Raw genomic sequence first — 113731 nt, forward strand, 5'->3', positions numbered from 1 at the left:
CCACGAACTGCGCGGTTCGATGGGCAGAGTCGGAGCCTGCGGCGACAACGCCGCGATGGAATCCTTCTTCGCCCTGCTCCAAAAGAACGTTCTGGACCGGCAACGCTGGACCAGCCGCCACGAACTCAGGCTCGCGATCGTGTCCTGGATCGAAACCACCTACCACCGCCGACGCCGCCAACGCAGCCTCGGCAAACTCACACCCATCGAATTTGAGACAATTCAACCGGTCGCACTCGCGGCCTGAACCACCCCACCCCGCGAGTCAACTGAACTCGGGGCAGTCCCGCGTGAGCTGGCAGATATTGTCGCTGAGCGTGCGGTGACGTTGGGTTTCGTACCCGATGGACAGAGCTCGGCGGTGGCGGCCGGGTCGCGGGTTGAACCTGTGGCGGTGCGGTCGCTGGCCGATCATGCGGTGGTCTGGGAGCTGGGCCGGAGGGTGGCGGCGGTGGCTGAGCGGATCCGGGCGCGACTCGAGTCGATCGGGGCCGCGGATCTGGTGACGCAGGACGTACTGGTCAGGGTGGTCGGGGCGTTGGAGAAGCAGCAGTGGCTGTTGCGGATGCAGCTTGGTGAGAAGGCCTGATGGCTGTCACCAGAGGGTTCGTCGGCCGGCGTACTGCGGATTCTTCGCGAGTACCGCCCGGGCAGTACGTCACGCGGGAGTTCCCTGTGTTGTCGGCCGGCCCGACCCCGTACACGCCGTTGGACGCGTGGGACTTCACGATCCGTGGAGCCGTCGACAAGCCGGTCTCGTGGTCGTGGACCGAGTTCCAGGCATTGCCGCGCGAGACGTTCACCGTCGACATCCACTGCGTAACGAAGTGGACGAGGTTGGACATGGTCTGGTCGGGAGTGTCTCTCGACACCTTCCTGGACGCGGTGCCGGCCCAGGCGGCCTATGCACTGGCGTTCTCCGACGGCGGTTACACGACGAACATTCCGGTGGCGGATCTGAGCGGTCGGAAGGCATGGATCGTCGACGAGTACGACGGGCGCCCGCTTGATCCGGAGCATGGCGGGCCGGCGCGACTGCTGGTACCGCACCTGTACTTCTGGAAGAGCGCGAAGTGGATCCGTGGTCTGGAGCTGCGCACCACCGATCAACCCGGCTTCTGGGAGATGTTCGGCTATCACAACTATGGAGACCCGTGGAAAGAGCAGCGCTACTACGGCGACTGACGTGGCAGACAGGCACGGTGATCTCTACGACCTTCGAGACTCCGCGGGTGAAGACCATCACGCTCGCCGTGCCTGATTGGCCCGGGCATCGTGCAGGTCAGCACGTGGATGTGCGGCTGACGGCGCCCGACGGGTATCAGACGGAACGGAGCTATTCGATCGCGTCGGCGCCGGAGGACGAGTACCTGTCGGTCACCGTCGAGCGACTCGACGACGGCGAGGTTTCGCCTTATCTGGTGGACGAGTTGCGAGCAGGCGACGAGCTCGACTTCCGTGGTCCGATCGGCGGGTACTTCGTCTGGGACGACGACTTCGGTGGTCCGTTGTTCCTGGTCGGCGGGGGATCCGGCATGGTGCCCCTGCGGGCGATGCTTCGGTATCACCGTGCGATCGGCAGCCGGGTGCCTGTCCGGGTACTGTGCTCGGCGCGCTCGCTCGAGTTGCTGATCTATCGTGACGAGCTGATGGAGATGGCGGCGTACGACCTCATCGATGTCTCGATCACGTTGACTCGTGAGGTCCCGAGTAGCTGGCGTGGCCATCGCGGACGCATCGACCCGATGCTCTTGGGTATGGCCGGATGGGCAACCGATCAAATGCCGCTCACGTATATCTGCGGACCGACCGCGTTTGTCGAGGCGGCAGCGGCCGGCTTGGTGGCTTTGGGATACGACGCGGCGCGGATCCGGACCGAACGCTTCGGCAGGACAGGAGTGTGACGAAGATGGGACCTCTCGACGGCAATGCCATGGCGGGCGTCATGCATGACCTCTTCGCACGAGACATGACGACCATGGGTTACAAGTGCTCGGGTTGTGGCCGTACCGGGGTCATGGCGGAGATGGTGGTGTACATGTCAGGACCCGGCACGGTGGCGCGATGCAGGGACTGCGACACGATTCTGCTGATGCTCACCGAACGCCATGGGGTGTACTGCGTCGACTTGCCCGGAATGCCACAGACAGCGCATGGCCGCACCACCTTCACCTTGAAAGGCGCCTGATGACTATCCAGCACCCGCCCGACCCGACCGCCGCCGAGATGGCTAAGCAATTACCGCCGGCGATCACGAAGTACCTGCGCGAGGCCGATCCCCAGCACAAGGCGAACGCTCACGACCTGCTGGCCGCCTTCGCCACCGACGCCACGGTGATCGACGACGACGGCACCACCTACACCGGTCACGACGAGATCCACCGCTGGCGGGAGACCGAGACCAGCGAGTACACCTATACGGTCGAGGTCAGCCACGTCGAGAAGTTCGACGACTCCCATTACGTCGTCACCAATCACCTGGAGGGCGACTTCCCCGGCGGTGTCGTCGACATCATCTACCGGTTCACCCTCGCCGACGGTCTGATCACCAAGCTTGAGATCGCTCCCTGACTCCGTCGCTCGCGTCAGGCATCGAGGTGCTGCAGAACAGCCTCAGCCGTTCCGCATCACCCTGCCCGACGTCATCGCAGTACCGACGAGAGATGTACTACGGACGAACGCTGATGATGATCTTCCCCTTGAGCCGCTCGGTCGAGTTGACGGTGGTAACGGCGTCGTCGAGAGATGCGACGGTACCGATGTTCGTCCGCAGTCGCCCGTCCCGCACCCGCTGGACGACCTCGGTCAACTGGGCGCGATCGGCCTCGACGACGAAGTCGATCGCGAGGCCGTCCGCGGGCCGTGACTCCGGCGGCCCGACGACGGTGACCAGCGTTCCTCCGGTCTTGATCAGGGCTGCGGACCTTTTCTGGATGTCGCCGCCGATGACATCGAACACCAGATCGACCTGCCCGATGTCCTCGAGCGAGTCGTTGGCGAGGTCGACGAACTCGTTCGCGCCGTAGTCGAGCGCCTTCTCCCGGTCGGTGGCGCGTCCGGTGCCGAGGACGTACGCACCGGCCTCGCGGGCGAGTTGCGTCACCATGGTGCCGACCGCGCCGGCTGCACCGTGCGCGAGGACGGTCTGCCCGGATTGAAGGCGGCCGTGCTGGAACAGTCCCTGCCAGGCGGTCAGTCCGGAGATCGGCAGGCTCGCGCCGACGGTGAAGTCGACGTCGCCCGGGAGTGGTGCGAGGTTGCGTGCCTCGATCGCCACGTACTCCGCCAGGGTTCCGTCGCGATGCCAGTCGGCGAGGCCGAACACGCGCTGTCCCACTGACAGCCCAGTCGTGCCATAGCCGAGCGCGGTGACCACTCCGGCCAGTTCGTGCCCGGGGATCGACGGTGATCGGTCCCGGTCGGCACGGTCGGTCCAGGTCGAGGGCCACTCCAACTCGGTCGGGACGTAGCCCGAGGCATGAACCTCGACGACGACGTCGTTGATCGCTGCCGGCGGCTCGGGACGCTCCGCCAGCGTCATCCCTGCCGTCCCCGCTGCCTGGTCCGTCACCACGATCGCCCTCATCAGGCACCTCCTTGTATCCGGTGTGTCGCCTACGCGGCACTTTCGGCTCGTAAGCATTTCGCGGCACGACACCCTCGACGTCTTACCACGCGAGGGATGGGAGTTGGGCACATCGCGAAATTGTCTCGATGCGGGCCGTAAGATCCGTGCCTGTCCAACCACCAACGGATATCTGCAGCGCCGACGGATTCTGATCAACAGGTAGAGGTGAAATTCATTGAGCGGGTGGAGGGAGGGGCTCGAGCGATTCCTCGCCGCCGACCCAAGTGACGTCGGGTGTGACGAGGCGATGGCTGCTCTGCACCTCTATGCCGACCTACTCGCGTCCGGAGTCGACGCTGCCGAGCACTATCCCGGACTGGCGGCGCACCTTGCCGCCTGTGAAGCATGCGCGGAAGATGCTGACGGGCTGCTGACCGCTGTGCAGGACCACGACCTGGACAGCGGCGGCCGCGATGACACCGAGCAGTGACCCGATCATCTGACCCGGCTGAACTGAGATCGGGGTCACAGCGAGTTCTGCGGAACCCGGGACCAAATCAACTGCCTGCGATGTTGTTCCCAGTGACGGCGCAGCCAGCGACGTCAGAAAAGGAGAAACCGTGTCACACGACTACAGGAAGACTCCGGAGGCGGTCAGTCGCCTCACCGACAGCCAGTTCCGCGTGACGCAGAAGGACGGGACGGAGCCCGCATTCCGGAACGAGTACTGGGACAACCACGAGCCCGGGATCTATGTGGATGTGGTCTCCGGCCAGCCTCTGTTCTCGTCGACCGACAAGTACGACAGCGGCACCGGGTGGCCGAGCTTCACCAGGCCGATCGCGGCGGAGGCAGTTCGCACAGTTACGGACAGGTCGCTCTGGATGTCGCGCACGGAGGTGCGGTCCACTGGAGCCGACAGCCACCTCGGTCATGTTTTCGATGATGGCCCCGCCGCGGCGGGAGGCCAGCGGTACTGCATGAACTCCGCCGCACTGCGCTTCATCCCGGTCTCCGAACTGGAGAGTCAGGGGTACCGCGAGTATCGGTCGCTGTTCGAGACGGCCGACACGTCCAGCGACATCACGCGCACAGAGGAGCATGCATCATGACCAGTGGAATCGACGACACCGGGCAGGTCACCCGCAAGCCCGGCACCGAGACAGCCGTCCTCGCCGGCGGGTGCTTCTGGGGTATGGAGGACCTCATTCGCCGGCAGCCCGGCGTACTCGAGACGCGTGTCGGGTACACCGGCGGGCAGAACGACCATGCGACGTACCGCAATCATCCCGGGCACGCCGAAGCCGTCGAGATCGTCTTCGACCCGGCGCAGACGACGTACCGCGACATCCTGGCGTTCTTCTTCCAGATCCACGACCCGTCGACGGTGAACCGTCAGGGCAACGACACCGGCACCAGCTATCGCTCGGCGATCTTTCCGCTCACGCCGGAGCAGGAGAAAGTCGCTCGCGACACGATCGCCGACGTCGACGCCTCGGGCCTGTGGCCGGGCAAGGCCGTGACGACGATCGAGCCTGCGGGTCCGTTCTGGGAGGCCGAGCCGGAGCACCAGGACTACCTGATCAAGTACCCCGCTGGTTACACGTGCCACTTCGTACGCCCGGACTGGGTGCTGCCGCGGCGCGCCACCACCGCCTGATCCGTCCCCGAGGGTGTGCCCATCGCCGTCGCGACGGGCACACGCTCGCTGGTTCCGTGGTGTCGCGGAGATCCTCGCGAGCCGGTAAGCAGGGGTGGATCGGCGGTCACCAATGAGCTGAACACAGTCGAGCGGGAGAGGCCCGGGCGCGATGAGTGAGATGTTGCAGGGAATCCAAGCCGATGACGGTGCAGCGGTTGCGGCTGCCGATATCCCGAAGGCGGTGACGGCGGGGCGGTTGGTTTACGCCGACGGTGCGACTCAGGTCTTCGCGATCGACGGGCGGACGACCTATACCGAACGAGGCTGACGTCTTGCTGACCGCGGCCAGGTCGCACCAGTCCGAGGCCGGCGATCGCGAGCGGCCGTCGGCCCACGTGATTGGACAGTCGTCCCACGACCAACAGTGTGCTGAGAGTCGCGGCGGAGTAGGCGACGACGGTCAGCGAGATGTCGGGGGGTTGGTGAACTCCGGGCGTCACCCGCAACCGCGAGGAGTTCCTCGAGTACATCGCCATGCCGCGGCCCTTCAAGGATCTCGCCGTCCATGACGTCAAGGTCCGCATCCTCAGCGATGTCGCGTTGATCCACGGTCGCAGCACGTACACGATGCTTGCCGACGGCACGGAACAGGAATCGCTGTACACGGAGGCGTATCAGAAGCGCGAGAGCACCTGGGTCTGCGTGTCAGCTTGTGCGATCGCTCCGGGCACCTGACCAGGAATGCCACGGCCCGGCCCCGTCCCGGAGCCGGGCCGCGAGGCTCTCAGCCGGCCGGTCAGACCGCCAGCCCTGCACCGCCGGCCACCACGATCTCTCGTCAAGAAACTAGGTGGCGAATAGAAGCGTCCGCTACGCGCGCATCTCCCCGCCGGCAGTGTGGGTCATGAAATTGGATGCGTGCCCGGGTAGGCGCCCTGCCGTCAGGGCTTCGCCATTTGGGTGGTTTGTTGTGTTGCCCATCGGGTGGCTGCGTCGGCGACCGGGATGGTTGGGTCGACCAGCCATGCGGCCTCGAGGCCGTAGCAGAAGGCGATGATCTCCATGGCCTTGAGTTGAGGGTCGATGTCGTCGCGCATCTCGCCGCGCTGTTGTGCTGAGCGCAGGGTCGCAGTCACGCGATCGATCGTGGTGCGGTAGCCGTCGACCAGGCGTGGGTGGAGGTCGGTGTCGGGGCTGACGTTCTCTCCGAGTACGACGGTGTTCATGCCGAGCAGGCTGTAGACCTTGTCGTCGTGCTGGCTGGGCCAGCTGGTCATGTGTCTGGCGATGATGTCGACGATCTTGATTCCGGGGTCGGGTCCGTCTCCCCACAGCCATTCCTCGGTGAAGGTCAGGTGGCGGTCCATGACGGCGTTGAGTAGCGCCTCTTTGCTGCGGAAGTGGTACAGCAAGCCGGTTTGCGAGACGCCGGCCTCGGCTGCGATGTCGGCGAGGCTTGTGCCGCGTGCCCCGTTGCGGGCGATGAATCGTACGGCGACGTCGACGATGCGCTCGCGTGTCTCGAGGCCCTTGGCTGAGGTCTTGGGCTTCTGTGCAGCGGGCACGGTCGATCTCCTCGCGATGGTCGGGGCGGTCGCCGCCAAGCATAGACAACTGACTGAGTACTCGGTAGCTTTTGCAAAACAGACCGAGTACTCAGTCTGGAATGTTGGCCAAGTGAGAAGGGCGGATCCGATGAGCGCACCGTTCCGGCGGGAGTCCCCGGTCGTCCGCGGCGAGGAGACCCCGCCGCGGCCACACGAGCAGGTCCAGCTCTTCCTGGACAGCTTCGGATCGTCGCCCGACCCGTGGAGTGCTGACATCGCGACCGTGCGAGCAGATGCGCGAGCGAAGGTCCTAGGGGTGACCGGCGAGCCCTCGCCGGTGGCGTCCGTCGAGTCGATCGACGCGGACGGCGTACCCGGTCGGCTCTACCGGCCTACCGGCGCGGAAAGAGAAGTGCTGGTCTGGGCGCACGGCGGCGGCTGGATTCACGGCGACCTCGACACCGCCGACGGTGTCGCCCGCGCGCTGGCGACGCGGGCTGGCTGCGCGGTCTTGTCGATCGACTACCGGCTCGCACCCGAACATCCCTTCCCGGCCGGCTTCGACGACGCTTGGACCGCCATCACCTGGGCACGGCGCACCTTCGACCGTGTGGCTGTAGGTGGCGACAGTTCAGGTGGCAACCTCGCCGCGGCGGCGGCACTCAAGGCGCGCGATGAACGCTTCGACCTAGCGGCGCAACTGCTCGTCTACCCGGCGCTCGACAGCCTCCAGGACACCGACTACAAGGTCGCGTTCCAGCAGCGGTATGCGCAGTTCGCGGGCCGGTCGGGCTTCGGTTCCAACACCTTGCGGCGGCTCGTCCACATCTGGGAGACCTACGTCCCCGACCCGGCTGTCCGCAAGGCGTCGTACGCGTCGCCGCTGCATGCCGAGTCCGTGTACGGCGTCGCGCCCGCGACGATCATCACCGCCGAACACGATTTCCTCCGCGGCGAGGCCGAGGACTACGCCCGGCGCCTGACGTCGGCCGGCGTACCGGTCGAGGTGCACGAGTACGCCGGCCAGATCCACGGGTTCTTCGAGATGTTCACCGTCATGACTGACTCGCATCATGCCGTCGGCGTGGCCGGTGACGCCCTCCGCCGCGCCTTCCAGTCCAACCAGCCCAACCAGTCTTCGAAGGAGATGTCGTGCGATCGCTGACGCCGTACCGCAGAATCGTCCAGGCGGCCGCGGTCACCGCGGTATCTGCCCTGCTCCTCACCGCCTGCGCACCCGGCGGGAACTCCTCAGCCGGCCCGGAGCCGTCCAAGCCGGTGTCGACCGGCGTCGGCAGCGAGCCGGTCACCCTGAGGCTGCTCGTCAACAGCGGCGTCGACGTTCCGTTCTATACCGCCCTCGGCAAGTTGTTCCACGCCAAGTACGACAACGTCACCGTCAAAGTGGAGAACCAGGACTACGCCACCCTGACCACGAACATCGCGCACATCCTTGCCGGGAGCAACGTGCCCGACCTGGTCCGCGTCTCGCAGCTCGGCAACCTGATCAAGGACCATCTGTTGACCAACCTCGACCCGTACGCCGAGGCGTACGGCTGGGACAAGTGGCCGCAGTCGCAGTTCGCCTCCACCCGCGTCGGGCCGGACGGCAAGCAGCGCGGGACGGGCTCGTTGTACGCGGCCGGGCCCGGGTTCGGCCTGACCGGGGTGTACTACAACAAGTCGCTCGCGCAGCGAATCGGCATGACACAGCCACCGGCGACCGTCGCCGAGTTCGAGCAGCTGCTCGGCAAGGCGAAGGGCGCGGGGCTGCAGCCGCTCATGATCAACGGCAAGGACGGCGGCAGCGTCTATCCACTGCAGAACCTGGTGATGTCGGCGGGTGGCGCGCAAGCCGTTCAGGACTGGAACTACGCCAAGCCCGGCGCGAGCATCGACAATGCCGCGACGGTGAAAGGCGCGACGACCCTGCAGCACTGGGGACAATCCGGATACCTGCCGGCCGACGTGAACGACATCGACCAGACCCGGGCGCCGGCCGAGTTCCTCAAGGGCAACGGCGTGTTCTTCCCGAGCGGCAACTGGCAGGCGCCAGGACTGGACAAGACCGGTGCCGGTCAGTTCGGCTTCTTCCTCTTCCCGCCCGGCGATGCCGGTGGACCGACGTACGCGATGACCGCCGCCGCCAACCTGGGAATCCCCGCGAAGTCGCCGAATGCCGACGTCGCGGCCGCGTTCCTGGACTTCGTGCAGACCAACTCGCAGGCGCGGCAGGACACGGTGGCCCTCGGCGGTCTCGTGCCTGCGGGGCCGTCGGACGCCTCGGCTCCGACCGCCGCCAAGGGATCGGCGGTCGCCGCCACCGTCGGTGCGTTTCAGGAGCTACTGAACCGCAACGGGCTGGTCGGCTTCATGGCTGATGCGACGGCTTCGATCCACGTCAACAGCCTGGTCCCGCAGACGCAGCTGCTGGTGGCAGGCAAGACGACGCCAGAAGCGTACGCGGCGAAGGTGCAGTCCGATTACGAACGCGACCTCGGGCAATGATCCCGGCGAATCGTCCCAAGGATCACGCTGTGGCGAGCATCGTGGTCCCGCCGGTGGTGCACCAGGATTCGCCGACCGCGGACCGGTCGAGTGCATCGGCTGCAACGCAACCCGTCGTACGGCGCCGAACCGCACGCCAGCGCAGGCGCCGGAGCTGGAGCGCTCTGCTGTGGGTTGCGCCGGCGTTCGGCATGTACGCCGTGTTCGTGCTGTTCCCGATGGCTCAGTCCGTGCAGTACTCGTTCTACGACTGGGACGGCATCGGCCCGGCGACGCCGGCCGGGCTGGACAACTGGAAGGCCATCTTCACCCGCCCGGAGCTGCTGAACTCCGTGCTGCACGCGTTCGTCCTCATCCTCTTCTACACGGTGCTACCGGTCGGGCTCGGCCTGGTCGCGGCCGCGCTCATCCGCGAGCTCCGGCCCGGCGCGTTCAGTACGACCGCCCGGGTCGTACTGTTCATCCCGCAGGTGCTGCCGCTGGTCGCAGCCGGCATCGCATGGACCTGGATGTACTCCTCGAACGGTCTGGTCAACCAGGTCCTGCGGGCGGTAGGGCTCGATCAGCTCACGCGGGCATGGCTCGGTGACTTCACGTTCGCCCTGCCCGCGGTCGGCGTCATCGGAGTCTGGGTCATGCTCGGCTTCTGCACGGTGCTGCTGCTCGCAGGCATCGGCAAGATCGATCCGGCTCTGTACGAAGCCGCCCGGCTGGACGGCGCAGGGCGGATCAGCGAGTTCTTCGCCGTGACACTCCCCGGGCTGCGGCGGGAAATCGTCGTGTGTACGACGTTCACCATCATCGCGGCACTGGCGAGCTTCGATGTCATCCAGATCGCGACGCAGGGCGGCCCTGGCTACCAGACGATGGTGCCCGGCGTGCAGATCTACCGGCTGACGTTCCTCCAGCAGCACGTCGGTCAGGCCTCGGCACTCGCGGTCTTCCTGGCCGTCCTCGTGCTGGTGGTCATCTGGCCGATCCAGCGTCTCGGGAGGGAGAAATGACGACATCCGGGGTTGCCGATCGGGTCACGCGCACCGCCATCCTGCTCGCTCTGATGCTGTTCGCGATCGTGCCGCTGCTGAGCATGCTCACCACGGCGCTCGCAGCTCCGGGCAGCACGCCCCAAGGGCTCAGCTGGCCGGGCGACCCGCACTGGCAGAATTTCGTGGACGCGTGGAGCGCGGCGAACTTCCTCGCCCTGCTCCGCTCGAGCACGCTGATCGTGCTGGGTGTCGTCCCGGCCACGGTCGCTATGGCCACCGCCGCGGGCTACGCCCTCGCCCAGCTGAACGTTCCGTTCGGCAAGGCGATCTACGGACTTCTGCTCATTGGACTCACCCTGCCGTTCGAGGCTCTCATCACCCCGCTGTACTACGACCTCCAGAGCATGGGCCTGCTCGGAACGCGGCTGGCGATCGTACTGCCGCTGATCGGACTACTCATGCCGTTCGGCGTCTTCTGGATGCGCGCGCACTTCCTCGGCGCCGAGCCGGCGCTCACCGAAGCCGCGAAGGTCGACGGCGCCAATGCCTGGCAGACGTTCCGCCGGGTCCACCTGCCACTCGCCACCTCCGCGTGGTCCGCGCTGGCCGTCCTCTTCTTCCTCGCCAGCTGGAACCAGTACCTGCTGCCCCTCGTCCTCGTCGACGACCCGACGAAGCGAACCGTGGCCGGGGGACTGGGCGCCTTCCAGGGCCAGTACGGCACCGACATCGTGCTGCTGTCCGCCGGATCGCTGCTGATCATCCTGCCCTCGCTGGTGATCTTCCTGATCTTCCAGCGCAACTTCGTCAAGGCGCTGATGCAGGGAGCCGTGAAGTGACGACAACCGCGCTACACCGAAAGGATCAGATGCATCCCGTACCCCACCGCAGCATCGTCGTCGCGCCTGCGACCTCACAGCTCGAGGAGATCGAGGTTCGCCCGCCCGGGCAAGGCGAATTGCTGATCCAGGTGATCGCGAACGGCCTGTGCGCCAGTGAGCTGCCGACCTGGTTGCACGGGCCGCCCGATGACACCCCGACAGCCCTCGGCCATGAGCCGGTCGGCCGCGTCGTCGAGGTCGGCGGCGGCGTCCACACGATCGCGATCGGCGACATCGTCACCGGCCGCTGGGACGAGTCGTTCGCCGAACTGATCGTCGTACCGGCCGAGTACGCCGTCGTCGTACCGCCCGGACTCAGCTACGAGGCCGGCATCGGCGAGCCACTCGGTTGCGTCGTCGAGGCATTGCGCCGCGCCCGGCTGGACACCGGCGATCGCGTCGCCGTGATCGGAGCCGGTTTCATGGGCCTGTGCCTGATCCAACTCCTCGCCACCAGCCCCATCGGCGAGCTCGTCGCGATCGACGTACGAGACGACGCGAAGCAGGCCTCGCTGGCGTACGGCGCCTCCACCGCGGGCAACCCCGAGGACATGGATCAGATGAACGACGCTTTCGACGTTGTCTTCGAGGTGAGCGGCACTCAGAACGGGCTCGACCTGGCTACCTCGCTGACACGACCGGGCGGCATGCTCGACATCGTCGGCTACCACCAGGGCACACGCACGGTCGACATGCAGACCTGGAACTGGAAGGCCCTCGACGTCGTCAACGGACACGTCCGGAACCAGCGGCAACTCACCGACAGCATCCGGCGCGGCCTCGACATCGCCGCCAGCGGCCGCATCGACTATGCGTCGCTCTTCACCCACCGCTACCCGCTGATCGACCTCGACCAGGCCTACACCGACCTACGCACCAAACCCGACGGCTTCATCAAAGCCCTCATCCTGATAAACGAGCCATGACGAGCCCTGAGCGACGCGCCCAGCGCAGGTCAGCTGAGGTTCACTCCGGGAAGTCGGTCCCGTTCAACTGGCATCTCGACGACGTCGAGAGGTGCGGAGTCACAATTCGCGGGTTTGGGTTCGAGTCCCACGGGGGCCTACGAAGCTCGAATCGCCCTTAAAATAAGGCGATTCGTGGGCGATGGTAAGTTCCGCTGGAGACACCCAGAGCGGCGGCATGGGATCAAACGTGGTGCGAATCGCTGCCGGGATTCGAGGCAGCTCATCGCCTCGTGCTGAGGAAGACTCCAGCGAGGCGGACGAGGAGGAGGTATCCCAAACAGCCCGGAGCCTGACCCGGCGCGCTCGACAACTCGAGGAAGAGGGCGCGCCCCCACATTCCGGTCTTTGCTTCGATAGTGAACAGTGCGGCAGGCGAGCATTCCTGGCGGTATCGGTATTGAGAGGCTGTCGGTGTGACCGGCGTTGTGGATCAGTGTCTGTGGGTCTCCCCAAGTGAGGTGAGTCCGCGGCTGGCTGAGACGTCGGCCCAGCGGTTCGCGCGGTCGATTGCGGACCGCTGCCAGGTTGAGGTCATCGGGTTGCGGGTGTGGGGGCTGGGCCTGTCCGACCCGTATGACCTGACGACCGAGGTCGCCGCGGTCGAGCAGGCAGCTGCCGACCTGGGCTGGAGCCGCTATCACCTGGTCGGGTTCTCAGCCGGGGCCACCGTGGCATTTGTTTCGGCCCGTGCCAACCCTCGCGCTGTCCGCACCGTTGCCGGCTTCGAACCGGCCACGATCGGCGACGATGGCTGGAGCCCGGTGGAGACGCGGTGGCGCCGCGACCTGGCTCGCGTCCGCCAGTTGGTGCCGCGGCAGCGGCAGCAAGCCTTCCGGCGCCTGCTCATGGCACCAGGTCAGGCGGTGCCGTCCAACCTGCCTGCGCCCCCAATCTGGGACGCGCGCACGGACAGGCTGGAGGACGTGCTGGCCGATGTCGGGTTTCTCAGCGCGGACCTCGCCGGCGTGACCCAACCGGCGCTGATCTCGTCCGGTGCCCTGAGCAACCCGAGGTTCGCCCGGCTCGCCGAACGATTGGTCGATGTGCTGCCGCACGCAGAGTCTGTGCTCTTCGAAGGGTGCAGCCATTTGGCGCCTCCGCACCGTGTCGCTCGACACCAGTTCGCCGACGAATTGATCAAGTTGTGGGGCCGGGGCTGAGTTCACGAGTGTTCGAGGCCTGGACGAGGCGCTAGTCATCGGCTCTTGTCCACGGCCGCACGTGCGTGCGAGCGTCGTACTCATGGGGGCCGGCACGGGTAGCACGCCACCACTCCAGACCAGGAGGCACCTTGCGGCCGCGGTTGGGTACCGCGATGGGTTGGTCGCTGGGCTGATCGTTGTGATGACGTTGTCCGCCGTCGGATGCCGAGGCACGGCACCGTCCGGGGGAGGTTCTGCCGCTGAGCCCGCGTCAACCGCCTCCGTGTCTCTGCCGCGGCCGAGCGTGCCACTACCGGCAACAGGCACCGCGCGGATCGTCAGTACCCACTTGGTGAGGGGCCGCGTCTGGGATATCACGGTGCGGTCGCCGGCGATCGGAGCGGACGTACATGTGCGGCTGCTGCTGCCCGGCCGGTTCACCAGCGCCCCGGCCCGACGATGGCCGGCGCTGTACCTGCTTCACGGATGTTGTGACAGTTACCTCAGTTGGACCAGGTCGACCGATATCGAGCGTCTCTCGAGAGACCTAGATGCGCTGGTCGTGATGCCGGATGGCGGGAAGGCAGGGTTCTACTCCGACTGGATATCCGGACCGCATTGGGAGACCTTCCACCTTCGAGAGCTGCCAGGTTTGCTCAAGGAGCGTTTTCGGGCGAGTGACCGGCGCGCGGTTGCGGGGGTTTCGATGGGCGGGCTCGGGGCGCTGGGTTACGCTGCTCGCCACCCGGGAATGTTCACCGTGGCGGCCTCTTTCAGCGGCATCGTCAACACCCGCCTCGCCCCGCAGGAGTCGCAGGCGTATCTGGGGCTGCTGCAGTCACAAGGCGAGGACCCGTACGGGCTGTGGGGAGACCCGGGTCCCGATGTGGACGTCTGGCGGGCGCACAACCCCTACGACCTCGCGGCGGGGCTGGCAGGCACCCGGCTGTACATCTCCGCCGGATCGGGCCACCCTGGCCCCCTCGACTCGGCTGACGCGACCGCCGACCAGATCGAAATCGCTATCCGGGCCGAGAACGAGGTGTTCGTCAAGCGCGTGCGTGCGCTCCACCTCGACGCCCAAATTGACCTGTATTCGCCCGGCACCCACAACTGGGTCTACTGGCAGCAGGAACTCCACAAGGCGTGGCCGCTGCTCAGCGACGGGCTCCACGACGGCTGACAAGCTCGCTGTCTTGCACTGCCACCTCCTCCTCCAGCGCTCGCGCCGCCCGAATCGGCACGCAGCGACTCGAACCCCGATCCTGATGTCTGTAGCCCAAGCTTTGCTGTCAGTCGGGCAACGGCTCCGACCACCGCGCAAAGCCCTACGGTGGAGGCGCCTCGCCGCCTATATCGCCAAGCTGCGCAGGCTCAACCAATCCACTGCGCGTTAATCGCGGAGTATCGCAAGCGGCGGTAGAACTCGTACAGTCCGTCGAAGAGTGGCCAGGTGATGGCGAGGATCTCGAGACCATGGGATGCCCTTTCGGTGTTGACTGAGTCGCGGCTGAGCCGTATTCGGGGAACTGCGCCAGGATGCGTTGGATGGTCAGAAGGCGCGCGCGGCCGGGGGCAGGCCGGGGAAGTCGGCTGCTTCGCTGACGGCGGCCCACTTGCGGACGTCGTCGAGGTCGCGTTGGTAGACGCGGGTGAGGTTGCGGACGGCTTCGGCCCCGAGCGGCAACCGCAGTGGCGCATCGGGGGTGCCGAGCATGTCGCGGATCGCGAGTGCAGCCTGGTCCGGGTCACCTTCCTGGATGCCGTCGGCTTCGGCCATGTTGGTGCGCACTGCGCCGATGACCTCGTCGTACGTTGCGTCCTGCGCTGCGGTGTTGAGTACGTCGGATGCGTTGAATCCGGTGCGGAAGCGGCTGGGTTCGACGATCAGCACGCGGATGCCGAACGGTTCGACCTCGCCCGAGAGGGCTTCGGACCAGCCTTCCAGGGCGAACTTGCCGGCCGAGTAGCTGCCGACCGCGGGGAACGACATCCGTCCTCCCTGGCTGCTCATCTGCACGATCGCCCCCGAACGGCGCTGCCTCATATGCGGGAGCACCGCTCGGACGTAGGCGGCGGGGCCGAACAGGTGCTGGTCGAGCATGTCCCGCAGCTCGTCGTCCGTGACTTCCTCTGCGGCGCCGACCTGCCCGGCACCGGCGTTGTTGACCAGCACGTCGACCCGCCCGAACACGTCCAAGGCGCGCTGTACGACCTCAGTGGCCGCGGGCGTGTTACGTACGTCGTGCTCGATCGCCAGAAGTTGATCGCCGTACTCAGCCTTGAGTGCGTCGAAGCGGTCGGCGCGACGTGCCGTCCCGACGACCCGCTCCCCGGCCTTCAGCGCAGCTTCGGCCAGCGCCAATCCAAGACCTGAGCTCGCGCCGGTGATGATCCAGGTCCTGCTGTCGTTTGTCGTAGTCATGATCGAGACGGTAGAGCTTCGAGCGCGCTCAAACGCAAACCCGAAACCAGCGCCACCGAGGCTTGCGTTTGAGCGCGCTCGAAGCTCTACCGTCGCGGCCATGACGACGAAGACCTGGCTCATCACCGGCGCGTCGCGTGGCTTCGGGCTCGCGGAAGCGGCGCTTGCTGCGGGCAACAACGTGGTGGCGGCCGTACGCCGTCCCGCGGACGTGGCCGGGAGTCAGGATGGGCGGACGTCAGTTCCCGGGCTCGCGGCGCCTCGTCCGCTGACTCGTAGATGTACGCACGCGCGGAGCGCGGCCTCTGCCTCGGCGGTGCCGGTGCAGTAGTAGGCACGATCGGCAAGCTTCGGCGCACCGGTCACACCTGCAACTCCGGGCAGAGCTGGCATGAGACGGTCTGCGGACGGAGGCGAACAACTCGGTGCTGATCGACGTTCTGCAGTTGGCGCAGGAGTACCGCGATCAGTAGTTGCCCGCAGCTACCTCGAGAACTCGAAGCGCAGGCCCTGTTCGTCTTTCAGGACGACGATGTTGCCGCCGTTCTCGCCCAGTAGCACATAGCGGTCGTGAGTCCCCTCGAGCAGGCGGAGTCCGGTGTAGCGGAAGTGGTACGCCGAGTCCGGCCGGAGCTCCGATTCGGTGACGCCCGGTACGGCGAGCTCGAGTCGTTTCTCGCTGTACACCGTGACGGCAACGAGTTGCCAGGGGTAGACGAGGATGTCTTGGGCGAATGCCTCCCCGGTGGCCCGTGCGATGCGTTCGGTGTCCCAGAAGATCGCGAAGGCCAGCAGGACACCCACGATGATCGATGTAGTTCGAGGCCAGCTCGCTCCGGAACCCACGGTGCGGGTGAGAGTGTGACCTACCGGATCAGAGCCATTGATCCCACCGCGCAGGCCTCGTGCGGAGCGGCCGGCAGCGCTTGCAGTGCCAGCGTTCGACGAGCCGGCCCGGCTGGTCGGGATCGTGGACCGGCCACACGGTCTCCAGGCCTTCGCGGTGCAACTGGAGCTCGCGCGCATCGGCGGGCCGGTTCCCACACGTCGGGCAGGCCGGTGACTTCGGTGCCGTCGGCATCGGCAACGACCGAGAAATGAGACACTCACTGATCGGTGTGTCGCCGGCCGGCAGGACCACCGAGGGAGTGCCGAGATAACGATCGATTCTCAATGGCTTCGCAGAGTGAGCACTGACGTAACGATTCCTTGAGGATCGGGATGGAGCTCGGGAAAGCGGTACGACGAACCGCCGCCGCAAGGGAGGGCATCGGCCGATGTCCTGTCGCGATTGTGCAACTGAGGTGCCCGACGTCGGGTCAATGGGGTGGAGGCGTAGTGGGCGTGATGGGACAACAAGAGCGACGCGGGAACAGCTCTCCGTCCGAAGGCGAACCCTCGAGTGCAGCTCCTTGGTTTGTCGCTGCGTCCATCTTCGGCGCCTCCGCCGCTCTAATGGTGGCAGCGATCGATACTGCGGATGCGCGCTGGGCCCAGATCACTGCCTGCCTTCTGATCGCTGTGGGAGCGCTGGCGTTCTTCTTGGTCTACTGGCTGCGCCGCAATCGCAAGAGCGGCGACATGCTGACTGGCGGGGTGGTGGTCCTGGTGGCCATCGCAACGTGCGTGGTGCTCATTGCGGGCAAGACCCCATCTTCGGGCAGTCCAGAGAGCACACCAAATACGAAGCCATCAGCATCTGGACCCTCAACAGATGACTACCAGGGTCCTTGGGGAGCCGCCGGATACCAGGGGGGCTGGGGACCTGAGCGCGACACCTTCACGATGAATATGCCGGCGCCATACCCTGCCTTCAACAGCATCACTGACAATCCGCGCCACGGCGACGAGCGCAACTTCGTGCAGATCAAACGAGCGACCGCCGGTAACAAGACCTACGGAGAGGATGTTGCCTTCGAGGCCGGCAAACAGTACGAGGTGTACGCCTTGTTTTCCAACGACGCTATGGAGACCAAGGATCCGTCGTTGATCGCCCGCGACGTGCGGCTGAAACTGCTCCTCGGGAAACCGGCTACAGAGGTCGGAGTCGGAGCTATGGTGACTTCCGCTAACGCGGAGGACGTCTGGGACGGTTCGCACGTGGCGGGCGACAGCAAGTTCTCGATCACCTACGTCAAGGGATCTGCGCGGATCTACACACTCTCTCTCAATGGTGCCCCGCTACCTGACAAGGATCTGCTCACCTCAGGAGCGATGCTCGGATGCAAACGGCTGGACGGCGTGATTCCTCCGGCCGGGTGCAGTGGCTACGTCACCCTCAGAGTCGTAGCTCGCTCCGCCGAATAACCGTGTCGCTCCGTTGCGCAGCTCGATCTCGCCTAGTCGATCGACAGCCTCAGCGGAGAGCTTGTCGTAGCGCCAACGAACTGCACGTAGTCGCTCTCCTCTGGCGCGATCGCGCGGTGGGCAACTTCGCGGTGGCGCCAGTAGGGCTGTCGAACCCTCTCTGGCCAATCCGCGGTGCGCCATGGCAGCGATTACCCGGTCAAGGATCTGCTCGACGCCCGTGTGGTGTCGGTCCGGACGCGCGGCGCGTGGGTGAACGATGCTGCGCACTACGTGCACAGCTCACGAGGAGAGGCGACCAGTGGCTCACAGAGTGGAGATCCTGCTCACCGACGACCTCGACGGCCGCGATCTCCCTGTCGGCAAGGGGGAGACGTGACCTTCGCACTCGACGGCATCTCGTACGAGATCGACCTCGGCACCAGGAACGCCGCGGCGCTCCGAAGGGCGCTGGCCGCCTACATCGAGGTGGCGCGGCCAGTGATTCCGCCAGCATCGCTGACGGCGTCCGAGGTTCGTGGCAGGCTGGCGAGCATGTGTGGTCGATACGCGTCGGTGGCCAGCCGTGCCGATCTGCTCGACGCCTGGCGAGGACGCTGACCCGGTGCGGCAACTGCGGGCGAGGGGAGAGATCAGGTGCCCAGGATGAGGACGTCGACAGCTTTCGGGGTCGACATCGGCGGCAGCGGGATCAAGGGCGCCATCGTCGACCTGGAGAAGGGCGACCTGGCCGCGGAGCGGGTGAAGTACCTGACGCCCAACCCGTCCACCCCGGAGCCCGTCGCCGCGGTCGTGGCCCGGCTGGTCAAGGAGGCCGAGTGGACCGGTGACCTGGGTGCGACGTTCCCGGCCGTGATCAAGAACGGGGTGGCCAGGAGCGCCGCGAACGTCGACAAGAGCTGGATCGGGACCGACGTCGACAAGGTCCTCACCGACATCACCCACTGCGACGTGACCGTGCTCAACGATGCCGACGCGGCCGGCATCGCCGAGGCCCGGTTCGGCGCGGCCAAGGGCGTCGACGGCGTGGTCATCATGCTCACCTTCGGCACCGGTATCGGCAGCGCGCTGCTGCTCGACGGCCAGCTCGTGCCCAACACCGAGCTCGGTCACCTCGAGCTGGACGGGTACGACGCGGAGACGAAGGCCTCCTCGGCGGCGAAGGACAACGAGGGTCTGTCGTACAAACAGTGGGCCAAGCGGGTGCAGCGATACCTTCGGCACGTGGAGAACCTGTTCACCCCCGACCTGTTCGTGGTCGGCGGCGGGGTCAGCAAGCACGCCGACAAGTGGGTGCCGCTGCTCGAGATCTCCACCCCGGTCAAGCCGGCTCAGCTGCTCAACAACGCCGGCATCGTGGGCGCGGCGATGGCCGCGCACGAGAAGTTCACCGAGTAGGCCGGCTAGAACCCGAGCTCGGCGCGGATCGCGGCGCCGTGCTCGTCGAGCTCGTGCGCCCGCCGCCGCTCGGCCGGGTCGGGCCAGGGTCGATCACGTCGGCACTGCGGGGATCGTCTGGATCAACTACCCAGCTGGTAGGGCAACCAACAGTCGACGGGTTGCCCGAAGCCCGGGGTGGACGGCGTGTTTGTCGGCGCCGGTGACCTTGCACTTGAGCTGGGGGAGCCGTTGGGGTCGGCCCGAGTGCGCACGGTGGTCGACGACGTCGTACAACGCTGTCTGTCCGCGAAGATCCCGGTGGGTGTCATGACCAGCGATGTCGAGGAGGCGGACGCCCGGAGCGCGCGCAGGGGGTGAGCTTCGGTGATCGCCACCAGCGACGCGGCGCTCGTCCAGCGCGCATCGGCGGCGATGGTGGCAGGCTTCCGAGCGGCTGGCCTGGGCGCCGCGCCATGAGGCAGCACAAGCTCGTTGCGGCCACGCCGAGGCCCTCGACGGAGTCTCGTCCGGTGCGACGGTGTCGATCGAGGGCTTCGGTCGGACCGGGGTGCCGACGGCGTTGATCGCGGAGGCACCGCGTTCAGTCCCCAGCATCCGCTGCCGAGAGTCTCACACCGTTGGTCGGACCCGGGGCGACGAGCTCCCCCACAAGTGGCGCGAATGGCATCGACCCGGCTGTAGCCGGCACGCCGCAGGCCAGGAGCGGCAGATCTGCAGCCGTTCTGTCGGCATATCTGCAGCGAGCTCACGGCAGATTTGCAATCTGTGTGGCGGCAGATTTGCAGTCTGGTGCATACTTGCGGAGTGAGCGATGATCCGGAACTCCGCGCTGAGCCCGAGTCCCCGTTGGGACGCGTACTGCCACGGCACGCCCGTGAGCTCGTTGACGAGGCAATGGCCGATACCCGGGTTGTTCTCGTGAACGGTGCGCGGCAGAGCGGCAAGAGCACCCTCGTGCGGCTGGTCGGGGCAGCCGTGGACGCGCAGTGGTACACCCTCGACGACACCGACATTCGTGAGTCGGCCCGCGAGGATCCCAGGGAGTTCGTGGCTGGGACGAAGCCGATGATTATCGACGAGATCCAGCGGCTCCCGGAGCTTCTCCTTTCGATCAAGGCCCGGGTCGACGCGCGACCGCTGCCTGGCCAGTTCCTGCTGACGGGGTCGGCGCGGGTGCTGGGTCTGCGTACGTTGCCGGATGCGCTTCCGGGGCGGATGGAGACGATCGAGTTGTGGCCGTTCGCGCAAGGTGAGATCGACGGAAGACCCGATCGTTTCATCGACGCGATCTTCACCCATGGCCCCGATGTGCGCCACGCGTCGAGTCTCGAGCGCGCCGACTACGCCGACCGTGTAGTGCGGGGCGGATTCCCAGAGGCGGTTGCGCGTGACCAGCCGCGCCGTCGGCAACGATTCTTCGACTCTTATGTCAGCAATCTCATCACCCGTGACGTGAGCCAGGTCGGCGAGATCGAGAAGGTCGGCGAGATGGAGAAGCTGGTCCGATTGATCGCCGCACGTTCAGGCGGACAGTTGGTGATCAACGAGCTGGCCGGCAAAGCAGGGCTGGCGAACCACACCGTCGCGCGGTACGTAAGCCTGCTGCAGGAGATCTTCTTGATCAAGCAGATTCCCGCCTGGTCGCGCAACCTCAGCACCAGAGTCACCGGAACTCCGAAGGTCGCCGTGACCGACTCGGGGATCGCGGCGAACCTAGTGGGAGCCGATACAGCTCAGTTCAAGCGACCGGGGAGCTCGTTCGGGCCGCTGCTCGAAGGCTTTGTATTGATGGAACTCGCCAGGCAGCAGAGCTGGAACGACACACGCGTCGATCTGTACCACTACCGCACCCGCGACCAGGTCGAGGTCGACGCCGTGCTGGAGAACCGCCGCGGTGAGGTGGTGGGTATCGAGGTCAAAGCGTCGTCGACCCCACGCTCCGACGACTTCCGCGGCCTACGACATCTCCAAGATCGACTCGGCGACGACTTCATCGCCGGCCTGGTCCTACACACAGGCCAGCACACACTCCCGTTCGGCCCCAAACTACGCGCCATGCCGATCAGCGCACTCTGGGAGTTGGAGCCCTGAGCCGTGCCACATACTTTCCAAGGAGCACCAGCAGCGGCCTCCCGACGCTGCGTTCGGCGTGGCCACGTGACGAGGTTGACCATCGGGCGACCTAGCGCTCGTCCGTTCGAGGCGCCCGTGCAGGCGACCTAATGCCATCAAGCAACGTTGGTAGGTCACCACCGAGATCGAGATCAGAACATCCACTTCGCCAACGTGCGATCGCCGAGGCCCGACGTGCTCCCGCTGGGCGTGGGCGGAACTCATACGTCGGCACGGGTGAGGGCGCTACGGGCGCAGGACGGCCACTTCGCCGCAATGGAGGTCCCCGACCTGCTCGCCGAGGACATCCGGGCCTTCTTCCACACAACTCCGCGTGTCAGTGACGCGCTGTAGCCGTAGTATTCGGCCATGGCCGAAGGTGGGGACGAGTTCGGCAGTGTTGACGGTGCCGTGGACAGCTGGGCGCTGGCTGGGTTGCCTGGACGAGCGACGGTTCCGGCGTATCTGGTGTCGGCGTACGCCGCGCAGTACCGGGTGATCGTCGACATCCTGCTGGCCGAGCAGGACAACAGCCTGACGGGGTTGTCGTACGACGAGATCGAGGCGGCCGTCTCGTCGTACCTGGCCCGCGTTCTCACGCCGGAAGCCGCCGACGGGCTGACGACGGACTGGAGCCTTGAGGAACGGTTGAAGCGGCTTGAGCAGTGGGAGGTCGTGACCCGCTGGCAGGAGGCGGCGCGCACAGGTGAGGATTTTCTCCGGCGCCGGGATCGATACCAGCTGACGCCGGCCGCGGCTCGCCTCCACAGCTTCTGGACCGACCCGGAGTTGCTTGACGATGCGAGCGACGGTGATCTCACCCTCGCTCCGCGGGCGATCCACGATCGGTTGGTGGGGTTCGCGGACGCGATTCGCGAGCAGCGGTACGTCGATGCGGCCGGGGAGTTCCAGCAGGTCACGACACTCCACCACGCGATGGCGAACTCCGCACGTCGCTGGCAACGGGGCCTGGCGCACGCGTTGTCCGGCGGTCCGGACGAGGCGAAGCAGGACCTGCTGTGGCGGACTCTGCAAGCGTACGTCGCGATGTGGGGCGAGCAGGTCGACGTGAATAGCCCCCGGATCGCGGCGCTGATCGAGGACCTGACCCCGCGGCTCGAGGTACCGATCTGGCGGGCATGCGTCCGCGCGTCCCTCGCTGATGATGCTCCGGACGAGTTGGTAGCGGAGCACGGCGAGCGATGGGCGCACACCTGGGATGCGCTGGGGTCGTGGTTCGTCGGGCCGTACGCCCAGGCGCGCCGGTTGCGACGGCAGTTGCGGGATCTGGTGGCGCCTTGGGCCCGGAACATGTACATCCTGATGGACAGCGCCGGCGTGATCACCCGTCGCCCGGAGCTCCTCAAGCTGGCGGCCGCGATCGAGCAGGCCGAGTCGGACGACGACGCATGGCGCATCTGGGACACTGCGGCGGGGATGTTCTCGACACGGCATCTGCTGTTGCCCGCCGAGTACGCCGATGACTCGTCGCTGAGCTGGTCCGACGCGCCGCCGGCTCCGGTGACGGCCCGGTTTCGGCATCAAGGCCCCCGGGCCGCGGTCGGTCGTCGTGCCAAGACGCCGGACTATTCGCTCGGCAAGACGGCGGCGCGGAGAGGCCGCTTGGAGGCGTTGGCAGCCCGTCGGGAGGCAGAGGCTTCGTTGCGGCGACGTTCCGGTACGGCGATGGCGACGTGGGATGCGCTGAGCCGGCCAGAGTTGGATCTGCTGCTCGAGTTCCTCGGTGCGGTACGACGAGCCGGCACTGGGCAGGACGGGATCCGGGCGGCGGTGACTGCTGACGGCCGGTGGCGGGTGACGCTGACGGCGCCGCGAGCTGGAGACACCGCGGTCCTGCAGACACCCGATGGGACTCTGGTGCTGTCGAACTGGACATTCGAGGTGGCGGCACAGTGACGCTGGAGAGCCTGGGGCGACAGCGTGCGTTCATCGGTCTGCTGCGACATCCGGTAGTGACGCGGTGGGCGCACGCAGACCTGTGGCCGCTCGTCTACCGGCATCGCGCCGTGCTGTCCGATTGGTTCGTGAACCGGCTCGGGTACCGGATGGTGATAACGGATTCGGCCGCCCGGCTCTATCGGCTCCCCGCGGGTGGCGAGGTGCTCGCCCCGGCGCCGATCGAACGGCCCTCACGTCGCGTCCTCGTGCTGGCGATCCTTGCAGCCGCGGCCGCGGAGGATACCGAGGACATCACGAGTACGCAGGAGCTGTCCGACCGGGTCCGGGTGCTGAGCCGCCAGGAGGACGCCGGGTTGGCGCCGTACCAGCCGGACCGCTATGCCGAGCGGCTGCTCTTCGTCAAGGCGCTGCACCTCTTGGGTGACATGGGGGCGTTGCGCCGGATGTCGTCCACCGACTCGGGTGATGGATGGGCACAGCAGCAGGAGAGCGTAGGAGATGTGTTCGACGTTCAGCGGGAGCTTCTCCTGCAGCTCATCGACCCCGTCAGTCTGCGGACAGCCGTGGACAAGGCGTTCGACGACGGGCAGGTGCCGACCGCGCGCTACGGCGTACTGCGTCGGCTGCTCGAGTTGCCGGTGTGCCTGTACGACGATCTGACCGAGGCGGAACGTACCTACCTGGTGAGCCAGCGGCGACGGCTGCTGTCGTGGTGCGAGGAGATGACCGGTTGGACGGCGGAGGAACGCGCGGAAGGGATCGCGTTGGTGGCCACGGAGCCGGACGACAGCGACCTGCCGTTTCCACGGTTGCGCATTGTCGACTTCACCACACTGATGGTGCTGGACGTGCTGCTCCGCGAGGTCGGCACGGCAGTGCTGTTCGACGCGGATCAGCTCGAACGCGCAGCCGACGAGGTCGCCATCAGATACCCCCGGGCCAAGACTCTGCAGCTGGAAGCCGAGGGCGCGACGGCGGCTGCGGCGGTGGAGACGTTGTCCGCGCTTGATCTCCTGCGCTCCGACGGTCCTGGGGCCTATCGGCTGACCCCGGTCGCGGCGCGTTTGCGTGATCCGGCCGTGGTAGAGACCACCGCGCTGCTCGACGAGGGGGCCGACGATGAATGATTTCGAAGGAGCGCAATGGTTGAGCGCGGCAGAAGGCGGCGGCTTGCCGTTGCCTGTGCATCGGCGCTGGCAACCGCTGCGGGTGGGCCTCGTCAACCTCTGGGAGTACGACGATGTGGAGTTCTGGTCGGCCGACGGGCGATTGGTACTGCGCGGTGGTAATGGTGCGGGCAAGACGAAGGTGCTCGAGCTGACCACGTTGATGTTGCTGCGCGGCGAGATCAGCCCGTCGGTCCTGGACCCGTTCGGATCGCAGCATCGGAGTATGCGGTTCAACCTGCTGCCGACCGGTGAGGCCGACGATCCGCGCGAACCGTCCGATTCGGGGCTCGGGTACGCGTGGGCCGAGTTCGGCTGCATCGACGAGTACGGTGAACCGCAGTACTACACCTGTGGACTCGGTGCGAGCGCGAAACGAGGTGCGGGGACGTCGTCCCCGCAGACCTGGCAGCTGGTGACTCACAGACGCATCGGTGCGGATCTGCAGCTGTCACGTGCCGGCCGGCCACTGGACGAGACGGAGCTCAAGCGCGAAGCCGGAGTACGCGTACTGCGGCATGCCGGCCAGTACCGCGCCGTGCTCGCAAGTGAGCTGTACGGGATGGAGATCGAGGCCTATGACAACCTGACCGAGCTCCTGAAGCAACTGCGCAAACCCAAGCTGGGTGAGCGACTCGCTCCGACCCTGCTGGAGCAGATCCTGCGGGACGCGCTGCCGCCGATCGCGGGCACGGAGATCGACCGTCTGGCGGAGGGATGGGACCGGCTGGATCGACTGCGGGCCAAGGTGGAAGCCACCAAGGAAGCGGCGAAATCCCTGGCCCAGTTCGCCCGGTACTCCTGGCGCCCCTGGGCCTCGGCGGTCACGTGGCGTCGTGCCGATCGTCTGGCGACGGCGACCGATCAACTCGACCGGACCACCAGGCTGCGCAGGCAGGCCGAGCAAGCCCTGGAGAAGGCGACCGCCGCTGTCGAGCGCGCGAACGGTGAGCTTCTGGCGGCGCGGACGACGAGGGCCGATCGTGAGGCCCAGCAGCAGGAGCTGACGATGTCATCGGCGTACGCCGATGCGGTGGCGGCATCCGGCCGGGTCGACAGTCTTAAAACCTCCGTTGCATCGCTGAACGACCAGCTGACGAAAGCTCGACGCAGGCAGACGAAGGCAACCGAGGAAGTAGAGCGCATGCAGCAGACCGTCAAGGATGCGCGGGATGCGATGGACGAGGTTGCCGCGCGAGAACAGATCAGGATCGCTGCGCTGATCGACCGTGCGCAGACAGCCGGGCTGGCTGACGCGATTCGGAATTCGTTGCCCCAGCGGGACATGGCCTCGCTGCGCTCCGCGCTTGATCAGCGGGTGCAGCGCTTCGAACATCACGGCCAGTTGCTGTCGGCGTACTCGCGGATCACCGCGGAGGTCGAGCGGATCGCCGTTCAGGTCATCGATCGTCAGGAGCAGATCGACAGATCGATCGAGGCTGAGGAGCAAGCTCAGGAGGCGGTCGAGGGGGTGGTCGAGCGTCTTCGATTCGCGATCAGGGACTGGGCGTTGCGCCTGACGGTTGCTCAGGCATCGACCGAGGAGGTTGAAGACTGGTGCGACCTGGTGGCGGCGCTCACGGATACTGAACCGTCCGGGACGCCGAGCACCGCTGTGGGCGAGTTCATCGAGGCTCAGCGCGCCGTACTGCGGCGAGGCGAAGCGGCGATCCACGATCGGAAGCGTCCGCTGGCGGCCGAGCTCTCGCAGGTCGAGGCGGAGCTCGCGCGGCTGAGGTCAACCACTGACGATCCGCCTGCGGCGCCGGTGCTGTGGCACAGGCGGCTGCGGCCTGCCGCTGCGGACGAGCAGGGCGCACCGTTGTGGCAGTGCGTCGACCCGCGGCCTGAACTGGGATCGAGCCGCCTGGATCTGCTGGAAGCTTCGCTCGCGGCGGCCGGTCTACTGGACGCCTGGATCACGCCGGAAGGCGAGCTGTTCGATACCGACGGAGAGGTACTGCTGCAGGCGGTACCGAGCTCGGGGGACGGACTCCGTGCTGTGCTGTCACCCACCGAGGCGGGCGGGGTCTCCGAGAAGACGATCGTGCAAGTGCTGTCCGGTATCGGCTGGTTCGAACGGCGCTCGGATGCGCCCGCCACGGGGAACTGGGTCTCGGCGGACGGGGGCTGGCAGATCGGCATTCTCACTGGACGCGCGTCACCGGCCCATGAAGCGTCGTACCTGGGATCGACGGCACGCGAAGCCGCCCGGCTGCGGGCGATCGCGCAGCACGAGGCCCGGCTCGCGGAGATTCAGGCTGACCTCGAGCTCCTGGAGGTGGAGCTTGGTGAGGTCCGCCGCCGGATGGCGGCTGTCGAAGCTGAAGGAACCGAGTGGATCGAGGCCACACTGCGGCCCGGCGAGCGCGGGGTCCTGCAGGCGGTCGCGGGACTTGTGGCCAGCTCCAAGCATCGCGCCGATCGCGAGGAGAGCTTGCGGCAGGCGGAGGAGCGGCACCGGGCGAAGGAGAGCGAGCAGAACGCGGCGTGGGCGGAGTACGCCGATCAGGCCGCGCGGTTCGACTTCCCGCTCGAGAACCTTGACGCCTATGCGTCCGGGCTGCGGGAATGCCGCTCGGAGATCGACCGGCTGGACGCGCTGCTCGAGGTCGTCCGCGAGCGTCGTTCGCTGCTGGTCAGGGCGGAGGACGACCTGGCCGGGAGACAGGAGACTCTCGAAGAGGTAGCCGGGGAGGTCGAGGGACTGGCTGACGGGCTCCGGAAGGCGACGATCAAGCTTCAGACCGCTGAGCAGTCGATCAACGCCGATCATCGCGAGCTACTGCGGCAGACCGAAGTGCTGACCGGGGAGCTGGAGGAGCTGGCGCGGTCGATCGAGACCCTGTCCGACCGGGTAGGGGACGCACGGGTCGCGGCCAAGGAAGCCGAAGGCATCCTCGAGCAGCATGAAACCAGGCGTGCCGCGGACGAGAGTGAGCGCGACGCGGCGCTGGCCGAATGGTGGGAGATCGCCGACGCCGGGCTCATGGAGCCGCTGGGCCTAGAGGTTCCGGACCGGAGGGTAGTGGAGACCGGACGAGAAGGAGCTCGGGCTGCACGACGGGTACTGCGGGACGTCGACGACGCGGCAGCCGTAGACCGGGCCTGGCGCAAATGCATCGGTGATCTGCAGACGCTCCGCCCGTCCCTGCTGCCGACCCGTGACATTCGCATCGTTGACGAAGGCCCATTGCCGATTGTGCTCGTGCTTGTCGACGGCGCGGCCGGTTGGCAACCGCCGCTCGAGGCGACCGACGCGCTGGCCGAGAGCGTTCATCAGCTGGAGGAGAAGTACGATGCCGAGCAGCGCGACGTACTCGCTCGGCTACTCGAGTCCAACTTCATCGAGCATCTGAAGGACCGGCTCGACTATGCCAGGGGCACCTTCATCCACATCAACCGCCAGCTCGCGGAACACTCGACCAGACAAGGACACATCGTCCGGCTGGAACGGACCGCGGACCCGGCCGACCCGGAAGCCGTTGCCGTGGTCAACGCTCTCGAGCAGGGTTACGCCGAGCTCGGAATGGATCGGCAGGAACAGGTGCGGGGCTTCCTGTCCCGAAGGATCGACGCGGCGCGGGCGGACGCGGCGGCCGAGGGCGCAAGTGATTGGAAGGGCCAACTGACCACCGCTCTCGACTACCGTCGCTGGCTCCGGATCGAGCTGCAGTTCCAGGCTGGGCGCGGTGACAGATGGCGGAAGTTCGACACGGCGCGGCATGCCACGAAGTCCGGTGGGGAGAAGGTCGTCCTGCTGTCGCAGCCGCTGTTCGCGGCGGCGGTGGTCGCCTACAACGCAGCGGGTCCGCACGCGCCACGGTGGATCTGGCTGGACGAGGCGATGACCGGCGTCGACGTGACCGTGAAGGAGTCGTTCATGGGCCTGACCGTCGACTTCGATCTCGATGTCATGCTCACCGCACACGACGAGTGGTGCACGTATCGCACGGTGCCGGCCGTCGCGATCCATGACCTGGCGCGGGATCCGCATCTGCCAGGTGTCGATGTGGACACCTACCTGTGGTTCGGAGGGAAGCTCGAGCAGGTGGAACCGCCTGTTGCCGTCAGCCACGAGATTCCGGCGGATCCCGATTCCCTGTTCGGTGGAGACGATGACGAGTAGCGTGCCGAAAGGATTGCTGGATTGGTGCGCGCTCGACGGGCCGTCCGCCGTACTGGATGTCGTACGGCGGCGGGCTGAACTAGGGCAGTCGACCGAGACGGGACGGCTTGGGGCCGTGCGGTTGACGGTCGCGCAGCGTCGGGAGGTGGGGCGTCTGCTGGGTACGACGTGGGCGCTCTCCGATCGACCGCTACAGTTGCGCGACGTCGCCGCCCGTCTTCGGGAGCACGGGCTGACGGTTCTGGAGCTTGTCGAGAGGGTTCGTGGGCCGATTGAGCTGGAGGCCGACGTACGCCGTACTGCGGTGGAGACGGCCGATACCGAGGATGCGGCCGCACTCGCGGAACTCGTGGCTGCGGGGGTGCCGGTGGCCGAAGCTCGGACCTGGCTGGATGAGGATCGCTCATTGCCGGTGTTGGGAAGCGGCCGCCGGTTGGGGACGATCTGGGAAGTCGCGGCCGTGTGGTGCGCGGCACCGGGGCGCGGAGCCAAGCCGGTCAGGTTGGCGCAGCTCGCGAGCGTGCATCTAGGTGACGCGCATGCACTCGACGCCGATCAGACGCTGGGCAAGCTGGTCGCCCGGCTCGCGGCAACGGTCCATGGTCTCGAACGGCCGACGCGCGGCGGCAAGGCCTGGCGACTCGCCTGGGCCGCGATCGGCATCCTCTGCGACGAGGTGTCCTCGCGGGTCCTCGCGCTGAATCTCCACCTGACCGGCGATTCGCACGTCGCGCGACTCTGTCGGGAATCCATCGGCGAGCCGATGTGGCTCACGCTCCGATCGCTCCGCGGCGACTGGACCGCCGAACCTGGGACCGTCTTCGTCTGCGAGAACCCCACAGTCGCGGAAGCCGCTGCCGACACGCTCGGCGCCGACTGTCCACCGCTGATCTGCACAGATGGCACGGCGACAACAGCCGCCGTAGACCTGGTCGGTGGTCTGGCCGCAATCGGATGCGACCTGCACATTCGCGCAGATTTCGACGCCGCTGGCCTGGTGATCGTCAACCAGCTCCTAGCGGCGGCACCCGACGCAAAACCATGGCGCTTCGACACCCCGACGTACCTGAGCCATTTCCCCTCAGCCACAACTGACGTCACCGATCTCCGGACAGCCCTGACCCACCTGGGAACAACGATCCACGAGGAAACGCTCCTCGAGGACCTCCTCACCGACCTCCGAGCCCACGCCGCCGGCCGGCCGCACCGGTGAAGCAGGCGAGATACCAGCAGCTATGCATCGCCGAGCTCAGACTTGCCTGAGTTGTTGCGCCCGATGAGGACGGTGACTGGGCCGAGTTCGAGTAGTCCAGGGTCTTCGATGGAGCGACACAACCGGACCTGCGCCGACTTGATGATCAAATCGGACCTCCTGGTTCAGCCGGGGGCTGAACTGTGCCGCTGGATGATTGCTCGAGGGCGATCACACGATCATCAGTCAACTGGGAGGACCAGGGGCCGGCGTACATGTCGAACAGGCTCCACAGTGAGGGGAGTCTGCCCTCCTCGGCGAGGAAGATCGCGACAGGCACAGCCGGGACGCCGAACATGGCGGCGTACACCCAGGTCACCAACGCTGCCCTCCGTGATCGGTTCATCTAGGTGGCTCCTCCACCACGGCGTAGGGCTCTGATGGCGCGTAGCGCTTGCCTGGGGCAACATTGACAGAGTGGGCAGCCTGGCGCCCGGCTTGCTCGGGCCGGTCGGACTGGAGCTGGCCCGGGCGGTCGAACAGCTGCCCGGTCAGCACGCGATGCCTGGCGGTTCCCGGTTCGAGTTGAACCGGGACGGATTCCTTCACTGAACAAGTCAAGCCTGTCGAAATCACTGCCGCCGACCAGGTGGCCTAATCGGGTCGCGTCGCACGCTTCTCGGGGTTGTCGGTGGTCGTGGTCCCAGCTGGCATCATCCTCGGCGAGGAGGACCGCTGGCGGTTGCTTGACCAAGTGCCTGCACGACACCGAGCTACCCACCGACCTGCGATTCGCGGGCTCGCCTAGTCGCGGCCATCATCGCCGCGCGGCGCCTCGCGCCTGAACCCGGCGTCGCTACGGCTGGTGGCGAGCGCGTCGATCGGTGTCCACGGTAGGGACGGTCCAGGAGGCGAGGAGGTCGAGGGCATGTGCTGTTGGTGAGGCGGGTTCGGCGGCGTAGAGGGTGAGGGTGAGGCCGGGGTCGGAGATCATGTCGACGCTTTCGTAGGCGAGTTCGAGGTCGCCGACGATGTGGTGGTGGAAGTGTTTGACGCCGGCGCCGTGGTAGCGGACGTTGTGGGAGCTCCAACGTCGGCGGAAGTCCTCGCTGCGGGTGGCAACTTCGCCGACCAGGTCGTGAAGTTCCTTGTCGTGGGGGTCGCGGCCGGCTTCGGTGCGCAGGATGGCGACGCAGGTGTCGGCGGCGAGGTCCCAGTCGGGGTAGAAGTCGCGTGCGGCGTCGAGGCTGAGGAAAGTGAACCGGACGAAGTTCGGCTGTGCGCCAGCCGTGGCGTCGTACAGGGAGGCGTGCATGGCTCGGCCGAGGTGGTTGCAGGCGAGCAGATCCATGCGGCCGTTGCGGACGATCGCCGGGGCGGTGAACTTGTCGAGCACCCACTCCAGGCTGGGTCGCGGTGTCCAACGTTTGCCGGGCCGACGGCGAGTACGCATCCGGGCGCTGGTGCCGTCGGCGGCGTGGGCCAGGTGGAACAGGTGGCCGCGTTCGGCGTCGTCGAGTTGCAGCGCGCGGGCGATCGCGTCGAGCACGGAGGCGGAAACGCCACCGAGCGCGCCACGTTCGAGCTTGGAGTAGTACTCGACGCTGACTCCGGCGAGCGCTGCGACTTCACCACGACGTAGTCCTGGCACCCGGCGGGGTCCGACGTCGGGTAGGCCAGCCTGCTGCGGGGTGATCTTGGCGCGCCGCGAGATCAGGAACTCGCGGACTTCGGCACGGTTGTCCACAGCCCCGACGGTACGAGGTGTTCGGGCCGGTTGGGGTGCTCTGTGAGTACACGTCTCGCCAGAGACTTCTTCGACGGCTCTGGAGCGGGTTGTCTGGAATTGGCCGGGTCCTTTCGGCTACCAATCGATGCGAGGAGATGTTCCACCGATGCGTGGTGTTGTCATGTACGCCCCGGGCGACGTCCGGGTCGACGACCGGCCGGAGCCGGCCATCCTTGAACCGACCGACGCGATCATCCGCTTGTCGGCGACCTGTATCTGCGGCAGCGACCTGTGGCCCTACCGAGGCGCCGAGCCCGTCGACCATCAGGTCATGGGCCACGAGTACGTCGGCGTCGTCGAAGAGGTGGGGCCGCAGGTGCGCAACATCAAGGTCGGTGACTTCGTCGTCGGCTCGTTCTGGGCCTCCGACAACACCTGCGAGATCTGCCGAGCCGGCTACCAGGCCTACTGCGTGCACCGCGTCTTGATGGGCACGATCGGCACCCAGTCGGAGCGGGCCCGGGTCCCGCTGGCAGACGGCACCCTCGTCGCCACCCCTGGGATGCCCGACCCTGACCTGATCCCGTCGCTGATGGCGGCCTCCGACGTACTCGGTACCGGCTGGTTCGCCGCGGTCGCCGCGCAGGCCGGCCCGGGCAAGACGGTCGCAGTCGTCGGCGACGGCGCCGTCGGGCTGCTGGGCATCCTGGCCGCCAAGCAACTCGGCGCCGAGCGGATCATCGCCTTCAGCCGCCACGCCGATCGCCAGGCGCTGGCCAAGGAGTTCGGCGCCACCGACATCGTCGAAGAGCGTGGGGACCACGGTGTGGCCCGGGTCAAGGACCTCACCGGCGGGCTGGGTGCGCACTCGGTCATCGAGGCCGTCGGCACCCAGGAAGCCATGATGCAGGCCATCCGTTCCACCAGGCCGGGTGGCCACGTCGGGTTCGTCGGCGTCTCCCACGACGTCGCCATTCCCGGTGACGAGCTGTTCATGGCCGGCGTCCACATTCACGGCGGGCCGGCCCCGGTCCGGCAGTACCTGCCCGAACTCGTCCAGCTCATCTGGGACCGCAAGATCGACCCCGGCAAGGTCTTCGATCTCGTCCTGCCCCTAGACCGCGCTGCCGAGGGCTACCGAGCCATGGACCAACGGACCGCTACCAAGGTCCTTCTCACCGTCTGATCCAGCCGACCTCATCTTGCCACGAGAGGACTCATGAAAGCCGTCGGCCGCACCGCCACCGGCGTACTGACCTCAAGCGTCGCGTTGGTACTGGCTGCCTGCGGACCCGACGCAGCCACCGGCGACGCCGGTCGACCCGCGACAACGACCAGCAGCGCTCCGGTCGACCAGCCGACCGGGTCGCCATCCGAGGGTCAGCAATCCAGCCGGCCCAGCTCACAGCACACACGCAGTGCCGAGGAGAACGGGATGAGAATTCAAATCACGATCGGTGATCAGCACTTCCAAGCCACCCTCGACGTCAGCGCCGCCACGCGCGATCTGGCCGCGCAACTTCCGCTCACCGTCGAGATGAGCGACCACGGTGGCGTGGAGAAGACGGGTCCCCTTCCCTCCCCCCTGTCCCTGGACGGTCAGCCGGCCGGCGCGGACCCCGACGTCGGCGACGTCGGCTATTACGCCCCCGGCAACGATCTCGTCCTCTACTACGGCGACCAGTCCTACTACGACGGCATCGTCGTCCTGGGCCGCATGCACGATGACGCCGCTGAGCGCATCGCGAACATGGACGGCTCCATCACAGTCCAGCTCCAGCGCTGACACCACCCCTCCCTGAAGAGGCTTGATGCAACAGGTTCCGTCGCCCCCGGACGCCGCCCGGTCGACACCACCCCTGCGGAAGGAAGGTCGCCAGGCCCGGCTGACCGCTGGGCTGGTCGCGACCGTGGTGTTCTTGACCGCGATCGCGCCGCTGGCCACCGACATGTATGTCCCGGCGTTCCCGCAGGTCGCCGGGGAGCTGTCCACGACCGCGACGCAGGTCCAGCTGACGCTGACGACGTTCTTCGTCGGCATGGCGCTCGGCCAGTTGATCGGCGGCCCGGTTTCGGACCAACGCGGCCGGCGGATTCCATTGCTCGGGGCACTGCTGGCCATGAACGCGGCCTCGATCGTGTGCGCACTCGCGCCGACCATCGGGGTGATGACGGTGGCCCGGCTCGTCCAGGGCTTCGCCGGAGGGTGGGCGATGGTGATCGGGCGGGCGATTATCGTCGACCTGGCCACCGGCGCCCAGTTGGTCCGGGTCCTGAACGTCATTGCCGCGGTCGGCGGCATCGCTCCCATCGTCGGCCCGCTCCTCGGCGGGTTGATCCTGCAACTGTCCCACTGGCGGGTCTCGTTCTGGCTCGTCGCAGTGCTCGGTCTTGCGATGACCGTTGCCGTCCTGGTCGCCGTGCCCGAATCGCTCCCTCGCGAGCGCCGTCATGCCGGCGGGCTAGGCAACTTTCTCGCCGCCGGGCGCATCGTGGTGGGCAACCGGGAGTACGTCGGCTACCTGGTGGTCGCCGGGGCCGCGATGGGTGCGCTGTTCGCCTACGTCGCCACGTCCGCGTTCGTCCTGCAGAGCATGAACGGGCTCTCGCCGATCGCGTACTCGATCGACTTCGCGGCCAACGCCGTCGGGATGACCGCGGCCGCGCTGATAGCGGCCCGGCTCGCTGGGCGGGTCTCCACCCGCAAGCTCATCCTGACTGGGCAGATCGCCGCTCTGGCCGCCGGCATCGCCATGCTGGCCGGCGCCCTGTGGCTCGGCACACCACTGAGTTTGGCGATCGTGTGCTTCTTCGTCCTGATGACCGCCCAGGGGCTCATGATCCCCAACGGCGGCGCCCTCGCCTCCGCCGCCGTACCGGACCATCCCGGCACTGGATCGGCCGTGCAGGGGTTCGTCCAATGGGTCGCCGCCGGAACGATCGCCCCGCTCGCCGGACTCGGCGGCGAACACACCGCCGTGCCGATGGCCACCCTCATGACCGTCGGCGCCGCCGTCTCCATGGTCGGACTCCTGGTCCTGGCCAAGCCGAAGTCCGCGGAGACGGCCAGCAGCCGGGGCAGGACAGCGCCGCACGCCACGACGTGAAGATGATCGGAGCCGAGACCGTTCTTTCCTCGCCCGCAGACTGACCATCGGCACGAAAGCCAGGCCCCGCCGAGACTCCGAACTCCGACGTCGCGGCACACGCCACCGGGCAGGGCCGTGAGACACGACGCGGCTTGGTCCGGCTGGGATGCCCTCCCAGTGCACGTCACGAGAGAGACTCCCCCCGCGCTCCGCGGGCGTGTTCCCTGGAGTCACCGACCCGCGGCATCCCGGCCGGGCCGGGTCTTCGACCTCGAGTACCGCTCGGGGATGCCGCGGCCGGCTACCAGGCCCCTGGACGCCCGGCAGGCCATCGAGGTCCTGCTACGTCCCCTGAAAAAGAGGAACTAACGAACATGACGAAGAAGCTGAAGATCGCCCCGCTTGCGCTTGCACTTGCGTTTGTGCTCGCGCTTGGGTTCTTGGTTTCCGCGCCCCAGCAAAGCATGGCTGATCGCGGCGCGGGTCCCCTCATTGGTACCTGGCGCATGACCTCTTTGGAGGTCGGCACCGAAGGGAACCTCCAACCCGTGCCGTACTCCGGCCAGATCGTGTTCACCAAGTCCGGCACCATGTCGGTGCAGGCCATGAACCCCGACCCCAACGCTCCGGACACGCCGTACACGAGGAACGGGTACGAAGCCTTCTACGGGACCGTCACGGTCGACCCGGCCGGCGGGACGTTCGACGTGACCGTCGAGTCGTCCTTGGTACGCGACCTCATCGGGCAGCGTCTTACGCGCGTGTTCGAGGTGTCGGGCAACACGCTGGTCCTCACGCCGCCAGATCCGGCAGAAGGCTGGCGAGTCACCTACGAGCGGATCTGATCGGAGAGGCCCCGATCACCCGCGGGGCCTCTCTCCGTACGTCGGCGGACGCACGTCACGGGCAGGTGTCCCGCCGGAACGACGCCGCGGGAGTGTCGCGTGGGGGGTGGTGAAACCAGCCAGTGGTGTGCAGGGGGCAGCGGCCCGTCAGATGGGCAGTGGCGCCGACCCGGCCGGCGACGAGGATCCGGGACAGCCAGCGGATCCGTCGGCGCAGCACGAGCAGGAGGACGACACTGATCGCGGCCGCCGCGGCGGGTAGCGGTGCTGGTTTGTTATCGGGCGGCGTTGGGTAGCCGCCGTCGGAGAGGCTGGCGGCGCGTTCGAAGTGGTTGCGGGAAAACGGGAAGAACGCGCCGTCGGCGTAGTACGCCGCGGGAAACGCCAGAGGGCCGCCGATAAGGGTGAGCACGGCCCACTGGTCGGTGTGCCGGGACTCGTGCCGAGCGAGCTGCATCTCGTTGCCCCGGGTGGAGGAGATGTTCGGACCGTACCGGACGTACCCCTGCCCTTCTTGAACTAGCAGCCCGCGCCCTTCGGCCGCCAGCCCGAAGCCACGAGCGCCCTGGAGCAGGCTTGATGACTCGTAGTCGGTGGGCATCCAGGCCACGAAAATGTCGCCGACCGTACTGCGCGACGGCGCATAGCCGGTAGTGCCCAGATCAGGCCCAAGGCACCGAAACACATCACCAGCGAGGCTTGCCATGCCGCCGCGCCGACACGGTGCAACAAGCGCCGCTTGTCCGTCCAGGTGAAACGCCCCTGTGCCATCTGAACCGCCCGAAGGGCTCGCCGATCGGATCGTCGGCCGGCACGTCAGCTGCGACGACCAAGGCGCCGCAACCGCATACTCGGCCTGCGCGGCACCGGCCTTGGCCAGGATCTTACGGCTCTCGCACATCTGCTAGAACTCGCAGGTGTTGTGGGAGGCGAAGAACGACTCCGCAAGTGGCACGCGCACCCTCTGGCTGACACCTGAGGTAGCACCAATCCATGCTCAGAAGAGTTCAGTCAACTAGTCGGGTCGCGGTGGTGCGACGCGGTGACACGGCGCGGTTGTGGACCCGCAACCGCAACGACATCAGTGACCGGTTCCCCGACATCGTCGCCGCCGCCGAGAAGCAGCTCCGCGATGGAGCGGTCCTGGACGGTGAACTGGTCATCCTCGGCGCCGACGGCCAGCTCAGCTTCGACGCTCTCCAGCAACGACTTGTCACCAGCCCGGCCAAGGCTCGCGCCAAGGCAGCCCAGCTACCTGCCGCCTATGCTGCCTTCGACCTGCTGGCGATCGGCGGCGTCGATCTACGCACGCAGCGGTGGACAGCGCGCCGCCAGCGACTCGATCAACTGGCCGCCGGTTGGGCGCCGCCGCTGCAACTGACCCCGGTGACCAGTGATGTCGACGAGGCGAGGGAGTGGTTTGAGGTGCTGCACGCCGCGATGGGAGTGGAAGGGCTCGTCGTCAAAGGCGCCGCGACCCGCTACACCCCCGGCCGCAGAGACGCCTGGGTCAAGGTCAATTCTGTTGGGGTGAATCGTGTCCGGCTCATCGCCACAGGCGCAAGCTGGCAGCTCGGGTAGCGGTCGGGACCGCGGCCCTAGTGCGCGACAGGTGTCGTGGACGAGTGGCGCTCGATGATGGCGAGGCTCGGAAAGGGACCTGCCTGACTTGGCCGGGGGCTTCGCTGGCCCCATCGGACAATCCAGGCAAAGGCGCAGGGCGGCAAGCGTCGCCGTCGACGGTGGCCGCCCGCCCGGTCATCGAAGGAGGAAGTTGAGGAGGGCATCGGCAGTCTTGCCGAAGGGGGCACGCACGAGGCGTGTGCTGTTCCAGCGACCCTGCACGAAGATGCCCTTGGGGTGGCTGAGTGTCCGGAAGCCCTCGATCCCGTGGTACTTGCCCATCCCACTGGCGCCGACGCCGCCGAACGGGAGATCGTCCTGCCCGACATGCATGATCGTGCCGTTGATGGTGACGTTGCCGGACGTCGTCCGGTCGAGCACCCGGCGCAGGTCTGTGTCGTCGTCGCCGAAGTAGTAGAGCGCGAGCGGTCGCGGTCGTGCATTCACGTAGTCGATGGCGTCGTCGAGATCGCGGTACGGGAAGATCGGCAGGATGGGGCCGAAGATCTCCTCGTGGGCGATCCGCATGTCGTCGGTGACGCCGAGCACGACGGTCGGTGCGAGGGTGTGAGGACGATGGGAGGCTTCGCCTGGCCGGTGTCCGACCTCGATGATCCGTGCCCCGTGGGCACGGGCGTCGTCGATCAGGTCGGTGAGGATCGCGTGCTGCTGGTCGTTGACGATCGAGGTGTAGTCCTTGCTCGTCGGGCCGTCGGGATAGGCGGCCTTCACCAGCCTGTCGTAGCTGTCGATGAAGGTGTCGATCTCGGTTTGGTGTACCAGGGCGTAGTCGGGGGCGATGCAGGTCTGCCCGCCGCTGAGAAGCTTCCCGAAGACGATGTCGGCCACGGCCTGGTCCTGCACGTGTCCCTTGGCGACGATTGCCGGAGACTTGCCGCCGAGTTCGAGTGTGACGGGGACGAGGTTCTCGCTGGCCGCCTTCATGACGGCTCGTCCGACGGCGGTGCTTCCGGTGAAGACGAGATGATCGAACGGCAGGGAGGAGAACGCGGAACCATCGCCGTTGACGATCGTGACCTGCTCTTCGGGGAAGAGCTCGCTGATCATCGACGCGAGCACGGCGTTGGTCGCGGGGGCGAACTTCGACGGTTTGAGCATGACGCGGTTGCCGGCGGCGATCGCGGTGACGACCGGCATCAGCGACAGGTTGACGGGGTAGTTCCACGGTGAGATGACGCCGACCACTCCGAGTGGTTGGTATTCGATGTGGTTGCTGCCGAAACGCAAGGTCGGGGCGATGTGGCGGCGGGTCGGCCGCATGAATCGACGGAGATTCCGGTCCAGGTAGTCGATGCCCTGGATGACTCCGAGGACCTCCATCATCGCTGTCTCGTGTCGCGACCGATTGCCGAAATCGGTGTTGATCGCCTCCTCGATGGCGCTCCGCCGTGCGAGCAGTGCCGCCTTGAACTTCTTCAGGTCGCTCCGTCGCGTCGCCAATGGCGGTGCCCCGTCGCGGAGATAGGCGGCGCGTTGTGCAGCGAGGATGTCGCTGAAGCGCTCCACGTCGGTGCGCTGCGGGGTGACTGCTGTGAGGGTCACGATGTTGTTCCTTTGCTGTTGTAGGTGGGGTGCTGACTGGGAGGACCCGTTAGTGGCGCGCCATCCGGCCCATGATCTGGACGACCTGTCGCCGCGGGAGCAGCCTGCTGGCGAAGGCGAGCGGGCGGCCGTTGGTGACCACCGAAGGCGGTGCGGAGCGGCGGTCCAAGGTTGCGAGGGCTGTCTTGACGACGGCCTCAGGGGTGGCCCGTTTGGCGCCGTAGTCGGCTGTCTGGCTGCCGGCGGCGTCGAAGAAATCGGTGTCGATCGCACCGGGGCAGACGGCGAGGACGCGCAGCCCGGTGCCGCGCGACTCCTCCCACAGGCCTTCGGTGAAGCTGAGCACGAATGCCTTGGTGGCGCCGTACACGCTCATGTAGGGCGTCGGCTGAAAACCCAGCAGGCTCGCGACGTTGATCAGTACGCCGTTGCCGGCCGCTGTCAACGGATCGATGTAGGCCCGGCTCAGGTCGACCAGTGCGCCGACGTTGAGCGCGATCATGCTCTGCAGGCGCTCTGCGTCCTCGTCTTTAAAGGCATCGTGGGTGCCGAAGCCGGCGTTGTTCACCAGGCTCGTCGCATGGATGCCGCGGGATTCGAGTTCGGCTCGGAGGTCCCGGCCGGCGTCGGGCTGACCGAGGTCGCGGGCAATGACGGTCACCGTGATGCCGTGGGCGCGGGTGAGTTCGTCGGCCAGGCTCTCGAGCCGGTCCGCTCGGCGAGCGACGAGAACGAGGTTGGAACCACGAGCGGCGAGCTGGCGTGCGAACTCGGCGCCGAGGCCGGCGCTCGCTCCGGTGACGATGGTGGTCTGTTTGCGGTAGTCAATCTTGGTCATGCCATACACTCTAGGCATAGTGATGCACTGAGTGCAAGTTGATACATCGAATGAACCGACGTACCATCGGTGCATGACGCAGAAACAGACCCCTCTTCGTGAGCAGACCCGCTCCGTGGTCCGCTCTCTCCTCGCCCGGACCGCGGTCGACCTGTTCGCTGCCAAGGGGTACGACGACACGACGCTCGACGAGGTCGCCGCGGCAGCGGGTGTGTCCCGGCGGACCTTGTTCAACTACTTCCGCAACAAGGAAGACCTCGCACTCAGTGGCCTGGCCGAACAGGGCGAACTGATTGCCGCCCGCTTCGCCGAGCGCCCGGCCGACGAGGACCCGTGGACGTCGCTGCGCGCGGCTTTCCAGGTGCTCGGGGAGATCGACATGAGTGCCGAGCGCCAGCTCGAGATGGTCACGCTGCTGTTCGGCAATGAGAGCCTGCGCGCCGGCCACGCCGAGAAACAGGCTCGGTGGCAAGACCTGCTCTCACCACTGATCGAGCCGCGACTGCCCGACTCCGACCGCCGCGCCCTCGAGGCGCGCGCGATCGCGGCCGCTGCGATCACGTGCCTGCAGGCAGCAACAGAAGAGTGGATGCGCCTGGGCGGAAAGGCCGACCAGTTCGACCTCTACGACACCGCTGTACGGGCGATCCGCGGTCCCGCCGCACAACCAGAGAAGAAGATGACATGACCGATCGCCTCCCCGCCGTCGACCTGCCGAACATGGTCGCCGCACTCCGCACCGAACGCACCGAGATGCTCGACTTCACGCGCACCCTCACCGACAACGAATGGAGGGCACCCAGCGCCGCGGCCGGATGGAGCATCGCCGACGTAGTCGGCCATATCGCTGCGACAGCTCACAACTTCTATGCACCCTCTCTGGAGAGCTTGCGAACCAAGGATCTCGAGGCCTCGAACGAGGGCCCCGTTGAACGACGCCGCAGCTGGACCCGTGAGCGGGTGATGACGGACTACGAGAAGTCGAGTCGACGAGCGATCTCGCTCGTCAATGCGATCAGACGATCACCTGCGGCGCGACTGCGCTTCTCCCTCGCGGAACTGGGACGATATCCCATCGGCCTCATGATTGGTGGAGCGCTGGTGTTCGACCACCACACGCACCTGCGCCACGACATAGCCCCGGCACTGGGGCGGCCGGTGCCAGCCACCGACGCCGACCGGATGCGGGCTGTGCTGACCTGGATGACGGTGGTGCTGAGCAATCAAGTCGCCCAAGCGCCGGTCGACGGACTCGACGCCCGCATCGCCCTGACTCTCACCGGACCCGGCGGTGGAACGTGGTGGATCGACGAAGCCGGCGTCCTCATCCCATCCGACGGCAAGGTGGCCGCACACATCTCCGCCCCTGCGCTGACCTTCCCCGACTGGGGCACGCAGCGGTCGTCCTGGCGCGACAGCGACGTCACAGTCACCGGCGACGCCCAGCTCGCCGCCCGCTTCCTGGACGCCGTCAACGTCATCTGATCAGGAGGGCACCCCAGGCGCCCGCCCCACAGCCAGACCCGGACCGCTGGCCTACAACGCATAGTGGGAGTTGCGCGATGGACTGACCTTTCGAGACCGCGCCGGAGCCTAGGTTCGATCTGGCGGTTGCCGCATACCACAGCGTTCACTGCCACGGCGGCGGCGAGTTCTGGCCGGGGCGTGCCGGCTTCGAATAGTGCAGTTCTGATAACCCTCGCTCCCACCGGTCGGCGCGGGCATAGACCCAGGCGACGCGGACCAGATGCCCTGACGCCGCGGAGACCGCTGCGACCGTCACGTCGCTGGCGCCCGGGTGTTGAGCTGGGTCATCAGTTCGCGGTTCGCCGCTCGAGCGGCGACGAGCTCGTCGGTGCGTTCCTCTAGTTGGCGGCGTAGCTCGAGGAGCTGTTGCTGGCTATCGACGAGTGTCTTTTGCAGGCTGCCGATGGCGTCGGGAGCACCAAGTCCGCTGTCGCGGAACGCGGCCTCGCCGAGGCTTTCGGACAACCGGCTCTCCAGAGCGCGGATGTGCTGATGGAGCCGCGCATTGTGCGCGCGGACGTTGAGCAGGTCGGCTCGAAGCGATGCGACGCTCGCCGCGCTGGTGGATGGTGCCGACTCGGCTGGCACGGCGGCGGCGGCCAGAACGGCAGCGTGCAGGTCGGGATGTCGATGGATGAAGCTGCGGTGCACTCTGGCGACTCGCGCGATCGAAGACACGGTGATCACCGCTCCGTCGGAGCGAAGCTGAGCGATCGCGTGGTGGACCTGCAGGGGTCGCCTCGCGGTATCTCGCCGTCGGGCCAGCACCAGGTGGTTCCCGTCACCGATGCCGGGCTCGGTGTTGCTGGTCGTTGGGGTCATCGCCCTGCCGCTTTGATGTCGCGCGGATCACTGACGGACGGCGGCGCTGTTGGCATCCCGAGGTGGACGATCGTGGTGACGGTTCGCCGGGTGCTGCGCAGCACGTCGACCGCCTCGGTGATCTGGTCGCGTTCGGCTTCGGTGAGGTCGTCGACGTGGTCTTCCAGGCGCCTGATCAGTGCGCGCACAATGACGCTGCTCCGACAATCGCCACGGCAGTGGTGGGGCTGGGCGGTATCGCGGGCACCTTCTATGGGGCTCGTTCGGCGCACCGCGAGACAAGGCAACATACTCGGCTGGAGAGAATCTACGGCGACGCCCTCGAAGCGACGGCGCGGTTCCACGTCGCGTTGGCTTCTGGCGGGGCCTCGATGTGACTCTTGCCGTCAGCCGGGTTCGTGAACCGCATCCGGGTACGGGTCAGGTGAGCGCCGGCGTTGGATATCGATGCCGTCGAACACCTGCAGTGTCGATTCCTCGCAGTAGAACCACGGACTCAGCGGGATCGCCGTGTCGCCGTCCATGCCGAGCAGTAGCACAGTTCCGGTTCGCGGGGGAGTACTTGAGCGGCAGAAGCCTGACCTCGGTTCTGCAAGGCCGGTGAAGAGTGAGGTCTCGACGCCGAACGCTCCGTCGTAGGTCATCGACATCGCGACGCCTGCCTTGCTGAAGCACGGCGGCGCAATGCAACTGTAGATCTGTGAAGGCTTCGTCCTTGTTGATCCAGTCCTCTGCGCCCATCCGCATTGCCTCGATCGTCTGCCGCTGACCTCCTTCACCGGAGAGTACGACGACCGGAAGTTTGAGGCTGGCCATCTTCATTTCGCAGCACCAGCCTCCTGCGCGCAACGGCTCGCACAGGGTCTTCGATACATCGACCTGGTCATCGGCGACGAGAATTCGCGCCCTATTCAAGACCGTGACCATGCGCTTCTCCTTCGGCCGGTGGGATTGTCAGAAGCCATCGGGTGCCCTCCTGGGCGATGCGGCCTCCAGACTCCCACCGATCTTTCGGAGGAGTGCATGTGCGCCGACCAGACCGCGCCCATGCCACCGGCTTTCCAGCGTTGATGCTGCGCGCGCTCGCAAGTGCCTCGACGATTCCGGCGGGTAGGCCGGGACTGTCATCGGCGACTTCGAGGACGACGTACTCACCGTCCGCTGCCCAATCGAAAGTGATCGTGCCTCCCTCGGACGTGGCCTCGACGGCGGACCCGGATAGCCATCGCCTTCGACTCGTCGAGATGAGCGCTCGCGTCGGCGAGCTGGCGGAGTTCCGCCGATCGGCTACCTCCGGTCGTCCGCGCCGCTTGTCTCGCAGCGATGAGCTCGTTCTTCAGATCATGCAAGATGTTGGCGACCGCAGCGCTGAACGGAGCCGCGACAGGTTCGAGAGCACGCTCCAGAGCTGCAAGCTCTGCTCCCGGCTCCATGGCGCTCCCGGCCGGGAGCACACACTCGAGACCGTCATCTCCCTCGCGGATGCGCATCCGAGGACTAACCTCGCCCACACCCTGATGAGGAACCGCGCCTGCTCGCGCGAAATCCTCAGTGGATTGAAGCGCAGTACACCGTCAACGATGTCTACCGTCACCTCGTTCGCGTCGGTGGTGAGTGCCTTCGCGATCCTGTCGAGCAGGTCGAGTTCGCCTGCCGTGAGAAGTAGCGACGGCACCTCGCCCGTGACGTGAATCCGGCCGCGGTGGAGGAGCGGCCAGCCGGACAGGACGTTTCCCCGCTCTGCCCCATTGGTCGCGGCGGCCGCCGCTCCCCGTGCTACAGCGCCGCCTCGTCGTACTCGCGACCAGGATGCTCGCCCTCCCCGCAGCCGCCTTCGCCTTCGGTGCCCTCGCCGTACAGGTCTAATCTTCAGCCGGGTGGGACTCGGGGTGGGACGGGTTGGAGGATGGCTCGTTGCTCGGGGGTGACGCGGGCGAGGAGTTCTTCGGAGTAGGTATAGCCGTAGCGGGTGGAGGCCCAGGTTGGGCCATAGCGGTAGATGATGGCTCGGCGTTCGCCCGGGTTGGTTCGGGTGGACGCGCCGTGGGACAGGCCGTCGCAGAACAGCAGGGCGTCTCCCTTGCGCAGGTGCATCTCGACGACTCCGGGCATGTCGTCCATCGTGGTGTCCCAGGTCGTGTACCGGTCGAACTCGGGGTGCCGCAGGTTGGCCTTGTGGCTGCCGGGGATGACGAGGGTCCCGCCGTCGCCGGGGCCGATGTCGGTCAGCGCCATTAAGATGTTGACCTGCCCGCAGCGGAAGACGCCGTTGGAATAGCGGTACTGGCCACGGATCGCGCCCCGATAGCCACCGGAGTGGACGGGGAAGAACCCGCCGTACTGACGGATCGTGGCAAAGCTCTCGTCGATGAACAGGCCCTCCACATAGCTCTCTTGCTCACCGCAGTAGCGTCGTACGTGCGCCAGCCAGGACGGGTGATCGACGAGTCGTTCGAAGGCTGGACCGCCCTCGATGATGTTCTGGAGTTCGAGTCCGGCGTTGTCCGGGTTGTTGTCGACGCGCTGCACATTGCCAGCCCATGCCTGCGGTTCGAGTGAGGGGAACGCGTCCAGGGCGGTGTTGAGGTCGTCGACGAGCGAGGGTTCCAGGGCACGCTCGAGGACCAGGAATCCGCGCAGGTCGAACAGGTAGTCGTCCAATTCGGTCAGGGCAGCCATTGACCGGGTGTCCTTTCATCTGGTGTGATGCCGAACACCGTAGGTCGGCGCGTGGTTGTGGCTCTTCTCGTTCCGCGTCCGATGGGTTCTCATTTCGTGCGCTGGGATGTGGTCGATGATCGACGAGGTGCTGCCGGCCGACGGGTTGTTGTTCGCGCGCCGGGACCGGGTCGAGGTGATGAGCGTCGCGCACCGGCACCGTGGTGTGGAACTCAACCTGGTGGTCGACGGCACAGCGACGTACCTGCTCGATCTGCATCGCTATCACTTGGGACCAGGCGCCTTGGTCTGGTTGTTCCCGGGGCAGGAGCACCTGTTCGTCGACGCGTCGCCGACGTACGCGGACTGGCTCTGTGTGTTCGATCCCCAGGTGATGGGACTGGATACCGTCAGCGAGTGGATCTGGCCGTTGTACGCCGCTGACCCGCCGGGCGTGTTCGCGCGACGGCTTGGTATCGATCAGATTGGATGGCTGGACACTCTCTTCCGTCAGGTCGAGTCCGCTGTGCACGCCGAGGTCGGCCTCGCCGGGCGGCGGCATGCGATTCTCGCTGCCTGGGAGGCGTTCCACGCGGCGCCGGATGCCGCGCCGGCGAGCGTCGTACATCCGGCCGTGGCTGAAGCCGCCGGTCTGCTGCGTGACTCGCTGGTGGCGCCGACCATTCCGGTGTTGGCGCGGGCGGTCGGGTTGAGCCCGAACCACCTGAGCCGTCTGTTCGCGCGGCAGATGGGCACGAGCATCACGCGGTTCCGCAACGAGCACCGGTTCCGCCGGTTCCTGGATGCCTACGGCACCGGTCACGGCACCACCGTCCTGGACGCCGCCCTCCGGGCCGGCTTCGGAAGCTATCCACAGTTTCACCGAATCACCTGGTCGATCACCGGAATGAGCCCAACCACCTACCTCCGCCACCGGCATCCGGGTGGGTTGTCGGCCTAGCCGTCGAGGCGGCTGGCGTCGTGACGTCACACGTCGGGTAGCTCGCCGGTGCAGTAGCGCAGGGACACGGCATCCTGCACGAACGTCGCTGCGAGTTGGTCTGCGTGAGCGCCGTTGAAGCCCTCCGGGAGCACGCCGTGGCTGACGAGACTGGCGGCGGCCTCGAGGTAGCGGCCGGCGCGGTTGACCAGTCCCGGCGGCATCATGACCACCGAGGCACCGACAGGCGGGGCGGGTGTGCGGTCGGCGATGACCTGGCCGACGGCGGACAGGGTCTGGGGCAGGTGGGCAACGATGGTGCGAACGTGCTCGATGACGTCGGCGCCCGGCGTCTCGTCCGCGAACCCGACCACCATGGTGCGGGCGAGGTCGGCCAGCGCGTCGTCGGTGAGGTAGCGCCGTGCGGCGGTGGGGAGATACCCATTTCGGAGGACACCACTGCACACGTTCCTGGATGAGTTCCGTGGCGTCAGCGCGGGAGACGGAACATGCCTGTACGGGGCGTATAGATCGAGGTGGCGTGGTGCCCGTCCCAGCACACGGCGCCGCCGCGCCGGCCGTTCCCGGTGGAATCGTTCGCCGCCTTGATCGCGCTCGACCTAGGTCATCCGCGCCGACACCGATCGGTCCCGGATCGCGACGCCGGCCCGGCACTGCCTTCGAAGATGCCGATCGCGTGCGGCTGCCGGGCGATAGATAGTCCCATATTAACCACCAGATCTTGAGATTTTAACGTCGTCTTGCGGTACGAGCCATTCTCCTGTGGTCGTTGGGCTGTTAGCGTCCTGCGTCATGACTGCCAGGACTTCGTTCCGGACGTTGCCCGCGACGGATCGCCGTCGGTTCCTCAGCCTCGCCGGTGGCAGCGCCATCGGGCTCGCGTTCACTCTCGCGATGCCACGGCCTGCCGCCGCGAGCAGTGACGGCGTGCCGTACCCGTTCACCCAGGGCGTCGCCTCCGGCGATCCGGTGGAGGACGCGGTGGTGATCTGGACGCGGATCGCGCCGGCGCCGCTGCTGCCGAACGGCGGGCTGGACGTGGGCGCCCGGGTCGGCGTCGACTGGCAGGTCGCCGAGGACGAACGCTTCCACCGCGTCGTCCGGTCCGGTACGACGACGACCAGCCCGGACACCTCCCACACGGTGCACGTCGACGTCCGCGGTCTGCTCCCGGGACGGGAGTACTGGTACCGCTTCCGCGCCGGCGGTCACCTCAGCGAGGTCGGCCGGACGCGAACGATGCCGCCGCGACAGTCGATGCGTCCACTGCGCTTCGCCGTCGCCTCCTGCCAGAACTGGCGGGCAGGATATTTCCAGACGATGGCCGATGTCGTCGCTCGGGACGCCGAGCTGATGCTGTTCGTCGGCGACTACCTGTACGAGTACCCGGTCCAGCAGCTCGCCGTCGGGCGCCACATCGATCCGAACCTGCCCTCCGAGGTCGTCCCCACCACGATGTCCCTCGACCAGTACCGGCTGCGCTACGCCTTGTACCGCACGGATCCCGACCTCCTCGCCGCCCACAGCAGCATGCCCTGGATCGTGTCCTGGGACGACCACGAGGTCGCCAACGACTACGAGTCGTGGAGTACGCCCGACCTCGACCGCCGGGCCGCGGCCTACCGGGCCTACTGGGAGTTCCTCCCGCTCCGCTGGCCCCAGCCGCCGCGCGGCGCCGACGCCCGCCTGTACCGGCGGTTCCGGCACGGCAGCCTGGCCCAGATCGACGTCCTCGACACACGGCAGTACCGCGATCCCCAGCTCGCCGGAGGAGCCGCCGCTGACAACGGACCACGCCGCGACCCGGCCCGGGAGATCCTCGGGGCTGAGCAGGAGCGCTGGTTCACGGCCGGCTTCGGCGCCGAGCCGGTCCGCTGGAACCTGGTAGCGCAGCAGATCCTGATGGCACGGCTGAACACCGCCGCCGACCCGGAAACACCTGCCACCTTCTCCCCCGGCACGTGGGACGGCTACCAGGCCGGCCAGCAGCGGCTGTTCGACACCGTCGCAAGGTCGCAGGCCAGCGGTACGTCGTCGAACTTCGTCGTACTCTCCGGCGACGTGCACTGCAGCTACGTCTCGGACATCGCGGCCGACACGACCGACCCGACGTCACGCGTCATCGGCGCCGAGATCACCAGCACGTCGATCACCAGCGCGCAGGACTTCAACCCGGTGGCGAACGAGGCCCGCCAGGTCCGGCGCCGCGTGAACCCGTCGCTGAAGTGGGCCGACCTGCACTGCGGCTACGTGCTCTGCGACCTCGACGCGCACCGCCTGCACGCCGACATCCGCGCCGTCGACAAGGTCTCCCGCCACGAAGACCCGGTCTTCACCGCGGCCTCCTTCGAGGTCTACAACGCCGTCCCCGGCATCCACCGCACCACCTGACGGCCGGCCGCTTCAGTCTTCAGCGGTCCGCAGAGCGGCCGGACCGTTGAAGACCTCGAGTTCGCGGAGGGTCGTAACCAGCCTGCGAGCCATGTGCTGGTAGCCCTCGGCGTCGGGATGAATGCTGTCGTAGAGGAAGTGCACGTGCTGGGGGCCGAGAATATCGCGTCCGTCGATCACCTGCAGAGCGGCGTCGCCATGGTCTTGAAGGATGCGTACTGCCCGGTGCACGTCGGTCCGAATGTCCGCGAGGGCGAGGTCGGCGCCACCGATCACGCTCTCGCGGGGCGGCGACACGATCGGCGACAGCACGACGATCGGTACGCCGGCGTGTCCGTCGCGCAGCGTGCTGAGGAAGCCCAGCACGGTCGGCAGGAAGGACCTGCTGTTGTACGAACCGTTGCCGTGGACATTGATTCCCAGGCAGGTGACGATCACGTCAGCGGGCCGGTCGCGGATGACCCTAGCCGTACTGCGGCAGCCAGACCTCGACCGTCTTCCGTCCTGCCGGCAGCCCTGAGAACCGGAACCACCCATCGCTCCCGACGGGTGTCGACATGATGGGCTCACCATCAACCACCAGGTCGACAGGACTCAGGGCCACGTCGACAGGCGTCGGCACCTGGCCGGCGACCGTCGTACTGTCGGTGCCGAACACGATCCGCACCCCGGCGCACATCGCCGCAGGCCCGCGCAGCGCCTCGGTGGGGAACAGTCCGATCCGGGAGTACGGCAGCCGCCACGGGCGGGAGCCGTCGGGCCCATGGACCACCTCCACGGCTCCCTCCCAGACCAGAGCTTCGTGATCGGGGCGGACAGAACTTGCCACAGCACCTCATTTCAAGCCGCTGCTGGCCAGCGCGGCAACGAACTGGCGCTGGAACACCAGGAAGATGATCAGGATCGGGATGACCGAGGAGACCGAGCCGGCCATCGCCAATCCGGCCGACAGACCTCCGTCCGCATCGACGAACCTCGTCAGTCCGAGTGGGACGGTGTAGAGATTCTGGTTGGAGAGCATGATCAGCGGACCCTCGTAGTCGTTCCAGGAACCGACGAAGCTGATGATCGCGAGCGCGGCCAGGGTCGAGCGGATCTGCGGCAGGTACACCCGGGAGAAGACCCGCCACTCCCCTGCTCCGTCGATCCGTGCCGCCTCTCCGAGCTCGGCCGGCACCGCCAGGAACGCCTGCCGGACCAGAAACGTGCCGAAGACCGTGAAGATGCCCGGCAGGATCAACGCCCACAGCGTGTTGTAGAGCCCGAGTTGCTGGAAGAACATGAACCGGGGAATGAGCAGCAGTTGCATCGGCACGATGGCCGTCGCCACGTACAACAGGAAGACCTTGTCGCGACCCCGGAAGGTCAGCCGGGCGAAGGCGTAGCCGGCCATCGCCGACGTGGTGAGGTCACCGACCACACCGATCAGCGAGACGGTCAGTGAGTTGGCGAAGAACACCGCCATCGTCACGGCGCCGCCCGTCCACACCTCGACGTAGTTCTTCCACTCCACCGGACTGGGGATCCAACGCACCGGGATCGCGAACACGTCGAGGTTGCGCTTCAGCGACGACGAGAGCATCCAGACGAACGGCAGCAGGAACAACATCGCGAAGGCCCACAACAGAACGGACTTGACCACATAGCCGACGCGGGACCCAGGGCGCCGGGTATGCGGCGCCCGTCGCGACCGGTTGACCGGCACCGGTCTCGCGGGCACTGGTGACGCAACGTCCCGCGGTGCGGTGACGGTCACCGGGCCGGAGTCCATCGAAGCCCCGCTCATGAGTACAGCCCTCGTCCGCGCTGGAAGCGCCAGAAGAACGCACTCAGCAGGAGCACGCCGAGGAAGCTCATGATGCCCATCGCCGCCGCGTAGCCGAATCGGTAGTACTGGAAGCCGTTCTGGTACATCAGGTACGACAACGTGGTGGAGGAGTCACCCGGACCGCCTTGGGTGAGGAAGGCGATCAGGCCGAAGCCCTGCGAGTGCCCGATCATCGACATGATGGCCAGAAAGGTCGTGGTCGGCATCAACGACGGCCACGTGATGGTGGTGAAGCGGTGCCAGGGTCCGGCGCCGTCCAGTTCGGCCGCCTCGTAGAGGTCGGTCGGCAGCGCTTGGAGCGCGGACAGGTAGATCACGGCGTGGAAGCCCATCCCGGCCCACGACGTGATCAGGATCAACGAGGCGAGACTCCAGTCCTGGGAGACCAGCCACGTCGGCGGCTGGGCGGCACCGATCTCCTTCAGGGCCAGATTGACCAGTCCGCTGCTGGGGTGGAGCAGCAGCAACCACACGAACCCGATCGCGATCGAGCTCACGATGTGCGGGATGAAGAAGATCACCCGCAGCGCCGAGCGTCCGAAGACCGGGCCGTTCAAGCACAGCGCGATGATCAACCCGCCGAGCATCGTCAGCGGTACGCCGACGCCGGCGTACAGCGCGGTGCGACCGACCGCCTGCCAGAACTCCGCGTCCTTGACGAGCCCGGCGAAGTTGTCCAGTCCGACGAACCGGATCCCGCTCAGCCCCGAGACCACGTTCCAGTCGGTGAACGAGATGCCGATCCCGGACACCAGCGGTACCAGGGTGAAGGCCAGGAAGCCGAGCAGATTGGGAAGGATGAACAACCAGCCCGCCGTGACGGAGGCGCCACCAGGACCACGCCGTCGGCGGCGGCCGGTGGGTGCGGGGAGGACCGCGGCGCTCACTTTCCTGCCTTCGCGATCGCGGCGTCGCTCTGCCGGGTCGCCTCGGTGACCCACGACGAGACGGTGCGATCGCCGAGCAGGGTCTCGTCGGTCAGCTTGCCGGTGATCGTCGAGATCTCGGTGCCGGCGGTGAAGATCGTGTCGACCGGCAGCTTGAGATCGGTCTCGAACAGCGTGGACTTCCAGGACGCCACGTCGTAGAGCGTCTCGCGCTGCGGTCCGAGCAGCCGCTCGAGAATCTGGTCGGGCGTCGAATCGCCGGCGAGCAACGGCAGCCGGCCGCCCCGGGTCATGTACTTGCCCGCGTTGCGGGCCCAGAACTTGGCCAGCTCCCAGGCCTGGTCTTGGAACGTCGACTTCGGGCTGATCGAGATCTGGTCACCGATCTGCCCGGTGTTCCAGCCCTTCGACCCGGCCGGAACCGGGACCGGCATGCAGTAGGTGGCGAACTTGTGCGGGTACCCCTTGGTGTCGTTGATCGACCTGATGATCTGCCCGGACTGGATCAGCATCGCGACCCGCCCGGCGATGAACGGGTTCTGGCTGAACGTCTGCAGCTTCTCGGCGATGATCGTCTGGCGGTCCATCGCGATCTTGGCCTTCTGCAGCCGGAGCGCGAGCTCGAGCTCCTCGGCGAACACCTTGTTCCCGAAGTTCGACCGCTTGCCGCCGCCGGCGTACAGGTAGTTCGGGCCGAGGGTCGGCCGGGCCAGCGGCGGTGCGGTCAAGGTGCCGAAGACTCCCGGCTTGGTCAGCTTGCGCGCCACCTCGTTGAACTCGTCGACGGTCCAGGTCTTGCCCAGGGTGATCCCGGCAGCGTCCAGCATCGACTTGTTGATGTAGACCTGTTGCGGCGCCCGCGCGGCCGGCAGCCCGTACAGCTTGCCGTCGAGGACGTAGTTGGACAGCGGGTCGGCATCGGGGGTCAGCGCGGCGAAGTCGCTCTCGGCCTTGATCTTGTCGGTCAGGTCCAGCGCGAGGCCCGCCGCACTGCGCTTGAACATCGGAACCGGGCCGTACGAGAAGTACAGGTCGATCGGTACGCCGCCGCTGAGCGACGTGTCCAGCTTGAGGTTGCCCTGGTCGTCGTTGACGTAGCGGGTGTAGGTGACGGTGACACCGGGATGCTCGTCCATGAAGGCCTTGCACATGTCGTCCGGCCCGGACTCGTTCGGGACGCCGCCCCACACGTTCAGGGTGGCACTCGCCTTTCCGCCGGACTGACCGCCGCCGGCGCCGAGATTGCATCCGGCCAGCGAGGCGGCGCCCGCGGAGGCCGCGATGCCTAACAGGGAACGTCGGGTGATGGTGCGCGATCCGGTCATGCTCGCGTCCTCTCGGTGAGAGTTACAGGGGGAGGTGGATCTTGCCGAGCGAGGCGTCCGCCCCGGGCGGTCAGGTCAGAAAGGATTGCTCGACCAGCCGCCGCGCCTTGTGCAGCAGCAGCGCCAGCCGGTCAGGTCCGAGGGCACCCACGTCGTCCACGATCGCCAGCGCCACCGGATGCGGCTCGGGAGTGATCAGCGGAATCGCCCCACTCGTGCGCCCCTCCACGACCCAGTCCGCCATGATGAGTACGTCGTCGGCGACCGTGGCGCGCGCCTTCGCGAGCAGGCCTTCCTCGGTCGGCGGAACGATCTCGGGACGACCGCCCCAGCCGTTCCGTTGCCGCGCCACCCGCAGAATGTGCAGCGCCTCCTCGTCGGGCAGGTCGACCAGAAGCCGAAGACCGGGCGCGGAAACGTTGATCGGGAAGGCACCGCTCCAGAAAGCGAGCGGCTCCGACCCGCTGGTCTGTCGCAGCAGATAGAGCAACTCGTCCCGCCACAACATGCACATCGTCATGGTGATGTTGCCGTGCTCGGCGGTGAGCTGCTCGAACGCGGCACGAGGCCGCTTGATCAACGGCAGACGCGTGGTCGCCGACCCCAGTGCGAGCACACCGTAGTCCGGCGCGAACCGGCCCTGATGCTTGCGGACGTAGCCCACCTCGCCGAGGGTCGCGAGGATCCGGGAGGCCGAGCTCTGATGGATCCCGATCCGGCGGGCGATCTCCGTGGCCGTCATCGGCTCGCCCTCGTCGACGAGCATCCGCAGGATGTGCAGACCCCGGGCCAGAGCCTGATTGCTGGCGCTCCCCGGAGGATTGCGCTCAGAACCCGCTTCGATCGGCACCGCTGCCGCGTCGCTCCTGAAATCGGTCACGGCCGAGCACCCCCTTCGTGACGAAGAATCCGGGTGTCCGGGTCCGAATAGCAGCGGACGGAGAAGATCGCGGCCGGCGCGGCGCCGTTCATCGCATCCACCTCGACGGTGAGCTCATCGGTGCTGACCACGTCGTCGAGCACCAGGGTCCAGCGGCTCTGGTGATGGTCGCGTACCTCGGCCAGGACCTGTTCACCCCACCGGACCCGGAAGTCCCGGACGCAGTGCGGCATCGCGTCCTCCGGCTGGCCGTAGAGGACCGATTCCATCGCGTGGTCGAAGTCGGTGTCGAACGCGAGCTCGATCCGGCCGATGCGGACTGCCTCGTCCCAGCGCACGGACAGGCTCGGGCGTCGGTCGTCGAACTCGGCGATCCAGGCGTTGGTCGCGGACGTCGGGCGGTCGACGCCGTTCGAGACGGCCGCCGGGTCGCCGAGCAGGACCGGTGGATCGAGAGTCAGCGCGAGGTTTCGCCCCTCGGGGCGCCGGACCGGGGCCCAGAACTCGAAACCGGGGCATCCGGTGTCGGGGTTCTCGGGCTGGTCGCCGCGGTGGCGCAGCGGTACGAGGCCGGTGACAACCTGGTCGGAGACGCGTACCCGCACCTGATCGTTGGCGAGCAGGCAGAGGATGACGTATCCCGCCTCTGCCTGGTGGGCGTCGAAGTCGACCTTGATCAGCTGGTCGTCTCCCTGGTTCAGGCTGATCTTCCTCCGGGAGAGCACGCGATCCGGCGTGAAGTCGTCTGGGCGCCTGCCCTGGCGGAGCTCCACCTGCAAGGTGGTCGGCTCGGACACGTCGAGGCGCAGGCCGAACTGGGGCACCGGGCCGGCGGGCAGTGGGAGCAGCTGACCGCGGTCCTCTGCCAGCGGTACGGCGGATCCGTCGACCGGCAACGATCCGAGTGCGAGTGCCGAACTCGCCGACACGTGCCCACGCCGTACCAAGTCGTCGCTGTCGCTGAGCGCGTGCTGGGGGATGTGTTGCCCCAGGCGCAGGAGCTCACGCTGCAGCTCGGCCATCGCTGCCGGTTCGAGGAGGTCGGCCGGTCGGCGGCTGTCACGCACGCACAGGGCGGCGGCGACGGCAACAGCTTGTGCGCAGTACGCCGAGGTGCCCATCACGCGGGTGGATCCGAAGGCGACGTGGCTGGCGCTCATTACCCTGCCGGCCAGGAACAAGTTGTCCACGTCCCGGCTGGCCAGGCAGCGATACGGGATCTGGTAGGTCCCGCGGCTGTGCAGCTGGTTGCAGCCGGGCTTCTCGCTGAAGACCCCGTCGGCTGGATGCAGGTCGATCGACCAGCCGCCGTAGGCAACGGCGTCGGGATGCTGGGTCTGGTCGAACACGTCGTCCTGACGGAGCATGTAGAGGCCCTCGAACCGTCGGCTCTCCCGCTTGCCGGGGATGGTCCCGACCCACTCCAGCGTCAGGTTCTCGGCCTCGGGGAACTCTCCGGAGTTCTTCAGGTGGTTCCAGACGCCGTACACCACCTGCCACAGACGCCACTTGATCGTCTCGGTCTCGTGGACGGTATCGAGGCGTCCGCCCCACTCGATCCACCAGAGCCGGCAGCCGTCCTCACTGGTGTTGAAGTTGCGCGCCCGCGGGATCGATGTGAGGTCGGACAGCGCGAACGCCGGCGGGGTGAACCGCACCGGGTGACCGACATCCTTGCTGTAGAAGTAGATCGAGTGGCCGAGGAGATGGCCGTAGTCGTCGGACGGCGCGAATTTCTCGCCGAACTCCGAGCTCGACTCGGCGCCCATCCGGAACGCCGCACCGGCCAGGAAGGCCAGCGCGCCGTCACCACTGGAGTCCAGGAACAGGCTTCCGCCGATGTCGTACGTGGTCGAGTTCTGGCTGCAGAACGCCGAGACACGATGGATCCGGCGGCCGTCGGCCATCTCCACATCGGTCAGAGCCGTGTTCAGCAGCAGCGTGAGGTTCGGCTCGGCGACCGACTTCTCCAGCAGGACGGTGTCGAAGATGAGCGGGTTGCCGTCCGGGTTGCGGTAGGTGTTCTCGACCAGGATCTCGTCCACGACACCGCCCTCGCGGGCCCAGCGGTTGTTGTTGCTCATGTGCGCCGTGGCTCCGAGGACCCACAGCCGCACCTCGGACGACGAGTTGCCGCCGAGCACCGGCCGATCGTGGACAAGAACCACTCGGACACCCGCACGAGCCGCGGTGATCGCGGCGCAGGTGCCCGCCAGGCCGCCGCCGACGATCACCAGGTCGGCGTCGCGGCGTTCGCTCCGGAAAGAACGCCGATCCTCGGCCGGGGCGACGAGCAGTCTCCGTCGGTTCGAGGTGACCGTTGACGCCTCAGGGCCAGAAAGCTGTCGACCACTCGTGTCACGCATTGCAGGACCATAACCATGCGCCTGACGCATGACAAGACGTCAGCTTGCACTTTGTACGGCGAGTTGGTTGAACCTCCTCACCGACCGGCGGTGTAATTAGTGTAATCATTATTTGCAGCTGACATAAGATCTGTTGTCGGCGTGGCCCCGATCAGGAAAGCCTCGCCGTGACCCTCGGCAGGGCTGGGGTCGAATCGTTCGTCGGAACGCTTGTCCTGCCTCTGAGTAAGTAGCGCGACGGATCCAGATCAGACTCGGCATGCTGAAGGTGCCCCTTGACGTCCGAGCCTGGCCGTGGTCGTGCCGCGCTAGCTCAGGCCCGCGTTGATGGTAGGGACGGTCCTAGCAGCTGGGGTCGGCGATGGCTTTCCATGAGCTGCTCGCATCGCAGGTGAGTGCGTAGACATTGTTCACCCAGACCCGATACTCGCCGGTGACTCCGTTTGTGTTGACGGTCGCGCCGGCCCGACCCGCGGAGTCGAAGGTGAAGGATTCCAGCCTTGTGATTGAGCTGTGATCGAGTGGTCGGAATTCAAGGCTGCCTGTGGCTCCGGCGTATGAGACGTACCCGTTCCACTTCGACGCGTAGCGGGTTGCCCGGTGGACGATGAGTGGCAGCACGTGGGCCGCGAAGGTCAGCGCCGCTGGCTTCTCGTCGGTCCGGGCGATGGCCCTGATCAGTCAGACCTCGACGTACGACACGGTCCTGGCCACGACTCGCGGTGGCGCTCTGTATTCCGTTCATGTGCCGACGGCCGGTGGGTTCAAGCCGGGGGTGAAGCTGGTGCGGGCGGCGGGGAGCCGGTGGGAGAAGCCCATCAACCTGGTCGCGGAGCGCTGCGGCCAGTACGGCACCTTGCTGGTCGGCATCGACCGCAACGGCCAGAACGCCGAGATGTTCGCGATCGGCCATGTGAACGGCACGGCGACCGTCATCAACGAACTCCACTGGGTCGACGCCGAGTTCGCTGACCCGGCCTACTTCCGGATGACCGGCCGCCCGGACCTGACCCCGCCACTCAACGGCGAGTAGCCGGAAACGGCCTCTCGGCGCACCACGCGCCGAGCGGCCGTCGTGCTTTCAGCCCAGTCATCGACTGGGATGCTGGGAGTGCTGGTTCGCGCTGCGGCTTGGCCGAGGCGGACGAGGTCGCTGCGGAGAGACTCGGTGCGGTCGTGGTTGTTCGGGGGAGGAGGACGGTGATCATCAGTTCGAGGATCTTCCAGATACGGGTCATCTCGAAGGATTGCCGGACTCTGGTCGCGGATCCTTCCGGTTCGAGCTGAAGGCCCAGCGGGTGTAGTCGGTCGGGCTGATCGTTTCGTACCGGTAGCGATGCTGTGCATCGAGCTCGAGCACGCGGCACGGCCGCGACCAGCGGACCCAGCGGACGCGGCTGCGCCCGATGAATCGGGCGCCGACGGCCGGCTCCGTGACACCGTTCAGCCAGTTGCCGGATCGGCATTCGCTGCGCCACTCGGCGATCCGGGTGGGATCGGTGAGGACCGACCAGATCGCCTCCGGGGTGGGTGGCCGGCAGCAACTCCTCCACCGTTGCCTCGAGCCGGATCCGCTTCATCGGGAATTTTCGAGTGCGCGGGGTGGCAGTGCGGCGGCCGGTGTGCCGGACCAGAGGGCCTCGCGCCGCTTGGAGTACGGCCCGCCCAGCAGGTGGAGCAGCACGAATCGCGGTGCGGTGGCTAGCACGGTGACGACCCGTGTGCGGTCGTCGGCGGTTGCGTTGTCGAGGACCCAGTGGCCCTCCATTGCCGGGTGCATCAGGGGTTTGCCTCGGACGAACGCGCGATGCCCGAGGTCGCGCGCCACTCGTCGTACGACAGCAGTTGCGCGACGACCGGCATCATTTCCTGCTCCTCGCGCGCCAGGTGGGGGAGTAGCACGGCATGCAAACGGGCCAGGCGGTCGAGCAGATCGGAGGCCGGCACGGTCCCCGCGCCGAACGGTCCGCCAACGTTCTCGATGTCCTGCATCGGCTCGGCGATGCTGCGGTGGTCGGCGTCCATCTGGTCGAGCAATAGCGGGACGGACGTGGTTGGTGAGGACGCGCCGGTAGGTGTCGAGAGAGCTGGGCGATCGCGTGCCGTCGGCCACGAGGCCTTCGAACCTTCGCTCCCACAGGTCGAGGAGGTGGTTGACCTTGTGCTTCGTACTGAGGTCGCCGGAGTGGTTGGTCTTGGCGCGGTTCTGAACTTGGTGAGCAGCGCGGTTCGGGCGGCGGTCTTGGTTGCGCCGGTCGCGGTGACGGCGCGGACCTTGCCGTCGTGGTCGCGGAACCTGGCGTGGGCCAGATGCTTTGCCGTTCTTGGTGGTCTTCAGGGGCCTGGTGGAGATCTCGCCCCAGGTTCCGATGGGCAGCGGTGTCCTCGGCGTGTCTTGCCTCCAACCGATGTGAGCGTTGCCTGTTCAACGCGTGGCCGGTGCGGAGGATCGGCGAGTCCGGACATGTTGCGCGCGCATGTGATGTGACGCACAGTCACGGCGAGATGAGGTCAGCACATCCGGTCGGCGAGCGAGACGTGCGGCTGAAAGCGTCGAATAAGAGGAGTCCTGTGAGCATGGAGAAACCCAGGCCACCGCTGTGACCTGGGCTTTTGTGCGCCGCCAGGGACTCGAACCCCGAACCCGCTGATTTCCAGCTGGGGTTGATCGTTGTTTCTCGGTGATGCGCGAAAACTCTTACTGATAAGGGGTTTGCTAGTGACGGAGCGCTCGCTGGTTCTCATCGCTGCCCATTCTCTCGCGCTGATTGAGGTGCGTAATGAGGTGCGCTGAGAACTCACGCTGGCTGAGAGCACGCCAGGCTGAGACCCGGCGCCGTCGCTACCGATGGTGGTACGTGGTTGTTGTTGTGTACGACGACCGAGTGACCGTGCATCTTGACGGGACCCATCGGATTTCGGGACGTTTCTGGCCCGATCAGCGCGGCCGATTCAATGGGGCTTGGGAAGGTCGTGCTGCTTGTTCTTGGGCAGGACTGTCTCTCAGCCCTTTACGGCTGTGCCCGTGGCGCTGATCTCGACCTATTCCCGCCCCGGTCCGACTTGTGCTCTGGTCAACCGTCGCTGTACAGGCACCTGGCCCATGAGCGCGGTGGAGATCGTTAAGGAAGCCGCGCTTTTCGTCGGGGCACTCGCCGGGATGGCTGTCGGCTACTCAGCGGACGTAGCACCGGTCGCGAGTCTGGTCATTTGGTCAAGGTCGCCTTGGAGTCGCGGCAGCCCTCGGCGTGCCTTTGCGCTGGGAGTCAGCTATCGCCGCGCATGGCCAGCGCCGTTGCGCCGGCCATGACGAGGTCGAGCACCGGCGGATGCTCGCGTGGGAGCCTCGTCCCGAGGCTTCACCCATGCTGGGCGGACGACCTCCGGACCTCTGCCTGGTGAGGAGCGTGTTCGGGCGCCAGGCTGGTGAGTTGGTCCGGAGCGCGGCGGATCAGGTCTTCGACGTACCGGAGTAGGTTCAGTTCGCTGATGTCGGTGGTGCGTGCGGTCTCCGTGTGGCCGCCGTCCTTCATGTCGGCTGCGTCGAGGGCTCTGGGGGATACCTTTCCGGCGCACCCACGCCTTGATCTGCCGCTCGGCTTCCCACGCGTCACCGGCGAGGTGAAAGTTCCAGCGTGCGAGCAGGAGCCAACCCTCAGAGCGGTGCTGTGCGACTCGATACTCGAGGTTCGCGATGCCCCACTTGAGCGCTTGGTGCTGCTCGTGGATGACGACGTACAGATATCCCGGCAAGGTCGGATTGATGCCGCGCTTCGCGCATACGGCGCATCCGCCCTGTCCGCCCCTGAGGTTGTGCAGTCTGAGTCCCGGATCCAGGACGGTTTCGCAGGCGGCGCAGCGGGATTTCCGGGAGAAGTCAATGTTGCCCGGGTACGGAACCACCGGGATGAGACAGCACTCCCGCATGCGGGCCACGGCCTCGATCGGATCGAGTTGCAGAGCCTGCGAGATCTTGTCGGAGCGGCACAGCCAGCACTGGTGGCCCCGGCGGCGGACCTTGGCGTACGTCGGGCTTCCAAGGTGGTCGCATCGTTTGCAGCGGCTGAGCCATGGCTGCAGAGAGCCTGGGTAAGCAACCTGCGGGACGAAGTCCTCAGCGATCATCAAGCTCCGCGCAGCGTCCGGCGTGATATCGCGCCCACTGCAGCTGGTGCAGCCGCCGTAGCCCCGCTTGAGATGTGCGAGCTTCTTCTTCTTGATCGCGCCGCACTCGCCACACATGCAGGTCCAAGGCTTCCCTGCGCCGCGGTAGTCTTCGAGTGGCTCCCAGCCCCAGTGCACCATTGTGGCGACGGCCTCGGCCGCGTCGAGGCGACGCGCCTCGGCGATCTTTCGTGATCGACAGCGCCTGTTGCAGGCACCGGTGCCATTCTTGACCACGTCGTTGTAGCGCGGGCGACTCACCAAGCGACACGTCAGACACCGGCAGCGCCACGGCTTCCCTGTCCCCGGGAACGGCTCGGTCGGCCGCGTCCCCCGCGCCACCATCGCCTCGTCCCCCCGCACCCGATTGCCCCACCCATTGGCGCCGCGCACAGAGTAGAGCAAAGTACCGGCCCGATTCCAGGCCCTGGCCGGCTGCGCCTCGTGTGCGGTGGTGGCGGTCGGGCACGGCCGTCGGGTCGTGCGGCTGCATGATGCGCCGTGTTTCGGGCGGCCGGTGCTGGTGCGGTGGCTCAAGCGGGTCTGGCGGTGCGCCGAGCAGTCCTGCCCGGTCTCGACCGAGGACCACACGTACGCAGCCAGCCGAGCCAAGCTCACGACCCGGGCAATCTCCTGGGCCACCGAGGCGGTGCGCCACGACGACACCACCGTTTCGGCGATCGCGCGTCATCTGGGGTGGACTGGCACACCGCCTGGGCCGCGATCAAGACCGAGGCGACCCGTCGGGTGAACACCCCTGAGCGGCTCAAGGGGTGAAGACCCTGGGGGTGGACGAGCACATCTGGCGTCCCTCGATGCGCGCCACCAACAAGGCGATCACGATCATGGTCGACTGACCCGCGACGAGAACGGCTGCCTGCACGCTCGCCTGCTGGACGCGGTGGAGGGCCGCTCCGGCACCGTCTACGCCGACTGGCTCACCGGCGAAGGCTGGATCTGAAAGTGACCGTGGAGCACGCCGCCCTCGACCCGTTCCGCGGCTACGCCAACGCGATCCGCGACGAACTGCCCGAGCGGTCGCGGTGCTGGACGCGTTCCACGTGGTCAAGCTCGGCACCGCCGTCCTCGACGAGGTACGGCGCCGGGTCCAGCAGGACACCCTCGGGCGGCGCGGACTGAAGAACGACCCGTTGTACCGGATCCGCCGCACCCTGATGACCGGCCTCGAACACCTCACCAACCAGCAGAAGGCCCGGCTCGACAAGTTCCTCCCGGCCGGCGACCCGAACGGCGAGGTCCACCTCGCCTGGCAAGTCTACCAACGACTCCGCGCGATCTACCACGCCACCTCCGCGCAGGCCGGACGCCGGCTCGCCGAACAGCTCCTCAAGGTCCTCCACACCTGCCCCATCCCCGAGATCGCCCGGCTCGGCCGGACCCTACGCCAGTGGCGCGAGCAGATCCTGGCCTACTTCACCACCGGCGGCGTCAACAACGGCGGCACCGAAGCCATCAACGAGGTCATCGAGAAAACCAGACGACTCGCACACGGCCTCCGCAACTTCACCAACTACCGCCTACGCATCCTGCTCGCCGCCGACGGAATCCGCCCCTACCGACGAACACCTACCCACGCCTATTCCGCCGGAGCCCCTTTCATGGCTAATGACGCTCAGGCTGTGTTGGTGAAGTGAAAGGTGCTCCTGATCAGCAACGATGTGGTTTGTCTAGGACCATGTCGTGCGGAGCCGACGAGCACCCTTCGAGGTGAAGACTACGGGGTTGTATCCGTGTGTCCGGTTTGACGCGGCCGGGTCGGGGGTGGCGTCGCAGGCCGGTGGCCTGTTACTGACGGCGCGGTTTGGGCCAGTGGCGTGGACGCGGAACCGTCGACGGGTGTTGTCGCCGTGGCGCAAGCCGTTGGCTCGGCATGACCCGGCCAAGATCGTTACCGGTCTGGCGATCGCGCTCGGGCTGGGTGGGGACTGCCCGGCTGATATTGCGGCGGTGCGTGCAGAGGTGGGTGTGTTGGGTTCGGTTGCCTCAGATCCGACGGTGTCATGCACGATCGACGCGCTCGCAGGCGACGTCGAGGTGGCGCTGAAGGGCGATCAATGTTGCCCGGGCTCGGGTGGGGGACTGGTCGGTCCGGCACGCACCGGACGCCGGTCGCGATGCCGACGACCCGTCGATTATCGACCTCGACGCCAGCTTGGTGGGTGCGCACGGCGACAAGCAGGGCGCGGCGCCAACCTTAAGCGGGGCTACGGATTCCACGCCCTGTGCGCGTTCGTCGACCACGGACCCGACGGTCCGGCGAGCCACTGCGGTCATGTTGCGGCCCGGGAACGGCGGATCGAACACGGCCGCCGACCGCATCCGTGGCCGCGACGCCCTCAACAACTCCCCTCACATCGCCGGGGACCAGGCCCGGGCGCCGGGTGCTGATCCGTACCGACGCGGCCGGCTGCACCCACGAGTTCCTCGACTGGATCGGCGGCCAGCGATTGTCGTACTCGGTCGGGTTCACCCTGCCCGACGACTTCGCCGACAAGCTCGAGTTGATCCCGACACCGTATGGGCACCGGCCTACGACGCCGTCGGCCGGGTCCGCGACAGCGCCTGGGTCGCCGACGTGACCGGCCTGCTCAACTTGTCGAGGTGGCCGAGCGGCATGCGGGTGATCGTGCGCAAGGAACGCCCACATCCCGGTGCCCAGCTGTGGATCACCGACGTGGACGGGCACCGTGCCACTGCGTTCGCCACCAACACCGCCCGCGGCCAGTTGGCCGACCTCGAGTTGGGGCACCGGCGCCGGGCCCGCGCCGAAGACCGGATCCGCTGCGCAAAGGACACCGGACTCAGAAACCTGCCGCTGCACGACCTCGGCCAAAACCAGATCTGGTGCGCCATCGTCGCCCTGGCTTGCGAACTGACCACCTGGATGCAACTACTCGCCTTCACCGACACTGACGGCACCACCCACCAAGCGCGCCGATGGGAACCCAAACGCCGACGACTACGGCTCTTCTCGACCGCCGCAAGACTCGCCCGAACCAGTCGACAAGTCATCGTGCACCACGCCCGTAATGGCGCCTGGACCACCCTGCTGCACGCCGGCCTCGCCCGAATCCGCACCCTCACCGCGCCCGGCTAACCCGGCGCCCGTACCGTCACTGCGACCCCGCAACAGACCAGGCCCGTGGAACCGGCGTCCACCCGAGACGACACTCAGGTCAAGGTTCCTACCCGACTGCAAGAATCAACCCGAAACGCCGACCCGAGGCAGTCGCCACGGCGAACGCCGGAGCCACGAAAAATCCGGGTTAGTGCGTGAAAACGCACGAAGCCCGACACATTTCCGCAGGTCAGCGCGTCGCCATACGGATCATCTCCGAGCCATGAGCCATGTCAGGGCAGGCCCGCGGGGACTTCCCCAACGAACAAACCGCGCTCAATTGCATCTACCTAGGGGTCATGAGCTTGGACCCCACCGGCACCGGCCGCAGACGCTGGACAATGCGCTGGAAAACAGCGCTGAATGCCTTCGAGATCGCCTTCGACGGCCGCCTCGCCGGGCCGTCCAGCGGGGGGTCTTATTGACGCTCTCGATAGCCGGTGCGACTATCGATATCAGATGAAGGGGGACGGTTATGGGCAGCGAGACCACCGTTCTGGCGAATCAGAGTCCGACCCGCAGCGCTCTGACTACCGAGCAGTTGAGCCTGTTCGATGACTGCGGTTATCTGCTGGTCAAGGGCATGTTCAACCACGACGAGGTGGACCGTGGGTTGGAGATGGTAAGACACGCCCTGGGTAGCGGAGCCACAACCATCGCTTGGCACCCCAGTTTCACGGACCGCGAGCACACTCTCCGGATCCGCGATGCCATCTCCCAGTGTCCGGAACTCGCCACCTTTCTCGACCATCCGCGGCTCGTCTCAACCCTGATCGCACTCCTCAGCGACAGTGTGCAGATCCTGGGGACGGAGATATTCGTGCGGTCTTGTGAGAACCGACCGCTGGAAGGATGGCACACGGACGGGGGCGAGTACCTACAGCGCATCATGCTCGCACCGGGAAGCCAGTGCCTGCAGATCAAGTGCCAGATCTTCTTGACCGACACGTCCCAGGACGAAAGTGGCAACTTCCTCCTAATCCCGCGAAGCCACCGACGCATGCCGGAGCCCCACGAAACCTGCTACCTCGACGGCCTTAATGAGGGACTACACCGAGGCGAATTGCCTGATGACGTCACCACCATTCACGCGGCTCCGGGAGACGCCCTGCTATTCCCCTACTCGTTGTGGCACGCCGTCGGCCCCAACCGGCTACAACCGCGGATTACACTGATATTCCGGTACGGACAACTATGGCACCGTCCGAATGACTACACACGGCAGCCCGCTCATCTCCTTGAACGCTTCTCGCCGCGGTTGCGCAGGATGTTCGGCGACCTAGGTGACGATCCGCACCCGCTCGAATTCTACAAGCCACAGGACCAAGCGTGCGTGATGTCGGTCTCGGCCGACTCAGAACGTGACCGTTAGGCAACGTTGACCATGGCGACGGGTACCGACCGCGGCCGCGGACTTTCGAAAATCGCCCATGATGAGACGCCGGGGCCGGCAGCCGTAATCCTAGCCGCGGGCCTCGGGTCACGGCTTCGGCCGTGGACGGACGACCTTCCTAAGTGCCTGGTCGAGGTGTCCGGACAACCAATCCTGCTGCGAGCCCTGCGGCTTCTCGGGTCTCTTGGGATCGAACGTTGCATATGTGTGGTCGGGTACCGCGGGGCTCAAGTCCGTCTCGCGCTCGAGCAAAGCTGTTCCAGCCAGCGCGTCACCGTGGTGGACGCGCCCGAGTTCCGGCGAACAGGCACGGCGGCGAGCCTGGCCCGCGGGCTTGCGGTGATCCCCGACGGCGTAGACGTACTGGTCATGGAGGGAGACGTGGTCTTCGAAGCAGTCGTTCTTCAGCGGCTGTTCGCAGCCCCGCCCTCCGTCACTGCGGTCGCGTCAGACGTTCCCGGCTGCAATGGAACCTTCTTCGGGGTCGCGAACAGCGACCGTGTCGTGACGGTCCACCCAGGCATCGCGGGGAGGCGGGGGTTCGGGGACGTACTCACGAAAGCGGTCAACCTGCATCTGATAAGCGCGGAGGACCTCCGGACCCAGGTGCGGCCGCAGCTTCATCGGCTACTGGACCGGGCACCGGGCGCTCACATCGAGGCTCTTATTGGGAACTGGATCGGCGCGGGAGGATGCCTGTCGGCGGTTGAGGTGGGCGACCTGCGTTGGTGGGAGATCGACGACGCCCATGACCTCGGCATCGCCCGACGACTCTTCGCCACTGGCCACGTCGCAGACGGCGTCTGCGAAGCACCGCTCCACGGTGAGACGTGACCATGTGTGGCATCTGGGGATGCGTCGCAGATCAGCCGGAATACTTGACGTTCCGGCGCGAGACTGCGCTCTCGTGCGTCCAGCGGATGAGGCACCGTGGCCCGGACGGAGGGGAACTGCTGTGGCAGCCTCCGATCGCGCTCGGCCACACACGACTTGCCATCGTCGACCCGACCACATCTGGAAAGCAGCCGATGCGCACGGCGGACGGGAGGCACGTACTCCTTTTTAACGGTGAGATCTATAACCACGACGAACTGCGGCAGATACTCGTGGCACGGGGACACAGTTTCTCCGGTATGGGGGACACGGAGGTTCTGCTGGCCGCCTACCAAGAATGGGGCAAGAACTGCCTTTCCCGTCTCCGCGGCATGTTCGCCATCGCAATTGTGGACACCCGCACAAATGCCGTGTGGCTCGCCAGGGACCGACTTGGTATTAAGCCCCTGTACTACACCATCGACGGCCATCGGATTGGCTTCTGCTCTGAGGTCAGGGGTCTCTTGCCGCTATTGGAAGCAGGGCCGGCGCTCAATCTGCAAGGTGTCTCGGCATTCCTCGCACTCAGATACGTTCCAGCGCCTCAGACACTAGTCAAGGACGTTCACCAGCTCGAGCCAGGGTCCACCCTGTCGTGGCATGCCGGGCGAGTTGCGCTCGCGCGATGGTGGTCACCACCGACTCCCGGCGCTCGGCCGCGCTCCCTCCCCCCCGCCGCCGAATTGCAGGCGCTAGTGCATGATGCCGTGGTCGAGTGCGCGGGCCGGCATAGCCGACTGGCCTGCTACCTGTCCGGAGGACTCGACTCCTCAGTCGTCGCGAGTGAGCTAGTCCGAGGCGGGTTTCCCGTGCGGCTACTTACGGCGGCCTACGAGCATCCGAAGTACACCGAGGAAGCAGACGCGCGCGCCGTTGCCGAGAGCCTAGGTCTGACGGTCGACGTCGTCCGCGCCGACGCGCTTACAACGCCGCAAGAGTTGGCGAACTTGACTGAAGTCAATGACCATCCCCCGTCACTGCACAACGAGCTTGCTCTCATCGCGCTGGCGCGGGCAGTTCACGATAGCGGCGGGCGCGTGGTGCTCTCAGGAGAGGGGGCTGATGAGCTGCTGTCGGGGTACGGGCGGCTCAGTCGCTTGCCGTTTGAGCGCCTGAAACCGCGCGCACTGGGGCGACGAATCCGCCTGCCAAAGCATGATCGGAACTCTTGGCGTCGGCACGCGACCTGCCATAGCCTGCGCGCCTTGTTGGAGCAGTACCCGTACATCCCGTTCGACGACAAGCTCCGCCTCTTCCGGCCGGAGGTGCGTGAGGCGCTCGACGACGATCGGGAGTTGGTCGCCAGACTCTCGCGCGTCTGGGTCGAGGCGGCTGGCGCACCCCTGCACCGCCGACTGCGCTACTTCCTGGTCCGGGTTCATCTCCCCGGCTTGCTGCGCGCGCTCGACACCACAGGCATGTCGTTGGGGGTGGAGACCCGGTTCCCTTACCTGGACCATCGGCTTGTCGAATGGTCGATGGCGCTCCCGTCGCGGGCCACGCTTCGCTGGAGGAGCCTCGCAGACGCCGTTGGCGCGTGGCGCGAGACCCCTGCGCAGTACAGCGGGCGGCGAGACGTCACAAAGGTGATCCTCCGGGCGGCCTTTGCAGATAGGCTTCCGCCGGCCGTGCTCCGCCGGCCGAAGATGCCGTTCCCTGCACCGCTCGATGATGAGCTTGCCTCCGAGCTGGGCCACGAGCTGCGCGAGTATGTGCTCGGTGACGGAGCACGGGTACTGCAGATCTTCGACGCGCCCGCCTTGCGGGCCTGGTGGCTAGAGGGCAGCTCCCGCCCCACAGGCTCGTTCGGTCGTCAGGCGTGGCTCATCATCGCCCTTGAGGCGTGGCTGCGGGCGTTCATTCCTTCTGCAGCGCGCGAATCCTCCGATGGCATTGCGTCGGCGCTGCCCTTTGGTGGTGTGTCGTGAAGTCGATCTTCATGACGCCCAGCGGCGTCAACCGACCGGCCACCGATGGTCTGGCCTCGCCTGGGATGTCTCATCGGTCGCCGCGGTTCGTCCCGATCCTCAAGGACGTGCGCAACCGAGTTGTACGCTGCCTCGGCGGCGACGAGCGGTACGGCTCGGTGCTGCTGGGGACTTCGGGTACCGGCGCGGTCGAGGCAATGATGGGCGCGGCTCGTGACCCCGTTCTCATCATCGAGAACGGGCGCTACTCCAGACGGCTTACTGCGATCGCGGCCGCCCAAGGACACGAGGTTCGGAGCCTGCATGTGGAGGACTTCGATTTGATCGACGAAGCGACGGTCGGTCGGGCACTGGCGGCGTCGCCTCGGCCCAGGACGCTGGCTCTGGTGCATTGCGAGACCACGACCGGGGTGCTCGCACCGCTCCAAGGCATCTGCGGCCTCGCGGCGGGGCTGGGTGTCAACACCATGGTGGACGCCGTGGGCAGCGTCGGTGCGCATAGTCCCGGCCTTGGGCAGACTGGTCCCGACTGGCTGGCAGCGGGCAGTGGAAAGGGCACCGAGGCGATTCCGGGGCTGTCATTCGTCGTGGCCCGAAGGAGTCTTCTCGCCGACGCGGAACCGGGACGCGCCGGGTACCTTCTAGATGTCGGCAGAAACTGGAAAGCCCAGGAGGCTGGCGCGGCAGCGCACACCCTGCCGATCCCGCTGGTTGTCGCCCTCAACGAGGCCCTGCGGCGCTGGGAGTCGGAGACACCCGCGGCTCGCGAGCGGCGGTACACGAGGACTGCGACAGCCCTGCGGAAGGGGCTTCAAGAGCACGGTTTCGAGATTGTTCCGTTGCACGAGGAGGCCCGCTCCAACGTTGTCATCCCCGTCGTCCTTCCTCTGGGGGTCGACTTCGCGCAGGTCCAAGCGGAACTCGTGGAGCGCGACATGGAGGTCTACTACTCGGAGGACGCCCAGGCCCGAGGCTACTTCGTCTTGGCACACATCGGTGGGGTTGATCCGGACGCGTTCGAAGAATTCCTGCGCGCGCTCACCACGAGTTGTCGAGCGCAACTCACTCCCGCCCTTCCCCAAGGAGGTGAGTGTCGTGCATAGTGCATGGCGCGAAGCACCATGTCCCGCTACGGTGCTCACAAAGATCCTTGATGGTCCCACCGTCGCCAAGGTCGTGGGCGTTTACGACGGGCTGACCGCGCTCGTCGCGTCCCGCTATCCCTTTGATGCCCTGTGGCTCAGCGGGCTCGGCGTGTCCGCCGCCCTCGGCCTCCCCGACGCCAGCATCGCGTCCTCTTCCGACTTTCTCGCCGCCGCGCGCACTGTATGCCGCGCCACGCACCTACCGGTCGTCGTTGACGCCGACACTGGGTTCGGAGACGTGAACACCGTTTTGCACGTCATGGCCGAGTACGAGCGGGCCCGGGTGGCAGCCGTATGCATCGAGGACAAGGCCTTTCCTAAGCGCAACAGCTTCACCGACGGCCAGGAACTGGCCGATCCGGCGCAGTTCGCTGCCACGCTCCAAGCCGCCTCCGCTTGCCGCGGCCCACGGTCGCCCCTGCTGATTGCTAGGGTCGAATCGCTTGTCGCAGGTGCCGGTCTCGACGACGCCCTCGACCGCGCCACGCTGTACGTGCGCGCCGGGGCGGATGCGGTGCTCGTGCACTCGCGAGCGAGCGAACCCGATGAGGTACTGGCGTTTGGAAGACGCTTTCGCCGTGCGGACCGCCGCACGCCGCTCGTGGCGGTGCCCACTACTTATCCCCACGTTCGCCAGCAGTTACTCCACGAATCCGGGTACCGGGCCGTCATCTACGCCAACCACCTGCTCCGTGGCTTCGTGTCAACCGCAGACAGACTACTCGAGGAACTCGCTGGATCCGACGATGCCGGACACCTCGAGCGGCGGCTGGAGCCGGTGTCGGCGGTGCTGAATCTGATGGGCTCTGATGCCGTCACAGCGCATGACCGCACGCACCGCCGCCGGTCTGAGGAGAACAGGAGCTGGGTGCAGAGTAGGTCGAAGACCTCTGAGATGGAGCCAATGCCGTGACCCAGATGAATGAGCTCAAGACCGTGGCTACCGCGACGGCACACTTCGCCATGGCGCGCAACTTCCATGTGGGGGGCAGTCTTTCACCCGTTGAATTCCTCACCGCGCTCTACTTCAGTGGGGATCACCACCTTGATGTCACGTGGCGCGGCCGAGCTGATCGCGATAAGTACATCCATTCCAAGGGCCACACCGCTGCCGCCCTATGGTTCTCCCTGTGGCTACACGGCTACCTCGGAGACCTGAGCCTCACCGACCTCTCTCGGTTTGGCAGCTTCGGTCATCGCTTACCGCGAATCCCGCAGCGAGACATCGCGGCCGGTATCGAGATGACCACTGGGTCGCTCGGACAAGGACTGTCGTTTGGTCTCGGGCTCGCGCTTGCCGACCGCCGGGCGCACCGCCCGAGCCACACGTTCGTGCTGCTGGGGGATGCCGAGTGCAACGAGGGCCAGGTCTGGGAAGCGGCCCAGACGGCTGTCCGACTGGGGCTGGCCAACGTGACTGTCGTGATCGACGGTAACGGCTTTGGCAGCCACATGACTACCGACCGGGATCTCTTGACGTCGATGTGGGAGGGCTTTGGATGGGCGGCGAAGGAGGTCGACGGCCACGACCTGGAGGCGGTCTGTGCCGCCCTAGCGGCGGTCAGGACATCCGCTGGACCCAACGCCCTAGTCCTGCGGACAGAGAAGGGGCATGGACTCCACCCGCCCTTCGCAGGGACCCCGAACGCCGGCGGAGCGGTCGCACCGCAGTTCCGGCCGACATTCTCGCTCACCGACGAAGTCGCGTCGGCCCTGACTGTCGTGGGGCGGCGTTTTCCAAGTGCTCGATCAGCTCGAATGAGCGTTCCCCACCTAACGCCAACTCCTAGTCGTCGGTCGCCGACCTTGGTGTGGGATCCGGCCTTGCACCGCCGGGGCGACGTTGTCAATACCAAGTCATTCGCGCAGGAGTTGGTTCGACTCGTGAAGCCCGACAGTGACCTCCTCGTCGCCTCGCCAGATGCAATACGGAACTCTGGCTTGCTCCCGCTCCTTGAGCGGGACGGCACCTGGACATGGGACAACCCTTCGAGCGTGGTGCTCGAGCATGCGATCGCTGAACAGGACCTCGCCTCGCTCGCGGCGGGTGCGACCTCGATCGGGTTGCGGGCGGTTGTCTTCCTCATGGAGGGATTCGTCTGGCGGATGCTCGACTCATTGCGCCAATCGATCTGCTTCCCCGCCCTGCCGGTGATCGTCGTAGGGACGTCGGCCGGCGTGGGTGAGGATCTCGGCCCCATGGCGCAGTCCGATAGTTGCTTCGCCGCCTTGTCGTCGATGCATGGATGGACCATCTTCGAGGCGTATGACATCAACGAGGCCAAGGTTCTGTTCAACGAGGCCTTGGCCGCGACAGGTCCCACGTACCTTCGCCTGCCCACCGAGCCGATGCCGGTGCACGCGGACTTGGATGACGTTCTAGCGCGCGACACCGCCATCGGGGCGTGGGTGATGGTCGACCACGACAAACCTGACCTGGTCCTCCTCACAGCTGGCTCAATGGTCCCAACGGCACTGATAGCGGCGAGCGAATTAAAAGATCGCGACGGGCTGTCCGCCCGAGTCCTCAACGTGTTCTCAGTCACGCGCCTCGCGGCCGCGTCGCAATCCACAATCTCCACCCTATTGCCCCCCGGGGTTCCCGCCATGAGCCTTCACAACGCTCCGCCGCACATCCTCGGCTCATTCGTCCCGAGGGGGTCGCCGACGTTTGGCCTCTCAGGGTATGGGTACTGCGGCGGACCGCCCTCCCGACTGTACGAGGCATCTGGGTTGGGCGTCCTGGATGTCCTGAGCGCTGCCCGAGAGATCACAGACGATCGAGCCTGCCGGGCACGCCCGGCCGCCACGGGGAGCAGTACCGATGGCTGAGTATCGACCCTTCAACCTTGAGGACCGCACCCGGGAGGTCTTCGACGCTCATCATCGCGCGCAAGCTGCCAACGAGAGGATCTTCAGGCGGCTGGTCTCGCTGGTGTCCGAGGAGTATTTCGGTGTCGACGCCGGATACTTCGAGGGGCGATCGGTCGCCGACGTTGGATGCGGTTCGAACGCGAACGCCAGTGTGGCGTTCCTGCAGCTGGGTGCTGCGCACGTCCACTCGGTCGACCTCGGCGTGGAGTGGATGGACTGCGCCACGGAGCGGCTGGCGCCGTTCGGATCTCGATCCACCCTAGGCACGGAGGACGTCCACCGGCTCACCATGGCTACCGGTTCCTTTGACTTCGTGCACTGTGCTGGCGTCCTTCATCACGTGCGAGATCCGACGACAGGATTCGGCGAGTTGGCTCGGGTCACCCGACCAGGCGGCTACACCTACATCAGCGTCATGGGTACCTGCGATGGCGTCATCTATCGGGTCATTAACGGCCTTCGCGATCGGTATGAGGCCGATCCGTCGTTCCGGACGGCGGTGGACGGGCTCACCATTGATCATCTGCGCACGGCGATCAGTTGGCTTCTCGATTCGAAGGAACGCCACGAGCCTTCCACTCAAGCGGAACGGGACGTCCTCCTCAGTCTCGTCGACGAAGATCTCGTACTCACTATTAAGGACAGGCTCCAGGCACCCACCTACCACGGGTTCGCGATCGTCGAATCCCTCGCCCGTTCGTGGTTCACGGCAGTTGGATATCAGGACGTGCGCCGTCTCACCAGATATGTCTACGGCCTGGAGAACGTGCGCCGATTCCTTGCCCCGCTGTACCTCGAGTACACGCATCCGTTGGCCCGACTGCTCTTCGGTGACGGCTACGTTCAGCTCATCGGGCGCCAGCCAACTGGCGATCAGACCACACCGTGCACGTCTGCGGAGCAGACATGAGCCGCAGAACACGCCCGCCGTGTACGTCTCGGGATCGCCCAAAGCGCCGGTATGCACCGGCAAAGCTACGGGGCGAGTTTCGTGAAGGAGGTGAGGCGCGAAGTGATTGATCGAGACGGGCGGTCGGCGTCGGAGCCTGTGGAGGCTCGCGGGAGGCCGTTGAGCCCGATGCCCCGTTTCAGGTGGTGTCGAACCGAAGCCGATTACGCCCGTGCGTGCGCGGCACGAGCCCCAGCGTCGGTGGAGCCCCTGCCAGTGCTACTGCGCCCCGGTGCTGGACCGCCACTCGGGAAGCGCGACCACCTCTCATCGACCCGGTCAGGCCCGTTTGACGCCGAGCCTCATCCGACCCGCTGCGCACTGGTTGTCGCCGTCGATGGTCCGAGCACGCTCGCGGCACGGATGCTCGCCACACAGCTAGATATCCCCCTTACCGTGGTCGCCCATGGCGATTCTGGCGTCAAGGCGACCCGTCAGGCTGTTCTAGATGCCGAAGGCCCTGTCCTAGTGGTTCTTCTGCGGCAAGACGCTGGCGACTCACTGCTCTTGGGCCTGCTCACGGACCTCGAGCAGGCACTGGCTGGTTCATTACCTTGGGACAAGGTGCCCCAGTTCACACTCCTCACCGCCCGGGATCTTCCCGCGCTCAGTTGGGTAGCGGCCAAGGCTTGCCTGTCCTTGGAACCCGCGGAACGCAAGCGACTCGTGCATCTGTTGCCGGACAAGCACCACTGTGCGAGTAGGGAGCTCGAGCTCAGCGTGTCGACTGGGCCGGTCGTTGCGCAGCGCACAGTCGACGGCGTGGCCGTCCCCAGCACTCTCCTGCAGTACGCACAAGCCGTCGCGGTGCAGACGCACGGGTCGGACGCGTGCGCCCGAGGCGGCGATGGAGCAGTTCTGTGCGGGCTCCACGGACACGGCGCCGCCAGTCGCCTCGACAGGCCAGGGGCACTCGCATGCGGGCAAGGCCTGCCCTGCCCTCGTGGGCCCCGGCCCACGCCGCTGTCCCAGAGCCAGGCCGACTTGTTGATGGTCACGTCATGCAACGGGCTGCGGCTCCTTGACAGCAACACTCAACCGGACTTCAACCTCGGACTTGCCTTCCTGGAGGGCAGTGGTCGGGCATACGTGGCTAGCGTCACTTCAGGAATGGGCACCGATGCGACGACGGCCGCCTTCCTCGCGGCACTCGCAAGCGGGCGAACACTGGCCGAGGCCACGATGATCCTCAACGCGTTCATTACATGCGCCGGCGTCGACCAACCGACGTACATTGCCGTAGGCCACCCCGATCATTGCGTGTCTGCCCCGCACACTAGCGACGGGGATCTACCTTGCTGGCTAAGCCCGGGCGTCGAGGAGACGGGCCGAGACATCACCATTTTCGGCAACGACCGCCACTTTGTGGAGTTTCGGATCGACAACCCTGCAATGCTCGACATGCTTGAGAACGGCCGCCTCGGCCTTGCCGTCGACCCCGCGGTGCCTGCGCCGAATCCCTCGCGGTTCTGGTTCGCCAGAGCCGAGGGTTCCCAGAATGACGGCCGACGAAGCGCCAGGGGCTTTGCCTACTCCTTCCCGCATCCGCTCGGCGAACTGACCCTGCATGGACGCGATGTCGACGAAGCGGTTTATGCACTCGACGGAGCACTGACCAGATCAACTCGGTGGCGCGATCTATGGGCCCAATGCCAGGAGGGCGCCAGCGCTGTCCCCGACCTGATCGGCGCTGTTGACGACATCGTCGCCGAGTCTCGCGCCGAGGCTCTGCGTATGCTGCCGAGCCTGCGTTACGACATAGACGCCTGGCCCATAATCGACACGCTAGTCAGCCGCATTCACGACGCCGGATCCACCATTCGGCGAGCACTCATGGACGATCTGCTGCCACAGCTGGCTGGCAGTTTCTATCTCACCAACGTCTTGATTGGTGAGTACGCTTACGCTGGCGCGACCGGCTGCGCTTGCCTGTACTGCGGACGACTCGCCTCCCGGAAGCGTTTCACCCATCCACTGCGCCACGAGGTCCGCTTCGTCGAAATCTGCCCCAGGTGTGGAATCGTCACAGACCGCCCGCATGATCCAGCCTTAGCGATCAGCATCGAAGCCCCTGAGCTTGTGGCTCGCGGAGACACGATCGACGCAGAGGTCTGCACGGCTGGGGGTCATGTTGGCGACGGGCTGGTCGGCGTCCGGCTGTCGACGCACGGGCTTACGGACCTGCCGCCCACTCCCGAACTGGCGGTACTGGCCGACACAACAACCACCACAACCGCCTTCAGTATTCCAGTGTCACAAGCGCTCCCGCCGCACGAGTACTCGCTGAAGGCGCTAGCGGCCGACGATACTGGACTGGCATTCGCACATAAGTTGATTTGGGTTAGATGAGTCAGGAAGACATTCCAGTTATCTATGGGAGCGCCAGCCACCAGCTCTTGTGGAACCGGACGGCGCGCACGTACCCGAGCAACAGCAGCATTCCTGCTCAGTTCCAGGCCCGCACGCGCGAGAGACCCAATGCCCTCGCGCTCGTGGACGGTACACGCCGGACAACGTACGCCGACCTCGACTCACACAGCGACGAGCTCGCCCAGCGTCTGCGGGATGAGGGAGTGCACAAGGAGGATGTCGTAGCCGTCTGCATGCCTCGCTCCGATACGCTCGTGCTCTGCGAGTTGGCTGTGCTCAAGGCCGGCGGCGCCTACCTCGTGCTGGATCCAGCAGATTCCGCAGCGCGGATACGGCGCCAGATGACATCCGCCGGGGCGACGGTCGTGGTGACCACGCTGCACAGGCCCATATTCCGCGCGCTGAGATCCACCACGGTATTCGTTAAGGACGCGTGGTCGTCGCCAGCCAGCAGCCCGACCGGTCGAGCTCTTCCACAGCTGGATGCCCGGCAGCTGGCGTACGTCAGCCTGACCTCCGGGTCACAGGGGGAACCAAAGGCAGTAATGGTAGAGCACCGCAGCGTCCTGAGGCTGCTCTTCGGCGTCGAATACGTTGAGCTCGGACCCGATCGTGTGCTGCTCCACGCAGCAGCGCCGCAGTTCGACGCGTCGACGTTCGAAGTGTGGGGGGCACTGGTGCGCGGCGGCACGTGCGTCGTCCACCGCGGTCGGGCGGCAGACTTGCAAAGCCTGGCCGCCGCGATCATAGGTCAAGCGGTGGACACTTTGTGGTTGACCTCGTCACTCTTCAACGTTGTCATTGACGAACAGCCTCACATGCTTCAAGGCCTCCGCCAACTGCTCATCGGAGGCGAGGTGGTGTCGCCACGACACGTCTATCTCGCCCAGTCCATGCTGCCGCACACAAGGATCGTCAACGGGTATGGGCCAACGGAGACAACGACTTTCGCCTGCTGCCACACGTTGACACAACGGGTGGATCCCTCGAGAAGTGTCCCCATTGGGCGGCCGATTTCAAATACCACGGCTTATGTCCTGCGCGCCGACGGAAGCCTGGCGGACGTTGGCGAGCCGGGCGAGCTATTCATCGGTGGTGATGGCGTGGCCAGAGGCTATCGTGGTCACCCCGAACTTACGGCACGTAGCTTTGTTTCTGATCCGCGTGCCGAGCGCCGTGACGGAGTTATGTACGCGTCCGGCGACTTGGCGAGGTGGTTGCCGGAAGGTCTACTAGAGTTCCTTGGTCGGCGCGACTCCCAGGTAAAGATCCGCGGCCACCGCGCCGAACCAGCTGACATCGAGGTAGCCCTCCGACAGGTCGCGGGGGTCCGCGATGCCGCCGTTCTCGCGGTGCACGATCGACCCATGGGTCCACGACTGGTGGCTTATGTCGTGGTCGAGAAGGGGCGACGTGTCGCGGCGGACGACGTTCGGTCCGCCGTGAGAGATTGGCTCCCGGATGCCTTGATCCCCGCCACCCTCATCAAGGTCGAGGCACTTCCGCTGACCCTTAGCGGAAAACTTGATCGCTCTGCGCTGCCCCACCCCGGCCGGGAGCGCCCCTCGGTGTCGGCGGAATTTGAGCAGCCGGGTACCCCTACAGAGCGGCTTGTGATCGCGGAGATGGTGGCGACGCTCGGGATCGACAGCATCGGTGTGATGGACGACTTCTTCGAACTCGGCGGTGACTCCTTGATGGCTGCCGCATTGCTGGCGAGACTGTCGCGCGGAGGCATCGACCTTGACGCGCGTGCGATCTTCGACCATCCAACGGCACGAGGACTTGCGGCCTTGGCGGCTGGCGGTGAACCATCGCGTCGGAACGCTCCCGTGCCGAGGCGCAGCGGCGGAGGTCTTGAATCGCATCGTTTGTCCCCCGCTCAGCAGTCCATCCTAGGTGCCATCGTGGCCCACCCAGAATCTGCGACGGCATTCACGATTAGCACGGAAGTCGAGCTGAGAGAGGCGATTGATCCCGGCGTACTAGACCAGGCATTCAGAGTTGTCCAGAACCGACAGGAGGCTCTGCGGACGGTTATGGAACGTGGCCGCTCTGGCTGGCGCGCCCGTGTATTGCCGTCGCTCAGCAGACCGGTCCCCATCGACGTGGTCAATCTCCCCGACATCTGGCCCGCATCTGCCCCCTCGGCAGCACCTGCCGCATCGACGGACAACGGAGTCCACATTCCGGATCCGTTGCCCATCGGACTAGACGAGAGACCCCTATTCCGCGCATCGCTGTTCAATCGCCCTGACCAACGCCCCGTTCTGCGGATCGACGCGCACCACGTAGTGTTCGACGGCTGGTCCGTTGGCCTCTTGCTTAGCGAGCTTGCCAGGGCCGAGTCGGCGATAACGCGACCCATGACGACCCCCGACGGCCCTCCACCGTTCCGGTACCGTGACTACGTCCGCTGGCGACAGGCTTGGCCGACACAGACGATCGTCGACGAGGAGCTCACTTTCTGGCAGCAACACCTCGCCGGCTTTAGGCAAGTCCGGTTTGGTCCAGATCTGGTGTACGACCCTCGTTCGCCACGCGACGGGGCGATGGTCGTCGCCATGTCACCGCCGGGCACGGCGGCGGCCCTGCGTCACCTCGCCGCCCGCTCAGGCACCACGCTGTTCGTTGTCATGGCTGCGGCGTATCTAGCCGTCCTCCGGGCATACTCCGGCCGCGAGGATCTACTCATCTCCGCGCCGGTGAGTGGACGCACGCGGCCAGAATTCGATGACGTGATCGGCTGCTTCTACAACAGCGTTTTCCTGCGCACAAATCTGTCTGGGGAGCCTTCGTTCATCCAACTGCTCGGGCGGGTGCGAGAGTCGACTCTTGCGGCCTTGGCGCACCAGCACACCCACATCAGCCAAGTCGCAGCCGCCATTGGCATTGACGGTGCCGACCGTTTCAAGTTCGCCCTGCAGGACCGCGGGTCGCTGCAGTTGACCCGGGCAATGTCCCCGTGGATTGACGCTGACTCCATCCGCGTGCACTCAGGTGCCGCCACTACGAGAGACTTACACCTGCAAGCGTGGGACCTAGGCGGCCGTTTACGACTGGTGATGCGGTACTCGCAGGAGCGTTTCGAGCCTCCTACGGCGGCACGCATTCTGGGACATTACGTCGACTTCCTGCGGCTAGCGGCGGGCTCCCCCGGAAGTCGGCTAGAAGCCCTGACCACGGGGATGGCTCTCGCATGAGCATTACCGCCGCATCCCTTCACTGACCGGCCCGTGCCGGAGTACTCTCAAAGTTGGAGGTGTTCCATGACACACTCGTCCGAATCGATCGAGCAGATCGTGAAGCAGGTTCCTGAAGAGCTACAGGACGTCGTCGCGCGCAAACTCGCCGTCGTGCAGCAGATCCGTGACCTGAAAGCCGAGAACCGAACTCTTAGGGATGAGATCCTGCGGAGTGGCAAGATCAACTCGACGGCGCTGGCTGTCTCAGTTGAATGCTGGTAGGCGGCAACCGTCGCCTAGCACGAAGGACCAAACGAGGACCTCCGGGAGGGCTTGCGTCGCAGCCGATGCTTGACGTCGACGACGTCATGACCGATCCGGCGTTCCGGAACGATCCTTACCCGTTCTGGGCGCAGCTGCGCGCGCGCCGCCCTGTTTGTCAAGCACGGACGGGGTTATGGCTCGTTACGCGATTTGGCGATGTCGAATCAGCGCTTCGAGACCCACGATTCTCCAGTAGCCAGGCCCGCTTTCCTACGCGCTTGCGCGTCCTCGGACAACTCAGTGCCGAGTCAATGGAGCGCGTCTTCGGCCGCTCCATGCTGCACCTGGACCCGCCCGAACATACCCGACTTCGTAGGGTCGTCAGCGGGTCCTTCAATCCGCGGCGGATCGAGCGGATGCGGCCTCTCGTGCGCCAACTGGCACATTACCTGATCGAGGAGGCGTCCGACGCGCGCGAGATGGACCTCATCACCGACTTCGCGTATCCCCTACCGGTCACGATCATCTTTGAGCGGTTCGGAATCCCGTTTCCCGACCGTCCCGCACTGGCACGCCTGATCAGACGCCACCGTGAAGCTCGTCTCGCACTCGTCCTGGAAAAGACTCGACGGTCCTCAGACCTCGGCAAGGATACGCAGGCGACGGTCTCGCCACCCGGCGGGTCCGTTCAAATCATGGAGCGCACCGCCGCAGAACTCCGCGACTATCTCGAGCACCTTATCCGCGTCCGTCAGCACACCCCTGGTGAAGACGTACTGACCGAGTTGCTCGACATCGCGTCGCGCTCTGAGCCGGGGAAGGACAAGATGAGCACTGCTGAGCTCGTCGGCACGGCGATGCTCTTGCTCATTGCGGGCCAGGAGACCACCATCAACCTCATCGGCAACGGAGTCCTGGCATTGATGCGTCACCCCAGGGCGTACGAGCGACTCAAGGATGACCGCTCTCTCGTTGGCAACGCCGTAGAGGAACTGCTTCGATACGACACACCGATCCAGGTCGTACCCAGGGTCGTGCGTGACCCACTCGACGTGGGAGGCCACCACTTGCCGGGTGACAGCGAGATTCTTCTCGTACTGGCGGCAGCCAACCGCGACCCGGACCGCTTCGACGACCCCGATGAGCTCGACATAACCCGACGCGAGAATCACCACCTAGCGCTCGGCGGAGGTCCTCACTACTGCCTCGGCGGGCACTTGGCTCGCTTGGAGGCGAGCGAGGCACTTCACGCCCTGCTGCATTATGCCCCGGGGTTGCGGCTGACCGACGGGGACCTGCAATGGCGGCCCAACCCGTTTCTGCGCGGGCTCGAGTCTCTTCCCGTCTGCTTTTGATTGGTCGCCACAACGACATCTCTCAGGTCTCGGTGCGCGGCTACCCGACCTGAGCGCCCTCCCGCCTACGGACCCGCACGGGGTAGCCGCGGCGTATGAATTGACTCCGGTGGGTCCACCGGGGTGCCAAGCACCAGGGATTCGCACGCGGACCAGCTCGTGCACGCCGCATGCCTCGGCACCGCCCGGTCGTCGGGGGTGGGTAGCCGGCCTGGTTCCGTCAGTGACAGTCCCGGCGGTTGCGTACGCCGCCGTGTGCGAGGTCGCCGGCCCGGAACTTGTCAAGGTGGTTGAGGCCAGTGGGAGTTACGCGGCGGTTTGTTGAACCGTCTTGTTTTGTTGGGTTTCTTGGGTGGTGGGTTGATCCAGGCTGCGTCGGGCAGGCTGAGAATGGCCGGTGTCGCGGTGGTGGTGAACCGTTCGGGTTCGCGGTCCGGGCTGCGGCCAGGGCGTGGTGGCGGCGTTGGTGGTTGCCGCGGCGAGGCCGTAGTGGACGTTGGCGGGGGTGTGCAGCCCGATGCCGGGGTGGTGGTGGTCATGGTTGTAGAACTGGGTGAACTCGTCGATGAAGGTCCTGGCGTGTTGCAGCGATCCGAACCGGTCGGGGAACACCGGCGCGTATTTGAGGGTCTTGAACCACGCCTCGGAGAACGGGTTGTCGTTGGACACGCGGGGTCGTGAGTGGGAGCGGTGACGCCGAGGTCGGCGAGCAGGGCCGCGACGGTTTTGGAGGTCATTGAGGTGCCCCGGTCGGCGTGCACGACCGGCTGGATCCCGTGGATCGTGAACGCCTCGCGCATCACTTCTTCCGCCAGGACGGCGGTTTCGGTGACATGGACGTGCGCGCCGACGATGTAGCGGGAGTAGATGTCGATCATGACGTAGGCGTCGTAGTAGATGCCCTTGGCCGGACCGGGCAGCACAAGGTGTTGTCCCAGGTGAACACCTGCCCCGGGCCGGTCGCGATCCGCTCGGGACGGGCCCGGGCCGGATGACGCGCCAGGCGCCGGCGGTCTTTCACCTGCGCGTTCGCGGCGAGGATCCGGTACATCGTGGACACCGAGCACAGATACTGCCCCCGCTCGAGCAGCACGGCATATACCTGCACCGGGGTCCGGTCGATGAACTCGGCGCCGTTCAAAACGGCCAGAACGTGGGCCTGTTCGCCCGGGGTGAGCTGGTTGGCCGGCGCGCCACCCGGGCTGTCACCAGCCCTACCGGCGGCGTGGGTCGCCCGGCGGTGGCCCGGGAGATGCCCGTCAGGCTCGCGGCGTCCCGGGTCGTGACGCCGGCCGCGGTCAGCTCCCGGAACCACCCATCAGCGCCGCCTGTACGACTGCTCGTCCGGCGCGCTCTCGGAGATGTCCTCCAAGAGCGCGTGTGCTTTTCCCATGATCTCCAACGCCACCTCGGTCCGAGCCAGCCGCCGCTCGGCCTTGGACAGCTGGGCCCGCAACCGAGCGATCTCGGCCTGCTCGACGCTGAGCCGCCCGCCCTTCGCGCCGGGCTCGCGCTCTTCCAGCACGCCACCGTCGCGCAGCTTGCGCCACTCGGTGATCTGCGACGAGTACAGGCCCTCACGCCGCAGATACCCGCCACCCCGCCCCGTCTTGGCAGGCCACCTCATACGCCGCCAGATGCCGAAGCTTCTCCGCCGGGGTGAACGTCCGTCGAGGTCTCGGACCACCAGCCCTCGGACCCGATTTACTCATCACACCATCATCGACTACCGGTGCAAGAACACAACTAGCCATCGTTGTTGATCATCCTGAATCTCGCCCTGCGGGCCGGGCATGGCAGTGGGTGCTGCGGATCACCGCGGACCTCGCGGGGTGGGCGGGAACACGGTGGCGTAGACGGTATGTGTCGTGTGCTGGGTCTGATGGAGGCTCTCAGTCCACGGAAGGATGAGAGTTATGGAGGCACCGAGGAAATACCCGGGCGAGCTTCGGGAGCAGGCAATCCGGCTGGCGGTCGATTTGCGCGTGACCTGGCTACGAAGGTCGGCGCTGTCAGGCGAGTCGGTGAGCAATTGGGTATCCATCCCGAGACGCTGCGCACGTGGGTCGCCCAGGCCGAGGTCGACGAGGGTAACCGTCCCGGCGTCACGAGCGCGGAGGCGCAGCGCATCGCCGAGGTCGAGCGCGAGAGCAAGAAGTTGCGCCGAGCCCATGAGATGTTGCGGACGGCTCTGCCGAGCCACCGTCCTGCGGCACCCAAGGCCGACCACACCCGCCGACCAAGCCCCAACGCGGCCGCCCCAACACCGCCGGGACCGGCGCCCCCACGCTGCCACTTGACAAACCAGCACCACATATCGGCTGAAGCGCGAGCAGCACCTTGCGGCACGGCCAAAGCGGCGGCGCCGCTCGACTCGACCCTGTTCAAGCCTCGCAGCACCAGCCTGGCACGCCTGGATGCGCTGCTGGAGACCCTAGGCTCGGATAGGCACGCCGCCTTCGGCGACCACTTGGGTATCGATCGCCACGAGCCAGGGTCACGAGCGTCGGGACAGCACCAAGCCGAGCGATCGCTCGCGAATGCGTTCTTCCATTGGCTGGTCGCACGAACACTCTGGGTGCTGTCGAACAGGCAGAGACCTTCAGCGTCAAACGTATACCACGACTAGCCCAAGATCTGCCCAAAAGCAGGTGAATCGTCGTAGGTTTGATGCACGCTCGGTTATGTGCGAACGACCGGTTGGCCGTCAGAGAACTGTGCACAGTCGTCGGCCTCGGCCTCGTGCGGGTAGCGTCGGCCAGGTTTGCTGCGAGCATCGGGCCTGTGGCCGTCAGCGGCGGCCTCTTCCCGAGGGAGACGTGTCGACGAGATAGCTGGCTATAACCTGTCTGCGGAGAGGTCAGACCAGAGACCCCACGAATCCCCCAAATCGTCGAACCAAGCCCGGCCGCGGGCCGGGATCTTCGCGGCGCTCGGTGACAAGGTGATAAGCCTGCAAGCGGTTCGTTCTAAAGGCGTGTGCGCCCCCCCAGAGGAAGATCTGAAATGTCCGGTAGGTCTCCTCGCCCCAACGGTCGACAATCTGGGTCCTCGCCGCTTCAAAACGCTCCGCCCAGCGAGTAATCGTCAACTCGTAGTCGTGGGTCTCGCGGGCCACGTCAATGATTTCGAATCCATGAAAGAGTTGTTCTCGGACCATGTCCGGCAACGAAAGGAATGAATGATGTCCCGTCCAGGTAAATTTCCGCGTGATGGGGCTGATTGCAAATTTCTCCTTTGTCGCAGAGGCATCAAGATACAACCTGCCGCCAGGTTTAAGAGCGTCCCACAGTGTTGAGCAAAAGCGGGTGTAATTAGGGATGTGTTCGATGACGCCGTAGATCACAGCATGGTCAAAGGGGGAGTTGGTCTTAAAGTCCAAAAAATCTCCTACCACCACCTCCGCGGGCAGATTCCTTTCCCGGATCAGGGATTCGATGTATGACCGCGAATCTTCGGCAAGAGTCACGGACGTCACATGGACCCCGCGCGCCCCGCAATAGTCTGCGACCCCACCCCAGCCTCCGCCGATGTCGAGGAGGCGCATTCCGGATTGCAATCCCAAGAAGTTCCACATGCTTTCGAGCTTGTGTTCCGCGGCTTCCTCGAGTGAGTCTCCGTCGGATTCAAAAAGGCAGTGTGAGTAGAATCGGTATCGCTTATCCACGAAGGTGAGGTAGAAGTCATCACCCAGGAGGTAGTGGGCGTCGATGGCCCGCTTGTTTGCACGCGTAGGCGAGCGGACCAACAATTCGTAGGCGAAACGCAGCATCTGGGACGGTCGCGTTCCGAATCGCATCGAATCACGCAGGCTAAGGACGGAGCTCATATCTCCGTCGAGATCGATCTCGCCGTGGATGTATGCGTTCCCGAGCGCCAACTCCGTGCATGGGAGTTTGAGTGCGCGTTCAGTCCTGAAGGTGACCGTGAAGGTCGGATCCTTGCTACCGACGCTCATGCGCTCTCCGTTTGGCAGGACAATGCAAAAGTCTGCGTCCACCTGCTTAAGCATTTCGATCACAGGGAGATTCCGATGCTGTCGATCCGGCCCAGATGCGGCCACTCGCGGTCGCGTTGCGCGCGTCACCATGGGGTCCTCCTTGGCTCGAGGTTGATATTCAGTTGCATCCAAACCCTGGCAATTCCGGTCGCTAGCGACGACAGTCGGGCTCAATGACACCTCCGATGATTCGGTCGAGGGCTTACCAGCGAGATGGCCAACTCGGTGCCTCTACGCGGTTCGATCAAGGTACAAAGCAGACGCTGTGCAGTTGTACTGCTGTAATAGGATTCCGATCCAAAGGATCCGTCTTAGCCCGTGTCAGAAACGAAGAGAGTCTGTGCCGAACTGCCGACGACGCCCTTCCGGTCGAATATCGTAGCTAACGCCGCGGCCCGCCTGCTGCGGCTGAAGTAGGAGCACGCCTGGAGGGCTACCCACTCATCACTGAGCTCTCGAATGAGTTGAACCGATAGGTCGACATTTCGAAAGTTGAACTTGATGGGATCAAGCACGGATGAGGCGCCACTTACGGAGTCAGCCGCGACCAGAACCCGCTGCATGGACGACGGGATTTCCCCGTGGACAAGAGGGACTTTCATGCGCAACCAGACTGTGGCCGGTCCTGGTTGGCGCCAGCCACCTTCCAAGAAACGCCAGTGGATTGCCGTCTGATATCCGATGCTGTGGGAGACGGTAAAGAAGGGTTCCTCAATGCCGCTCTCTGGACCCGGCAGCGGCCTGTGGACCGGATTCGCCTGATCGAGGGAAGCAATCTCTCCCTTTAATAAGCGCCAGCCTCTCGCGATCATTACCGGTGCGCCGTCTTCAGTTTCAAGGCGGGCGTCTACAAGATCGACCCTGGCCCCCGGCCGTATCAAGGTCGCCGTCGAGCGGACGGGCGCCACAGGGATCGGTCGAAGAATTTCGCAGGTTATCCTGCTGAGGTGCTTATCCTCACCTCCTGGGGTCGATTCAATCGCGCGTGCGAGCAGTCCGGCGGGCGGTCCGCCGTGCTGCAGCCTGGCGTCCCAGGGGCCGGCGGTTAGGGGGCTCGGGCGCAAGAAATCACCGTCGAGTGTGTAGAAGGCAAAGTACTGCCAAGGTCGCGTCACCGTTCTCGCCTCAGCTGATGGTGACCGGACAATGAGTCGGGTTCCACCCATCGCCCAAACCTCAGGCGCCAGCGGCGATCGTTCTCCCTAGGACGCGCCTGCGTAGCGGTTGAGACGATTTGCTCAAGCGTGCGGAACAGGCCGATTCTACCCAGCGTTGCGTCGGCCCAGCCGTTGACCAAGCAATAGTTGTTATCGTGTTCTCTTGAATGATGCTTCATGTGATGCTCAGGAGACAGGATTAAGTGTGCGAACTGAAGCGCTTTTATCGTGCGTCCAGGTTTAAATATGTGCCCGATCTTATGTAACTCCAAGGAGAACGCCAATTCGATCGAATAGGATGCGCCTGCAATCGCCAATGCAAATCGGACGTCGGATGGTAGGCCGGCACCTAGAATTGATGCAGCGATCGCTGGGCTTGCTCCCAGCAGGCCGAACCACGACATCAGGCCAAATTCCTGCTTTAACCCGTACCTAAAGATGCGTTGCGGGTAAATGTGGTGTTCGCGCACCAGTAGCACCATCCGTCGCACCGCACCACGCGTCTCGTCGAACCACGTGTCGAACATCCAGTGTAGAATTCCGCTCGCCAGGTCAGCCAAATAGGTGGCGGTGACGAGGGCGCACAATGCCCATGCCGTGTGTGTCCAGGACAAATCGGCGTAACGCAAGGCGTGGATCAGGCCAATGGCGCAAACGGCGGCATTTAGCAGACCGCCGACGATATGAGAGACAATCTCTCCTGGCCGGAACGGTGGCGGATCAAAGAGTTCCGCGCCTGGAGCCGACTCGTTCGGACCGACGAACTTGGGAGCGGCTCCGATCGGGACATCACTGTACATTTACCCCCGCCTCCCTATGTCTCCTCTTCACGGTAGCGGAATCTAGACATTTGTAAATGCTGGGGTCAGCCGATTCGCCATAGTGTTCGCCAGCTACACGGGCAGGCGCTGCCTGGCTGCAGGGCATCGGCGAAGTCGTGGTCGGCAGGCGAGGGGCTCGCAGCATCTTGCACTCGACGGTCGAGTTCTCATCGAGCACAACGCGGAATCCCTGCCAGTCAGCACGAACACGCGCACAGGTGTCTCGGCCGTCACGGTTGCCGTGCGCGGCATCTCGCCGACCGCAGCGATCTCACGCATGAAGTCGCGGCCATTCAGCGTCGCGAGAAGCCTACCCTTCCGGGTGACCGCACCTTCCCCTTGACGATCAGGCAGAACTCGCGGCCTATCTGGCCTTCCTCGCGCAGAACCTTGCCCGGCTGGACCTCCGGTCTTCGCAGACTCGCGCCAACTGGACCAACTCCTTGCTGGAGAGGCCGACGAAGAGGGCGCCCTTGAGCGCCTGCACTTTGATGTCCTGGCTGAACAGCCTCGTGGCGTGCATATCCTATTCGGGCACGTTCGCTGAGGCTAGCCGCGTCGAAGTCCTGGCAGACCTGGACGCCCTCGGTGAGAGCACCCGCTTGGTGGGCCGCGATTGATCGCCCACAGGATCTGACGACCTACGGATGGTCTGAATTGCAACCGCGCCATGGGCGTGGTCCTACGATCGCAGACCGATGATCCGGAGCGGTTGGTGTGTCGGAACGCACCACCGGTGCGGCCTGGAGGACAAACCCGGTGCGCCCACTCGTTGAACCATGCCTGCGATACCCCATCGCTCAGCACGCGGCATTCGTGATGCCCGACCGTGCATCGTGTTTCCGGACACCAGGAACTGGCTTCGTCCTCATGCTTGCCGACCTCACGCCGGCGAATCGTCCACGGGCCGCCTTTGAGGGCTCTTCACGATCGAGGGTGTAGTTGTGGTCTGAAGCCGCCGGTTCGAGTAGTGATCTGGCGATGTAGTTGATGAGGTTGCGGAAGCCGAGTGCTGAGCCGCGCCGCGGAGGTGTTTGAGTCGGCCGTTGATGGCTTCGGTGGGTCCGTTGCTGGTGCCGGGTCGGTCGAAGTAGGCGAGTACGTCGGCGGCGCGCTTGGTCAGGGTCCGCCCGAGCGTGATGAGCTCGACGAGTGCGGTGGGCACGCTGTGGCTGAGCGAGTCGATGAGCTGCTTCATCAGCGCCCGGCCATGGCTGCGGTCGGGTTCGCGGTAGGCGGCGATCATGCGGTGGTAGATCCTCCAGCTCGCTTCGACCTCGACGTGTTCATCGGCCGCGAACAGGTCGGCCAGCCGCTGGGCCTGCTTGGGGGTGAGTAGGTCGGCGCCGGTGTGCAGGGTCCGCCGAGCGGAGTAGAGCGGATCGTTCTTGCGGCCGCGGTGGCCGTGGGTGGCTTGCTGGACTCGTCGTCGGCACTCGTCGAGGGCATCGCCGGCCAGCCGCACCACGTGAATGGGATCCATGACCGCGACCGCGTCCGGGAACTCTTCGGCAGCAGGGGTCTTGAAGCCGGTGAAGCCGTCCATCGCGACCACCTCGACGCGCTCGCGCCAGGACTGTTCGCGTGCGGCGAGCCAGGTCTTGAAGACCTGTCTCGAGCGGCCCTCGACCATGTCCAGCAACCGTGCCGGCCCGGTCCCATCGCGGATCGGGGTGAGATCGATGATCACCGTGACGTACTTGTCGCCGCGACGGGTATGACGCCAGACATGCTCGTCGACCCTGATCACAGCCACGCCGTCGAACCGGCCGGGATCATCGATCAGCACGCGCTTGCCCTCGGCAAGAACCGCGTCGTTGGCGGTGTTCCACGCGACCCCGAGACCCTCGGCGACACGCGCGACGGTGAGGTGCTGGACGACGATGCCTTCCAGCGCCCACCGCAACCCACGCCGCGATAGCTTCGCCTACGGCTCGGCCGCGCGGCTGGTGTTGGCGCCACACGTGCCCACAACCACCGCACCGGTAGCGGCGCACCGTCACGTGCAGGGTCGTGGGACGCCAGCCCAGCGGCTCGTGTGCCAACCGCCGGACCACGCAGCCGCGCACTGTCCCTGCACAGCCACACCGCCGGCACCAGCCATCGGCATCGTCGGCGCCGACAACCCGGCACGCCAGCACCGCACGGTCGGGCTCGAGTCGCTGACCGACGGCTTCGAGGCCGAGCTCGTCCAAGCGGGCGAAAGTGGTCAGGTCAGGGCAGGCGAAGGTAACGCCAGACACGTCGAGGTCTTCCAGATGGGCGGTGTGAGAACTCCCATCATCGGAAGACCTCGACCTCTACCCGGCCACCGACGCGCCCACCCGCACTACACCCTCAACTGCGAAGAGCCCCTTTCAGTCTGAGGACGGCCCGGATGAGCTGTACTTCATCACTCCGGCCAGTCATCCCATCGGGAGTCACCGACCCACTGCGCCTTTGCCTCCGACCAGGGTTCAAGAAAGACTTCAACCTCATTCGGCGCGGTGGACGCGAAGGCGATCCCACGGACGCTCGGCTCCTCGTGGAGCCTGTCAACGAGTGCGATTTGCTCCGGATCAGGACCATCGTCAGTCCGTCAATCCGGACCGTCGCTCAGATGGCCGTCATCGAACGTGTTCATCTCGCCGGTCTGGTGACTGGCCCACTTCTCGCGAACGAACGCGATCGGGTGTCGCAGCGGCGAAGGAATCCCGCCCATGGTGTGAGCGTGCCACATCAGGGTTCTGCCGTGCCATCGGAGCGAACAAAGTCCTCTACGCCGCACCAATGACAGAGCGAGAGATGCAGATCCGGATCCCGCTGGACTCGTCATATCCGTCGTACATCGAGCCGATGCTCGATGAGTTCGCCGTTCGGTTGGACGGCGAGACGGAGTTCTGTGACGACCAGGAGGGCGAGGGCGACGAAGTCTGCTTCTACCTGTATGGGCCGAATCAGGACCGTCTGATCGAGGTAGCCCTAACAGCCCCGGCGAAATTCTCTCTCTTCGATGGTGCATACGCGGTCAAGACGGCACAGCGTCACGAGGCGACAGGCGAACGAGAGCGTGTCTCAACCTGACTCCCTGCCGCACGACCGAGTCGCGCGTCAGCTCGGCGAACTGGCCAACGTTCTGGAGCTGGATCAGGAGATCGTTTCGCGGGAGTTCGTAGAGGCTCTTGGTCGCTCGTCGCGCCGTGCCTTGCCGGATCGCCGTGTCGATCCCTTCGCTGGAACGGATTCCGCCGGCAGCAGGCCCGGCGCTGTAGGCCAACCGGTTCCGGTGGTCCTTGAGATCGCGATCCGGGTTCTTTGGAGCCTGGGCTGAACCGACCTTCGTAGTCATGACGGGTACCGAGGAAGCCATCTATCTCCTCGGCACAGGAGTGGGCGCCAGCGCCACATCAGCGTTCATCGCGGCGCTCCTCGAGGACATCACGGAGACGGCGCGCCAACTCGCGGCGGCAAACTCGGGCGGTCGACTCGAACCGCCACTGGCTCTGGTGCTGGACGAGATCGCGAACCTGTGCGCGGGCCCTCTCGCCTTCCACCGCGACCTCGACCTAGCCCTCCGCCGCCTCCGAGAATGGACCTCCCGCCTCGGCTGCTCCCGAACAGAACACCGCCCAGAGCCGTACGATTGGACCTTCGTTGCCCCGCTGGCTTTGAGCCACAACGGCAAGCCAGCAATCACGGAGAGCTGCTCGTTGATGGCATTCCTTGGCTAGACCGGGAAAGCTCGCCCGGCGTGATCGAGCATCCAGTTCCGACCCCGAGAGGACCACGTTCTCGCTGACGGTCGCCGTCGCGCGGGGTCTACGGCGGGCAATGGCCGGAACCAGCCTCTTTCCTGCGAGCTCGGTGACATCGTTCTAACAGAGCGCGGAGGTAACAGCATCGCAGTGACGCCCTCGGCGCGGCGCTCTGACTCACACCAGCCAGCGAACGAACAGAATGAGGCCGCCCACTAGGAGCAGTGAGCCTGTCAGGCCGGCGGCCCGGGCGGCGCTTTCGGCGTCCTCACGGTTGTGTCGCACGAGCGCAGCGACCAGCGAGCACGCGGCAGATATGAAGATGAGCACGACGACAACATTTCCGATCCAGGTTTCGATGTCTGCCTTGGAGGACGCGTACCAGAGGATCACCGATCGAGACGTACCTCCGGCCGCAGTCGAGGTGAACGCCAAGGATGCCAGTCCGAGGAGCATCAGTGCCAGGCCCACGGCGGTGGCACGACCGCCAGGCGCGGTCCACTCGGACAGCTGTCCGCGCTGATTCGGCTCTTTCGAATATCTGACGAATACGGTTCCCCGCAAGGTCGCCCAGGCCAACTGGAAGGTGAATGCGACGTAGAACATGGTGAGGACGAATCTGTGTAGGGGTCTGGCGTCGAGCTCGAGTTGGAGCACTGCCAACAGTCCGCCGAAAATGAGGACCTCGACGATAGTGACCACAGTCCACATCGTTCCTGTGCCACCCTCGCGGGCCGGCTCGTTCCGCGTTCCATTCATCGAGCCGTCTCTCAGGAGTTCGGTCGTCATGGGTGGTCCGGAGCCGTCAATCTCGCCTGTCTTACCGACACGCCGGAGCGCGGCGGCCCGCTCCTCAGGACTGGCGTGGGCGAGGCACGTCCGTCGTTTAGCCAGCCGGATGCCGATGCAGCCGGCCTGCTCGCAAGTCCTCCAGTAGACATCGATCGGCTGAGCCATTCGTCTTCCAAGCTCGCGCACACCCGATGGTCCATCTTGCAGTGCGGATCGAGCTATGACGACTGGTGGAACTGCATCTGTTCATCGGTGTTGAGAAACGATCGTTATCGGGAGCCGATGGACGGCCCTCGCCCGCCACGCGGTTGGAGTCATGGACGGTTCTGGGCGATGACGGCCCGGTGGTGCCGGTCGAGCGGTTTCTGGCCTATCTGACCGACATCGGGCGATCCCCCAAACACGGTGAAGGCCTACGCACATGATCTGAAGGCCTGGTTCGTCTTCCTGGCCACGCAACGGCTGGACTGGCGCGAGGTCCGTCTGGAGGATCTGGCCGAGTTCATCGCGTGGCTTCGGCGTCCGCCGGCGGCCGGAGCCGCGGTTGTGGCGGTGCTGCCGTCGGTGGAGCATCATTGCTCGGCGTCGACGGTGAATCGGAAGTTGTCGGCGCTGAGTGCGTTCTACCAGCACGCGGCCCGCAAGGGGTGGACCTCGGCGAACTGCTGACCTCCTGGCAGCCTGCCGGCCGGCGGGGTTCGGGATGGAAGCCGTTCCTGCATCACGTCAGCAAGGGGCAGCGGCAACCGCGGCGCACGATCGAGCTGACGGCGCCCCGCAAGCTCCCGCGTGTCCTCACGGTCGCGGAGACTCAGGCGATCCTCGACGCCTGCGAGCGGCTGCGGGATCGGTTCTTGTTCGCGCTGCTGTGGGACAGCGGCGTCCGGGTCGGCGAGGCGTTGGGCCTGCGGCACGCCGACATCGCCGCCGCCGAACGGGAGGTGACCATCGTCCCGCGGGCCAACGACAACGGCGCTCGCACGAAGTCTCGCGTGGCGCGGTCGATCCCGGTCGGCGCCGAGCTGGTCCGGCTCTACGCCGATTACCTGCACGGCGAGTACGGCGACCTCGATTCCGACTATGTCTTCGTCAACCTGTGGGGCCGGCCGCACGGACATCCGCTGGCCTATCCGGTTTCGATGAGTTCGATCCTGGTTTGGGGCCAGTTGAGGTTGTCGGCGACTTGCTTGCGAGTGAGGCCGGTTTCGCGGCGGAGGTCTCGGAGTGAGAGGCCTAGGTCGCGGCAGGCGGTGCTGCCGACGGGGGAAAGGGCGGCTCGGAGGGCGCGACGGGTGTTGGAGGGGTCGCGGAAGCCGCCGAGGACGTCGGCGAAGACGGGGTCGTCGAGGCGGATGCCGGCGGCGTGGCGGGTCCGCAGCATGGAGGCGGCCCAGTTGGGAAGGTGGAGGAGGCGTCGGCCGGCTTGGTGCGCTTGCGGATCAGGCCCTCAACCGTGACGCGGGCGATGGTGTCGGTGATCACTACGGTGCCGGCTTCGAGGTCGATTTGGGACCAGAGGACGGCGAGGGATTCGCCGATGCGAACGCCCGTGCCGAGCATGAAGGTGACCAGGTCGGGGAGGTCTGCTTGGACAGCGCGGTCGTCGGCGGCGAGGCTCTTGCGGAGGAGGGTGACTTCGTCGACGGTCAGAGTGCGGGGAGGGTTCTTGGCCTCGGCTTCGATGGCTTCGATCTCGCGGACTGGGTTGACGGAGATGGCTCCGTAGCGGACGGCGATCTTCATCATGCCGGAGAGGATGGCGCGGCAGGTCTTGGCGGTTGGTGCGCCGGCGCGTTCTTTGATCTTGGTGATCGCCGTGTCTATGCGTTGGGTGGTGGCTTCGCCGATGCGGAGTTCTGCGAGAGCGGGGCGGATGTGGTTCTTGATCGCGCGTCGGTATGTGTCGAGTGAAGTGGGGGATCGTTGCCCGCCAGCGATCCGCTCCTCGAACTTCTTCTCCCACAAGTCGACGAGGTGGGAGATCTTGTGCATTGCTGTGAGCTCGCCGGACTGGTTGGTCCTGGCGCGGTCCTGGAGCTTCGCGAGCAGGGCTCGTTCGGCCGCGGTCTTGGTTTTGCCGAACGCGGTCACGTCGCGGACGCGACCGTCGTGGTCGCGGAAGTTGGCCTTCGAGAGGTAGCTGACGGGCTTGCCCTTTCGTCGGTCTTCGCGACTCGAGTAGAGATGCTTCCCCAGGTGCCAACGGGTAGTGGTGACCTCGACATGTCATGCCTCCAACCAGTGGAGTGGTTGGATGCTCAACGCTGGCCGGGGCGGATAATCCGAGATTTCGGCAACGATGAGAGACGGTGTGATGTGACGCACAGTCACGATCAAACGAACGCTGAAGAGGCGACCTGATCGATAGCCGAGGAGGGATGGCGCCTGCTCACGCTCGGGCGCCACAGCGTCAAAGAGGGACGTAAAAGGGACGCTGCAGACACAACGAAGCCCAGGACACCGCTGTGACCTGGGCTGATGTGCGCCGCCAGGGACTCGAACCCCGAACCCGCTGAATTCCAACTGAAGGACGATCATCGTTGTCAGTGATGCTCGGAATCCCTTACAGGTAACGGATTCCGCGGCTCTTGTTGCGCGTAAGTTCTCATCGGCAACCATCCTCTCGCGCTGATTGAGGTGCGTAAAGAGGTGCGGAAGACCTCCGCCGGAACGTGCGGTCGGCTTGTCTGGCCGAAGCTGAGCGTGGGTTCCGCAGGGTCGCCGTTGGTGGCCGGTTACGACGCACGGCCATGGGTCTGCTCGAGACGGGGCGGGAACAGCTGTTGACGGAAGCACATGGGCGGCAGATCTGCAGTTAGGTGGGTCTGCAGATTTGCAGGCGCATCCAGCTCCATCGCTGCCACGCGGTGCCTGCTGACCGGATCTCGTCCGATCGTGTTGTTGTAGCCGAACGTGGCGGTGTTGTCGCGGTAACGCTTCAGCTCCACGCGGCGAGGATGTGATCGGGGGTGAGGTGGGTGATGTCTGGTGCGGTGCAGCCACTGCGAGTGACCGCGATGAGAGGTGTGTTGTCGGAGGCGCCTGGTAGTTGTGATCTGTGGTGGATGAGGCGTGCGAGGTCGCGGGAGTCGAATGGCTTGTTCTCGAGCCACTTGATCGATCCGACGGCCGTGATCTTCATGGCGATCGGTGCCCGGTCGGCGCCGACGATGTCGATCTCGGGGTCGTTGGTGCGGGTCCAGTAGCCACCGATCGCGTTTGTCTCCTCGGGGACGGATCCGTCGGTCAGGCGCCATAGGGCGTCGCGGATCACGGGCTCGATAGCTCGGCCGCGCCACGTCGTCCAGTTCGCACGAATCGTCTCCAGGACCCGGTCGCCTCGGCCGCGTTCGATCAGCGGGATTGCCGGGCTTACGAAGGACAGCCAGAAGCGCAGGTACGGATCATCGATCCGGTAGCGGGTCTCGCGGCTCGGCCGGGTGGACAGGGGTGTATCGGCGGCGACGATCCGGCGTGCTGTGAGCAGGTCCAGTGAGCGTTTGACCGCGCCTGGATTGAGGTCGCCGGACGTGCGTCCGATCAACGTGAATGTGCGCTCGCCGTGGCCGATGGTGGTCAGTACGCGGCGTGCCTGGGCTTCGGTGGGGAATTCGGCCGCGAGTGTGCGTTCTCCGCTGACGAGTAGGGCCGAGGTCGGTCGGTGTACTGCTTGCTCGAGGTAGTCCATCGGGCCTGCGCCTGAGGGCCATTCCTCGAGGATCAGCGGGAGGCCGCCGCTGATGAGGTAGGCGTCGAGTGCATCGGCTGGTGGTAGGTCGAGCATGCCGCCGACTTCGGCCGGATTGAGCGGAGGGACGACCAATTCGGTGCCGCGTTGGTAGAAGGGCCGGCCATAGGTGTTCAGCTGCTCCATCATCGCGAGGTCGGAGCCGATCAGGATCAACAGAACCGGAAGCTTGGACAGGGTCCGGTCGTAGGCCTTCTGCAGTGCGCCTTCGAAGGTGGGGTCTTCTTGCACGAGGTAGGGCATTTCGTCGATGACGACGATGCTGGGTCTGTCGGTCGGGAGCGCGGTGGTGAGCAGGCTCAGGGCCGCGTCCCACGTCTGCGGAACGGTGAAGTCCGCGTAGCGGGATGCTTCGGGTAGCGACGATGTGGCGACCTCGGCGCTGAAGGCGGCCAGATCTCCGTCCCGGGATCCGCCGACCGCGGTGAAGAAGACATGCGGGAGTCCGGCGCGTTCGAGGAACTCTTCCACGAGCCGGGATTTTCCGACTCGCCGGCGACCCCGGATGAGGACAGCGCCCCCCCGCCGCGTCCCGCGGCCGCGGGTGCTGACGGACCCGAGCAACTCGTCGAGGAGGCGGAGCTCGGTGTGCCGTCCGACGAAACCGTCCACTGTGAGCACCTCCGTCGAATACTTGCATGGATGATACTTTCATTGATGAAAGTTTCGCAAGTGATAGTCAAGGGTCGGAACTTTAACCACCTGCTACTCGGCAGATCCTTCGCGGTGAGTCATGGGAGAGGCGAAGGGCGAACTGGCTTAACTTTGGCCACCGGGCATCACCGGGCGACGTAGTAGCCCTTGTGGGTGTTGGCCTTGATGAAGTCCATGAGGATCTCGCGCGAGATGAACTTGCGGTTGCCGATCGCGACCCACTCGATGTCGCCTTGGTTAGTCATCTGGTAGAGCGTGGAGTAGCTGATACCGAGCGCCTTCGCGGCGTCCCTGATGCTGAGCAGCAGCGGTCCGTCAGCGGAGAGGTGCGTTGGTCCGATGACGGTTGTCTGCTCGGCTTCGACGACATCGACCTCTGACATGGTGGTCTTCCATGAGCCGAGATACCCGTACGGTCGCTCAAGCTCCGCCTGAATCTTCTCAGCGGCGTCTTCTTCGCTGGTGGCGCGTACGAAGCGCTCGGTGACCTGCACTCGAGTGACGACAACCTTGTAGCGCAAATACGTCTCCTTGATCGTCCGCTGCACCTGCTTGACAGCCGTCGATTTCTTGCGCGCTGCAACCCGCCGCATCTGACGAGCTGTTGATTCCGGGGCAGGTTCCTCTCGCCGGGCAAGCGCAGGAGGTTGCGCCGGGAGCGCTGCTGTGCCCGTCTCGGGTGGCTCTGGCCTAGGCATCGGGTGACCGTGGCTGAGGTAGAACTCGCCCGCTTCCGTGATTCCTGCCGTCCAGACCTTGTTCTTACGGCCGACACGGGCGAGGCCGCGGCTGGCCAGCGCGCGGGCGGTGTTCTTGTGGGTCTGATCGGGCCAGTCGCGCGGTGGGCAGCCCTGGCCAATCCACTTGAGTACTTCCACCTGACGATCAGTCAGCTTCGGCATCCGAACCACATGCAGTAGTCGACCACACCGTCGCACTCCGCCAGTTACTGACACAAACCCCACGGCGTCCCCGACACGGAATGTTCACCGGGCGCCTGCTGTAGTTGTCGAGCGCGGTCGACCAGCATGAATGCATGACGGAGACAGGCTCGCGAATCCAGACGCTGCCAGACGGTGTCCACGGCGACGGCGAACGGCTGTGGCGCGCGAAGAAGGGTGCGACGTCGACCTTCGAAGAGCACGTCGCGGCTAGAAGGCTGTTCATGGACCTTCATCGGGATGAGTTCTGGAATCCGTGGCGGTTAGAGGAACAGGCCGCCGAACTCGAACGTGCACAACAGATCATGGGGGAGTGGGAGCGCGCAGAACCGGGATTTCGCCGCCGGACCAAGCGCCAGATCGAGGCCGAGATACGACCTTGTCGGCAACCTCCGGCGGTAGCCGTCCCTCCCGGCAGGCGCGCTCCCGCCGGAGCAGCGCTGGACTGGACCGCTGTCGGCACCGCCGCGACCTTCTGTTCCGTCTACTTGACCATGCCGGTCCACGTCGAGGTGACCGGAGACATGGTCACCTCGACGGGCACGCGCATCGGATCGGAGCAACTGATGCTGATAGTGGCGCAGCGAGTGCAGGCGCGGGTGCTCGCAGCCCGAGCTTGATCGCCAGCCGGCGGTAGCGGTGGCTCAGCGAGCGTGGCCCGTACGGTGATCATGCGTCCGGCACGGAGCCGAGCTTCGCGTCGCGCGACGGGCCGCGGACGGACTCACCAACCGCGCCATCGCCCGTGAGCTCTCGCTGTCTCCGCACACGGTCGAGTCGCACCTGCGGCATGCCTTTCGCGGGCTCGACATCCGATCCTGGGTGGAGCTGACCTGCGTCGTCCTCACCTATGAACCATCGACCGGCGAATGATCGAGCCGCGAACTACGTGTTTCGGGGATCCTCGGTCGTGCGGTCGCGAGCGAGGATTGACGCACTGCCGAAACCGCGGCAGGCTCGGCCTTGGGGTGGAGGCGATGATCACAGCCGAGACGGTCGACCGTCTTCTGCGCTTCGACTCAGGCGGCATACCGGTTGTGTCGGTCTACGTCGGCGTGGACGAGGGCCCTGGGTCCCGTAGTGCCGTCCGGACGCGTCTGTCCTCACTGATGCACGACATCCGCCCGCTCACCCAGGACCGTTCGCTCGGACACGAGGCGCGGCTGTCGTTGCGGAACGACATCAACCGGATCGAAGACACGGTACGGGCGGACCTCGTGGTTCCAGGCACCCTGGTGACGTTCGCCTGCGGCGCCGCGGGAATGTTCGAGGAGCTCCGGTTGCCCCGGACGGTCAGGGATCGTGTCGTCGTCGACCTGACGCCGTGGGTGCGGCCGATGGTGGCCGTGCTCGACGAGTACCACAGGGCCTGCGTCGCCGCCGTCGACCGGGCGACGGCACGACTCTGGGAGCTCTACCTCGACGAGATGCATCCGGTCGGGAACGTTCGTGCGCGAACGTTGCGCAAACCGGACTTCGCGGGCTGGCACGGGCTGGTCGAGCATCGGGTGCGGAACAAGGCGGACACGTTGACCCGACGTCATTTCCACCAGGTCGCAACCGTGCTGGACGACCTGTTCCGTGCGGAGGGGTACGAACTCCTGATCGTCGGGGGGCATCGGGAGGACGTGCCCGGTTTCCTCGAGTTCCTCCCGAAGGCCATCCGGCCGAAGGTCGCCGGGACGTTCGACATCGACGAGGCGACCGGGAGGGAGGCTGAGATCCGGCGGACCGCCGAGGGCATCGTCGATCGCTACGAACGTGAGGAGGAGCGGCGGTTGGTCGCCGAAGTGATGGAGCGGGTGGCGGTCGGGGACGCGGCCGCGGCCGGTCTGGACCAATGCCTGTGGGCCGGCTCCGCGGCCGCCGTCCAGCTCCTGCTGGTGCAGGACGGCGCCACCGCGCCGGGAGTGGTCTGCGACGAGTCAGGGTGGCTGGCGACTGCGGGGGAGGCCTGCCCGCTGTGCGGCATGCGGACGCGACGGACACCCGACGTGATCGACGAGCTGGTGGAGGCGGTCATGGCGGCCGGCGGTTCGATCGAGCATGTTCTGGCGGACACGACATTGAAGCAGCACATGGTCGCCGCGTCGCTGCGCTTCCCACTGCCGCCGTTGCCGCGCGCGGGCTGAGCATGGTGGCGCGGCCGACGGACGTCGTACTGGTCGTCGAGAGAACTGATCCAGTGCCTACGCGGTCGCGGGATGACGCAGCCGGATGTGCTCGCGACGATGAAGTCACCCGGGCAATCCCGAGCGATCCCGAGCTAGGAGTGGAGTCATGGACCGGCACACTGTCGAACAGGAACTGGCGCCGCTGCTGGTCGATCTCGCGCTCACCGCGAAGCAGGCTCATTGGAATGTCAGTGGTCTGTGGTTCCGGCCACTTCATGCGCAGCTCGACGAGCTCGCCGACGATGTCCGCGGATGGTCTGACGACGTCGCCGAACGGCTGACGACGATCGGCGTCGCCGCGGACGCCCGTGTGGAGACCGTGGCGAAGACGACACCCGTCGGCAGCTTTCCCAGCGGCTTCGTCGAGAGCGCACGCAGGTGGCGCCGCTGATGGTCGAGCGGCTTACCGGGGTCGTCGAGAGCAACCAGGCCCGGATCGGACGCCTCGGCGCGGAGGACCTGGTCAGCCAGGACCTCGTCGTCGGAATCACCGCCCGGCTCGAGAAGCACAAGTGGATGTTCGCCGCCGAACGGCCCTAGCCATGCACGCGTCCATCCGGCTCGGCCGGATCGCCGGCATCCCCGTCTGCCTCGATCTCAGCGTGTTCGCCATCCTCGTCATCCTGGTGGCCGGGCTGGCCACTGGCCGTCTGCCCGCGGTCTTCCCCGGCCGCAGCGCCACGGCGTACCTGATTGCCGCGATCGTCGCCGCCGTGCTGTTCTACGCGTCCGTCCTGCGCACGAGTCGGCGCACGAGATCGTTGCTCGGCGCAACGGCGTCGAGGTGAACCGGATCACGCTATGGCGTTCGGCGGCGTGACCGAGTTCCGTTCTGAGCCACGGACGCCTGATCGTCTGGGGTGTGGTCTTCGGCGCAGTGTTCGGTGCCGTGTGGGGCCTCGTCGCGCACCCGCTGACCGGCGGTGACCGGGACTTCTCGTCGTGCGGCGCGACGGTGGCCACGACGTACGACCTGTACACCGCGCCGGAGTACGCCACGCAGGCCACCGAGCTGGTGGCACAGATCCCGGCGCGCACCTCGAACCGGTTGCACTACTTGTTCTGGTGATGCGCCCATCACGCCAGTCGGGCGACGGTGGGCGCCGTCCCAGTGGGAAGGACGCGGCATGACCGCCGAACCGAAAGTCGTCACGTGTCCGCGGTGCGGCCGGCGCAACCGGGTCGCACCGGCCGCGCAGGGTAAGCCGCGCCGCGGGAACTGCAAGCAGCCGCTGCCCTGGGTGGTCGATGCCGGCGACGACGACTTCGCCGAGATCGCCGACAGGTCCTCGGTGACGGTGCTGGTCGACCTGTGGGCGCCGTGGTGCGGGCCGTGCCGGATGGTCAGCCCGGTGCTGGAGCAACTGGTGGCCGAGAAGGCCGGCGAGCTGAAGCTGGTCAAGGTCAACGCCGACGACGCCCCCGCGGTGGCGCGGCGCTGCGAGGCACAGGCGATCCCGACCCTAGTGGTGCTGCGCGACGGCCAGGTCGTCGGGCGCCAGATCGGCGCCGCTCCGGCCAGCCTGCTGCGCCCCTGGCTGGACGAAGCAGTGGCCAAGCAGGAGGCGTCATGACCACCGTGCTCGATCCGCACCTGGCCATGGTCCGTCCTGTCGTACCGCGGACACCGCGGGGATGTGAGGAGTGCCTTCGGTCGCACAGCGCCTGGGTGCACCTGCGGCTGCGCCTGACGTGCGGGCACGTCGGTTGCTGCGACTCCCCGCCGATGCGGCACGCCCGTGCCCATGCGGCGTCGCACAGGCATCCGATCGTGCAGTCGTTCGAGCCGGGCGAGAACTGGCGTTGGAGCTACGCCCACGAGGCGTACGTGTGATGTCCGCGCCCGAGCAGCCCGAGCCTCTGGAGACCACCGACCTGTACGGCGCCTATCCCCGGCTCGACGATGCCTAGATCGCCGCGCTCGCTGCGGCGTACGACGGAGGCCGGGGAGGTACTGCAGCGGGCCGGCGACGTCACTTCCGATTTCCTGGTCGTTCTGGACGGACGGGTCGCGGTCGTGCAGGACCTCGGTCCGGCGGAACGGCCGACATGCGCGCGAACTCGTCGAGGCCGGCATGGCCGTGTACGACGAGCGGGACGACTGGAGCGAGCACCGCCCGACCGCCGCCGCGGAGAACGCGTTCATCGAGCAGCACGGGTTCTCCGAGTACGCGAAGTGGTACCTCGGCGTGGATGACGAGCAGGACGAGGACACCAAGGCGAGGTACAAGTTCCCGTACGGCGACTTCACGAAGGTCCACCGGTGCGGAGTGCTGTCGGCCGAGTCCCGTGCGGGCCAGTTCAAGCACACCGACATCGAGCTCGCGGCCGCACACCTGCACGGGATGCTCGAGCAGGTGTCGCGCTCGGGCCGGGCCGGGCGTGGTTGACCGCGGCTACACGTCTGCGTGATGACGCCGCGTTGTAGCCGGCGCACTATCACGACCATGAGCACCTGGCTGCGTCGCGCCGTACGGACACCGCGTCCGCCGCAGTTCGGCGGGCGGCCCGGTTACACCGACCCCGGGACGGACCGGCCACGGACCACCAAGTTGTTCTGGCTGTTGTTCGTGGGACTGCTGACGCTGAACTGGATCATCGCCGCCGCGCTGCAGGGCGGTCCGACTCGGACCACGGTGTCCTACACCTTCTTCCGCGATCAGGTACAGGCGCACAACGTCGTCGAGATCACCTCGACCGGTGACTCGATCGACGGCCGTTTCCGCACCGCCGTGCGGTACCCGCCCTCGGACCAGAACGCCAGGCCGGTGCAGTGGTTCACGACCGAGCGGCCGGCCTTCGCCGACGACGGGCTGATGCAGCTGCTGCTCCGCAACGGAGTCAACGTCAACGCGCGTCCGCCGGACCACGTGCCGTTGTGGCAGCAGCTCGTCTACGGCTTCGGGCCGACCATCCTGTTCGTCGCGCTGCTGGCGTGGCTCTACCGCCGAGGTGGCGCCGGCGCGTTCGGCGGCATGCTTCGCTCGCGGGCCAAGCTGTACCGGCCCGATCAGGGTCCGCGCACGACCTTCGCGGACGTGGCCGGGATCGACGAGGTCAAGGCGGAGGTCCAGGAGATCGTCGACTTCCTCAAGAATCCGGATCGCTACCGCCGGCTGGGCGCCGCCATCCCCAAGGGCGTCCTACTGAGCGGGCCGCCCGGCACCGGCAAGACCCTGCTGGCCCGGGCCGTGGCCGGCGAGGCGGGCGTGCCGTTCTTCTTCGTGTCCGCGTCGGAGTTCATCGAGATGATCGTCGGCGTCGGGGCCGGTCGCGTCCGCGACCTGTTCGACCATGCGAAGAAGTCGGCACCCGCGATCGTGTTCATCGACGAGCTGGACGCAGTCGGACGGGCGCGCGGCGGCGCGGTCGCGATGAGCGGCCACGACGAGCGCGAGCAGACGCTGAACCAGATCCTCACCGAGATGGACGGCTTCACCGGTGCCGAAGGAGTCGTCGTGCTGGCCGCCACCAACCGGCCCGAGGTCCTGGACCCGGCGCTGCTACGGCCGGGCCGGTTCGACCGGCGGATCATGGTCAACCCGCCGGACCACGCCGGCCGCGAGCAGATCCTCAAGGTGCACACCCGGTCAGTCGCACTCGCCGACAACGTGGACCTCGCCGAGCTGGCCGCGGCGACGCCGGGCATGGTCGGCGCCGACCTGCGAAACCTCGTCAACGAGGCGGCCCTGCTGGCCGCTCGGCGCAACCACGACCGCGTCACCCGCGCGGACTTCAACGACGCGCTCGAGAAGATGGTCCTCGGCACCGCCCGCAAGATCACGATGTCGCCGGACGACCGGCGGCGTACCGCCTATCACGAGGGCGGGCACGCGCTGCTCGGCATGCTCACCACCGGTGCCGACCCGGTCCGCAAGGTCTCGATCATCCCGCGTGGGAAAGCGCTCGGCGTCACGTTCCAGTCGCCGAGCGAGGACCGGTACGGGTACATGTCGACGTACCTGCGCGGGCGCATCACCGGGGCGCTCGGCGGCCGGGCGGCCGAGGAGCTGGTCTTCGGCGACGTGAGCACCGGCGCCGAGTCCGACCTCGAACAGGCCACCGCGATCGCCCGCCAGATGGTCGGCCGCTGGGGCATGTCCAAGGCGATCGGACCGGTGACCGTGCTGGCGCGTCCGGACCAGGAGCAGTTCCCCGGCCTCGACGGCAACGGTCCCGCACCCGACACCCGGTCGCTGGTCGACCGGGAGGTACGCCGGATCCTCGACGAGTGCGACGAACGAGCCCGCAACACCCTGGGCGAACACCGGACCAACCTCGACCGGCTGGCCCAGGCGCTGCTGGACAAGGAGACCCTCGACGCCGAGGAGGCCTACGCGGCCGCGGGCATAGCGCCGGCGTCCAGCCCGCAGGACGAGGACCTACGAGACCGCAGTGAGGAGAGGGTATGACAGTCAGGGCAGTGTCCCGGTTCGAGCGCTTCTTCCGCGCCACCGGGGCACTCGACGTCGACAAGGATGACCTGAAGCGTCACAGCTACTTCATCACCGAGAAGGTCTATGACCTGCTAGTGATGGGCAAGGCGACGGCGAAGGCGAACGGGCGCGATATCATCGAGCCGCAGGATCTGCCTGTGACCAAGGGCCTGCAGGAGAGCGTCCATGCCTTCCGGGCGCTGGACGAGGACATCGAGCTGCAGCCGGTGCTGGCGCAGCTCGCGACGTGGCCGCCGCTCGACGTCACGGTGAGCGAGCTGGACGCGGATGGCGCGAGCAAGATCTTCCGCCTGATCGAGGCGCTCGAGGACTGCGACGTACAGAACGTTTATGCCAACTTCGACGTCTCCGACGAGGTCATGGAGCAGGTGGGCCGACCGGGCCCGTCGCTTCCTCCACGGGCGGCGAGCGGCGCAGCACGAGGATTGCTACTGCCATCGCGAGGATGAGCCCGATCAGGATGAGCAGCTCGATGCCTTGCGGGTTCCACCGGAACGACCGCTCGGCCTCGGCCGTCACGAGTAGGAGGCGGCGGACTCCTGCGATCAGTCCGACGACGAGGAAGGGCTCGGCCTGAAGATGTCGTTCGGTGATCGTGATCCGCACGGTATGCAGTAGCTCGGCCACGATGAACAGGACGAGTGTCTTGTCGAGGATCGACAAGACCAGATCCAGCGCGCTGTACGGGCCTCTCAGGGCCACCACAACGCTGTCGATCACGTCGATCAGCAACACCAGTGCCAGGACGGACAACAACACCGCGACCACCACGTGAACGAGGTCCTCGATCGTCCGGAGGGAGCGGACGACTTGGGCGATCAGGCCGCTGCGATGGGCACGCATCAGGTTCCTGGGCGGGCCGGCCACCGATCGGCGCCGCGTGCTGGGGTGTTGGGACTGGTGAGGCTGGCCAGTTGCATGGTTCTGCTCACATCGCTGGGGGAGACGATGCCGACTACGGCATCGTTCTCGTCTGTGACGATGGCGCGCCCGTCGGCGCATCCGGCCATCCTCGGCAGCAAGTCCGCCAATGGTTCATCGGGTCGGGCGGTCGGTACCTCGTCCGGTCGGCAGGCGATGTCGCGGAGTTTGGTGCTGGCCCGGCGGTCCACTGGGACGGCGCGGACCCGGTTGGGGGTGACGAGACCGATGAGCCGGCCGGCCGGATCGGTCAGCGGGTAGCTGGAGAACGGGTGTGCGAAGGCGATGCGGCGGATGAACTCGTCCACGGTCTGTTCCGGATCGGAGACGACCGGATTCGGCGTCATGACATGGCCGACCACGATGCCGCGGAGCAGGGAACCGAGCCGGGCATGCTGCTCTTCGGCTGCCGCGGCGTTGACGACGAACAGCCCGATCAGTACGAGCCACAGCCCGGAGAAGCCAGAACCGTAGGCGACCTGAAAGAATCCGAGGCCGACCAGGACGTAGCCGAAGATGCGTCCGGCGCGACCTGCGGCGAAGGCCGCGCGCTGCTGGTCTCGCCAGATCATCCACAGTACGGCGCGCAGCACTCTTCCTCCGTCGAGGGGTGCCGCGGGGATGAGGTTGAAGATGGCCAGCACGACGTTGACCGAGGTAGCCGAGGACGGCGACGGGCAGGCCGCCCCCGCCGGCGAGCGAGAGGCCGACCGCCAGGGCGCCGTAGATGAGGCCCAGGAGCAGGCTTGTCAATGGTCCCACCGCCGCGATGCGCAGATCGGCGTCGGGCGAGCGGGGATTTCCCTTGAGTTGGGCGACGCCACCGAGCAGCCAGAGCCTGATGCTCTCGACCTGGATACCGTTGCGGCGAGCGAGGACCGCGTGTGCCACCTCGTGGGCGAGCACCGACGCCAGGAACAGGATGGCCGCGGCCACCGCGGCGGCCAGGTAGGCGACGGTGCTTCTGCCGGGCAGGACGGCGGGGAGGCGGCCGGACGCGAGGCTGAGAACCAGGATCGCGACGATCAAGATCGCACTGACGTCGACCTGAACCCGCACGCCAGCGATTCGACCAAGAGGCAGGGACGATTTCAGCAAGTGATCATCCGACCGGACGTATGGAATGGCACCCAGCCAATGAGCGCGGACACCAGGCTGTGTCTGTACCCAGTGGAGAGCATTGGACGTGGCTTGGCTTGGACAGGGCAGACTGGTTCAACTTGGCCGGAGAGGCGAAGGCGCGAAGTCCTGAGGGCCGCAATCTGCTGCTATGACAGGGGCTATCCCTGGGTCGCGGTTCGAGTCCGGCCCGCGCGACACCACTCGCCCTGCACCAGCTGCTGGTATTAGCGGTCAGGAGCATCGCTGTGCTTTACCGCTATGGGTGCAGAAGCACTTTGGTGTAGCCCTCGACGCGTTTGTCGAACTTCTCGTAAGCGGTGGGTGCCTGATCGAGGGGCAGCTCGTGGGAGACGACGAAGCTCGGCGTTGCGCGGCCGGTGATGATGAGATCGCGGAGTTGCCGGTTGTAGCGCTTCACGTTGCATTGCCCGGTGCCGATGCGCAGGCCCTTCTCGAAGAGCTTGCCGACGGCCACCAGGAGCATCCCTTGCTTCGCGGCTTCGTCCGGCGCGCCGGGGTCGGCCGGTACGTAGAGCCCCGGCACTCCGATCCTTCCGGTCGCTCGAACGGACCGGATGAGCGAGTTGAGGACCACGGCGGGCTCCTCGCGGTCCCCGGTGGAGGTCTGGGCCTGGTAGCCGACGGCGTCGACCCCCTTGTCGGTGCCCTCGCCGTTCGTGTGCTGCTTGATCTGTTCGACCGCGTCGGCCTGCTGGAAATTGATCGGGATGGCTCCGATGTCTTGAGCCTTCTGCAGCCGTTCGGGTACCCGGTCGACGACCAGGACCATGGAGGCGCCCCGGAGCAGCGCGGAGTAGGCGGCCATCAGGCCGACCGGTCCGCCGCCGTAGACGGCGACGCTCTCGCCCGGGGAGACCGCGGCCAGCTCGCAACCGTGGTAGCCGGTCGGGAAGATGTCGGCGAGCAGTACGAAGTCGGCCTCGTGCTCGGTGCCCGCGGGCAGCTTCAGGCAGTTGAAGTCGGCGTAGGGGACACGCAGGTACTCCGCCTGGCCACCCTTGTATGGGCCCATGGCCACGTAGCCGTATGCTCCGCCGGCGAATCCGGGGTTCACGGTCAGGCAGTATCCGGTATAGCCGTCGATACAGTTCTTGCAGAAGCCGCAGGCGACGTTGAACGGCATCACGACACGATCGCCGTGCGTGAGCGAGGTGACCCCGGACCCGACCTGCTCGACGATGCCCAGGTTCTCGTGCCCGAAGACGATGCCGGGCTCGGCCGCGGTCCGCCCCTCGTACATGTGCAGATCCGAACCGCAGATCGCGCTCGTCGTGATCCGTACGATCACGTCACTCGGGTGCTCAATCCGCGGATCCTCCACCTCTTCGACCGCTACCTGGAACGGTGCTTTGTAGACAACAGCCTTCATGTCAGTCAACTCCCATCCTCGATGCAGACCTCTGATTCGACGCGCGGCTGTCTGCTCCGGGACCGGTCCCGAGCGAAAGTCCGACTCCGCAGCGTGTAGGAGCGGCGGAATCGCTCGCAGCCAGCATGCGCTGCACAAAGTAGACTGGCGGGAAGCCTCGAGTGTCATCCCTCATGTGGCTAGTGTCATCCCCCCAAACAGGTGAGGAGCAGCGGATGTCGCGGCGGATCGGGACCTTGCTCGTTTCCGTCCCAGGCCTGTCAGGTGTCGTGTACCCCCCGGGGACCAGTGTCCTGATTACGGGCCGTGGGGCGAGTGTGGATGCGTTCGTCGGCAGTGACTGGCTGCCGTTGGCATGGTGGGAGTTCGCCGAGGGCGGATCCGAGCCAGGCCAGTGACCGCCGGGCGGTAGACCAACGGGCCCCTTGGACTTGCCGCAGCCGTAGATCTCAGGCGCTAGGATTTCGCGCCTTCGCCTCTCTGGCCGCGGGCGGTCGAAGACAAATCTCAAAGCCTGGCCGCGCTCTCCGTTGCCAATCCAAGCAGCAACCTCGCACAGCTTCACGATGGGCGGTTTTTCTGGCTCACCGCTGAGTCCCGTCCGCCCGCTGCTCCTCACGCCCGGCAGTTCCGCGACCAGGCCTCGGAGCCCGACAAGGCAGCTGGTAGTGCCGTCTCATTTGTGGCGACAATGTCGTTAGGAGGTCAGTGTTTCCCGCTGGGCGTACGGGGCGACTCGTAGTCGCCTATGTCAGCCATGATGGACTTCGAGGCACCGAGCTGCGCCACCGGTGCCCAGCCGCCGAGACGTTCGTGCTGCTGGCCGACCCCTATCGAGCTGCCCACCCGGCCCAGCCTGTTCCTGTTCGAGGTGCGGCGCAGTGGGCGGGGACCGCTGCTGGTGGTCTGGCCCGGCGCGACTCCTTCTATGGGGAGGACTGGCCGTGGCCGGCAGCACAGGGTACGGCCGTCGACGCGCTGGGTCGGGCCCAATCGGTCGGGTTGCTCGACGGCCGGGTGCAGCTTTAGGTGTGGCTCACCCCCTGTTTATCGCTGCCGACTGTCGCGGACCTCGCGACCTTGCCTGGCAACAGCCCCGGCTCATCGGCTTTCCGCCCGCGACCAGCGGCGGCACCCAGCGGGGCTGCGGAGCGATGTCTAGCAGGGTGTTCGCCTTGTGGTTCAGCCGTCTCTGTCGGACAAGAGTCGCGCAAGTATCCGCGCGCTGTGAGCCGCGTAGCCGCGGTGGACGTTGGTGAAAATCAGGTGTACGGGTCTGCCGTGCTCATGCAGCGCCCTGATCCGCGGCACCCATTCGGCGAGTTCCTCGGGCCGGTACTCATACGTGTGGCGCTGCACCGGCCTCACGCCGCGCGCTTCCCACCGCTCGGTATTGCGCCCGTGGAAGCGCACCACTGCGACGTCGGACGTGGCGGCTGCGACCGGGGGGACTGAGCTGGGGAAACCCTGTGGTTCATCGACACACACGTAGGTCAGGCCGTGTCGGGTGAGGAAGTCAAGCGTGCCCTGGCAGTGGTCGTCATCCATCCAGCGGCTTTGCCGGAACTCGACGCCGACCTGCACGTCCGGCAACTGCTCCGACACCCACTCGAGGTAGCCGTAGGACGCCCGGGACGGGTACACGTACCGCGGCAACTGGAACAGCACGATTCCGAGGTGCCCCCCGGTCCGCAGCGGTTCGACTGACGCGGCGAAGCGACGCAATGCCTGCGCCACGAGCTCACGCGGCAGGTCGCGGGCATACACCCGTGGCTTGCCGGCCTGCTCGGGCGGAAGCGCCTCCCGCAGGTCGCGCCATAGCGTTGATGGTGGCGTCGGGTGGTGTGTCAGCAGGCGGAACGCCTTCACGTCAAACACGAATCCGGGCGGGGTCCGCGCCGCCCAGAGAGCGGCCGTGCGTTGTGCGAGCGGGTGGTAGAACGTGGAGTCAACCTCGGTCAGGGGGTAGCACTCGGCGTAATACCGCAACCGCTGCTCCGCGGTGACCACGTCCGGCGGATACAGCTCGCCACTCTCAACCAGCGACGGCTCCGTCCATGCCGCGATACCGAGGCTCAGACCGCTCTCCGCCAACGACCGGATGATGGAGGCCTTTGCCGCCGCGCCGGACTGTGCACGCGCATGTGACGCCACACCTCTACCATGCTCCCTCGGAAGGCTCGCGTGAACCTGGGCTTGAGACGCCTTCTACGGTTCTGATATGGAGTGCTTGGGTGTCAAGGGCATGGCGAGGCGCCGCTGGGTTTGGGTTCCCAGTCGGCGCCTCGTTGCTACACAGGCTCGCTGAGGGATTGAGGTTCATCAACGACAACTTGCTCGGGCACCGCGGTCCTCCAGAGCATGGAGAACTGGATTGATCTGACGATCGAATGCAGGCCGAATGGAAGCCTGACGGTGTCCGGCGAAGTCGTGGACCGGCTCGGCGTAGGGAATCGGTTGGCGTTCGAACTGCACGACCTCGATCAGACGTACCTACCAGCTTGGCTTTCTCAGCTAACGGAGATCGAAGGAGTCTTCCCGATCGTTGGCCGGCCCTGACCAGCACCTGCTCAACGTCCTCAACTCTGCAGTTCAGGACGTTCCGTGTCTGCGGCATCAGAGTGCGCTGGACTCACAGTCAGCACGTGACGTGAAGTACTGCGTGGACCTCACGCTTGTTGAGGTCTGCGATCAGGTGGCATGCGTCTTCTGTGGGGATGGCGGTGAGGTCCACGTGCCGCCGCCCGGCCTCCTTGGTGACCTCGGGCATGATCGGCAGCGAGCCGTAGACCCCGGTGCCGATGATCAGCCGGCTTCCACCCCAGGGGAGTTCCTCCTCGGCAGACAGTGGTGTGTGCCCGAACTCGCCTCGGTACGGCTTCGAAGGCCCCTTCTTCCGTTTCCGGATCCGGCCACCCTCGATGACGATGTCGTGGTCGTACTCTCGCCCCTCAACCTCGATGGAGCCGAACCCGCGTAGTCGCACCTTCATTGGGTGACCTCCTGGAGCTTCACCGACCGGCGGCACCGGCGCTGCGCGCTCCACACTCCAGACTTCCACGCGGGCGACGACCCCGCCAGAACCCAGGATCGACAGCAAGTACCCACTAGATCGTTTCCGTGTGGCCCTTGCGGGATGGCGCAGCGATTAACTCTGACCGCGGCTATACGGGCGCTCCGCCCCCGACGGCGGCATGAGCGACCCTCGGCTTCCGCGACCGCGACGGCGTGTGCATCTCAACCTTCGCCTTCGTCCTCCCACCCAAGCTCGGCGTAGGTCGGTAAATCCCGCTCGTCTCGGCTGGTGTACAGTCCCCAGCCCATGTGCTCGTAGTACAAAGTCATCGCCTGGAAGTGGCTTTCGGCCTCCAGGCTCCACGTCAGGCGAGCGGATGGCGAAAGCAATGAGCGGGCTGCTTCCCCTCTCGGGCCGGCGAGGCATAACGTCAGCGAGTATCCGGCATCGTCATCAGGGTCCTCCCACAACTCATGAAGCACCTGCGGAGCATACGTCGAGCCGTGATCGCTCGTCGGCATGAGCGCGCGGAATGCGGCAAATCCGGACGCATCGAGTTCCGAGATTTCGCGGGTCTGGCGCGGCTGGTGACGGTGCCTAGTGGTCAGAGGAATCGGCACGATCGGGGCGCTGTTGGGTGGTTAGGCCGACTGGGTTGGAGTGACCCGGCTGATCGGGGCTCTGCGTCGCGTGAACGTTGCCGGCGATCGAACGGAGAACCTCCGCTGCTCGGGCCGACCAGCCGTTGACCAGAGCCCACGCGTAGGCGTCGTTGGCGCCTGGACACCGTCCAGTAGCCCTGAGCTGAGCGACGATTCTGGCGCGCTCTGCTCGTCGCCTTGGCAGCCCGTCGGGGTCTGCCTCGATCACACCCTGAATCGCGCGCAGACCGGCGACTGCGACCGCGTCGACGGCATCGGGGTGTGCCGTGACCGGTGGTACTGCACCTAGGGGGCGCGGTCGTGCAGCGAGCCGCCAACCATCGACAGACTTGAGCGTGGAGATGTGTTGACTTGCCAGAACGCACAAGGCCCGCGTCCGCGGATCCTCAGCGATCGTGCCGACGCTGTCCCGGCTGGGGTTGAGAGCGAGGACAGGTCCGCCGTCCCAGCCCAGTACTCCACGAGCGTACTTGTGGCTGGCCAGACGAACACCCCGGTCGTGGCGATAGCCGGCCAGGCCCGGGTGATCGAACAACAATGCGTAGACCAAGATTTGGCCACCAACCTCCAGTTGGCGCTGTTCAAGCCACGTCCACGCTGTCCGGAATCCATCAGAGTCGGTGGGTGGGAACGGCTCAACGACGAGCGCGGTGTCGTAGGCAGTGGCGTTGGTGGGCACCCAACATGATGACCCGAAGGCACCCGCTCTTGCCAGCTGACAGGGGTCCGGTCGCCGGCGTCGTGCATCCTAAAGGCCCGAAGGGACCTGGGCCACGTCTATGGGGCGGCACCGTCAGTGGCGAATCGCCGCACGCAGCAACGTCCTCAATTCGGCATGAGCGCGCTTTACCCTCGGCGGCAGTTGAGTGCGCCTTGAGCCCGCGGGTGCGTACTACTCGTCATCGAAGAAGACCGACCGGTCGAGGACCACGCCGAGCGGCTCCAGTTCGTCATGCGCGAAGCTATAGGTCGTTTCGCCGATGATGACCGCATACTCCCAGCCGCTCGGACCTTGCGCTCGTCCGAGGACAGCGCCGAGTCCAAGGGGCTTGTTGGGAACGACCCAGGTGCCCGGTCCACGGGTGCGCACCAGGGAGTAGAACGGCAAGGCATCGACGGTAGACACACAACGCAGTCTGCCAGGGCTGCCGCTTGTGCCGCCCCTGAATAGATCTGCTCGGATCTCGGCACGTTCGGACGTCCCGTAAGTGGAACGCCCACCGGCCATCTAGCAGCGAAGCCCCGTCCAGGCGTCGCTCTTCGATAACGATCCGCCTACCGGCGCCGCGGACATGAGACCCCGAATGCCCCGTTCAGGACACCGTCCGCGACGAGAACGCCAAGGTCACGGCAACGCCCGCAGCCGCAGCTCTAGATAACGATCGATTCTCAACACGATGTACTTCCCCGCAGCGCTGCTGGTTCCGTCTGTCATGGATGCGCAAGGCTCGGGTCAGCCGAGCGGGCGATGGAACGTCTACTACGTGGCGGCTTGGGCCGCGATCGCCGCTGTGGCCGTCACACTGATCTCTATTTGGATAGCCCATGCCGATGCACGTTCAGGCGCCGGAAACCCTGCACCGAATCCATCCGCGTCAATGTCGGCTCCAGCCACCCCAGATTCGTCGACATCGGAGCCGAGTGCTCCAGGTTCAAGCGCTACACCGGATGCCCCGTCGACAACGAGTGGAGGCGTGATCAGAGTGGCGGTGGAGATCGACTCCACTTACAAGGTGGGGCCGAACGCGGCGGGCGGTTGCCCAGATCACGCTCACCTGTTCTGCTTCCTCCTGAATACCACGGTCATGACGGACGAGGGCCGGCTGACCGAGGGCTGCTATCTCACCTGGAAGTTGTATCGGAGTGGCGTTAAGCAGGTCTTCGAGACAGGCAAGGTGGTCGGGTGTGACGGCATCTACGTCGGTGGGAATCTGTCAGTGCCGCGAGGACGCTACGTCATCCAGATGAGCGTTGCGACTGACTCTGGACTCAAAGGAAGCGGTTCCTACAAGTTCACCGTTGAGGACTACCCGTAGGAGTGGGGCCCGAACGTAAGGAGCTAGATAGCATTTAGTACTGGACACGCTGCGTATCAAGTTTCGGACGTATTGATAGTTCCGAAGCGCCGAACACGGCGAATGACCGAGCGGATCAGCTCGCGCTATCCGCGCGCATGCGCGGACGGGTTGTCCTTGCGAAAACCATTGGTGCCCGGCTCGCTCCGCTGATGGACTGACGTCCCACCGTGAGTCTGCCGCGTGACGGAGGTAGTGGTTGTGACGAATTATGACGTGCTTGCCGAGGTGTACGAATGGCTCATCTCAGATGCAAAGTTGCCTCCAGCCGAGTTCGCTGCGTCGTTCGATGACCTCCTCAGTCTCCTGCCGTCGAACGCTCACGTCCTCGACTGTTCGTGCGGAACCGGACAGTTGGCGGTTGGCCTCGCCGGTCGTGGCATGCAGGTTGTCGCAACTGACGCCAGCGAAGCGATGGTTCGTCGGACTGCAGAGTTGTCTGAGGAGTTCGGGGCATCCGTCCGGGCCGTGCGGGCGAACTGGGAAGAGTTGCCCGACCAATTCGAGGACGACATGTTCGACATGGTGTTCTGCGTTGGCAACTCGCTTCACCATGCCGCGGGCGCGACAGGCAGGGGTGCTGCTCTGGAGTCGATGTCACGCCTTCTGCGCCCTGGCGGGCGCTTGGTACTCACATCCCGCACTTGGGAACTCGTGAGGGCCAGAGGTTCCCGGCTCGACATCAGTGACCGACTCGTCCGCCGGAACGGTCGCGATGCCGTCGTGGTCTACCGCTGGGAGATTGCGCCGCATTGGGAGGAGGAGCACCACATCGAGATTGCGATCGCGCAAGTTGATGCGACTGGATTGGTTCTTGTCCGCTCAGAACTGCTGTCCTGCTGGCCCTACCGGTACGAGGAACTCGAAGTCGAGCTGCACCGGGTCGGACTCCGGACGGAAGTGAGCACGTTCGATCTTGAGGCCGAGAACTACATGGTGGTCGCGAGCAAGGTATAGACACCGGGCTCTCAGCCCCTGGCCGGACCGCGCGGTTGCTCGCAGGACGCTTGCGCCCTCTCATCGGTGCGGGTTCAGGCGGTCAACGCAACGCCTCGGACGAGGAGTCCTGCTGCGTGCATTACGGCGAGCGGACACGGCGGCCCGCGTAGCGCGCCCAGGGTTCTGCGGCCTTCTCAGCATGGAGGAACGCGACTTGGTGGCTGTACCCGAGGGCGTCGGCAACCAGCGACGGAGGGCACTCGAGGACGAGTTCGCCGATGGCTCGGTTGCGGGCGCCGAGGAGGTTCACGCCGAGGTCGCGGAGCCGGTCCATGACGGTGTTCGGATGCAGGTGGCGGCCGGCGAGGGTGCTCGGGAACATCCAAGGGCTGTCGGTTCCGGCGCCGGTACGAAGATTGGGACGCGTGGCGAGATACTCCCTAATGAGCGACGCGAACGGTTCGGGAACGTCAGTCGGGTGCGCCCCGAGCTTGATGCTCATGCCTGTCTCGCTGTCGTCGACGATGCGGGTCTGGAAGGTGACGACCTTGACCAGCGGCTGGGCGTAGAGCAGCAGGAGCATGCCGGCCACGCGGTAGGGGAGCGACTCACTTGTGCCGGTGAGGAGTTCGTGGATCCAGGCGAGCCGCTGGTCCTGGCTCAGCGAACGACTCGTCCTCGCCGCTCGATGCTGGATGGTGACCTCGGTGTTGAGGCGGGACTTCTTCGCGAGCACGAAGAAGGTCCGGATCGCGCTGCGCGTCGTCGGTCCGGTGGCCAGCCATTCGTCGACATCCTGCTGGGTACACGTGGCGGCTGTGCGCTGGTAGGTCTCGTGAAGCCACACGAGGAACTTCACCGTTTCGGTGATCTCCTGCTTCGCGGAGTGGACCGGGCCACGCGTTGCGGCGCCGGCTGCCGCTTTGGCGCGGATACGGCGTAGGTGGTGCCAGGTGGCGAAGTGCAGCACTGGTTGCCGCACCTCGTCAGGAAGTCCGTCGAGTTTCGCGTCGACCCACTGCTCGAAGCGGGGAAGGTAGGGGTCGCGCTGGGGGAGTAGGTCATGGTGCTGGAGCAGGGCCCGGAGATGTTCGGTGGGCTTGCCGGGGACCGTGTCGAGCCCCTCGTGAGTCACCGGAATGGTCCCGTCACCCAGGTCACGAAGGAGCGCTTGGACCTTGGGCGAGCGCTTCCAGACGAAGATCGACTCGGGCCGATCCGATGCACAGAGCGCCTCGATGAGTCCGACCATTGCGGGGTTGCTCGGTGCCCCGCCCCAGTAGCCCGTGGAGGTCATCCCGCAAGGCGCAGCGGGCGCAAAGCTGTCCGCGGTGGTGGCCGGCTTCGACGTCGCAGCGTTCGCAGTGGAAGTCGTAGGGGATGTCAGCGCAGGTCGAGCAGATGGGATGGCCGTCGGCGTTCGGCGGTCCCGGCAGCAGGCGGTCCTGGAGGCACTCTGGGCAGATGCCCCGGGTGTGGACGGCGTCGAAGTAGCAGATGTTGCAGAGCCTGCCTTCGGGCCAGCGGGCCGCAAGTCGAGGATCTGCTCGCGCTGCAGCTGCCGGTTCACTGACGTGCCTTGCTTGCTGGTCGACAGCGACGAGCGGAGGAACTCGCGGTCGCCGATGAGTTTGCTGAGCCGGTCGAGGAAGGCGGCGTCGGAGACACCGCCGCCGTAGATGCGGCGGTTGGCGGCGGACCAGAGTTTCTCCATGCCGCGCTCGCCCCAGCAGTCCACGTCTTGCGCCCATGACTGGAGGATCGTCATCAGGACGATGCCGCGGGAACCGTAGTGGCTCTAGAGGTCGGGGAGGTCTTTCCAGCGGCACACGTTCGCGCCTCGTCGAGGACGCCGATCATCGGGACGGGGAGGCGGCCACCGGGGCAGGTGGTGGCGTAGTCCTCGGCGGCTTTTGACGACGGCGAAGGTGAGCGCGGTGACGAGCGGTCGGCGTTGCCAGCGCCTTCGCGGGACAGGCTGTAGAGGGTGCCGCCGCGGCGTACGAACTGGTGCGGGTTGAACTCCGGCCACGTCGGCGCCGGAGGCGACGGTGCGGCCGAGGAACACTCCCGGGGCGTCGGCGATCACGCCGAGCCGTGCCGCGGTCGCGGTTACTGCGGTCCTCGAGGTGGGTTCGATGTCGCGGCCGCGGCCGAGGTGCTTCGCGGCGGGGTCGACTCGGGTCCGGCGGCGCCGTACCCGGGTCGCCAGCACCGCGACTGCTACGGCGAGCAGTACGACGGCCGCGGCGATGATTCCGGC

General features: G+C 66.1%; 112 protein-coding genes and 10 pseudogenes (1 of these 122 cut by a window edge). 75 read left to right on the plus strand and 47 right to left on the minus strand.

All coding sequences use genetic code 11. From position 1 onward, the window contains the following. The 6 genes from EV652_RS40030 to EV652_RS40055 form a co-directional block, all read left to right on the plus strand. On the plus strand, nt 1–247 hold a 247-nt coding region (locus EV652_RS40030; protein WP_158441488.1), incomplete at its 5' end, for an integrase core domain-containing protein. A 141-nt stretch (nt 248–388) separates the two neighbouring features. Continuing rightward, nucleotides 389–589 (plus strand): ferritin family protein, encoded by a 201-nt coding sequence (locus tag EV652_RS40035; protein ID WP_132215491.1) that lies wholly within the window; start codon nt 389–391, stop codon nt 587–589. After that, entirely contained in the window at nt 589–1185 is a 597-nt protein-coding gene (locus tag EV652_RS40040) for a sulfite oxidase-like oxidoreductase (RefSeq protein WP_242002302.1), read from the plus strand. Before EV652_RS40035 ends, EV652_RS40040 begins: the two co-directional genes overlap by 1 nt. Before the next feature lie 47 nt (nt 1186–1232). Beyond that, nucleotides 1233–1904, plus strand: a complete 672-nt coding sequence (locus EV652_RS40045; RefSeq protein WP_242002303.1) for an FAD-binding oxidoreductase — start codon at nt 1233–1235, stop codon at nt 1902–1904. Between the two features lie 5 nt (nt 1905–1909). Further along, complete coding sequence (locus EV652_RS40050) at nt 1910–2188, plus strand: DUF6510 family protein (RefSeq protein WP_242002308.1); 279 nt, start codon at nt 1910–1912, stop codon at nt 2186–2188. Further along, nucleotides 2188–2571: a nuclear transport factor 2 family protein gene (locus EV652_RS40055; protein WP_132215498.1), complete on the plus strand. Its 384-nt coding sequence runs from the start codon at nt 2188–2190 to the stop codon at nt 2569–2571. The genes EV652_RS40050 and EV652_RS40055 overlap by 1 nt, the downstream gene beginning before the upstream one ends. 97 nt (nt 2572–2668) lie before the next feature. Here EV652_RS40055 and EV652_RS40060 read toward each other — a convergent pair whose 3' ends face one another. Beyond that, nucleotides 2669–3586, minus strand: a complete 918-nt coding sequence (locus EV652_RS40060) for an NADP-dependent oxidoreductase (protein ID WP_132215500.1) — start codon at nt 3584–3586, stop codon at nt 2669–2671. A 217-nt stretch (nt 3587–3803) separates the two neighbouring features. On the opposite strand from EV652_RS40060, the gene EV652_RS40065 reads away from it, so the two are divergent. From EV652_RS40065 to EV652_RS40085, 5 genes and pseudogenes are all read left to right on the plus strand, one after another. After that, nucleotides 3804–4058, plus strand: a complete 255-nt coding sequence (locus EV652_RS40065; RefSeq protein WP_132215502.1) for a hypothetical protein — start codon at nt 3804–3806, stop codon at nt 4056–4058. Between the two features lie 130 nt (nt 4059–4188). Continuing rightward, nucleotides 4189–4680, plus strand: a complete 492-nt coding sequence (msrB, locus tag EV652_RS40070) for a peptide-methionine (R)-S-oxide reductase MsrB (protein ID WP_132215504.1) — start codon at nt 4189–4191, stop codon at nt 4678–4680. Beyond that, nucleotides 4677–5228 carry a peptide-methionine (S)-S-oxide reductase MsrA gene (gene msrA, locus EV652_RS40075; protein ID WP_132215506.1) on the plus strand — a complete coding sequence of 184 codons (552 nt, stop codon included), beginning with the start codon at nt 4677–4679 and terminating at the stop codon, nt 5226–5228. Before msrB ends, msrA begins: the two co-directional genes overlap by 4 nt. A 151-nt stretch (nt 5229–5379) precedes the next feature. Next, nucleotides 5380–5538 (plus strand): hypothetical protein, encoded by a 159-nt coding sequence (locus tag EV652_RS44340; protein ID WP_158441490.1) that lies wholly within the window; start codon nt 5380–5382, stop codon nt 5536–5538. A 179-nt stretch (nt 5539–5717) separates the two neighbouring features. After that, a pseudogene (locus tag EV652_RS40085) lies at nt 5718–5945 on the plus strand (nuclear transport factor 2 family protein); the annotation flags it as partial. A gap of 206 nt (nt 5946–6151) precedes the next feature. Here the strand turns inward: EV652_RS40085 and EV652_RS40090 are convergent. Next, on the minus strand, nt 6152–6775 hold the full coding sequence (locus tag EV652_RS40090) for a TetR/AcrR family transcriptional regulator (protein WP_158441492.1): 624 nt from the start codon (nt 6773–6775) through the stop codon (nt 6152–6154). A 130-nt stretch (nt 6776–6905) separates the two neighbouring features. On the opposite strand from EV652_RS40090, the gene EV652_RS40095 reads away from it, so the two are divergent. The 7 genes from EV652_RS40095 (at nt 6906) to EV652_RS40125 (ending at nt 14425) form a co-directional block, all read left to right on the plus strand. After that, complete coding sequence (locus EV652_RS40095; RefSeq protein ID WP_158441494.1) at nt 6906–7922, plus strand: alpha/beta hydrolase; 1017 nt, start codon at nt 6906–6908, stop codon at nt 7920–7922. Continuing rightward, nucleotides 7910–9265 carry an ABC transporter substrate-binding protein gene (locus EV652_RS40100; protein ID WP_132215513.1) on the plus strand — a complete coding sequence of 452 codons (1356 nt, stop codon included), beginning with the start codon at nt 7910–7912 and terminating at the stop codon, nt 9263–9265. The genes EV652_RS40095 and EV652_RS40100 overlap by 13 nt, the downstream gene beginning before the upstream one ends. 29 nt (nt 9266–9294) lie before the next feature. After that, nucleotides 9295–10269 (plus strand): carbohydrate ABC transporter permease, encoded by a 975-nt coding sequence (locus EV652_RS40105; RefSeq protein ID WP_199238670.1) that lies wholly within the window; start codon nt 9295–9297, stop codon nt 10267–10269. Next, nucleotides 10266–11090: a carbohydrate ABC transporter permease gene (locus EV652_RS40110; RefSeq protein ID WP_132215517.1), complete on the plus strand. Its 825-nt coding sequence runs from the start codon at nt 10266–10268 to the stop codon at nt 11088–11090. The genes EV652_RS40105 and EV652_RS40110 overlap by 4 nt, the downstream gene beginning before the upstream one ends. A gap of 29 nt (nt 11091–11119) precedes the next feature. Further along, nucleotides 11120–12058: an alcohol dehydrogenase catalytic domain-containing protein gene (locus EV652_RS40115; protein ID WP_132215519.1), complete on the plus strand. Its 939-nt coding sequence runs from the start codon at nt 11120–11122 to the stop codon at nt 12056–12058. A 455-nt stretch (nt 12059–12513) separates the two neighbouring features. After that, a complete protein-coding gene (locus EV652_RS40120; RefSeq protein ID WP_132215520.1) occupies nt 12514–13260 on the plus strand; it encodes an alpha/beta fold hydrolase in 747 nt (248 codons plus the stop codon). 184 nt (nt 13261–13444) lie between these two features. Further along, the gene (locus EV652_RS40125; RefSeq protein ID WP_255512687.1) at nt 13445–14425 is read left to right on the plus strand and encodes an alpha/beta hydrolase; all 981 of its coding nucleotides are present in this window, start codon (nt 13445–13447) and stop codon (nt 14423–14425) included. A 369-nt stretch (nt 14426–14794) separates the two neighbouring features. On the opposite strand, the gene EV652_RS40130 is transcribed toward EV652_RS40125, so the two are convergent. After that, on the minus strand, nt 14795–15667 hold the full coding sequence (locus EV652_RS40130; protein ID WP_132215524.1) for an SDR family NAD(P)-dependent oxidoreductase: 873 nt from the start codon (nt 15665–15667) through the stop codon (nt 14795–14797). Between the two features lie 100 nt (nt 15668–15767). On the opposite strand from EV652_RS40130, the gene EV652_RS44910 reads away from it, so the two are divergent. Continuing rightward, nucleotides 15768–15998 carry a hypothetical protein gene (locus EV652_RS44910; protein WP_199238671.1) on the plus strand — a complete coding sequence of 77 codons (231 nt, stop codon included), beginning with the start codon at nt 15768–15770 and terminating at the stop codon, nt 15996–15998. Between the two features lie 152 nt (nt 15999–16150). Here EV652_RS44910 and EV652_RS40145 read toward each other — a convergent pair whose 3' ends face one another. Then, nucleotides 16151–16471 carry a hypothetical protein gene (locus EV652_RS40145; RefSeq protein WP_132215526.1) on the minus strand — a complete coding sequence of 107 codons (321 nt, stop codon included), beginning with the start codon at nt 16469–16471 and terminating at the stop codon, nt 16151–16153. 654 nt (nt 16472–17125) lie between these two features. On the opposite strand from EV652_RS40145, the gene EV652_RS40150 reads away from it, so the two are divergent. From EV652_RS40150 to EV652_RS40185, 9 genes are all read left to right on the plus strand, one after another. Next, nucleotides 17126–17974 (plus strand): hypothetical protein, encoded by an 849-nt coding sequence (locus EV652_RS40150; RefSeq protein WP_206752114.1) that lies wholly within the window; start codon nt 17126–17128, stop codon nt 17972–17974. A 375-nt stretch (nt 17975–18349) separates the two neighbouring features. Then, nucleotides 18350–18574, plus strand: coding sequence for an Lsr2 dimerization domain-containing protein (locus EV652_RS40155; RefSeq protein ID WP_199238672.1), 225 nt, complete (start codon nt 18350–18352; stop codon nt 18572–18574). A gap of 45 nt (nt 18575–18619) precedes the next feature. Next, a complete protein-coding gene (ppgK, locus tag EV652_RS40160; RefSeq protein WP_132215530.1) occupies nt 18620–19372 on the plus strand; it encodes a polyphosphate--glucose phosphotransferase in 753 nt (250 codons plus the stop codon). 186 nt (nt 19373–19558) lie between these two features. Further along, nucleotides 19559–19732 carry a hypothetical protein gene (locus EV652_RS44345; RefSeq protein ID WP_158441498.1) on the plus strand — a complete coding sequence of 58 codons (174 nt, stop codon included), beginning with the start codon at nt 19559–19561 and terminating at the stop codon, nt 19730–19732. 447 nt (nt 19733–20179) lie between these two features. Beyond that, a complete protein-coding gene (locus EV652_RS40165) occupies nt 20180–21466 on the plus strand; it encodes an ATP-binding protein (RefSeq protein ID WP_199238673.1) in 1287 nt (428 codons plus the stop codon). 390 nt (nt 21467–21856) lie between these two features. Next, nucleotides 21857–23404 carry a DUF2397 domain-containing protein gene (locus EV652_RS40170; RefSeq protein WP_132215532.1) on the plus strand — a complete coding sequence of 516 codons (1548 nt, stop codon included), beginning with the start codon at nt 21857–21859 and terminating at the stop codon, nt 23402–23404. Then, complete coding sequence (locus EV652_RS40175) at nt 23401–24534, plus strand: TIGR02678 family protein (RefSeq protein ID WP_132215534.1); 1134 nt, start codon at nt 23401–23403, stop codon at nt 24532–24534. Before EV652_RS40170 ends, EV652_RS40175 begins: the two co-directional genes overlap by 4 nt. Beyond that, complete coding sequence (locus EV652_RS40180) at nt 24527–28702, plus strand: TIGR02680 family protein (protein WP_132215536.1); 4176 nt, start codon at nt 24527–24529, stop codon at nt 28700–28702. The genes EV652_RS40175 and EV652_RS40180 overlap by 8 nt, the downstream gene beginning before the upstream one ends. Further along, a complete protein-coding gene (locus EV652_RS40185; protein ID WP_158441500.1) occupies nt 28692–29915 on the plus strand; it encodes a DUF2399 domain-containing protein in 1224 nt (407 codons plus the stop codon). The genes EV652_RS40180 and EV652_RS40185 overlap by 11 nt, the downstream gene beginning before the upstream one ends. 145 nt (nt 29916–30060) lie before the next feature. On the opposite strand, the gene EV652_RS40190 is transcribed toward EV652_RS40185, so the two are convergent. After that, nucleotides 30061–30300: a hypothetical protein gene (locus EV652_RS40190; protein WP_132215540.1), complete on the minus strand. Its 240-nt coding sequence runs from the start codon at nt 30298–30300 to the stop codon at nt 30061–30063. Nucleotides 30301–30371: 71 nt separating this feature from the next. On the opposite strand from EV652_RS40190, the gene EV652_RS45930 reads away from it, so the two are divergent. Then, nucleotides 30372–30506 (plus strand): hypothetical protein, encoded by a 135-nt coding sequence (locus tag EV652_RS45930; protein ID WP_255512688.1) that lies wholly within the window; start codon nt 30372–30374, stop codon nt 30504–30506. Nucleotides 30507–30750: 244 nt separating this feature from the next. Here EV652_RS45930 and EV652_RS40200 read toward each other — a convergent pair whose 3' ends face one another. Next, nucleotides 30751–31641, minus strand: a complete 891-nt coding sequence (locus EV652_RS40200) for a helix-turn-helix transcriptional regulator (protein ID WP_132215542.1) — start codon at nt 31639–31641, stop codon at nt 30751–30753. Nucleotides 31642–31789: 148 nt separating this feature from the next. Here EV652_RS40200 and EV652_RS40205 point away from each other — a divergent pair, with 148 nt between their 5' ends. The 4 genes from EV652_RS40205 (at nt 31790) to EV652_RS40220 (ending at nt 35557) form a co-directional block, all read left to right on the plus strand. Next, on the plus strand, nt 31790–32809 hold the full coding sequence (locus EV652_RS40205) for a zinc-dependent alcohol dehydrogenase family protein (protein ID WP_132215544.1): 1020 nt from the start codon (nt 31790–31792) through the stop codon (nt 32807–32809). A 249-nt stretch (nt 32810–33058) separates the two neighbouring features. Further along, the gene (locus EV652_RS45620; protein WP_242002304.1) at nt 33059–33409 is read left to right on the plus strand and encodes a cyclophilin-like fold protein; all 351 of its coding nucleotides are present in this window, start codon (nt 33059–33061) and stop codon (nt 33407–33409) included. Nucleotides 33410–33434: 25 nt separating this feature from the next. Beyond that, a complete protein-coding gene (locus EV652_RS40215; protein WP_132215548.1) occupies nt 33435–34730 on the plus strand; it encodes a multidrug effflux MFS transporter in 1296 nt (431 codons plus the stop codon). A gap of 356 nt (nt 34731–35086) precedes the next feature. Next, on the plus strand, nt 35087–35557 hold the full coding sequence (locus EV652_RS40220; RefSeq protein ID WP_199238674.1) for a lipocalin-like domain-containing protein: 471 nt from the start codon (nt 35087–35089) through the stop codon (nt 35555–35557). A gap of 55 nt (nt 35558–35612) precedes the next feature. Here EV652_RS40220 and EV652_RS40225 read toward each other — a convergent pair whose 3' ends face one another. Beyond that, nucleotides 35613–36158, minus strand: a complete 546-nt coding sequence (locus tag EV652_RS40225; RefSeq protein ID WP_132215550.1) for a hypothetical protein — start codon at nt 36156–36158, stop codon at nt 35613–35615. A 392-nt stretch (nt 36159–36550) separates the two neighbouring features. On the opposite strand from EV652_RS40225, the gene EV652_RS40230 reads away from it, so the two are divergent. Then, nucleotides 36551–37138, plus strand: coding sequence for an ATP-dependent DNA ligase (locus EV652_RS40230; protein ID WP_132215552.1), 588 nt, complete (start codon nt 36551–36553; stop codon nt 37136–37138). Between the two features lie 177 nt (nt 37139–37315). Here EV652_RS40230 and EV652_RS40235 read toward each other — a convergent pair whose 3' ends face one another. Next, the gene (locus EV652_RS40235; protein WP_199238675.1) at nt 37316–38743 is read right to left on the minus strand and encodes a coniferyl aldehyde dehydrogenase; all 1428 of its coding nucleotides are present in this window, start codon (nt 38741–38743) and stop codon (nt 37316–37318) included. A 49-nt stretch (nt 38744–38792) separates the two neighbouring features. Next, nucleotides 38793–39581 (minus strand): SDR family NAD(P)-dependent oxidoreductase, encoded by a 789-nt coding sequence (locus EV652_RS40240; protein WP_132215554.1) that lies wholly within the window; start codon nt 39579–39581, stop codon nt 38793–38795. Between the two features lie 73 nt (nt 39582–39654). On the opposite strand from EV652_RS40240, the gene EV652_RS40245 reads away from it, so the two are divergent. Next, complete coding sequence (locus EV652_RS40245) at nt 39655–40269, plus strand: TetR/AcrR family transcriptional regulator (RefSeq protein WP_132215556.1); 615 nt, start codon at nt 39655–39657, stop codon at nt 40267–40269. Beyond that, on the plus strand, nt 40266–41066 hold the full coding sequence (locus tag EV652_RS40250; RefSeq protein WP_132215558.1) for a DinB family protein: 801 nt from the start codon (nt 40266–40268) through the stop codon (nt 41064–41066). Before EV652_RS40245 ends, EV652_RS40250 begins: the two co-directional genes overlap by 4 nt. A gap of 294 nt (nt 41067–41360) precedes the next feature. Here the strand turns inward: EV652_RS40250 and EV652_RS40255 are convergent, their stop codons facing one another. From EV652_RS40255 to EV652_RS40270, 4 genes are all read right to left on the minus strand, one after another. Beyond that, nucleotides 41361–41786: a hypothetical protein gene (locus EV652_RS40255; protein WP_199238676.1), complete on the minus strand. Its 426-nt coding sequence runs from the start codon at nt 41784–41786 to the stop codon at nt 41361–41363. A gap of 140 nt (nt 41787–41926) precedes the next feature. After that, a complete protein-coding gene (locus EV652_RS40260; RefSeq protein WP_132215564.1) occupies nt 41927–42118 on the minus strand; it encodes a hypothetical protein in 192 nt (63 codons plus the stop codon). Between the two features lie 198 nt (nt 42119–42316). Then, complete coding sequence (locus EV652_RS40265) at nt 42317–42580, minus strand: hypothetical protein (RefSeq protein ID WP_132215567.1); 264 nt, start codon at nt 42578–42580, stop codon at nt 42317–42319. A 1219-nt stretch (nt 42581–43799) separates the two neighbouring features. Further along, nucleotides 43800–44609, minus strand: coding sequence for a phytanoyl-CoA dioxygenase family protein (locus EV652_RS40270; RefSeq protein WP_132215570.1), 810 nt, complete (start codon nt 44607–44609; stop codon nt 43800–43802). A 115-nt stretch (nt 44610–44724) separates the two neighbouring features. Between EV652_RS40270 and EV652_RS40275 the strand changes: the two genes are divergently transcribed. Further along, entirely contained in the window at nt 44725–45549 is an 825-nt protein-coding gene (locus EV652_RS40275; RefSeq protein ID WP_158441502.1) for an AraC family transcriptional regulator, read from the plus strand. Nucleotides 45550–45575: 26 nt separating this feature from the next. Here EV652_RS40275 and EV652_RS40280 read toward each other — a convergent pair whose 3' ends face one another. Continuing rightward, nucleotides 45576–45995 carry a hypothetical protein gene (locus EV652_RS40280; RefSeq protein ID WP_132215575.1) on the minus strand — a complete coding sequence of 140 codons (420 nt, stop codon included), beginning with the start codon at nt 45993–45995 and terminating at the stop codon, nt 45576–45578. A 346-nt stretch (nt 45996–46341) separates the two neighbouring features. Between EV652_RS40280 and EV652_RS40285 the strand changes: the two genes are divergently transcribed. Next, nucleotides 46342–47940 carry an alkaline phosphatase D family protein gene (locus tag EV652_RS40285; protein WP_132215578.1) on the plus strand — a complete coding sequence of 533 codons (1599 nt, stop codon included), beginning with the start codon at nt 46342–46344 and terminating at the stop codon, nt 47938–47940. Between the two features lie 12 nt (nt 47941–47952). On the opposite strand, the gene EV652_RS40290 is transcribed toward EV652_RS40285, so the two are convergent. From EV652_RS40290 to EV652_RS40320, 7 genes are all read right to left on the minus strand, one after another. Further along, the gene (locus EV652_RS40290) at nt 47953–48378 is read right to left on the minus strand and encodes an SGNH/GDSL hydrolase family protein (RefSeq protein WP_132215581.1); all 426 of its coding nucleotides are present in this window, start codon (nt 48376–48378) and stop codon (nt 47953–47955) included. 25 nt (nt 48379–48403) lie between these two features. Further along, nucleotides 48404–48769 (minus strand): hypothetical protein, encoded by a 366-nt coding sequence (locus EV652_RS40295; RefSeq protein WP_132215584.1) that lies wholly within the window; start codon nt 48767–48769, stop codon nt 48404–48406. A 6-nt stretch (nt 48770–48775) separates the two neighbouring features. Then, nucleotides 48776–49726, minus strand: a complete 951-nt coding sequence (locus EV652_RS40300) for a carbohydrate ABC transporter permease (RefSeq protein ID WP_132215587.1) — start codon at nt 49724–49726, stop codon at nt 48776–48778. Beyond that, nucleotides 49723–50655, minus strand: coding sequence for a carbohydrate ABC transporter permease (locus EV652_RS40305; RefSeq protein WP_132215590.1), 933 nt, complete (start codon nt 50653–50655; stop codon nt 49723–49725). Before EV652_RS40305 ends, EV652_RS40300 begins: the two co-directional genes overlap by 4 nt. Continuing rightward, nucleotides 50652–51980: an ABC transporter substrate-binding protein gene (locus tag EV652_RS40310; RefSeq protein ID WP_132215593.1), complete on the minus strand. Its 1329-nt coding sequence runs from the start codon at nt 51978–51980 to the stop codon at nt 50652–50654. The genes EV652_RS40305 and EV652_RS40310 overlap by 4 nt, the downstream gene beginning before the upstream one ends. A 70-nt stretch (nt 51981–52050) precedes the next feature. Then, nucleotides 52051–52860, minus strand: coding sequence for a helix-turn-helix domain-containing protein (locus EV652_RS40315; protein ID WP_132215596.1), 810 nt, complete (start codon nt 52858–52860; stop codon nt 52051–52053). Next, nucleotides 52857–55226, minus strand: a complete 2370-nt coding sequence (locus tag EV652_RS40320) for an FAD-dependent oxidoreductase (protein WP_132215599.1) — start codon at nt 55224–55226, stop codon at nt 52857–52859. Before EV652_RS40320 ends, EV652_RS40315 begins: the two co-directional genes overlap by 4 nt. Nucleotides 55227–55833: 607 nt before the next feature. Here EV652_RS40320 and EV652_RS40325 point away from each other — a divergent pair. After that, nucleotides 55834–56259, plus strand: coding sequence for a hypothetical protein (locus tag EV652_RS40325; protein ID WP_132215602.1), 426 nt, complete (start codon nt 55834–55836; stop codon nt 56257–56259). 201 nt (nt 56260–56460) lie between these two features. Here the strand turns inward: EV652_RS40325 and EV652_RS46295 are convergent, their stop codons facing one another. The 4 genes from EV652_RS46295 to EV652_RS44350 form a co-directional block, all read right to left on the minus strand. After that, the gene (locus tag EV652_RS46295; protein WP_132215749.1) at nt 56461–56742 is read right to left on the minus strand and encodes an SRPBCC family protein; all 282 of its coding nucleotides are present in this window, start codon (nt 56740–56742) and stop codon (nt 56461–56463) included. Between the two features lie 60 nt (nt 56743–56802). After that, the gene (locus EV652_RS40335; protein WP_158441504.1) at nt 56803–57006 is read right to left on the minus strand and encodes a hypothetical protein; all 204 of its coding nucleotides are present in this window, start codon (nt 57004–57006) and stop codon (nt 56803–56805) included. After that, the gene (locus EV652_RS40340; RefSeq protein WP_132215608.1) at nt 57006–57251 is read right to left on the minus strand and encodes a hemerythrin domain-containing protein; all 246 of its coding nucleotides are present in this window, start codon (nt 57249–57251) and stop codon (nt 57006–57008) included. Before EV652_RS40340 ends, EV652_RS40335 begins: the two co-directional genes overlap by 1 nt. Nucleotides 57252–58585: 1334 nt before the next feature. Next, nucleotides 58586–58759 carry a hypothetical protein gene (locus tag EV652_RS44350; protein WP_158441506.1) on the minus strand — a complete coding sequence of 58 codons (174 nt, stop codon included), beginning with the start codon at nt 58757–58759 and terminating at the stop codon, nt 58586–58588. A 1671-nt stretch (nt 58760–60430) separates the two neighbouring features. On the opposite strand from EV652_RS44350, the pseudogene EV652_RS44920 reads away from it, so the two are divergent. From EV652_RS44920 to EV652_RS40415, 14 genes and pseudogenes are all read left to right on the plus strand, one after another. After that, nucleotides 60431–61045: pseudogene (locus EV652_RS44920) on the plus strand (ISL3 family transposase); the annotation flags it as partial. A 521-nt stretch (nt 61046–61566) separates the two neighbouring features. After that, complete coding sequence (locus tag EV652_RS40355) at nt 61567–62508, plus strand: transposase (protein ID WP_255512689.1); 942 nt, start codon at nt 61567–61569, stop codon at nt 62506–62508. A 260-nt stretch (nt 62509–62768) separates the two neighbouring features. Next, nucleotides 62769–62954 (plus strand): annotated as a pseudogene (locus tag EV652_RS40360) (IS256 family transposase); the annotation flags it as partial. Between the two features lie 50 nt (nt 62955–63004). Next, on the plus strand, nt 63005–63901 hold the full coding sequence (locus tag EV652_RS40365; protein WP_132215611.1) for a phytanoyl-CoA dioxygenase family protein: 897 nt from the start codon (nt 63005–63007) through the stop codon (nt 63899–63901). A gap of 12 nt (nt 63902–63913) precedes the next feature. Continuing rightward, nucleotides 63914–64756: a phosphocholine cytidylyltransferase family protein gene (locus tag EV652_RS40370; protein WP_132215614.1), complete on the plus strand. Its 843-nt coding sequence runs from the start codon at nt 63914–63916 to the stop codon at nt 64754–64756. A 2-nt stretch (nt 64757–64758) separates the two neighbouring features. Continuing rightward, on the plus strand, nt 64759–66723 hold the full coding sequence (gene asnB / locus EV652_RS40375) for an asparagine synthase (glutamine-hydrolyzing) (protein WP_132215617.1): 1965 nt from the start codon (nt 64759–64761) through the stop codon (nt 66721–66723). Further along, nucleotides 66720–67826 (plus strand): aminotransferase class V-fold PLP-dependent enzyme, encoded by a 1107-nt coding sequence (locus EV652_RS40380; RefSeq protein ID WP_132215620.1) that lies wholly within the window; start codon nt 66720–66722, stop codon nt 67824–67826. The genes asnB and EV652_RS40380 overlap by 4 nt, the downstream gene beginning before the upstream one ends. A gap of 31 nt (nt 67827–67857) precedes the next feature. Continuing rightward, the gene (locus EV652_RS40385) at nt 67858–68781 is read left to right on the plus strand and encodes an isocitrate lyase/phosphoenolpyruvate mutase family protein (RefSeq protein ID WP_158441510.1); all 924 of its coding nucleotides are present in this window, start codon (nt 67858–67860) and stop codon (nt 68779–68781) included. Between the two features lie 5 nt (nt 68782–68786). Then, nucleotides 68787–70700, plus strand: a complete 1914-nt coding sequence (locus EV652_RS40390) for a thiamine pyrophosphate-binding protein (RefSeq protein WP_242002309.1) — start codon at nt 68787–68789, stop codon at nt 70698–70700. Next, complete coding sequence (locus tag EV652_RS40395; RefSeq protein WP_132215629.1) at nt 70693–71652, plus strand: class I SAM-dependent methyltransferase; 960 nt, start codon at nt 70693–70695, stop codon at nt 71650–71652. Before EV652_RS40390 ends, EV652_RS40395 begins: the two co-directional genes overlap by 8 nt. A gap of 1023 nt (nt 71653–72675) precedes the next feature. Further along, nucleotides 72676–74040, plus strand: coding sequence for a hypothetical protein (locus EV652_RS40400; protein ID WP_132215632.1), 1365 nt, complete (start codon nt 72676–72678; stop codon nt 74038–74040). Beyond that, complete coding sequence (locus EV652_RS40405; protein WP_132215635.1) at nt 74037–77264, plus strand: non-ribosomal peptide synthetase; 3228 nt, start codon at nt 74037–74039, stop codon at nt 77262–77264. Before EV652_RS40400 ends, EV652_RS40405 begins: the two co-directional genes overlap by 4 nt. A 66-nt stretch (nt 77265–77330) precedes the next feature. Continuing rightward, entirely contained in the window at nt 77331–77528 is a 198-nt protein-coding gene (locus tag EV652_RS40410) for a hypothetical protein (RefSeq protein ID WP_132215638.1), read from the plus strand. A 65-nt stretch (nt 77529–77593) separates the two neighbouring features. Beyond that, nucleotides 77594–78865, plus strand: a complete 1272-nt coding sequence (locus EV652_RS40415) for a cytochrome P450 (RefSeq protein ID WP_158441513.1) — start codon at nt 77594–77596, stop codon at nt 78863–78865. A gap of 281 nt (nt 78866–79146) precedes the next feature. Here the strand turns inward: EV652_RS40415 and EV652_RS40420 are convergent. Beyond that, nucleotides 79147–80577 (minus strand): annotated as a pseudogene (locus EV652_RS40420) (DDE-type integrase/transposase/recombinase). Between the two features lie 170 nt (nt 80578–80747). On the opposite strand from EV652_RS40420, the gene EV652_RS46300 reads away from it, so the two are divergent. Further along, entirely contained in the window at nt 80748–81494 is a 747-nt protein-coding gene (locus tag EV652_RS46300) for a transposase (RefSeq protein WP_369410067.1), read from the plus strand. 231 nt (nt 81495–81725) lie between these two features. Here the strand turns inward: EV652_RS46300 and EV652_RS40430 are convergent, their stop codons facing one another. From EV652_RS40430 to EV652_RS45940, 5 genes and pseudogenes are all read right to left on the minus strand, one after another. Then, on the minus strand, nt 81726–82823 hold the full coding sequence (locus tag EV652_RS40430; RefSeq protein ID WP_158441517.1) for a class I SAM-dependent methyltransferase: 1098 nt from the start codon (nt 82821–82823) through the stop codon (nt 81726–81728). Nucleotides 82824–83176: 353 nt separating this feature from the next. After that, entirely contained in the window at nt 83177–84031 is an 855-nt protein-coding gene (locus EV652_RS46305) for a thioesterase family protein (RefSeq protein WP_132215649.1), read from the minus strand. Then, nucleotides 83977–84822, minus strand: coding sequence for a fatty acid desaturase CarF family protein (locus tag EV652_RS40440; protein ID WP_132215652.1), 846 nt, complete (start codon nt 84820–84822; stop codon nt 83977–83979). Before EV652_RS40440 ends, EV652_RS46305 begins: the two co-directional genes overlap by 55 nt. A 945-nt stretch (nt 84823–85767) precedes the next feature. Then, nucleotides 85768–87086: pseudogene (locus EV652_RS40445) on the minus strand (ISL3 family transposase). Nucleotides 87087–87421: 335 nt separating this feature from the next. Beyond that, entirely contained in the window at nt 87422–87544 is a 123-nt protein-coding gene (locus EV652_RS45940; protein ID WP_255512690.1) for a hypothetical protein, read from the minus strand. A 68-nt stretch (nt 87545–87612) separates the two neighbouring features. Between EV652_RS45940 and EV652_RS40450 the strand changes: the two genes are divergently transcribed. Together EV652_RS40450 and EV652_RS40455 are read left to right on the plus strand one after the other, a co-directional pair. Further along, the gene (locus EV652_RS40450; protein ID WP_132215655.1) at nt 87613–87906 is read left to right on the plus strand and encodes a hypothetical protein; all 294 of its coding nucleotides are present in this window, start codon (nt 87613–87615) and stop codon (nt 87904–87906) included. Between the two features lie 263 nt (nt 87907–88169). Next, entirely contained in the window at nt 88170–88553 is a 384-nt protein-coding gene (locus EV652_RS40455) for an SH2 domain-containing protein (protein ID WP_132215658.1), read from the plus strand. A gap of 201 nt (nt 88554–88754) precedes the next feature. Here EV652_RS40455 and EV652_RS40460 read toward each other — a convergent pair whose 3' ends face one another. Further along, nucleotides 88755–89534 (minus strand): hypothetical protein, encoded by a 780-nt coding sequence (locus EV652_RS40460; protein WP_132215661.1) that lies wholly within the window; start codon nt 89532–89534, stop codon nt 88755–88757. A 65-nt stretch (nt 89535–89599) separates the two neighbouring features. Between EV652_RS40460 and EV652_RS44925 the strand changes: the two genes are divergently transcribed. From EV652_RS44925 to EV652_RS46310, 3 genes and pseudogenes are all read left to right on the plus strand, one after another. After that, nucleotides 89600–89794: a hypothetical protein gene (locus EV652_RS44925; protein ID WP_199238679.1), complete on the plus strand. Its 195-nt coding sequence runs from the start codon at nt 89600–89602 to the stop codon at nt 89792–89794. Further along, entirely contained in the window at nt 89775–90038 is a 264-nt protein-coding gene (locus EV652_RS44930; protein ID WP_199238680.1) for a site-specific integrase, read from the plus strand. Before EV652_RS44925 ends, EV652_RS44930 begins: the two co-directional genes overlap by 20 nt. Continuing rightward, a pseudogene (locus tag EV652_RS46310) lies at nt 90017–90430 on the plus strand (tyrosine-type recombinase/integrase); the annotation flags it as partial. The gene EV652_RS44930 and the pseudogene EV652_RS46310, both read left to right, overlap by 22 nt. Before the next feature lie 65 nt (nt 90431–90495). Here EV652_RS46310 and EV652_RS46315 read toward each other — a convergent pair. The 5 genes and pseudogenes from EV652_RS46315 to EV652_RS40490 all read right to left on the minus strand — a co-directional run. Beyond that, nucleotides 90496–90558: pseudogene (locus EV652_RS46315) on the minus strand (hypothetical protein); the annotation flags it as partial. Between the two features lie 44 nt (nt 90559–90602). Then, nucleotides 90603–91460, minus strand: coding sequence for a site-specific integrase (locus EV652_RS45630; RefSeq protein WP_242002306.1), 858 nt, complete (start codon nt 91458–91460; stop codon nt 90603–90605). A 644-nt stretch (nt 91461–92104) separates the two neighbouring features. After that, nucleotides 92105–92317: a hypothetical protein gene (locus EV652_RS40480; RefSeq protein ID WP_132215667.1), complete on the minus strand. Its 213-nt coding sequence runs from the start codon at nt 92315–92317 to the stop codon at nt 92105–92107. Beyond that, nucleotides 92308–93729: an ATP-binding protein gene (locus EV652_RS40485; protein ID WP_132215670.1), complete on the minus strand. Its 1422-nt coding sequence runs from the start codon at nt 93727–93729 to the stop codon at nt 92308–92310. Before EV652_RS40485 ends, EV652_RS40480 begins: the two co-directional genes overlap by 10 nt. A gap of 167 nt (nt 93730–93896) precedes the next feature. Next, the gene (locus tag EV652_RS40490) at nt 93897–94673 is read right to left on the minus strand and encodes a helix-turn-helix domain-containing protein (RefSeq protein ID WP_132215673.1); all 777 of its coding nucleotides are present in this window, start codon (nt 94671–94673) and stop codon (nt 93897–93899) included. Nucleotides 94674–94807: 134 nt separating this feature from the next. Between EV652_RS40490 and EV652_RS40495 the strand changes: the two genes are divergently transcribed. The 12 genes and pseudogenes from EV652_RS40495 to EV652_RS40545 all read left to right on the plus strand — a co-directional run bounded on the left by EV652_RS40495 (nt 94808) and on the right by EV652_RS40545 (nt 101792). After that, the gene (locus tag EV652_RS40495; protein WP_132215676.1) at nt 94808–95332 is read left to right on the plus strand and encodes a hypothetical protein; all 525 of its coding nucleotides are present in this window, start codon (nt 94808–94810) and stop codon (nt 95330–95332) included. Nucleotides 95333–95414: 82 nt separating this feature from the next. Beyond that, nucleotides 95415–95585, plus strand: a pseudogene (locus tag EV652_RS46320) (helix-turn-helix domain-containing protein); the annotation flags it as partial. Nucleotides 95586–95689: 104 nt separating this feature from the next. Continuing rightward, nucleotides 95690–96844 (plus strand): baeRF10 domain-containing protein, encoded by a 1155-nt coding sequence (locus tag EV652_RS40505; protein WP_132215679.1) that lies wholly within the window; start codon nt 95690–95692, stop codon nt 96842–96844. Nucleotides 96845–96992: 148 nt separating this feature from the next. Further along, nucleotides 96993–97277 carry a Dps family protein gene (locus EV652_RS40510; protein WP_132215682.1) on the plus strand — a complete coding sequence of 95 codons (285 nt, stop codon included), beginning with the start codon at nt 96993–96995 and terminating at the stop codon, nt 97275–97277. Further along, complete coding sequence (locus tag EV652_RS44355; protein ID WP_158441521.1) at nt 97277–97426, plus strand: hypothetical protein; 150 nt, start codon at nt 97277–97279, stop codon at nt 97424–97426. The genes EV652_RS40510 and EV652_RS44355 overlap by 1 nt, the downstream gene beginning before the upstream one ends. Nucleotides 97427–97428: 2 nt before the next feature. Further along, entirely contained in the window at nt 97429–97674 is a 246-nt protein-coding gene (locus tag EV652_RS40515) for a zinc metalloprotease (RefSeq protein WP_132215684.1), read from the plus strand. A 74-nt stretch (nt 97675–97748) separates the two neighbouring features. Beyond that, entirely contained in the window at nt 97749–97955 is a 207-nt protein-coding gene (locus EV652_RS40520) for a hypothetical protein (RefSeq protein ID WP_132215687.1), read from the plus strand. 58 nt (nt 97956–98013) lie between these two features. After that, on the plus strand, nt 98014–98460 hold the full coding sequence (gene trxA, locus EV652_RS40525; protein ID WP_132215690.1) for a thioredoxin: 447 nt from the start codon (nt 98014–98016) through the stop codon (nt 98458–98460). Further along, nucleotides 98457–98720, plus strand: coding sequence for a UBP-type zinc finger domain-containing protein (locus EV652_RS40530; protein WP_132215693.1), 264 nt, complete (start codon nt 98457–98459; stop codon nt 98718–98720). Before trxA ends, EV652_RS40530 begins: the two co-directional genes overlap by 4 nt. Nucleotides 98721–98961: 241 nt before the next feature. Continuing rightward, on the plus strand, nt 98962–99276 hold the full coding sequence (locus EV652_RS40535) for a hypothetical protein (RefSeq protein WP_132215696.1): 315 nt from the start codon (nt 98962–98964) through the stop codon (nt 99274–99276). Between the two features lie 57 nt (nt 99277–99333). Next, on the plus strand, nt 99334–101298 hold the full coding sequence (gene ftsH / locus EV652_RS40540; RefSeq protein WP_132215699.1) for an ATP-dependent zinc metalloprotease FtsH: 1965 nt from the start codon (nt 99334–99336) through the stop codon (nt 101296–101298). An 11-nt stretch (nt 101299–101309) separates the two neighbouring features. Beyond that, on the plus strand, nt 101310–101792 hold the full coding sequence (locus EV652_RS40545) for a DUF1931 family protein (protein ID WP_199238682.1): 483 nt from the start codon (nt 101310–101312) through the stop codon (nt 101790–101792). On the opposite strand, the gene EV652_RS40550 is transcribed toward EV652_RS40545, so the two are convergent. The 4 genes and pseudogenes from EV652_RS40550 to EV652_RS40560 all read right to left on the minus strand — a co-directional run bounded on the left by EV652_RS40550 (nt 101701) and on the right by EV652_RS40560 (nt 104776). Continuing rightward, entirely contained in the window at nt 101701–102186 is a 486-nt protein-coding gene (locus EV652_RS40550; RefSeq protein ID WP_132215705.1) for a phosphate-starvation-inducible PsiE family protein, read from the minus strand. The two genes, EV652_RS40545 and EV652_RS40550, sit on opposite strands and share 92 nt — an antisense overlap. After that, nucleotides 102186–102908 (minus strand): CBS domain-containing protein, encoded by a 723-nt coding sequence (locus tag EV652_RS46325; protein ID WP_199238683.1) that lies wholly within the window; start codon nt 102906–102908, stop codon nt 102186–102188. The genes EV652_RS40550 and EV652_RS46325 overlap by 1 nt, the downstream gene beginning before the upstream one ends. A gap of 16 nt (nt 102909–102924) precedes the next feature. Further along, nucleotides 102925–103323, minus strand: a pseudogene (locus EV652_RS46330) (site-2 protease family protein); the annotation flags it as partial. 319 nt (nt 103324–103642) lie between these two features. Beyond that, nucleotides 103643–104776 carry a glutathione-independent formaldehyde dehydrogenase gene (locus EV652_RS40560; RefSeq protein ID WP_132215755.1) on the minus strand — a complete coding sequence of 378 codons (1134 nt, stop codon included), beginning with the start codon at nt 104774–104776 and terminating at the stop codon, nt 103643–103645. Nucleotides 104777–105484: 708 nt separating this feature from the next. Here EV652_RS40560 and EV652_RS40570 point away from each other — a divergent pair. Beyond that, on the plus strand, nt 105485–105805 hold the full coding sequence (locus EV652_RS40570) for a hypothetical protein (RefSeq protein WP_132215711.1): 321 nt from the start codon (nt 105485–105487) through the stop codon (nt 105803–105805). A gap of 153 nt (nt 105806–105958) precedes the next feature. Here EV652_RS40570 and EV652_RS40575 read toward each other — a convergent pair whose 3' ends face one another. After that, nucleotides 105959–106930, minus strand: a complete 972-nt coding sequence (locus EV652_RS40575; protein ID WP_132215714.1) for a DUF72 domain-containing protein — start codon at nt 106928–106930, stop codon at nt 105959–105961. Nucleotides 106931–107122: 192 nt separating this feature from the next. Here EV652_RS40575 and EV652_RS46435 point away from each other — a divergent pair. Further along, nucleotides 107123–107335: pseudogene (locus EV652_RS46435) on the plus strand (WapI family immunity protein); the annotation flags it as partial. 79 nt (nt 107336–107414) lie between these two features. Here EV652_RS46435 and EV652_RS40580 read toward each other — a convergent pair. The 3 genes from EV652_RS40580 to EV652_RS40590 all read right to left on the minus strand — a co-directional run bounded on the left by EV652_RS40580 (nt 107415) and on the right by EV652_RS40590 (nt 109580). Beyond that, nucleotides 107415–107768: a hypothetical protein gene (locus EV652_RS40580; protein WP_132215717.1), complete on the minus strand. Its 354-nt coding sequence runs from the start codon at nt 107766–107768 to the stop codon at nt 107415–107417. A gap of 245 nt (nt 107769–108013) precedes the next feature. Then, a complete protein-coding gene (locus tag EV652_RS40585) occupies nt 108014–108412 on the minus strand; it encodes a hypothetical protein (protein ID WP_199238684.1) in 399 nt (132 codons plus the stop codon). Between the two features lie 934 nt (nt 108413–109346). Beyond that, nucleotides 109347–109580 carry a hypothetical protein gene (locus tag EV652_RS40590; protein WP_132215720.1) on the minus strand — a complete coding sequence of 78 codons (234 nt, stop codon included), beginning with the start codon at nt 109578–109580 and terminating at the stop codon, nt 109347–109349. Between the two features lie 568 nt (nt 109581–110148). Here EV652_RS40590 and EV652_RS40595 point away from each other — a divergent pair. Both EV652_RS40595 and EV652_RS40600 read left to right on the plus strand, forming a co-directional pair. Continuing rightward, nucleotides 110149–110490 (plus strand): hypothetical protein, encoded by a 342-nt coding sequence (locus tag EV652_RS40595; protein WP_132215723.1) that lies wholly within the window; start codon nt 110149–110151, stop codon nt 110488–110490. 222 nt (nt 110491–110712) lie between these two features. After that, nucleotides 110713–111486: a class I SAM-dependent methyltransferase gene (locus EV652_RS40600; RefSeq protein ID WP_242002307.1), complete on the plus strand. Its 774-nt coding sequence runs from the start codon at nt 110713–110715 to the stop codon at nt 111484–111486. 121 nt (nt 111487–111607) lie between these two features. Here the strand turns inward: EV652_RS40600 and EV652_RS40605 are convergent, their stop codons facing one another. Together EV652_RS40605 and EV652_RS44945 are read right to left on the minus strand one after the other, a co-directional pair. Continuing rightward, nucleotides 111608–113236 (minus strand): TraM recognition domain-containing protein, encoded by a 1629-nt coding sequence (locus tag EV652_RS40605; RefSeq protein WP_199238685.1) that lies wholly within the window; start codon nt 113234–113236, stop codon nt 111608–111610. Between the two features lie 30 nt (nt 113237–113266). Beyond that, nucleotides 113267–113731 carry the 3' portion of a hypothetical protein gene (locus EV652_RS44945; RefSeq protein ID WP_199238686.1) on the minus strand. 147 nt of this gene lie beyond the right edge of the window, so 465 of the gene's 612 nt are visible here — the last part of the coding sequence; its start codon lies off the right edge, out of view — the gene reads right to left on this strand; its stop codon occupies nt 113267–113269.

The organism is Kribbella steppae (assembly GCF_004342025.1).
Classification (GTDB): domain Bacteria; phylum Actinomycetota; class Actinomycetes; order Propionibacteriales; family Kribbellaceae; genus Kribbella; species Kribbella steppae.

What these genes read in the sequence shown, in the direction of transcription:
- EV652_RS40040 (WP_242002302.1), top strand. Translation starts at nt 589, where the DNA reads ATGGCTGTCACCAGAGGGTTCGTCGGCCGGCGTACTGCGGATTCTTCG.
- EV652_RS40050 (WP_242002308.1), top strand. Translation starts at nt 1,910, where the DNA reads ATGGGACCTCTCGACGGCAATGCCATGGCGGGCGTCATGCATGACCTC.
- EV652_RS40055 (WP_132215498.1), top strand. Translation starts at nt 2,188, where the DNA reads ATGACTATCCAGCACCCGCCCGACCCGACCGCCGCCGAGATGGCTAAG.
- EV652_RS40060 (WP_132215500.1), bottom strand. Translation starts at nt 3,586, where the DNA reads ATGAGGGCGATCGTGGTGACGGACCAGGCAGCGGGGACGGCAGGGATG.
- msrA (WP_132215506.1), top strand. Translation starts at nt 4,677, where the DNA reads ATGACCAGTGGAATCGACGACACCGGGCAGGTCACCCGCAAGCCCGGC.
- EV652_RS44340 (WP_158441490.1), top strand. Translation starts at nt 5,380, where the DNA reads ATGAGTGAGATGTTGCAGGGAATCCAAGCCGATGACGGTGCAGCGGTT.
- EV652_RS40095 (WP_158441494.1), top strand. Translation starts at nt 6,906, where the DNA reads ATGAGCGCACCGTTCCGGCGGGAGTCCCCGGTCGTCCGCGGCGAGGAG.
- EV652_RS40110 (WP_132215517.1), top strand. Translation starts at nt 10,266, where the DNA reads ATGACGACATCCGGGGTTGCCGATCGGGTCACGCGCACCGCCATCCTG.
- EV652_RS40115 (WP_132215519.1), top strand. Translation starts at nt 11,120, where the DNA reads ATGCATCCCGTACCCCACCGCAGCATCGTCGTCGCGCCTGCGACCTCA.
- EV652_RS40125 (WP_255512687.1), top strand. Translation starts at nt 13,445, where the DNA reads ATGACGTTGTCCGCCGTCGGATGCCGAGGCACGGCACCGTCCGGGGGA.
- EV652_RS40130 (WP_132215524.1), bottom strand. Translation starts at nt 15,667, where the DNA reads ATGACTACGACAAACGACAGCAGGACCTGGATCATCACCGGCGCGAGC.
- EV652_RS44910 (WP_199238671.1), top strand. Translation starts at nt 15,768, where the DNA reads ATGACGACGAAGACCTGGCTCATCACCGGCGCGTCGCGTGGCTTCGGG.
- ppgK (WP_132215530.1), top strand. Translation starts at nt 18,620, where the DNA reads ATGAGGACGTCGACAGCTTTCGGGGTCGACATCGGCGGCAGCGGGATC.
- EV652_RS40170 (WP_132215532.1), top strand. Translation starts at nt 21,857, where the DNA reads ATGGCCGAAGGTGGGGACGAGTTCGGCAGTGTTGACGGTGCCGTGGAC.
- EV652_RS40180 (WP_132215536.1), top strand. Translation starts at nt 24,527, where the DNA reads ATGAATGATTTCGAAGGAGCGCAATGGTTGAGCGCGGCAGAAGGCGGC.
- EV652_RS40185 (WP_158441500.1), top strand. Translation starts at nt 28,692, where the DNA reads ATGACGAGTAGCGTGCCGAAAGGATTGCTGGATTGGTGCGCGCTCGAC.
- EV652_RS40190 (WP_132215540.1), bottom strand. Translation starts at nt 30,300, where the DNA reads ATGAACCGATCACGGAGGGCAGCGTTGGTGACCTGGGTGTACGCCGCC.
- EV652_RS40205 (WP_132215544.1), top strand. Translation starts at nt 31,790, where the DNA reads ATGCGTGGTGTTGTCATGTACGCCCCGGGCGACGTCCGGGTCGACGAC.
- EV652_RS45620 (WP_242002304.1), top strand. Translation starts at nt 33,059, where the DNA reads ATGAGAATTCAAATCACGATCGGTGATCAGCACTTCCAAGCCACCCTC.
- EV652_RS40215 (WP_132215548.1), top strand. Translation starts at nt 33,435, where the DNA reads ATGCAACAGGTTCCGTCGCCCCCGGACGCCGCCCGGTCGACACCACCC.
- EV652_RS40220 (WP_199238674.1), top strand. Translation starts at nt 35,087, where the DNA reads ATGACGAAGAAGCTGAAGATCGCCCCGCTTGCGCTTGCACTTGCGTTT.
- EV652_RS40225 (WP_132215550.1), bottom strand. Translation starts at nt 36,158, where the DNA reads ATGCCCACCGACTACGAGTCATCAAGCCTGCTCCAGGGCGCTCGTGGC.
- EV652_RS40230 (WP_132215552.1), top strand. Translation starts at nt 36,551, where the DNA reads ATGCTCAGAAGAGTTCAGTCAACTAGTCGGGTCGCGGTGGTGCGACGC.
- EV652_RS40240 (WP_132215554.1), bottom strand. Translation starts at nt 39,581, where the DNA reads ATGACCAAGATTGACTACCGCAAACAGACCACCATCGTCACCGGAGCG.
- EV652_RS40245 (WP_132215556.1), top strand. Translation starts at nt 39,655, where the DNA reads ATGACGCAGAAACAGACCCCTCTTCGTGAGCAGACCCGCTCCGTGGTC.
- EV652_RS40250 (WP_132215558.1), top strand. Translation starts at nt 40,266, where the DNA reads ATGACCGATCGCCTCCCCGCCGTCGACCTGCCGAACATGGTCGCCGCA.
- EV652_RS40265 (WP_132215567.1), bottom strand. Translation starts at nt 42,580, where the DNA reads ATGTCGATGACCTACGACGGAGCGTTCGGCGTCGAGACCTCACTCTTC.
- EV652_RS40270 (WP_132215570.1), bottom strand. Translation starts at nt 44,609, where the DNA reads ATGGCTGCCCTGACCGAATTGGACGACTACCTGTTCGACCTGCGCGGA.
- EV652_RS40275 (WP_158441502.1), top strand. Translation starts at nt 44,725, where the DNA reads ATGATCGACGAGGTGCTGCCGGCCGACGGGTTGTTGTTCGCGCGCCGG.
- EV652_RS40285 (WP_132215578.1), top strand. Translation starts at nt 46,342, where the DNA reads ATGACTGCCAGGACTTCGTTCCGGACGTTGCCCGCGACGGATCGCCGT.
- EV652_RS40300 (WP_132215587.1), bottom strand. Translation starts at nt 49,726, where the DNA reads ATGAGCGGGGCTTCGATGGACTCCGGCCCGGTGACCGTCACCGCACCG.
- EV652_RS40310 (WP_132215593.1), bottom strand. Translation starts at nt 51,980, where the DNA reads ATGACCGGATCGCGCACCATCACCCGACGTTCCCTGTTAGGCATCGCG.
- EV652_RS40320 (WP_132215599.1), bottom strand. Translation starts at nt 55,226, where the DNA reads ATGCGTGACACGAGTGGTCGACAGCTTTCTGGCCCTGAGGCGTCAACG.
- EV652_RS40325 (WP_132215602.1), top strand. Translation starts at nt 55,834, where the DNA reads ATGAGTGGCAGCACGTGGGCCGCGAAGGTCAGCGCCGCTGGCTTCTCG.
- EV652_RS40335 (WP_158441504.1), bottom strand. Translation starts at nt 57,006, where the DNA reads ATGCACCCGGCAATGGAGGGCCACTGGGTCCTCGACAACGCAACCGCC.
- EV652_RS40340 (WP_132215608.1), bottom strand. Translation starts at nt 57,251, where the DNA reads ATGGACGCCGACCACCGCAGCATCGCCGAGCCGATGCAGGACATCGAG.
- EV652_RS44350 (WP_158441506.1), bottom strand. Translation starts at nt 58,759, where the DNA reads ATGAAGGACGGCGGCCACACGGAGACCGCACGCACCACCGACATCAGC.
- EV652_RS40365 (WP_132215611.1), top strand. Translation starts at nt 63,005, where the DNA reads ATGGGCAGCGAGACCACCGTTCTGGCGAATCAGAGTCCGACCCGCAGC.
- EV652_RS40370 (WP_132215614.1), top strand. Translation starts at nt 63,914, where the DNA reads ATGGCGACGGGTACCGACCGCGGCCGCGGACTTTCGAAAATCGCCCAT.
- asnB (WP_132215617.1), top strand. Translation starts at nt 64,759, where the DNA reads ATGTGTGGCATCTGGGGATGCGTCGCAGATCAGCCGGAATACTTGACG.
- EV652_RS40390 (WP_242002309.1), top strand. Translation starts at nt 68,787, where the DNA reads ATGAATGAGCTCAAGACCGTGGCTACCGCGACGGCACACTTCGCCATG.
- EV652_RS40395 (WP_132215629.1), top strand. Translation starts at nt 70,693, where the DNA reads ATGGCTGAGTATCGACCCTTCAACCTTGAGGACCGCACCCGGGAGGTC.
- EV652_RS40405 (WP_132215635.1), top strand. Translation starts at nt 74,037, where the DNA reads ATGAGTCAGGAAGACATTCCAGTTATCTATGGGAGCGCCAGCCACCAG.
- EV652_RS40410 (WP_132215638.1), top strand. Translation starts at nt 77,331, where the DNA reads ATGACACACTCGTCCGAATCGATCGAGCAGATCGTGAAGCAGGTTCCT.
- EV652_RS40415 (WP_158441513.1), top strand. Translation starts at nt 77,594, where the DNA reads ATGCTTGACGTCGACGACGTCATGACCGATCCGGCGTTCCGGAACGAT.
- EV652_RS46300 (WP_369410067.1), top strand. Translation starts at nt 80,748, where the DNA reads ATGGAGGCTCTCAGTCCACGGAAGGATGAGAGTTATGGAGGCACCGAG.
- EV652_RS40430 (WP_158441517.1), bottom strand. Translation starts at nt 82,823, where the DNA reads ATGAGCGTCGGTAGCAAGGATCCGACCTTCACGGTCACCTTCAGGACT.
- EV652_RS46305 (WP_132215649.1), bottom strand. Translation starts at nt 84,031, where the DNA reads ATGGGTGGAACCCGACTCATTGTCCGGTCACCATCAGCTGAGGCGAGA.
- EV652_RS40440 (WP_132215652.1), bottom strand. Translation starts at nt 84,822, where the DNA reads ATGTACAGTGATGTCCCGATCGGAGCCGCTCCCAAGTTCGTCGGTCCG.
- EV652_RS45940 (WP_255512690.1), bottom strand. Translation starts at nt 87,544, where the DNA reads ATGGGCGGGATTCCTTCGCCGCTGCGACACCCGATCGCGTTCGTTCGC.
- EV652_RS40450 (WP_132215655.1), top strand. Translation starts at nt 87,613, where the DNA reads ATGACAGAGCGAGAGATGCAGATCCGGATCCCGCTGGACTCGTCATAT.
- EV652_RS40455 (WP_132215658.1), top strand. Translation starts at nt 88,170, where the DNA reads ATGACGGGTACCGAGGAAGCCATCTATCTCCTCGGCACAGGAGTGGGC.
- EV652_RS40460 (WP_132215661.1), bottom strand. Translation starts at nt 89,534, where the DNA reads ATGGCTCAGCCGATCGATGTCTACTGGAGGACTTGCGAGCAGGCCGGC.
- EV652_RS40490 (WP_132215673.1), bottom strand. Translation starts at nt 94,673, where the DNA reads ATGCCGAAGCTGACTGATCGTCAGGTGGAAGTACTCAAGTGGATTGGC.
- EV652_RS40495 (WP_132215676.1), top strand. Translation starts at nt 94,808, where the DNA reads ATGACGGAGACAGGCTCGCGAATCCAGACGCTGCCAGACGGTGTCCAC.
- EV652_RS40505 (WP_132215679.1), top strand. Translation starts at nt 95,690, where the DNA reads ATGATCACAGCCGAGACGGTCGACCGTCTTCTGCGCTTCGACTCAGGC.
- EV652_RS40510 (WP_132215682.1), top strand. Translation starts at nt 96,993, where the DNA reads ATGGACCGGCACACTGTCGAACAGGAACTGGCGCCGCTGCTGGTCGAT.
- EV652_RS44355 (WP_158441521.1), top strand. Translation starts at nt 97,277, where the DNA reads ATGGTCGAGCGGCTTACCGGGGTCGTCGAGAGCAACCAGGCCCGGATC.
- EV652_RS40515 (WP_132215684.1), top strand. Translation starts at nt 97,429, where the DNA reads ATGCACGCGTCCATCCGGCTCGGCCGGATCGCCGGCATCCCCGTCTGC.
- trxA (WP_132215690.1), top strand. Translation starts at nt 98,014, where the DNA reads ATGACCGCCGAACCGAAAGTCGTCACGTGTCCGCGGTGCGGCCGGCGC.
- EV652_RS40530 (WP_132215693.1), top strand. Translation starts at nt 98,457, where the DNA reads ATGACCACCGTGCTCGATCCGCACCTGGCCATGGTCCGTCCTGTCGTA.
- EV652_RS40535 (WP_132215696.1), top strand. Translation starts at nt 98,962, where the DNA reads ATGGCCGTGTACGACGAGCGGGACGACTGGAGCGAGCACCGCCCGACC.
- ftsH (WP_132215699.1), top strand. Translation starts at nt 99,334, where the DNA reads ATGAGCACCTGGCTGCGTCGCGCCGTACGGACACCGCGTCCGCCGCAG.
- EV652_RS40550 (WP_132215705.1), bottom strand. Translation starts at nt 102,186, where the DNA reads ATGCGTGCCCATCGCAGCGGCCTGATCGCCCAAGTCGTCCGCTCCCTC.
- EV652_RS40560 (WP_132215755.1), bottom strand. Translation starts at nt 104,776, where the DNA reads ATGAAGGCTGTTGTCTACAAAGCACCGTTCCAGGTAGCGGTCGAAGAG.
- EV652_RS40580 (WP_132215717.1), bottom strand. Translation starts at nt 107,768, where the DNA reads ATGAAGGTGCGACTACGCGGGTTCGGCTCCATCGAGGTTGAGGGGCGA.
- EV652_RS40605 (WP_199238685.1), bottom strand. Translation starts at nt 113,236, where the DNA reads ATGACGATCCTCCAGTCATGGGCGCAAGACGTGGACTGCTGGGGCGAG.